This window comes from Dyadobacter frigoris (genome assembly GCF_005280585.1).
Classification (GTDB): domain Bacteria; phylum Bacteroidota; class Bacteroidia; order Cytophagales; family Spirosomataceae; genus Dyadobacter; species Dyadobacter frigoris.
In genome coordinates this window covers 172,316-287,658 of record NZ_SZVO01000011.1, presented here as the reverse complement: position 1 = coordinate 287,658, position 115,343 = coordinate 172,316, and the positions used below count along the sequence as shown (strand labels likewise).

Here is a 115,343-nt window from a genome sequence, read left to right as displayed (position 1 = left end):
TCCTCAAACCACTACAAGTCAGGGACAAAAAGTACCAGCTGTAAATGCCGAGATCAAAAAAAGTATCAATGAAGGAACACTCATCCTGAATTATACAGGCCATGGCGGAACGAGCGGCTGGGCGGAGGAACAGGTCTTAACCTTATCCGAAATGCAGACCGCCCGTGGTTATGACAATTTGCCCTTATTAATTACTGCAACCTGCGATTTTGGAAGATATGACGATCCGGGGATGATTTCAGGTGCTGAATTAATGGTATTAAGTCCACGGGGCGCGGCGATAGGTTCTGTTAGTACAACGCGTCCGGTTTATTCCAGTACAAATTTTACGATCAATAAGGCGTTTTATGAATCTTTGATCAAAGCCGGAACAAATGGGAGAATGGGGGAAATTTTCAGGATGACTAAAAATGCAAGTCTGGCGGGAAGTCTGAACCGGAATTTTACTTTACTTGGAGATCCGTCGATGAAATTGGCCAGAGCTGAAAAAAAGGTTCTTTGGAATGTTTTACCAGATACGTTACGTGCTTTGGGAAAAGTAATTTTGAACGGAAAAATTGGAGACGAAAATTCCATTGATAAAACTTTTCAAGGAACAGCAAGAATTATTATTTACGACAAACAGACAAGTTTCAGAACCCTGGGAAATGAAGGAGATGTAAAAACTTACAGCGAATTCAGAAGCAAACTTTTTGATGGAAATGTACGTATTAAAGACGGACAATTTGTTTGTGAATTTGTAATGCCAAAAGATATTGATTATCGGATAGGAACAGGAAGGGTTGATATTTACGCTTTAAGTGAAGACAGCCTCACGGATGCCTCGGCTCAGCTGGATGTCCTTGTTGGCGGAAGTGCCGAGTTATTGGTAGATAATACAGCACCAATAATATCGGCTTATATCAATTCTGCTGATTTTCATGACGGAGATACGGTAGATGGTTCGTCGGTTTTATTTTTAAAATTAAGTGACGAAAATGGTATTAATGTGTCAAAAGCAGGAATTGGACATGACATAACATTAACGCTCAACGACACACTTACATTGATATTAAATGATTATTACACGGCAGATCTTGACAATTTTAAAAGTGGGACCGTTCGCTATCCGTTCGAAAATCTGGCTCCCGGAAATTATACTATTCGTATTAAAGTCTGGGACACGTATACTAACTCTTCAGAATTAACGTTCCGATTTCAAGTAGGTTTACCAACCGGGATAAAACTAAATAGCTTGACTGTTTTTCCAAACCCTTTTGATCAGGATCTTTCGTTTGAAGTGAATCAAAGCAGAGCCGATGATGATGTAGAAATTGTTTTTAGTATATTGCTGAACACCGGACAAATGCTCGGTTCGTATCAATGGCAATATTATAATAGCGAGTCTGTTATCAAGCAAACAATTCCTTCCATACGTCATGGCGGATTTACTTCCGGTACCAGTTCCTATATATATGTAGTAAAAATCCGATCGCTAAAAGACAATTCTGTGGACACCCGCTCAGGGAAACTGCTACGTTTACGTTAGCGAATAATAAATCTTGTAATTTTATTATAGTATTAAATATCTTTCATTGTATTTTTGACCCTTTAAAAGAAGTCGATTAACACCACTTCCTATCGCAAATCCAATAAATATGAGACTATTTTTTGTTAGTGTATCTTCATTAATCATTTTGTCAACGAGTATTTTGCTTGCTCAGTCTACCGTAGACACAACTCGCAGAATACCGACTTCACCTCTATCTTTCTTAACTTTTGCACCTGACGCTCGTAGTGCCGGTATGGGTGAAGCGGGTGTCGCACTAAGTGCCGACGCAAACGCTACTTACTGGAACGCGGCAAAACTTCCATATGCACAAAAGGATTTTGGAGTTTCAGCATCTTACACACCATGGTTACGCAACCTGGTTGACGACATGTGGCTGGGATATCTTACCGCTTACAAGAAGATAGGAAAAAATCAGGCAATTGCCGGTTCGGTTAACTTCTTCAACGGTGGAGAGCTTGACTTGCGTAACGGGGTAGGAACGCAGCTTGGTACTTTCAATTCAAGAGAAGTAGCGATCAGCGGTACTTATTCGCAGCAATTAGGGAAAAACTTCTCCATGGGTTTGACGCTGAAATATATCTCGTCCAACCTTGCAGGAACGGCTGTTGTCAACGGTGTTTCGCTTAGACCGGCCCGTACGGTTGCAGGTGATATCAGCGCTTACTATCGCAAACAAATTAAAAACGAAGATACCGGCAGTGAGCTGACATGGTCGTTGGGAGCGGTATTGTCTAACCTGGGAGGTAAAGTAAATTACGGTTCAGGAACTGAAACGGAAAGCTTTATTCCAACAAACCTGAAACTTGGTGGTGGGCTTTCTTTCTCTGCTGACGGTAGAAACAAATTTAATTTTATTGTTGACGCAAGTAAACTGATGGTGCCAACACCACCAAAAGGAACGGTCAATACAAATTATACAAAAGGGGCACTTTCAGGAGCTTTCGGTTCTTTCTCGGATGCACCGGACGGATTCAAAGAAGAACTTCAGGAGGTTGCTGTTGCCGTTGGAGCTGAATACTGGTACAATGATATTTTCGCGCTACGTGCTGGATATTTTACTGAAAATAAAAACAAGGGAGACCGTAAATTTTTCACAGCCGGTGTAGGTGCCAAATTCCTTGAACGCTATTCTGTTGATTTTGCTTATATGTTCCCGGTTGTTCAAAACAGCCCGTTGGCACAAACTTTACGTATCACACTTGGTTTGAGTTTGAACAAAGCAGAAAAACTGGACGTTAGTGACAGCAATAACTAATATCTTTACTTCCTATTAATTAATGAAAAGCGAATGATGTTATGGAACGTCATTCGCTTTTTTATCAATATATGACTATGATACTCGACCGGACCGAAGCTCCCGATTTTAAAATTATCAAAACAATAAACTTGCCTGAGCCACAATCTCATGTACTTGATAATGGAATTCCTCTTCATGTAATCAACATTGGTGAACAGCCAGTCGTGCGTTTTGAGTGTATTTTTGAATCAGGAAACTGGCACGAAACATCCGTCGGAGCGTCCTTTTTTGCTATCAAGATGCTTCCCGAAGGCACAAAATCTTATACTTCCTCCGCGCTTAGCGAAGCTTTTGATAATATCGGCGCTTTTATTGACATGACACATTCTTCTGATCGCTCGGGAATTGTGGTTTATTGCCTGTCTAGATTTTTACCGGAAGTACTGACTTTAATCCGTGAACTTATCGAAAATCCACTTTTTCCTGAAAAGGAACTGGATGAAATGAGAAACATTACTTTACAGAATCTTAAAATCAACAAGGAGAAAACCGCTTATTTGGCAACTACTGAATTCCGCAGACAATTATTCGGCGGCGATCATCCTTATGGACAAAGTCAGGAAGAAAAAAATATCCAGGAATTGCCTTTGGCACAAATCCAGGAACATTTTGAAAAACATATCAAAAACGGAAAACGGACTTTGGTTTTGGCCGGACAAGTTAGCGATCAGGATGTAAAGCTTGTCAATGATTATTTTGGTCAGCTGGAATACCAAACGGATGATTCTGAAATTGAGCACGATAGTTATACCGAATATCAGGGAAAAGAGATTTTGGTTGAAAAATCAGATAGCGTACAGTCAACAATTCGTATCGGCCGGAAATTGTTTACCAGGACACATCCAGATTATTTCAAAATGCTGGTAACAAATGAAATCCTTGGAGGATATTTCGGGTCTCGTTTGATGAAGAACATTCGTGAGGAAAAAGGATTAACTTACGGAATTTCCTCTCACATGATTACACTTGGCCGTGAAGGCTATTTTATGATTGGTACTGACGTGAAAAAGGAATTTACACAGCAAACAATCGACGAAATAAAAAAGGAAATCTATCGCCTGCAAACAGAACTGGTTGGTGAAGATGAATTACAAACGGTTAAGAATTTCATGGCCGGAGAATTTGCCGGATCTTTAAACACAGCATTTGAAGTCGCAGACCGCCAGAAAATTCTTTTGCTCGACAGTTTACCAGCTGATTATTTCAGCAAATACATCGATCAGATTCACGCAACTACGCAGGAAGACATTCAATTAATGGCATCAACGTACTTGCTGCCCGAAGAAATGATAGAGGTAGTAGTAGGAGGGAAATAATCTTTTTAATGGTTAAGTGTTAATTGTTAAGGGTTAATGAGGCTGGAAACCAGTTCTTGACCGTTAACAATTAAAGTATATGAGCTTACAAAAAAGCATCACTTCGGCCAAATATTTCAAATATCCATTAACCCTTAACCATTTACAATTAACCATTATCAAGCGCTTCTTTGTAGGTTTTCAAACAGCGTTCGCGAGCAAATTTATGGTCAACCATGGGTGTCGGGTAATTCATCGAATTGAGTTCCGGTACCCATTTTTTGATATATTCACCTTTTGGATCAAATTTGGCAGCCTGAGCTTCGGGATTAAAAATCCTGAAATAAGGCGCTGCGTCAGTCCCTGACCCTGCTACCCATTGCCAGCCTCCATTGTTGGCCGACAAATCATAATCCAGTAATTTTTCCGCAAAATAAGCTTCGCCCCAACGCCAGTCTATCAACAGATGTTTGGTTAGAAAACTTGCCGTCACCATACGAACGCGATTGTGCATAAATCCGGTTTCGTTCAACTGATGCATTCCTGCATCAACCAGCGGATATCCTGTTTTTCCCTGACACCACAGCTCAAATTCTTTTTCGTTATTTCTCCATTTGATTTTGTCATAATCCGCACGAAAGGCTTTTCCTTGTCCAACGTGTGGGAAATTCCATAGGATTTGAAAATAGAAATCCCGCCAGATTAATTCATTCAGGTAAGTTTGGCTATGTTCAGAAGCTTTTCTAGCCAACTCACGGATACTAACTGTTCCAAAACGAAGATGAAGGCCCATTCTTGACGTTCCCGGAATCGCTGGATAATTACGGTTTTCTTCATACTTCTCAATCAAATCAGATTTTACATTTTCGTCTGGAAAAGCATGATCTGTTTCAATAAATCCAATTTCCTTGTAAGAAGGAGTTGGATTAGGTTTTGTTTTGAAAAAATTGGAAAAGTATTTTTCTGTCGGATATGATGATAAATAGAAGTCGTTGAGTTTCGCCTTCCAGGCTCTGCTGTATGGCGTAAAAACAGTATAAACCGTATTTTGTCCGGTTAAAACTTCCTGTTTTTCAAAAATAACCTGATCCTTAAAGCTTTTTAATTCTGCTCCGTTTTTTGACAATAAGTCTTTTACCTGTCCGTCGCGCTCCTTTGCGTAAGATTCGTAATCCTTATTTGTATAAACTTCTGCAATATCATATTCTTCAATCAGATCCTTCCAAATTTCAAGCGGAGCTCCATAACGAACCAGAATGTCAGAATCTTGCTTTTTCAGTTCCTTTTGTATTGCGATGATTGCATCGTAAATAAAGGTGATCCGTTTGTCATCCTTATTTTCAAGCTTGTCCAGAATTGTTTTATCAAATATGAAAAGAGGTAATACTGGCAATCCTGATTTTAAAGCGCGATATAAACCTGCGTTATCATGAAGACGTAAATCGCGGCGGTACCAAAAAATTGCTATTTTCTCTTTTTTCATAAACCGAAAAACAAACTTAAAATTCACAAAGTTAACTTATACAGATTTCGTTCCTGAAATTACATACATCATAGCTCCACCCGCAGAATGATATTTATTTGCGTCAATATTGCGAATCATTCGTTCACCAAGATGTGCGTATTTTCTTTTATATTTTTCGAAAAAGTCAAGATTTTCCTGACCCATTGCCCTGAAATAATCATAATCCGAAAATTCCTCATTACTCCATGTATTACCATTTTGCCATTGTCTCATGGTAGCAATCTGTTCGTCCGTCGTATAAGGTGGATACATCGCGATAGCCTTATCCGAAAGCCGGACTTCAACCTGATCGAATCCTGCCTGAACCAAAAATCCAGGGACCAGATCACCCAGCGAATTATCGCCAAGTCCCAGTTTCTTTTTCCCTCTTTCAAAAATCAGCGCATATTTCACATGATCCAGTACTTCGTCAATTGGGTCATTCATCGATACTGAACTTTGTGTCAGACTTTGTACCAGATTATTTGGTTCTACACAAAGAATTATGCCACCGGGTTTCAAAACCCGCTTCATTTCGTCAATTACAATTTTAGGATGCTGAACATGAATGAGCAGTGTTTGACAGGTAACAATATCAAAGGTTTCGTCTTCATAAGGGAGTTTGTGGGCATCTCCTTTTTTTAAATCAAAATCAATTCCCTTGGATTCGAAATAATTGCGAAGTTCGGTTTCGCCTTTTGCCCATTTTTTATCATTGTCTACGCCCGAAACTTTGGCGGGCGAACCAAGATAATCAACAAGGAGACGGCTCCAATGGCATTGTCCGCAGCCAACATCCAGCAGGTTGAAATGGGTATGCAGTTGTAATCGTTTTGCGAGTAAATTTAAGAATCCTTCGTTCCACCAAAAGTCACGGTATTCACCAAAAAAATCTTCCGAATGTCCTTTACGCTTTATATTTTTAGTTCTCATAGTATATTTACAGGATCAGAGCTTACAAAGTAGTAGGCTTTAATCTGCCTTTATAGAACAGGATATTGGGCAGGATAATTCGTATAGCGCATATATCTTTCTTTTTGTCTGACAATTAGCATGTTACATCTTTTATTTAAATAAACCACTCATGAAATTAGTATTCAGTATTGCACTTACTCTCTTTTGCTTCGGGGCTTTTGCTCAAAAGCAGATAGATAACAAAGAATGGAAACAGCTTTTTAACGGAAAAAACCTGGATGGCTGGGACATCAAAATCCGTGGTTATGATTTGAACGATAATTTTGGAAATACTTTTCGGGTGGAAGACGGGAAAATGGTCGTTCGCTATGATAAGTATGATGATTTTAAACAAAAATACGGGCACATTTTTTACAAAAGTGATTTCTCCTATTACCGGATTGCCGTTGAATATCGCTTCGTAGGCGAACAGGCGCCAAAAGGAGAAGGCTGGGCATGGAGAAACAGCGGGATTATGGTACAAGGTCAGCCGGCTGCAACGATGGGAAAAGATCAGGATTTTCCTATTTCCATAGAAGTGCAATTACTTGGCGGTGATGAAAAAAAACGTACTACCTGTAACTTATGTACGCCGGGAACTAATGTAGAAATGAACGGGAAACTGGTGACTCAGCATTGCGTTAATTCTACTTCAAAAACTTACAATGGAGATCAGTGGGTACGTGCAGAAGTACTGGTTTTGGGAGATTCATTGATTCAGCATTTTGCAAACGGCGAAATGGTTTTGGCCTATAATAAACCGCAAATGGGTGGAGGAAATGTGAGCGGAAATAACCCTGCACAATTTATTGACGGCAAATTACTGGATCACGGCTCCATTTCATTGCAAAGCGAAAGTCATCCGGTGGAATTCAGAAAAGTTGAAATCCTGAACCTGAAAGGGTGCATGGATCCGAAAGCGACGAATTACAAAGATTATTATGTGAAGGCTGATAATTCAGCTTGTACTTACAAGAAAAAATAATCTTTAAGGAAATTTAGAAATCGTTTCTAACAAAGAAAGGCGCCTCGATGAAGCGCCTTTCTTTGTTAGAACTTGAATAATATTACAAACGGACAATTTCTGCTCCGATTGCATTTAACCGTGTATCAATATTTTGATAACCACGGTCAATTTGTTCAATATTGTCAATAATACTCACACCTTTCGCTGACATTGCTGCAATAAGAAGTGCAACACCCGCACGAATATCAGGAGAAGTCATACGAATTCCTCTTAATTGTGTTTCGCGGTTGTGCCCGATGACAGTCGCGCGGTGAGGATCACAAAGAATGATCTGAGCGCCCATTTCAATCAGTTTATCCACAAAGAACAAACGACTTTCGAACATTTTCTGGTGAATAAGAACCGTTCCCTGCGCCTGTGTTGCAGTTACCAAAACGATACTTAGCAAATCAGGCGTAAAACCTGGCCATGGCGCATCGGCAACAGAAAGCGTGGAACCATCCAGATAATTTTCCATCCGGTATTTTTCCTGTGCGGGAATAAAAATATCATCACCACGGAATTCCATCTGGATTCCCAGTTTCTGGAAAACTTCAGGTATAATGCCCAATTCAGGAATATGACAATTTTTGATCGTAATTTCAGATTGTGTCATGGCTGCCAATCCGATAAAACTACCAATCTCGATCATATCCGGAAGCATGGTATGTTCCGTTCCTTTCAATTCGCTTACACCTTCAATAACAAGTAAATTGGAAGAAATACCGGAAATCTTCGCGCCCATGCGGTTCAGCATTTTACAAAGCTGCTGAAGATAAGGTTCGCAAGCTGCGTTGTAAAGTGTGGTAGTGCCTTCTGCCATCACGGCTGCCATCAGAATGTTGGCTGTTCCGGTTACCGAAGCTTCATCCAAAAGCATGTAAGCACCTTTCAGATTTTTAGCATCTACACGGTAGAAACCTCCGTCTTCGCCGTCATAACTGAATTCTGCACCCAGTTTTTCAAAGCCGATAAAGTGCGTATCCAGACGTCTTCTACCGATTTTATCACCACCCGGACGAGGGATTCTTCCTTTTCGGAAACGTGCCAGCATCGGGCCAAGCAACATTACAGAACCACGCAAAGCGGCAGCTTTCTGACGGAAAGAATCCGATTCAAGATAATCCAGATTGATATCATTCGCTTCAAAACGAACAGAAGAATCGCTCAAACGCGTTTTTCTAACACCCAGATCTCCTAAAAGATCAATAAGCTGATTGACATCACGGATGTTAGGAATATTATGTATTGTAACCGGTTCAGATGTAAGAAGTACGGCACAAATAATTTGTAATGCTTCGTTTTTGGCGCCCTGAGGTATAATTTCACCCTTCAGGCGTCTGTCTCCTGTTATTTTAAATGAAGCCATAGGTAGTTGCAGGCAGTAGAATGGAAGTTAAAAACCGGTTGAGAAAATAAGGCCGGACATTAAATTCCAGGCTTTTTGCGATTATTATTATTGTTGTTGTTACGATTGTTGTTGTTATTATTACTTCTACCTGCGAATTTATTATTGTTGTTATTGTTAGGGCGGTTCCGGTTATTGTTCGGATTGTTCGATACCTGACGATCCTGACTAGGCTGCGCTTTGAAGGCATTGGAATGATTTCCGCGATTTCTGTCCTGATTGCTGTTACGGTCTTTCGGAGCAGCATCTACCGGGCCATTTTTACGGATGTAATCAATTTCTTCTTTCAATTGACCTTTTGTCAAAAGTTCAAGCTGTCCTATCAACACGTGGTCCTCAGGATTGTCCTTATTCCAGGTATTAAAAAACGAACGCATCAAACGAAAAACATAGGAAACGAAAGCAAGGCGATCTTCTTCATTTTCAGTCTGAATCGCTTTTTGCAGCAACAAATCAATGTTCCGTCCGTAGTGACGATACATTAAATTATGTTGATTGTAACCAACAGTCAATGGCTTTTTACCCAAAGATTCAGGAGAAGGCGGTGGGTATGGGCTGTCCACATCCAGTTGAAACCCTGACATGATGTATAAGTCATCCCAGAGTTTGTTTGTATAATCCTGATTATCCCTCATGTTCGGATGTATCTGACGCATGAGTTCAATCAATATGTGCGCGTAGAGATTGCGTTTAGCCTTATCCTCCATCTTCACGATGTGGTCGGCAAGTTTTTGTACGTTGCTACCGTATTCTTTCAAGAGCTTCGAAGATTTTTAGAATTCACAAAAATAAGAAGTTTTTATGGAAAGTAAAGGTAAAGGGTGTGAGAAGTCGGGTTGGAGGAATGAAAAAGTGGGAGATTTTGATTGATAAAATTCAGTTTGAAAATCTAAGAAGATGTTTAATGACTAATATTATGTAATCAATAATGATCTTTTAGCGATTCAATTTTAATGAATTTCTCTGTCACACGATAAACAATCCGATGCTCATGGTCAATTCTTCGAGACCACGAGCCAGATAACTCGTATTTTAAGGCTTCTGGTTTTCCAATTCCATGAAAAGGTGTTTCTTGAATTGATAATAAGAGTTCCTTAATCTTTTTTTGAATTTTAATGTTTCCTGTCTTTTCCAGTATGAAATATCTTGTTGAGCTTTTTCAGAAAAATCAAGCTCTCTTATCATTTCCATAAATCTTCAATGTCAATCACCTTGTGTTGACCATTTTCAAACTGCCGTCTACTTTCTTGAATTTTAGCTACAAACTCAGGATCGTAAGGTTTCTCCTTAGTTTCAAAATAAATATCCAGAGATTTCGCAAATGCTTTTAAGGCATCTAACTTCTCATGATTATCGGATTGAAATATCAATGTTTCCATAATTGCTTCGTTTTACTATATAAAGTTAACTTTTTTTGAAGGTTTTAAAAAGTGTTACCCGGTTTAGAAGTATAGATTCTCGTTTATGTAATAAAATATGAAATTTTTCCGTCAAGCAATTTTTCGGAATGACTCCCATCCAGGAAATAACAATAAAAACAATCAACAAATTCTTCAACCGAACTGTCATTTGTTTATCAGAAATTCCAGAAACGAGTCCGCATAGAATAAGAAAGGTAAAAGGTGATAAAAGCCGGTAGCCAGGTTCGTCAAAGTGACTGAAAATTCTTAGAACGAAAAGAAAAATCAAATAGAAAAATGCGACAATGAAATTAAGTTTAACCCAATTGGTTGCAGTGAATTTTAAACGCATTTTTCTAACTACCAAAACAATCATGAATATTCGAAAGCAGATTCCGACAAGTGAAAATATATTAAAGGAATGAAATGTGAAGTTTCCAAAAAGTGATATTTCATTAATCAAACCTTTTGTAAAAGAGGCGATATTTTCAGTTATCCGGATATTCCCGTCAAAACGGGAGTCCCCGAATAATTCTCCGCTATTTTGATAATTAAGTACAAGATAAAAAATGAAGCCGGCCGACCAGAAAATGGAAATTAACATTGCGGCCAGACTTTTTTTATTTTCTCCTTTCCATAAATAATAGAAGCAATAAACAAGACTTAAAGGAATAATAAAGATTCCGGCATATCGAACAAGCATCAACAAAAAGCCAAGCGCGAGTACAGAAGATAATCTTGAAATTGATAGTTCTGATGAATTAGTTAATTGATGCATATGATAAACCCAGCAAAATAAAATTACCAGAAATAATGGCTCTGACCAGGTGTGAGCCCAAAGTTTGAGAAAGGGACCGAGCAAAAGAATACATCCGATTAAAACTGATTTAGTTTTACCAAACCATAAGTTTAAAATGAAAAACCAAGTTCCTGTTGCACCAATATTGACTATTTTGGAAGCCCAAAGCACATTGGTTTTTGTGAAAAAAGAAACAATTGCAATCGCTGCCGGATACCCGATTGGAAATGTTCCGTTCCATTTGTATTGAGACCCTTCCAAAATAGTATAACTGCGTCCTTCTAAAATATTTCTGGCAGATTCCAGATAATACTGCGAATCAATAGTTGTATAATGATTTGGATTGATGTAGGCGAGAAATAAAATTAGTATACCATGAAAAAGCCACAGCATGAGTAAATAATACTTTGGATTCAATTTGCGGAACATATCAATACATCCAGATTAAGTTTCCGCTCATTCCTTTTTTCGCTTCTGGTGTAAGCGAAATATTTTTGGCTTCAATATTCATGCGATAAATGTAAGCTCCGGCAGAAATTCCTTTCGGTTGCCAGATAAATTCGTTTTTGCCTAAATGCGGAATGGGCTCGCGCTTTTCAATCGTTCTTCCCATTTTATCAAAAACTGCAATACTCCATTTTTTCGGAGGTTCGGTTCCTCTGAATTCAATATTAAATTTGAAATACTGACCGGAAGGATTAGGCGAAACATATGCGGAAATGATTTCCAATGTATCGGAAACGGCGATATCCGGAAGAGTTAATTCTGTTGAAAAAAGATTATTACTTTTATTTTCTTCTGTTATTTCATTGGTTGGATCAATGGTAAGAATCCACTTTTCTTTTCCTGGTTTGACGTATTTGTTTGGTACCGTGAAAGAAATCGTGTCGAAGTAAACAGGGGATGGTTTTATAAGTTGATAAGTTTCAATCGTAACAGAATCTCTTACGCGACTGATAGTTATTTTCAAATTTTCGGTTCTATATTTTCCAAAATTAACAAGTCCGATTTTAACTTTGATCGAATCCGTTTTTGCCGCTAATATCTTTCCGTGTGGATTGTAGAATTTCAGTAAATCTGGTTTCCAGGCATAATCGGGCAATGTTGCAGGAAATAAACGGATAGCCGGGTCACCTTGCAAATTCATTTGTTGTGCTGTGATTCCATCTGAAAGTGTTGGGTATTTCAACATGTTTCTTCTAATCGCTTCCTGCTGAATTGTTCCAAATGGCTGATTGGTAAAAGAGCTATCCGCTAATACCTCATATAATGAATCTGTGTAATGTTTCAGAGAAGAAGAAACGCCGTTGTGCGTATGTGCCAGAAATAAAATTGCTCCTTTATTTGGTGTCAGAATCCAGTTATTGCTGATCGTTGCGGGCGAATAAAATGAATTTCCCAAAGCGCAGCCGTTCATAATGACGGCTGGAAATAAAGAATCGTTTTTGTAATTTCTTTTTTGATCGTTTGCAAATCCTAATTCAATATCCGTAGAATTCAGACTCGAATGACCGTAAAGTGTGATTAGCGCTACGCCTTTATTTAGAATTTTATCTATCGGAAAATCTTCTTTCAGCGCGTTGGTTTGTTTGGAAATTGTAACGACGTTACCACCAATCGGAGAAACTACTTTTTCAAAAGACTCAATATATTCTCTGTATGTTTTCCGTTCAACATCGGTATGTCCACCGCTCAAATGAAGAATGTTTTTACGCCACGGAGCAGCTTTATTCTGACTTTCAAACGCTTTTACTTTTTGTAAATAATCGTAAACATTTTGAGAGTTCGCGGCATTTACTCTCCCAATCGGAACCAAAGGAATATACTTGGAAGAATCGGCCAGTCCCATTGTTAACGCAATATCTGATCCCGGCCAGCCAGCATTAGGAATCATATCATTTTCTCTGGCTTTTGGTTGATGTCGCGCCGTTTGCGGATCGATCGATTTTCCTAATAGCAGGACAAATTTTAAAGCGGCATTATGATGTAAAAATGAAATTGCATTTCTAATTCCTAACGGCCCGGGCTCGCCGTAATTAAATTGATCATAAATTTCTTCACTGTTCAAAATCAGGGATTTGAAATTACCACCTGCTTTTGAAGCACGATATTCTGCATAATCTTCAACAGGGTCTTTACTTTCTTTAACTGGATTTCTAACCAATGGATGGCTGATAATCAGATAATCTGTTTCAGGATTGATATTGTGAAATTTTACTATTCTTGCTGTGAGAATCTTCATTGGCTCTTTAAAAGCAATGAGCTGAGAAGCACCGTTTATTGGCAAAATTGAGTTTGTAACAATTAATCGTTTAAGCTGACCTGGATTTGAGGAGTCGTAAAATTTCCAATTTTCAGCTTTAGTTAATAATACGGATTTTCCCGGAATTTCAGGTTTGAAGTAAAATCTGCTTTGAGGGGAATTGTCAGGAAGTGAAATTCTTTGCGGATAAATCCATTTTATATATGATACGGAAACGGAGCCTGAATTATTAATTGGAATGATAGAAATTGAAATTTTTCCATCATCAGAAATATCCAGGCGACTGAGCGAAATAGTAAACTTTCCCGCGTTGTAATTTTGTAATTCAACCGAAATTAATTTTCCGCCAGTCGTTTTTGAATCACCTGCCCAAATTTCAATCTGATGATTTCCGGCATTTCTACCGACGATTAATAATTCAACCTTTGTCTGGTCAAATTTATCAGCAACGGCATTTTCAGTTGTTAATTTAAAGGTTTCCCATTGCTCATTTTTCAGCGCTTTTCCAGTCCAGCCTTCTCCGTAATCATAAGTTGTTAGCGCAGTTCCAGTTTCATAGTCACTACCCATCGGATATAAGTTTCCGGCCGGATAGTCACTGGTATTAACTTGCAATACTTCATTTAAATGATAATTGACAACAGTTTCCGAACTTTTGGAATCTGAAATTTCAATTCTTTTTCCCTGGATATTATTTTTATTAGAAGTCAGAAAATAAGAAGCCGTATCAGAATACAGACTGTAATACTTATGTGGCATGGCCTCTGGATTCACATAAAGTGAAGAATCCAAAGCGCCGTTATTCTTTTCACCAAAGAAAGTAAGATAACCCTCCTGATTTAATTTTTCTCCTGAATTATTATTTATTTCAATTGCTACTTCCCGGCCTCTCCGAAAAAGTTGCAGAGAAGAAATAGGAAAGGAATCTATTGGAAATCCCGCTTGCCGAAGTTCGGATGAAGAGACTTTGTAAATTCCTGTTTCCACGACAGGAATACGCAGATATGTTTGCGACGTATTAATCCACTCATTTCCATAATTTTTTTGTGCTAAAACCTGCGTTGCAGCAAAAAGAATAAGGAAAACGATTTTTAAAGAATCATGTGAGTACAGCTTTTCCATATTTCCAAAAGAAAATCAGGATGGCCGTACACCGTTTTATGATTCTTTTCTTACATAAAGATTCATAGAAAATGCGTATTTGTGGCGTTCATCCCTTTGGTGAAATTCAGAGGAAATCAACTCCCATTCATCCCAATCAAGTTTTGGGAAATAAGCATCGCCTTCGACGGTTGTGTGTACAATAGTCAGGTACAATTTTTCCGCCAAAGGCAGTGCTTGTTCAAAAACAGAAGCGCCTCCTAAGACAAATACTTCGTTTTCATCTTTAAGTAACGCAATGCCTTCATTTAAATCACTGGCGCGTTCAGTCTTCTCTGATTTTTCAAGATTTTGATTTCTGCTTAATACCACGTTTTTATACGAAGAATGCAGCGCATCGGCTGCTTCAAAGCTTTTTCTTCCCTGAATAAAAGCCTTTCCATCGGTCACTTTTCTGAAATGCGCCCATTCATCTGGCAAATGCCAGGGCAAACGGTTATCCAGCCCGATTACCTGGTTTTCGCTCATCGCGGCAATGATATATAAGTGTGAGTTGGTCGTCATGTAGATTTCTTGTTGCGTTAAACGATTTGAAAATATAAGCTAAAAATCACCAACTTCTAAAATGCGGTCTTTTTTACCGGTCAACCTGAAAATTAACCACTTATCAAAACAATAAAAAAATTTTTACCTAGTACCTTGCATCGCAAAGTACCTGTGTATACCTTTGTGCTTATAGAAGGTGCAAATCCTGTCTATTAGCCATGAAATAATATTTCATTTAGTAAAACATGACACTGTATGAATATCGAAAATGCCCAAGTGCAGATGCGGAAAGGAATTTTGGAATTCTGTATCCTGCACATCATATCCCGGGGCGAAGTGTATGCCTCGGATATGTTGGATGAACTAACCTCCGCAAAAATGATGGTTGTGGAAGGTACACTCTACCCTCTATTGACGCGATTGAAAAATTCGGGTTGGCTGGATTATAAATGGGTGGAATCTTCGTCCGGACCTCCCAGGAAGTACTATGTTTTGACAGATGAAGGAAAGATATTTCTGGATGCTATGCAGGCTACGTGGTTCGAACTTGCGGATTCGGTAAAAACGGTAATTTATCGTACCGGAGAACTGAGTAAGGCAGATACTTCTAATTCCTAACTGATCATTTAAAGACCTTCGATTATTTCAATCATGAAAAAGACAATCAGTATCAATATAGGCGGTGTCATCTTCCACATCGAGGAGGACGGATACGAAAAGCTGAAAAGCTATCTCGGTTCTATTCAGAAATATTTTTCTTCGTTTGCAGACAGCAAAGAAATTCTTTCAGACATTGAAGGAAGGGTTGCAGAACGCTTTTTAAACAAACAAAAAACAGAAGCAAAACAAGTTATTTCACTTGTGGATGTTGACGAATTAATTTCCGCAATGGGTACCGTGGCAGATTTTGAAGCCATTGAACAGGCGGAAGATATTTTCGCAGATCCATTGCAATCAGCTACTCCGGGAGAAATTTCAAAGCCAAAAGAAGAAAGTTATTCTTCCGCATCCACAGCCTCGGCTTCAAATACAGAAACAAGAACAGCTGCGAATCCTAAAAAACTGATCAGAGATCTTCGTAGAAAACTACTTGGTGGTGTTGCAGCCGGTTTGGGACATTATTTTACCATTGATCCGCTTTGGGTTAGGTTAGCGTTTTTATTCGCTGTGATTGGTTTACCAGCCGGTTCGGGTATGCTTGACCTGAATATGGAAGATGAATTTGGTCCGTTATCAGGAATGGTCGTATTGGTTTATATCGCCATGTGGATCGCATTTCCGGGTTCTACAACTTTGGAAGAAGATACCAAGATCAAGAAATTCTACCGGAATCCGGATCGCAAAGTAGTAGGTGGTGTCGCCGCCGGTGTTGCTTCTTACTTTGGAGTTGATTTAGGCGTTGTACGTTTCTTATGGGTACTTTCCATATTTTTATTTGGCTCTGGTGTTTTGATTTATATCGTACTTTGGGTTATTGCCCCTGCCGCTAATACATTGACGGAAAAAATGGAAATGCAGGGCGAGCCTATTACCCTTTCCAATATTGAATCGAACATCAAACAAAGTCTGAATTTAAGTGATAAAGAGGGTGAAGAAAACCCGATCACCAAAATTCTGCTTTTCCCTTTCCGTGCCATTGCCTTAATTATCCAGGCCCTGGGGAAGTTATTGAAGGGTCTCGGGCCCGTGCTTAGGATACTGACAGGTGGATTTTTAGTACTTCTTGCCGCAGTTTCATTATTTGGTCTTGTCGTGGGTGGTGCAGTTGTGATGGGTTTCGCGAACGTGGCGACCTTTGACGGAATGCCGGTACCTTTCAGGATTTTTCAGGAATTGCCGTCGAGTTTGATTTTATCAGGACTTCTGGTTTCAGCAGTTCCTCTGATTACTTTTCTTTTGTTGGGATTAACACTTTTATCCAATAAGAAAATTGTAGGCGGCTCCGTTTGGCTTACTTTATTAGGGCTTTGGATCGTAGGAATTATCGTTGCAACCGTTCAGGGTGTAGCTTATCAGCAGAATTTTGCGAAACGCGGGGAGTTCACGACATCTGAATTTTATGCGGTTCCGGCTGGAACACTTACACTTGACGAACAGGATAATGACGAAGATGAAAGCATCGACGTAGATATCAGGCTTGCAGGTTACAATGGCAGCGATAGTCTTAAACTTGATAAAAAGATGACATCAAGAGGGCGCACAAAACAGGATGCAGGAAAAATCGCTTCTGAATTGATGTATAATGTGACTGTTAAAGATTCTGTATTTACGTTTCCGGAAGGGCCGACGTTAGGTACAACCAGTCGGTTCAGAAATCAGCAGATCGATCTGACACTTAACATTCCTTACGATAAACCTTTTATTATTTCAAGATCAATCTGGTATTCGATATCACATTATTATAGCGGCAATCACCATCTGGATACATATGATTTGGGTGACGATGAAGTAAACTGGAATAATCTGCGCTGGACAATCCGCCGCGATTCAGGACTGGTTTGTACAAATATTCCTGTAAAATATGTCCGGGTAGATGAGGATGATCATGACAACAATAACGAAAATTATTCTGTCGATGACGACGATGATGATTTTAACCTGGGTGATCGTGGAAATTATATCAAACAATTCCCGGTAAAAGATTTCAAAAAGATAAGTATCGGCGGTGCTTATTCGATTAGTATCAAACAAGGAGCAGAATTTAATGTTTCGGCGGACGGGGATGAAAAAGACGTGGATGATCTGAAAATTTATGAAGAAGACGGTGTCCTTAAAGTTAAAGGAAACTCCGGTTTTAATTTATTTGGAAATGATGGTAGGAGAGTCGGTATCGTAATAACGATGCCAACAATTGAAGAAGTTTCTATTTCAGGTGCCAACAAAGCCAAAATCTCTGGATTCAAAGGTCTTTCAAAACTTAGTGTGGACTTGACCGGAGCTTCCAAAACAGATATTGATGTTGAAACCAACGAATTGACGGTTGAGCTTACCGGCGCTTCAAAGGCCACATTAAAAGGATCTGCAACGACTGCTAACTTTGATCTGACGGGAGCTTGTAAATTAGTAAGCACAGGAATGAATATCCAGAATGCAGATGTATCCGCTACCGGAGCGTCAAAGGCAGATTTAGGACATATTCCGAATTTGAAAAAGGATGTAAGCGGTGTAAGTAAAATAGAATCTCAGGAATAATTAAAATACTGATGCAACCTATTTTCTGAATTTGACATCATTCCACCGTAATCAAAACCTAAAAAGAAATTAGACATGAAAAAATTACTTTTATTCGGCTTATTTTGTTTGTTGTCAGCGGGCATTTTCGCTCAGGAAAGCCGTACATTCCCCGTTTCTGATTTTAGCAAACTTTCCATGGGAAGTGCGTTCAAAATTGACGTAAAACAAGGAAAACAATATAGTTTGACAGCTTCAGGAGAAAGTGATGACGTCAAAGACCTTGAAGCAAAAGTTGTTTCAGGCGTTTTGAGAGTTGGTTACAAAGGGAATAACTGGAACAAACGTCGTAAAACGGTTAACATCACTGTTGTAATGCCTTCATTGGATGGCGTGGATTTTTCAGGAGCGTCGAAAGTTGTTGTTAACAAATTTGTGGGTACAAAATCGATGGCGATCGAAGTTTCGGGGGCTTCACAGGTTACGATGGATTTCTCTGCGCCGAAAGTCACTTTTGAACTTTCAGGAGCGTCGTCATTAGCAATTACAGGACAGGGCGATGTTTTGCACGGCGAAGTTTCTGGTGCTTCTTCTTTTAAAGGACAAAGTTTTCCGGCAAAAGAAGTAAACATCGATGCTTCGGGAGCAAGTAATGCACATGTTGTGGCGAGTACAACCGTTCATGCAGATGCAAGCGGTGCAAGCAGTATCCGTTATGCAGGAGATGCGAAGGACATTCATTCCAACACGTCGGGAGCCAGTTCTGTGAAAAGAGAGTAAATTTTTTCAAGACAAAATCATATGATAAGCCGGCATCGTCCGGCTTATTTTGTTTTGGAACGAATCAGAAATTTACTTAGGAACTAATTTGATGGGTAATATATTTAGGGACATTGTTAACTTAGCACCCGGTTATTAATTTTTATTGATCAGTTTGACAGTATCGCATGAAACGCACATTTGCTAGTTTGCTTTTATTATTTTTTTCTCTTCTGATTGTTGAACCTGTAAAGTCCCAATCAACAGTCAGTGAGCGGTATTTACATCCTTTTGGCGTTTTCAGTTTGACAGGCGGTGTAGGCGTTGCGTATTATCAGGGCGATTTACGAACCAGCATCAATAGACATCTTGGATTAGGTCCGTCCGTTTCTGTTGGCGCTTTATATCGGTTGTCAGAACATTTCAGTGCGCGTGGAGAAGTCCGGTTTTACCAGGTTTCCGCTGATCAGAAATACGATAAAAATTACGTTCAGAATCTTTCTTTCAAAACACAGAATCCTGATATAAACATTGGGATTCAGGCGGATATGTTTGCCTATAACAGACATGCAAAAATAAACCCATATTTTCTTGCAGGCATAGGCGTTACCTATATGACACCCACAGCTGTGCTCGATGGCCGGCGAGGAAGTTTGGCTCCTTTGCAAACGGAAGGTGTCAAATACAACCGTTTACCATTGGTTTTCATGGCGGGAATTGGTATTTCAACCAAAGTTTCAGATCGGTGGAGTGTTGGTCTGGAATTGTGCAACAATTTTGTAAATTCAGATTATCTGGATGATGTCAGCGGTGTATATCCTGATCCCGCAACTTTGTCAAGCGAAGCCGCCCGTAGACTTTCCGACCGTTCTCCCGAAATAGGACAGCCTGCACGCGAACCGGGTTGGCACAGAGGAACATCCCCCAAAAAAGACAAGTATCTTTTCTTTCAGTTTCGTGCCAGTTATTTAATCGGAACAAGAAAAGAAGCACACGAGCGCAAAGCAGTACGCTGCCCGTAATCGCTAACTCCTAATTGCCAAAAAGCTAAAAGAATCAGCCCCAATGTTAAAATCGAAAAACCCGAAGCAGTCGGAAGTTACAATGACCGAAATGGTATTGCCCAACGATACCAATACACTCAACAATTTAATGGGAGGCCGGTTGCTTCACTGGATGGATATTTGCGCGGCGATTTCTGCACAAAAACATTCAAACCGGATCGTGGTAACGGCATCTGTGGACAACGTTTCTTTTACTGAACCGATTCGTTTGGGAAATATCATTACGATGCACGCAAGAGTAACCCGGGCTTTCAATTCTTCTATGGAGGTATTCCTGGAAGTCTGGGCTGAGGATATTCCGGCAGGGATCCGCGTTAGTACCAACCGCGCTTTTTATACTTTTGTTGCCGTCGACCAAAACGGCCGGCCTATTGAAGTACCACCGCTTTTACCCGAAACTCCGGCTGATGAAGAATTGTTTGTCAGCGCGCTTCGCCGTCGTCAGTTACGACTTGTTTTGGCTGGCCGGATGAAACCTTCTGAGGCGCTGGAATTAAAAGCACTGTTTGAAATCAAAGAAGAAAAAGCATAACCCATCTTTTTTTGGTAATTTTGCTACTTGTCAAGCAACCATTTACTGGTGAAAAGTCGTTCAGATTAATATCTGCTTTTCTTGCTTAACGACATTATATATTTTAAGAACGCTCTCATTCAATACAATATGCCAAAAGAGATTATTTTTTCTGAAAAAGCACCAGCTCCAATCGGCCCTTACAGCCAGGCTGTTAAAGTAAATAAAACATTATACGTTTCCGGACAAATTGCTTTTGAAGCTTCCCAATTGGGGAATATCAAAATCGAAGCGGGCGCGGTTATGGAAAATATCGGTCATATTCTGAAAGCAGCTGGCTTTGGTTATGAGAACGTTGTAAAATCGAACATCTTTCTAAAAGATATGAATGATTTTACAGTCGTAAATGAAGTTTACGGTCAGTTTTTCACAAACGAACCGCCAGCGCGTGAAACAGTTCAGGTAGCACGTTTGCCAAAAGATGTGAATGTGGAAATATCGGTGATTGCGGTAGAATTGTAGTCAATTGTGGTCAAGAAATTGTCAAGGGTTGTCAGGAAATAGTCAGGGATTGTCAACGATAAATGACCATTTCCTGACAATAAATGACCACACCTGACTAGCCCTGACAAATATATTTTTAATGTTGAAATAATAATGAATAAGTTACCAGTTCGGGTGAGATTTGCCCCTAGTCCAACGGGACCGCTCCATGCAGGAGGGGTTCGTACGGCTTTATATAATTACCTTTTTGCCCGTCAGCAAGGCGGACAAATGTTGTTGCGTATTGAAGATACAGATCAAAACCGCTTTGTACCCGGAGCGGAAGCCTATATTTTAGAAGCACTGGAATGGCTTGGAATTGAAATTGATGAAGGCCCTCAACAAGGCGGTCCTCATGCTCCTTATAAGCAATCCGAAAGAAAAGAAATGTACCGTGAATATGCTGAAAAGCTGGTTACGGACGGAAAAGCGTATTACGCTTTTGATACGGCCGAGGAATTGGACGTAATGCGTAAACGCCTTGAAGAAGCAAAAGTTGCGGCGGTTCAGTATAATGCAATTACGCGCCAGGAAATGAGTAATTCCCTGACACTTTCTCCGGAAGAAACAAAAGCACGTCTGGAAAGCGGCGAACCTTATGTGATCCGGATGAAGATTATGCCTAAAGAAGATATTCGTTTCAATGACCTGATCCGTGGCTGGGTGGTTGTTCATTCTTCACAAATTGATGATAAAGTTTTGTTGAAATCGGATGGTATGCCAACGTATCATTTGGCGAATATTGTGGATGATCATTTAATGGAAATCACGCACGTTATTCGTGGAGAAGAATGGCTTCCATCGGCTCCTTTACATGTTTTGTTATATCGTTATCTGGGTTGGGAAAGTACAATGCCACAATTTGCGCATTTGCCTTTGTTGTTAAAACCGGATGGAAATGGAAAACTTTCAAAACGCGATGCAGATTTGGGAGGTTTCCCGATTTTCCCGTTGCAATGGACAGATCCAAATACGGGTGATATAGCAAAAGGTTTTCGTGAAGAAGGTTATTCTCCCGAATCAACGGCCAATTTCCTTGCGTTGCTTGGCTGGAATGCCGGTACCGAACAGGAAGTTTTCAGTATGGATGAAATGATCAAACTTTTCAGCTTTGAAAGAGTTCATAAAGCCGGAGCTAGATTTGATATACAAAAAGCAAACTGGTTTAATCAGCAATATCTTAAACAACAGGATGATGTTTCTGTAATTGCCGAAATTAAACCGCTTTACGCGGCGAAAGGAATTGAAGTAAATGACGATCAGCTGGCTCAGATTGTACATTTGTTAAAAGACCGCGTTCATTTTACAAAGGAAATTGTAGAGGAGTCGCTTTTCCTTTTCAGTTTACCCGAAGTGTATGATCAGGACGTAGCTGTGAAAAAGTGGAATGAAGATGCAGTAAATGCAATTTCAAATTTCAAGGATGCGCTGGAAGGTTACGAAGGCGACTTTGTGGCTGAAAATATAAAACATGTGCTTGCTGAAAAAATGGAAGCAGCAGGTATTAAAATGGGTAAAATCATGCAGGCTTTACGCCTTGCAGTGACTGGCGCTGGTGCTGGACCGGATCTAATGGTGATCATGGAAATTTTGGGTAAAGAACAAGTAATTGCAAGATTAACGCAGGCGCTTGACCGTTTGCCTGCCCAAATCCGCCTGGCATAATCATAAAATAACCGTTCGATCAATTTGCATTGTCATTGAAAGTTTGGTAGTATAATTTCGTAACAGTAATTTATTTTACTGGCCTGAAAGTCAAAAGCGGTTTCCCGCTGGCATAAGGCCGTTAGCAGATTAAAAGTATGGCCAAGAAGAAACAACCTGATGCTGCAAAGCCTGTCAACGAAAAGCCGCGCGTGCACAAAGATCTGGATGGTTTTGATATCCAGATCAATTCCTTTGGTGAAATAACGACCAGTTTTGATATGGATCGTATCAACGCATTTTTGAATAAAAATGTAGATGACAAAAAGCTTCGCGACCGGGAAGATATTCCGGGAAGAAAAACGAAGAAAGTAAAAGCCAAAAAAACAGAGGAAGAAGAGGAGGAGGAATAGGAAGTGGTTGGTATCGTTACTGGTGAACTTGCGTGATTTTACTACAAACATATAAACTTCAAAAGCTAAAATGATCTCACACGAAATTGATTACAAGATTATCGGCGACGATATACAAATCGTGGAAATAGAACTCGATCCGAATGAAACGGTAATTGCCGAAGCCGGTGCGATGCTTTTTATGGAAGATGGAATTCAGTTTGAAACCAAAATGGGTGACGGATCTGAGGCCAACCAGAGTATAATGGGTAAGATCTTTCAGGCAGGAACACGTGTGATTACGGGTGAATCGCTTTTCATGACACACTTTACTAACCGCGGTGTTGGAAAAAGAAAAGTTGCTTTTTCTGCTCCTTATCCGGGAACGATCATGCCGATTGATCTATCAAAGATTTACGGCAACGAATTGATTGTTCAGAAAGACGGATTCCTTTGCGCTGCTTTGGGTACGAGTATGAAAATTCACTTCAACCAGCGTTTTGGTTCTGGCCTTTTCGGGGGTGAAGGATTTATTCTTCAAAAACTGAAAGGTGACGGAATGGCCTTTGTTCACGCCGGAGGTGTAGTTATTGAGCGTCAGCTTAACAATGAAATGCTGAGAATCGATACAGGTTGCGTTGTTGCTTTTGAACAATCGCTAAGTTTTGATATTCAGCGTTCAGGTGGATTGAAATCGATGGTTTTTGGTGGTGAAGGAATGTTTTTGGCAACACTTCGCGGAACAGGCCGTGTTTGGATACAATCCATGCCAATTTCTAAACTTATTCAGAGATTATCCGTTGGCGGAGGTAACGCAGGAAAAGAAAGTGGTTCGGTGATCGGTGGTTTGGGGAGATTATTTGAAGATTAATAAGGTTCAGTTCATATAGTAATAAGGTAAGTGTTTCGGCGTTTACCTTATTTTAATGAAAAACCACATTTTGAGTACTGACACCCGATTTACTGACAATCTTCAAAATATAATTCCCGGTTGGCAAGCTATGAACGGGACGCAAAGATAGAAGTCCAATGATCTCGGTATCGGAAACAATAATAGGATGTTCGCGACCACGGATATCAAAAATAGAACATTGAATATCGGTTTCTGAATTATCAGGTCTTATATAAAACTGCTGCTTTGTTACCGGATTTGGAAAAATAACAAAATTTGGCGGCGTTCCTTCTTTTAGAATCGCCAGAACGGTTGAATATGAAATTTCTCCATTTATATCTTCTCCTTTTATTCTGTAATAGAAACTTTCATTGGTTACATTGTTATCGGAATAACTGTAAATATGTGAATGCAGTTGATTATCCTGAGCATCAAAACTTGCCAAATCCGAATAGGTTTCTCCATCAACAGTTTTTTGAAGAACCATCTTTTTTAGTGACGGATTTGCTGCTACATGCCAGGATACGATGATGCTATTTTCTACTTTGCGCGCAGAAATTGTATTGATAAACTCGATTTTATTGTAAGTTTTACTTACCACAAATAACTCGGAAATACTTCCGGTCATGATGGGATTTATTGCTGACAATCTTATTCTGTAACGCCCATCAGGAATACCAGTTGGAATTTGAATGTTTACAGGATTTCCGATTCCAGTACTGGCCAGCCTGACAAATTTGCCTGTTGCATCCAGTAGTTCCGCCTGAACATTATTGTTGGTATTGGCAGAGCTGGTAATGTTATATGGTAAAGTAAACGTCGCTCCGGGGAAAAATTTTGACGGTACCAGACCTGTATGTATAGTAAATTTTGGTTGAAGCGGTATGACAGACTTAAATAATGAATCAGTAAGAATCCGGCTCCAGGCAGTCGCTGCCAGCGTTAAACCCTGAATGCCACCAGAAATATTTTCAAAATGGCCATGCGATGGCCGGGGAATTTGAATGGTATCAAGATTGGGTCCTGCAAAGGAATTGAAGTTCTTTAAGGCTGCTAATCTGATTTGTGCATTTATTACCGGTGCATAAGGTTTTGGCAAAGTAAAACTGGCAGAGTTCCTGGCAATGATCCAGGAAGCCGGATATCCGGAATCATGTCTGCTGTTTTCGATCAGTGTTTTGATATTATTGAAATAATTTTCTTCTGTAAAATTAAGCTGAGCATCATTTTCACCATGTGACCATAACACGGCTCTCAGTCCAAGTGATGAATTGAAATAACGTATCGTGTTGACAATGTTGGTGTAAGGCTGCCGGTTTGGCCAGTATTTTCCAACATAAATATTAAAGGCATCTTTTCCGGTAGCCCCATCGCGGTAATTTTCAGAATTTGCAGCGGCCCAGGCTGTATTTAAAAACATAACCGGTGTATTCATTTTCTGAGAAATCATATCGCCCAGTTCTCCCCAATACCAGGAAGTTTCGCCGGAAGGGAAAATGTTGCTTTTTACCGTTATCGGACTATATTCAGGCGTTTGCATCGGTTCATCCGGCGCAACGGTTATGTTTTCTGAATTCAGGCCTTTGTTAACCGCATTGAATGAAACAACCTGATCGGAAGCATTTTTAGACCCCAAATCCGGCAGGCCCATTGCGTTAGAATTTCCGGCAACCAGGAAAACTTCACCAATACCAACACGAACTATACTAGTGGAATCTACAATTCCTTTATCGCCATATCCGGTTATTTCCAGGCGATACCAACCCGTTTCGGCTTGCAAAGTGGTATGCAAAAAACCCTGTTTTATTTGATCGGCTGAAAACGAAAATTCTTTTCCGATATGAGAATTACTTCCGTTTGGTAGTAGCCGTGCTTCGATCCGGGAATATGGAAAGTGCGCGTAGGCGGTTATGGCGATGTTGGCAAAGCCGTTTTCATCACGCTGGAATATCTGATTATTAACCGGACTTGAAATAATTAGCTGAGCATATGAAGTTGTAGCTAATTGAGTTAATAATATTTGAATAACGATGAAAAAGTGAATTTTGTAATTTTTTATTCCCATCCTGTTTTTATTAGGCTCTGAATTTAAACGTAATTTGATAGTAAATGAATATTTCAGAGTATAATCTTAACGAAAAAAAGCCAGCCCCGGCTTTTACGCTTTTGGGACTGGCTCAATTTAATCAGCAATATTTATTAATAACCAGGATTCTGAGGAGTCAGTTTCGGGTTATTTTTCATTTCCTGAATCCCGAGAGGAAACAAAAGATGTTTAGCCTGTAATGCAACCCCAGAACCAACATTCAGGTTAAGGTGGCCAATAAAGGCATCAAATCCTTTTGTTTTTTCATTAAATACTTTACGCAAACGTACCATATCAAACCAGGTAATTCCTTCGTAAGCGAATTCATACCAACGCTCTCTCAAAACTGCGTCACGGAAAGATGACTGAGTGAAAGTTGCGAAACCAGGTGTTGTTAGTTTAGAACGGTCATGCACTTTTTTGTAAGCGTCATACGCTTCCTGAGTTGGTGCACCCAATTCGTTTTGAGCTTCTGCAAAGATCAAAAGAACTTCTGCGTAACGAATCAACGGAACATTCAAATTGTTAAACTGAGTACCAGGAACTCCTTGTGTACCATTGGCAGTCTGGTTGAAATGTTTAAAAACATAGGGAGCACCCAAGTCAAATTTTGCTCCATTACCATTCGTGAAGTAAGTGGTGTAGAACCATCCTTCCTGATCCACAGTACGAAGATCACCTGTGTCATAAGACGCATAGAAAGAACGTGTCGGAACCGTGCTTCCTGTTCCTCCCGGACCTGCGTAAGTTACAGGTTTGAAATTCGGTAAATAATCCCCAAGTGGATTACTAGCAACAGCAATGTTGTATTGAATCATAAAGATATGCTCAACACGGTTTTTAAGACTTTCCTGATGAACTTCTTTATACGTACTAAACAGATTTAGCGTCGATGGATTCGCTTTGGAATAATTGATAACTTCCAGAGCTTTATCCGCAGCGAGTTTGTAATGTGTTGCACCTTTACTTAGCGGGAAACCAGCCATGGTAAGGTATACCTTAGCCAGAAGCGATTTGGCTGCTATCTGGGTAGCACGTCCGCTTACATCCGTTACTGGCAAACCAGCAGCTTCGGCAGCTAACAAATCTTCAACGATTAACTTATACACTTCTTCTTGTGGAGTACGAGAAGGCATAAAGTCAGTTGAATTGGCTGTTTGAGGTGTAGTAATCAAAGGGATATCGCCCCACAATCTTACGGCATTGAAATAAGCCCAGGCGCGAAGAAAACGAGCTTCTCCCAATAATTTTGTTTTTTGAGCCTCGGTAGCCGTTGGGGGAAGGAAAGGAATTGTTGGAATTTTTTCCAAAGCAAGATTAGCATTGGCAATAATTTTGTACAGACCATTGTACCAGTTGTTGATATGCGCCGTGTTTCCGTCGTAAGTCAGCGAGTAAAGGTTATTTAAATCTGAATTCTGACCCGTTTCAGTTGTTGCAGTTCCCGTTACAGCTTCAAGCATTTGCCAGTTTGCAGAGAAAATACCTGCTCCGTCACCATAAAAACGAAGTCCTGCATAAGTGGCAGCAACAGCCGCTTCTGCGTGATCCGGTATCGTGTAAAAGCTTTCCGGGGTCAGGTTGGATGGATCCTTTTCGTCAAGAAAGTCAGAACAACCTGTTGGGCCAAGTAAAATGGATCCACAGAGAAGTATCTTGGCTACATTTTTTAAATTATATAACTTCATAATCAATGTTTTTTAGGATAAATTAATTAGCCAATTAAAATGCGATCTGTAAACCTGCCATGTAAGTAGTTGGTTTTGGATAGCCGTGCCAGATCATACCTTGTGAGAATACATTGCTGTTTTGATCTCCGTTTGTTGGCGTAACTTCCGGATCACCGTGTGGGTACTTGGTAAGCAAGAAGAAGTTCTGAGCAGAAAGATAAACTCTTAGTTTGCTAAGTTTAAGTTTGCTGATCACAGCCGATGGGAAGTTGTAACCTAACAAAAGGTTTCTTCCGCGAAGGAATGATCCGTCATAAACCCAGTGAGAATCTACGTTTGTAACATATCCAGCTCTTGTTTCACGAATTTGAGCGATTGGTGTATTCTGGTTTGTAGGAGTCCATGCATCCAAAACAGACGTGTAGCTGTTTGCGATAGAAACGCGGTCTTCACTTGAATGTTTTGTCATGTCCAAAACATCGTTACCATAAGAATAAGCAACGTCAAATGTCAAATCAAAGCTTTTGTAACGTACTGTGTTGGAGAATGTACCCCATGCTTTCGGACTACCGTTACCGATAATTGTACGGTCAGCGTCAGTAATTGCACCATCTCCGTTGATATCCTTGTATTTGATATCACCAGGAAGCATTGTCAAGTTGTTACGGTATGAGGTAAATTTAGCAGCCTGATCTCTTTCAGCTTCGCTCCATGTACCTTCACGAATAAGTCCCCAGAACGATCCAACTGGCTGTCCGATACGAATAATACCCGTTTGATTTGTAAAGCTAGGTCCACCTACTCCGAAGATATCCGAAGGTGTTGCCAGTGAAAGTACTTTGTTTCTGTTCAATGAAACGTTGAAACTCGAATTCCATGTGAAGTCACCTCTTTCGATGTTCGTTGTGTTCAAAGTAAATTCAAACCCTTTGTTCTGCATCGAACCGATGTTTTTTCTGATTACAGCGTAACCGCTCGAACGTGGTACCGGTGCATCCAAAAGCATATCTGTGGTTTTTCTGTAATAGTAATCTGCTTCTACCGAAATTCTTCCTTTCAAGAAACTAATTTCAACCCCTGCATCGGTTTGTGCTGTTTTTTCCCATTTCAAATCAGGGTTAGCCAAACGGTTGATACCTGTACCGCCTACTTTTGTGTCGTTGTAGATCGTTGCATAATTGGAGCTCAACAATGACAAAGACGAGTATGGGGGAATTTCCGAGTTACCAGTCAAACCGTAACTTGTACGAACTTTCAGGTTTGAGATCACTGAATTTCCTTTCAGGAATTCTTCGTCAGATACTTTCCATGCCAAAGCAGCAGAAGGGAAAAATGCGAATTTGTGGTTTTCTCCAAATTTAGAAGATCCATCCGCCCGTCCTGTAAAGGTAACCAGGTATTTGTCAAGCAAAGTATAGTTAACACGACCGAAGTATGAGTTAAATGCAAAGCTTTGCGCACCCGAACTTACACTAGGAAGTGTAGCACCTGCACCTAAGTTATTAAAACCAAAAGCATCAGTTGCGAAGTTACGAACGCTGGCTCCTGTTGTCGAGATATTTGTTTTCTGCCAAGAGATACCGGCCAATGCATTGATTGCATGAATACCCCATGACTTGTTATAAGTCAAATAGTTTTCCCACGACCAGAATGTTTCTTTTCTGTTTGACTTTCCGGCAGTACCTAATTCCGACGTTGCCAGGGTTCGTGTTTGAGACTCATTAACTTCTTGGTTAATCACGTTAATACCTAATACAGAGCGCAATTCCAAACCTTTTGCAAGTGTTAGATTTCCGTACAAGCTACCCAATGTCGTAGCTGTATTCACAATATACTTACGGCCAGTCAATCTGTGGATCGAGCTGAAAGAACCTTCAGCCTGTGGATAGTCACGGTTGTTTGCAAAAGTTCCGTCTGGATATCTTACAGGAAGAAAAGGAAAATCTTCAACCATTTGACGAGGAACAGCATCGTTGATATCGACAAGGTTTTCACTCTGGTTGTTATAACTCAGAGTAGCTCCGATTTTCAACCATTTTTTTACCTGATCGTCAATGCTGAAACGCGTTGAATAACGTTTCAAATATGATTCTTTCAACAAACCCTGATCATCACGGTAGCCAAGAGACAACGCATAAGTTGTTTTTTCATTTCCACCGCTGAAACCTAACTGATGGTTTTGAGAAACTTTATTCTGTGTTGCTTCCTTAAACCAGTCGGTATCATAGTTTGGTTTGTAACTTCCGTCTGCTGCCAGCGTAAATACATCCGGATGTTGTGCAGAGAAAGCCTTTCTACGAGTCTGAGGATTCAAATTTGCATATTTTCCGGAAGCCCATCCGGCAGGGTCAAACTTTTCGATGTTTTTGTACGCAAGATCTTCAACATCAAGATATTGCTGAGCATTTAATGTATGTGGTCTTTTTGGGCCGATGGTAGGAACGCTGATATCTACATTGTATGTGACAACGCCTTCACCAGATCTTCCTTTTTTGGTTTGAACAAGGATTACACCATTTGCACCTCTTGCTCCGTAAATGGCAGTAGAAGACGCATCTTTCAATACTTCAACCGATACGATATCGTTTGGGTTGATATAGTCAATCGCTGAACTGTACTGATTTTGAGTTCCCTGTGGAAGCATTACTCCGTCAACAACATACAATGGATTGTTTGATGAGTTAATAGAACTGAAACCACGGATACGAACATTGCTTCTTCCACCCGGACGGCCAGAGTTTACGTTAACCTGTACACCGGATACTTTACCAGATAATGCCTGGTTCAAAGAAGGAGATGGTCTTTCTTTAAGCTGATCTTCTTTTACAGAACCAACAGAACCGGTTAAATCGGATTTTTTGGCAGTACCGTAGCCGATAACGACAACTTCGCTTAGTGCTTTTGTATCTGATTCAATGGCAACGTCAAGTGTAGAACGGTTGCCTACTGCAACTTCCTGACTGATGTAACCTACAAAACTGAATACCAAAACAGCGCCGCTTTCAGGTACAGAAAGTGTGTAGGCGCCGGTTCCGTCTGTTGTTGTACCAACGCTTGTTCCTTTAATAACAACGTTAACACCAGGAAGGCCATCAGCTTTATCTTTTTCAGTAACTCTTCCTTTAATTGTTCTGTCGGCAGTTTTTGCTACCAGCGCGTTGGTATTGATTTTTTCAGAAAGTAAAGTGTTGGCAGTGCCAATTTTATCTCCCTGATACAAAACCACCTGATTTTCCATTACTCTGTAAAGGATATTATGAGGTGCAAGTATTTCGTCCAATACTTCTGATAATGCTTTCGATTTAGCATTTATGGTAACTTTCATTTCATTTTTCACCACTTTGCTGCTGAATATAAACTTCACTTTCGTGGTATTTTCAAGCTGTAACAAAGCACTTCTCAGAGACGCATCTCTTAGCGACAATTCAGTTTTTTGACTTAGTAATGTTTGTTCGAATTTTTCATTAGCATAGGTTCCAAAGGAACACAGCAGCGCAAGAAGCATTAAAATTGTTTTTTGCATGGTTCCTTTGAGGGACATGCTCTTTCCGGTATTAGTCCTTTTCATACGGTTGGTTGCTTTAATTATGAAAATGTAGTTAGGCTATCTCAGGCGGGCGTTAATTTGTAAGAGGTGAGTTGACTGCCTGAAATGGTTGACAAGGGCAAATAAAAATTTTAAATCATAAAATGAAGAAATGGTTAAGTGAGTAGTAAATGAAATATGAGTAAGAATTGTAATGCATTATTTAATCACAGCCAACGCCATAAAGACGAATTTTGCCGTTGTCGATCGTGTAAGTAGCGCCAATGGACTGGCATAATAGATCCATGATGACGGGTAATCTCATGTTCGTGAAATCTGCGCGCAGGAAACAATTTTTTATTGCATCGTTCTCAAATTCAACCTGAACGGCAAACATTTCCTGAAGTCTGTTAGTAACGTCATGAACAGTAACCCAGTCAAAGTTGATTGTTACAGGTTCCCATATCTGAAACGGAGCAATCGTTGTTCGTTTTAACTGATTAAGTTTTCCGGAAGTTGGGTCAAACTGTACTTGCTGGCGGGCTTTAATGATTTCTTTACCATCAGGGCCGCTTACTGAAACGGTTCCGGTGACAACTGATACTTCAAAATGTTTGCTGTTTTTTCGGGCCTGCACGTTAAAACTGGTTCCCAAAACTTCCGTTGTCATTTTTCCGGTATGGATTATAAAGGGCTTCGAAGTGTTCCGGGTAACATCAAAAAAAGCTTCACCTTCCAGATTGATTTCCCTGACTTTGGTTCCGTAATTATTGTTGTAAGAAATTCTTGATCCGGGATTCAACCATACTTTGCTGCTGTCCGGAAGTTGACGCTGCTGGATTTTATTTGTTTTATTTTCAAGAAAAAATGTCGTAGGTCCGGCAAGTGCAGATTTTGATTCAAATGAAGAATTGTTTTTTTTAAACAAAAATGATACGCCTATGCCGATCAGTACTGATGCCGCCAGATACCAATACCATTGTTTGGCATCTAAGAGCTTCAGGGAATTCTTATTATCCGTTTCTTTCGATTTTATCTGTGATCGGATTTGGGCAAAAATGGATTGCGAATAACTTTCATTTTGAACTTCCGGAAACAGCGTGTTAATGTCCTGTGTGTCTTCAAATGCCTGGTACCAGTTTTCCACTTCTTCGCGCTCTTTTAGCGAACAGGCTCCATTTAAATATTTATCCAACAATTCAGATGATAGAGGTTTCTTCATGAGAGCATTTGTTTTGGATAAAATTAAATCGGATTAGTACAAAAAGAGCCTTTTGTACAAGGACGTACAAGAGGCTCGGATACCTTAGTTGAATTATAAAAAAAATCTAAATTTTTTTATTTAATCTTATTTTAACCTTAAATCAGATCAAAAGTTTGTTCTAACAGGCTGATCATGAAGGTGAAAGATGACGCCGCAGAGAAATCACGCAATTGCTGGCGAATTGTATTCCGGGCTTTTAATAAGTGGCTTTCGATTGTTTTTGGAGAAACGTTGGTAGTATTGGCAATTTCCTGGATGGACATTCCGCTTTCAAACAATTCATAAGCTATCCGGCATTTTTCAGGCAAATCCGAAATACTTTGGTCGTATGCTGTTTTTAAATCGTTATAAGCAATTTCTTCATAAGTGGCCTGCTTGTCTTCCTGCTCGGTGTAGTTGGCGGGATACTCTGCAACCTTGTCATTCTTGCGAAAAAATGAAATCACAGCATTTCGTAAAGAGGTGTGAAGGTACGCATCAAACGTTTTAGCAACCATAATTTGGTGCCTTTTGAGCCAAATATTGACAAATAACTCCTGAATAAGTTCTTCGGACTGATCGCGGTCGCGAAGCCTTTTAAAAGCGTCGTTCAGAATTCTATAAAAATATCTGCGGTATAGTTCTTCGAAAGCATGATGGTTGTCAAGCTTAACTTCGAAGAATAATTCTTCATCACTAAATTCCTTAAACTGAATCCGCTTTGTTCTCATGATTTGCAGCTATTTGTCAGGATATGAGAATGATTTTTTTGGTAGATATGTCAAAATCTTAATAAATCATGGCAATATTATAATAAATAAATATAATATTTAAATACTATTTTAATATTAATATTAAAAACTCATTGCAAACGTTTGCAAAAAAAAACTCCTGCCAAAAATTAACTGTTTGGTAAAACAGCAATTTTTGGCAGGAGTTGAAAACTGAAACTATATAGGTTAAACTAAATCAATTGTTTTTCCACCATTATGTACGGATTCATCGCAGGCAAATGCAATTTGTAAACTTGTTACGGCATCTTGCAAATGATCTGTCAGATCAATGTCTTCTTTAACTGCTTTCAGGAAATAAGCCTGTTCGCGGTTACACAATTCCTGATGATCAGGTTCATCTTGCAGATTAATCCAGATGTCTTCCTGCACAAATTCATCTTTATCATTCAGCGCTGCATGATGTACCCGAATGGATTCTGTTTTTGTATGTGCTTCCACGGATGAAGATTTTCCGGTTCCTCCTGCATCCTTAGCTACAATAGAAACAGAACCTTTTGGCCCGATCACATCTTTTACAAAAAATGCAGTTTCACTGATCATTGGTCCCCAGCCTGCTTCATACCAGCCAACCGAGCCATCCTCAAACCAAATCTGAAGCTGGCCATAATTGTAATTTCCTTCCGGAATATCTTCTGTTAAACGTGCTCCAATTGCATTCACACGAATTGGTTTTGAACGCGTCATTTGACACATTACATCAATATAATGCACACCGCAATCCACAATCGGACTAAGACTTTTCATTAAGTTACGGTGAACTGTCCACATGTAGCCATGGCTTTGCTGGTTCAGGTTCATGCGCATCACCAGAGGTTTTCCGATATTTTGGGCTTCTTTCACAAAACGTTCCCATGAAGGATGATGGCGGAGAATATAACCAACCACAACTTTTTTCCCTGCTTCTTTTGCCGCAGCAACAACTCTTTTAGCTCCTTCAACGGAAGCCGCCAATGGTTTTTCTATAAATACATGCGCACCGGACTGTAACGCCTGGATTGCAAAACTTTCATGTGTATCGGGATAAGTTGAAATACAAACCGCATCAGGTTTTGTCTCTTTTAATGCAGTTTCATAATCACTGAACAAGGTATAACCGCCGCCAAGTTTTTCATTTAAAACTTCTTTGCTTTTACCGGTTGAGACGATTCCGCAAATTTCGAAACCATCTGATAATTGATAGGCAATGGCGTGTGAAGCGCCCATATTACCACAGCCGACCACCAGGACGCGCAACGGATTTTCATTCATTGAAGCAGACATACGAAATGTTATTGTTTAATGATATTGGGTTGATAGGAATATTAACCACAAAAATAAGGATTTAAATCCGTTTTAGGGAAAAATCCGTTGGAAGTGGTGCGGTAATAAGTGACAGAAGTATAGAGGGGAAGTCTGAAAAATAATAATTGTAATTTAAATTCTTTTTTAAATGAACTAAAGGTTGCATAATGCACGAAATTTATCACCTTTCATCAAATGTTGTTCAATTATTCCAGTTCGGTTCCGGGTAACGGAGCCAAGTTTCTAGCTTGCATTTGCATTCTTTTTTCCTTTTCGATTTGTAACTGCGCATTCGCGCAGGAAGACTTTAAACCAACCTACGGACTTATTGACCGCGCATCTCTGGAAATGGATGCCTATCCGGAGGACAGCAGCGCGGAAGCTTTGGTACTTTATGATTTCGGAGAACTTAAATTCAGTTACCAAAATCACATCGGGCTTGTGCTTATTTTTGAATATCGAGCAAGGATCAAGATTTTGAAAGAATCCGGACTTGACCGTGCATCGGTTTCTATCCGCTATGGTGAAGGAGGAAATCCCGAAAAGGATGAAAGTATTAGCGACATTTCCGGCTTTACTTACAACCTTGTTGGAAATAAAATTGAAACGGTTGCCATGCCGAATAAGGCTATAGTAAGAGAAAAACTTTCTGACCAATACTGGGTATGCAAATTCAACCTTCAAAATGTGAGAAAGGGATCTGTAATTGAATACACCTACACCAAAACCACGCCTTTTGCTTTCCGTTCGGAGCCGGATGACTGGACTTTCCAACAGGATATCCCCTGCAAATGGAGTGAGTACAAAATCACAATCCCAAATGTTTTTTTTTACAAAATTATCTTCGGAGGTTATTTGCCGCTTCACATTGATAAGAAGGAAGATATTACGATCAATATCGGGCATCGGCAAATTGATGGTTCTGGGTTGGTATATCGATTTGTTGTTAAAGATGCACCGGCGTTTGCAAACGAGTCTTACATTACAACATCGAAGGATTATGTTTCCCGGATTGTATTCGAACTGGCCAGTGTTCATATCTATGGCGAAGGAACGAAAAGTTACTCTCAAACCTGGCCTGATGTGGATAGAACTTTGCTTAACATCGGTAGCTTTGGGGGACAGTTGAAAAATTTTTCATTTATAAAGGAAATTACGCAAGAGTTAGCAAAAAAGACATCACATCCGGAAGGGAGAATGACGCTGGCGTATGACTACATCCGCCAAAATATTAAGTGGAACGGAGAGACGGGTCTTGTATCCGAAGATGGCGTCAAAAAAGCCTTTGAAAATAAAAAAGGAAACGCCAGTGATATTAATCTGATGCTTACCAATTTACTAAGACAATTGGGGCTTGAAAGTAATCCTGTCTTGCTGAGTACACGTTCACATGGAAGGATCAATGAAGAAATTCCTCTAATTGATGGTTTCAATTATGTGGTGAGTCATGTTAAAGTAGGGGAAAAAGAATATCTTCTTGATGCTACGCAAAGAAATACATCTTTAGGAATGTTACCTGAAAATGCACTTAATGCAAAAGGAAGATTGGTTTTGGATGATGGAAAAGGGCGTTTTGTTGATTTAAAATCAAAAGTTGCTCTCGGGAAATTTCAAAGGATTGATGCTGATATTTCACCGGAAAATGGGTTATTAAAAGGAAAGTATATTATGGCCTTGACTGGCTACGAAGCTTTGCGATGGAGAGATAAATATCTTTTGGAAGCGGAAGAAAACTTTTCTGAACACGTCAAAAAGACAAATCCGGAATGGGAGATAGAAAATTTTAAAGTGTCAAATAAAGCTGAAAAGCTGGCTGAATCCGTAGAAGTTAGTTATGATTTTGAAGTTGAAAACGACGGGTCATCGGCGGATATTTTTTATTTTAACCCAATGCTGGCTGGCAGGGTTCATGAAAATCCTTTTAAAGAGTTGAACAGGATTTATCCTGTTGACCTGACGATGGCTAGTTCAACTTCATTTATTGGGAACTTCAAATTTCCCGAAGGTTATTATTTAGAGCACATCCCGAAAACAGTCATTATCGCATTGCCGGAAAAAGCGGGGAGATTCACTTTTCAAGTAAAACAAGAAGGAAATGTGATTTCCGTAAACAGTATTCTCATGATTAATAAGTCCTATTTTTCCGCCTCGGAATATGAGCTGCTCCGGGAATTTTACGACCGGGTCGTCGAAAACCATGCGCAGTCACTTGTTTTTAAGAAAAAGAAATAGACTTTATTGAGATGAAAAGAATAAATATTTTTTTTACGAAGATAGTTCTTGCTTTTTGTTTTTTGACAATAAACAGTTTGACCTATGCCCAGGATTTTAGCGTAAGTAAAATACCTTCAGAACTACTTAAAGATGCGAATGCTGTCATTCGGCTTGATGAAGAGTCTTTTGAGATTTTATCTAAAGCGGAAGCTAAACAGCGAAACCGTTTAGTTGTGACCATCTTGAATGAGAAAGGAGAAGATACGTATAATGAGATGGTGGTCCGTCATGATAAATTTACAAGGATCTCGGATCTTGCCGGAAATATTTATGACGCAGACGGTAAGCTGGTAAGAAAAATAAAAAACACTGATATAAAGGAGTTTGGCTATGGAGTAATTGGAAATGATATAACGGATGCCAAGTTTAAGGTGATTGATTTTAGTCGAAAAAGTTACCCATATCCTTATTCAATCGAACTTAGCTACGACACCAGAGATCGGAATATGATGTTTTATCCAAGTTGGGTTCCGACGAATAACGGCAAAGTTTCGATCGAATACTCCTCTTTTAAAATTAAAACACCGGTTGGTTTTGCATTCCGGTATAAAGAATACAATGGAGCTTCGCCGGTGAAAAAAACGGTTGATACAGACGGTTTGCCATTATACGAATGGACGATGCGAAACCATGCGGTTCTTGATAATATGCCATATCCTTTACCTGAAAACGAATTTTTGCCAAGAGTATTAACAGCACCCATTGCGTTTGAAATTCAGGAGTATTCAGGGGTTTTCAATAATTGGGAAGATTTTAGCAAATTTTATTATATCCTGAACAAAGATCGTGATCAACTTCCCACCGGGACGATTGCAGAAATAAAATCGGTTGTGAAAGATGCCAAAACAGATCGCGAAAAGGTATTGCTTCTTTATAAATGGATGCAGGCCAGAAGCCGGTATGTGAGCATTCAACTTGGAATTGGCGGGTGGCAAACGATCGATGCAATGACTGTTGCCGCAAAAGGTTATGGAGATTGTAAGGCGCTCAGTAATTTTATGGCTGCGAGCTTGAAACAAGTTGGGATTACGTCTTATGTCGCTTTGATCAAAGCTGGCAATGAAGCAAAAAACAATCTTGACTTTCCAAGTAGCCAGTTTAACCATGTAATTACCTGCGCAATCTTACCCAAAGACACGATTTGGCTTGAATGTACAAGTCAGAATACTTCTGCGGGTTTTATGGGCTCTTTTACTGGTAATCGAGAAGCTTTATTAGTGATGCCGGAAGGAGGGAAGTTAGTATCGACACATTTCTACGAATCTGATGAAAATGCAGTAAGCCGCATCACAAGTGTTAAGCTGGACGAAAATGGTAACGGACAATTGAGTGTCAGAGCTAATTTTAAAGGAATGCAGCAGGAGGGCCGGGAAAGGCTTTTGTATAGCTTCACGAAGGAAGAGCAAAAAAAATGGCTGCTAAGTAATTTGGAGCTGCCCAATATGGAGCTGGAAAATATCGAATATAGCAAGACCGATAACAGGGTTCCTGTGGTAACTGAGAAGTTAAGGATTGTGGTTCGAAATTGCGCCACAAGGACAGGAGTCAGATTGTTTGTTAAACCTAATTTACTGACAAGGCAGCTAGCCTTGCCAAATTCCTCAAAAGAACAGACGGCGGATTTTTATCTGCCGCTGTCCGATTATAATTTTACTGATTCGGATAGTATCTTCTTTGAAATTCCGGCAGGATTAAAGCTGGAAACTTCACTGCCGGACTTAAAGATTGAATCCATTTTTGGTACGTATTCTGCCAGTGCAGCGTATGACAATCATAAACTCTTTTATTTACGGAAAGTTACCATTAAAGGTGGCCGTTTTGCCGCGGCCGATTATCCAAAGTGGATTGACTTTATTAAAAAAGTCAGAAAAGCAGACCGTGCCCAAGTCGTTTTTATTGAGAGCAAAACCTGATCATCAGCTTTCGTTTTTACCAATATTGATATTTTTATCTTTTTGCAGTTGTTTCATAGCTTTTTAAGTATGAGGCAACTGCATTTATGTTAAAATCTGTGTATTATTGATTAATACTAGAAATGTTTCCGCCAATTCAGCGAATTATCTTTGTTACAAATTCAGAATCCTTAATTTTATCAAAACATATATTATGAACAAGGCATCATGGCAGGGCATATTTCCTGCACTCGTAACCCCGTTTAACGCTGACGATACAATCGATTTTGATCTGTTTAGAAAAAATCTTACGGCTCAGGTTGAAGCCGGAATTAGCGGTGTTATTGTTGCAGGATCGTTGGGAGAAGCAAGTACTTTGACAACTGAGGAGAAATTCGAATTGGTAAAGTTTGCTAAAAAATCACTTCCTGCCGGAATGCCGGTTGTGCTGTGTATCGCAGAACAATCCACTTTTGTAGCAGTAAACATCGCCAAACAGGCCGAAGCTATCGGTGCAGATGGACTGATGGTTCTGCCTCCGATGCGTTACAAAGCGGATGATCATGAAACAGTTGTTTATTTTTCAACGATCGCGCAAAATACTGCTTTGCCATTGATGATCTATAATAATCCTGTTGATTATAAAATTGAAGTGACGCTGGATATGTTTGAGCAATTGTCGGCTTATCCAAACATTCAGGCGATTAAGGAATCAACGCGTGACGTAAGTAATGTGACACGTATTTTCAACCGTTTTGGAGATCGTTTCAAGGTATTCTGTGGTGTTGATACGTTGATCATGGAAGAAGTAATGCTTGGCGCTGACGGTGTTGTTGGTGGATTGGTTGATGCGTTCCCAAAAGAAACAGTTGCGATTTTCAATCTTGTGAAAGCAGGTCAATATAAAGAAGCACTTGCCGTTTACAGATGGTATCTTCCTCTTTTGGAACTTGATATTCATGCTAAACTTGTACAAAATATTAAGCTTGCAGCAACACTTGCCGGAATCGGTTCTGAGTTTGTGAGAGCGCCAAGATTGGTTTTGGATGGTGCAGAAAGAGAAAAAGTACTAGCGATTGTTAATAAAGCAATTGAAACACAACCTGAGTTGCCCGAGTATCTTAATTTGGTAGCAGAATCTTCTCTGGTTTAGTATTTCAATATTCAGGGATTTTGGTATGCGTTCGTTTTATGTTTTTGATTTGATAAAATCAGAAACATAAAACGTAGCCAGATTTAATGATATCCAGTACTAAGCTATAAGAAGAGCTTCAAACGAAGCTTGCAAAAAGAAATAAAATTCTAAATGCGAATAGCAGGCAGGTAAAAGTTACAAAACAATGGATATCTCAAAAGAAGAATTAGAAAAAATAGTTCAGAAAGCGCAGGAAGCTTTTTTGATAAGTAAGAAATTTTCGATTCAAAAACGCGTTGCTTTTATGCGCGCCGTGGCTGATGAAATTGAAGCATTAGGTCCTGAATTAATCCAGACAGCTCAAAAGGAATCCAATTTACCTGAGGCACGTTTGACAGGAGAAAAAGGCAGAACAATATTCCAGTGGCGCAGTTATGCTGATGCTGTTGAACGCGGCGATTCTCTTGACGCAAGTATTGATACAGCCAACGCAGAACGTACACCTCCAAAACCTGATTTGAGAAAAACGGCAGTTCCGTTAGGACCAGTTGCAGTTTTTGGCGCGAGTAATTTCCCGTTTGCATTTTCAACCGCTGGTGGTGATACCGCAAGTGCTATCGCAGCGGGTTGCCCGGTTATCGTGAAAGCGCATGAAGGTCATCCGGTAACGTCTGGGATTATGGCGGATGCCATTTCCCGAGCAGCGGAAAAAAGCGGAATGCCGGAAGGTACTTTTGCCCATGTTTACAGCTCAACTTATGAAACTGGTCAGCAATTAGTAAGTCATCCATTGATCAAAGCGGTTGGTTTTACAGGTTCATACCGTGGAGGGAAAGCATTGGTGGATCTGGCAAATGAGCGTGCAGAACCAATTCCTGTTTTTGCAGAAATGGGAAGTGTAAATCCTTTGTATTTATTACCAAATAAATTGAGCGCTGTTCCGCAGGAACTGGCAAAACAATATGCCGGTTCACTGACTTTGGGTGTAGGTCAATTTTGTACTAATCCAGGATTGGTAATTGGAATTGCTGGTGAAGAATTGAATCAGTTTATAGAAGCATTGAAAGGAGAAATTGTAAAAATTGCTCCGGGTGTAATGCTCAATAAAAAAATCGCGGCTGGATATTCTGAGAGTCGTGAAAAAGTAATCGGACAATCGGGTGTTGAAGTTCTTGCGGTTTCCGAAACTAAGGCAACGGAAGGGCAGGGAATTCCAACGGTGGCAACAGTTGCGGGTGTTGAGTTATTGGTAAATCCGGCATTGCTTCATGAAGTTTTTGGCCCATTTGCATTAATTGTTCAATGCAAAGATGCGTCAGAAATGTTGGCTGTAACAGAGAAAATTGAAGGACAATTGACCGTTTCTCTTTTTGCAACAAACGAAGATCTGGCTTCCCAGGAAGAAATTGTTTCACTTTTACAGACTAAATGCGGAAGGATCTTATTCAACAATTATCCAACCGGCGTGGAAGTTGTTAAATCGATGCACCATGGCGGACCTTTTCCTTCTTCAAGCAACAGTGCATTTACATCTGTCGGTGCCGATTCAATCAAACGTTTTGTAAGACCATTAAGCTTCCAGAACTGGCCTGATGAATTTTTACCGGATGAATTGCAAAACGCTAATCCACTAAATATCTGGCGGACGGTTAATAATGAAAAAACAAAAGAAGCCATAAGCAACTAGCTTCTTATCCCAATATACTGGCAATTGGCCGTTAAAAGCCAATTGCTAAAAGCTAACAGCTAAAAAATGCGTAAAACTTTTTTCTGTATAGATGCCCACACATGCGGTAACCCTGTAAGAGTGGTTGCCGGCGGCGGACCTTTACTGCAAGGCAATAGTATGATGGAGCGCAGGCTTCATTTTCTGAGAGAATTTGACTGGATCAGAAAAGGATTAATGTTTGAACCGCGCGGTCATGACATGATGAGCGGAAGTATTCTGTATCCGCCTGTTGATCCTGAAAATGATATTGGCGTTTTATATATTGAAACGAGCGGCTGCCTGCCGATGTGCGGACACGGGACGATTGGAACAGTTACTATTGCCATTGAAGAAGGATTGGTAACGCCAAAAATTCCGGGCAAACTGAGACTTGAAACACCTGCCGGTTTAGTTCTTGTTGAATATGTACAGGAAGGTAAAAAGGTAAAATCGGTTAAACTGGTTAATGTAAAATCTTTTCTAGCCGCTGAAAAATTAACCGTTGAATGCCCGGATCTGGGAACATTAACGGTTGATGTTTCTTACGGTGGGAATTTCTACGCCATCGTTGATCCGCAGGAAAACTTCAAAGGACTGGAAAATTACACAGCGGATCAGTTGATCAGTTGGAGCCGTGTTTGTCGGAAGCGTATGAATGAGCAGTATACTTTTGTGCATCCTGAAAACGAACATATCAACGGATTAAGCCATTTCTTATGGGCTGGCGCTGTTTTGGATCCAACATCAACTGCCAGAAATGCCGTCTTCTACGGCGACAAAGCGATTGACAGATCACCTTGCGGAACCGGGACTTCGGCTCGTATGGCGCAATGGCATGCAAAAGGGAAATTGAAGAAAGGTGATCAATTTATTCACGAAAGTATAATAGGCTCCAAGTTTATCGGAACCGTTGAAGATGAAGTAATGATCGGTAATAAACCTGCGATCATTCCAGGAATTGAAGGCTGGGCAATGGTGACGGGTTATAACACGATTATTATCGATGACGATGATCCTTACGCTTATGGTTTTCAAGTAATTTAGAGCACTTTTAGCGATGAGCTGTTGGCTTTTAGCTTTCGTTATCATCTGATTTTTTTAATCATTTAATTATAAAAATTAGCAAAATAATTTTATAATTAATTCGGTTGACACAACATAAAATTGTAAATTAAACCCGGTGGCCAGTAGGTCTAACAGCTTAAACGCTAACGGCTAATAAAATCATGGAATCAGTAGAAAAGGGAAAAGTTGTCATTATCGGAGGCGGAATTATGGGTTTGGCTTCTGCTTATTATTTGCTGAAAAGCGGATGGAAAGTAACGTTGCTGGATAAAGGTGATATGACAAATAATTGTTCTTTTGGTAACGCCGGAATGATTGTTCCAAGTCATTTTATTCCATTGGCTGCACCGGGGATGATTTCGAAAGGTATCAAATGGATGTTCGATAGTCATAGTCCTTTTTATGTGAAACCTTCGCTGGATTTTGCACTGATTTCCTGGGGTTTGAAATTCATGAAAAGTGCAACGGCAAGTCATGTTGAGCATTCGGCTCCTTTTCTTCGTGATTATCATTTGTTAAGCAGGCAATTGTACAGAGATCTTGCCAAAGAACCTGGTTTTGATTTTGGTCTGGAAACCAAAGGAATCCTTATGCTCTACAAAACAGAGAAGGCAGGAGAAGAGGAAATTCATGTGGGGCGTGACGCGTGTAAATTAGGATTGAATGTCGATATACTGAATAAAGAACAAGTTCAGGCGCTGGAACCAAATGCAAATCTGGATGTGATCGGCGCTGTGCATTATCGTTGTGATGCACATTTATATCCTAATGCTTTGATTCCGCAATTGATCGATTACGTGAAAAGAAATGGCGGCGAAATAAAAACCGACACTGAGGTAACTGGTTTTAATATCAAAAACGGAGAAATAAAATCCGTACAAACCACATCAGGAAATTTTGAAGGAGATCTGGTTGTAATGACCGGCGGAACCTGGCTTCCGCAACTTTCCAAATTAGCAGGTTTAACAATTCCGGTCATGCCGGGAAAAGGTTATTCTTTTATGGAATCCAATTCCGAGCATGAAATTATTCATCCTTCATTGCTGATTGAAGCAAGAGTTGCCGTAACGCCTATGAACGGAAAAGTTCGTTTTGGCGGAACAATGGAAATTGCGCCGGTTAATGACAAAGTGAATATGAACCGTGTTGAAGGCATTGTGAATTCAATCCCCGAATATTATTCGGATTTGAAAACAGAATTGCCCGAAGTAAAAGATATCTGGTACGGCTTCCGTCCTTGTTCTCCGGATGGATTGCCCTATCTTGGTTATAGTAAAAAATTGAAAAACCTGATCGTTGCCGGAGGGCATGGCATGATGGGAATAAGTCTGGGCCCGGCAACTGGAAAAGTGGTAGCGGAGTTGGCAGACAGAAAACCTACTTCCATCAAGATTTCGGTTTACGATCCACAGCGATACAATTAGAGTTGATTGGTACAAAGGCGGGTGTTTTCTCAAACAATACCCGCCTTTTTTATTTAAATTCATTGCCGAGAATTTACTTTTTTTAAGAATTATATTCCTAACTTTTAAATTGGTACAATGAAATACGTCAACGTTTACAGATTCTCTTCCTGCTATTATCTTATTTTTAGTTTTCTTTTTTGTTTTGGAAAAATTGAAAACAGTACTGCCCAAACTTCCGACAAATTCAATCTTTACAGTCAAACCAGCGAAACAGCCGGACTTGTCATTCAATACGAACAAGATCTGATTGCGATCCGGGATTTTTATTCTCCCGTTGTTCAGGGGCGTGGCGGTTATGCCAATTACAGTCGCAACCAGCCTTTGAATTCACCGGAGCAGCGTAAAAGACAAATAGAAATTGACAACAAATATCTGGATCAACTCAGTAAGCTGGACTTTAACGTCATGAGTGTTTATGGCAAAGTGGATTATATATTGTTGAAAAGAAATATTGATGATCATTTGAGAGATCTGGCCATTGAAGAAAAACAATATGGCCAGATCTCGAAATATATTCCGTTTGCTGATAAGTTATACCAACTTGAAAAAAGCAGAAGAAGAGGGGCAACCGTGAATGGTCAGGAAGTTGCCGGCATGATGAATTCAGTAAACAAGGAAATAAAAACCGCTTCTGAAAATCTTAAAAAAGTTGAATTTTTGGATATGCCTTTGGCGTCTTTCAGTGAGCAGGCGGTGAAAGGTCTTCAGGCAAGGTTGAAAGGTGTGAATGATTTTTATCAGGGTTATGATCCCTTATATTCGTGGTGGGTTCCCGAGCCTTATGAAACATTGGATAGTGCCTTAATGGCTTATGCCAAATTGCTAAAAAGTAAAGGCAAATTAACGACTTCCCAAAAAGACGACGGAAGCGGAATCACCGGCGTTCCGATTGGAAGAGAGGAATTGATCAGACAACTTCAGGTTGAAATGATCAACTACACACCGGAAGAATTAATTGAAATCGCGAATAAGGAATTTGTATGGTGCGACAAAGAATTACTAAAAGCTTCCCAGGAAATGGGCTTTAAGGATGATTGGAAAAGTGCCCAGGAAAAAGTTAAAAACAGCTATGTACCTGCCGGAACCCAGCCGGAATTGATTTTAAAACTTTATAACGATGCCCAAAGATTCATAAAGGAATATGATTTGATGGACATTCCTCCAATCGCCGACGAAACCTGGGGGATGATCATGATGACACCGCAGCGGCAATTGGTAAATCCATTTTTTACAGGAGGCAGAGAAATCAGCATTTCCTATCCAACGAGCACAATGTCGCATGAAGATAAACTTATGAGTATGCGTGGGAATAATCCCTATTTTTCCAGAGGAACGGTACAACATGAACTCGTTCCGGGGCATCATTTGCAATATTATATGAGCAGTCGCTACAAACCTTACCGGGAAAGTTTCAGGACTCCGTTTTATACAGAAGGATGGGCGCTGTACTGGGAATTGTTATTGTATGACAAAGGATTTGCCAAAACGCCGGAAGAAAGAATAGGAATGTTGTTCTGGCGGATGCATCGCTGTGCACGGATCATTTTTTCGCTCAACTATCATTTAGGCAAATGGACGCCGCAGCAATGTATCAATTTCTTGGTGGATCGGGTAGGGCATGAGAAGGCAAATGCCGAAGGTGAGGTCAGAAGATCGTTTGAAGGCGGTTACAGTCCTCTTTATCAGGTAGCTTATCTTTTGGGAGGTATACAGATTTGGAGCTTGAAGAATGAATTAGTGGATAATGGTAAGATGACCTATAAAAAATTCCATGATTTAATGATGAAGGAAAACAATATTCCGGTAGAGATGCTAAGGGCAACTTTGATGAATCAGCCACTGGCGCGTGATTTTAAAACGAAATGGAAATTTTATAGTTCTAAATAATATTGTAGCTTCGGGAAACAAAACCAAGCCCGAGTAAATCCAAACCTTTTATGTCACAAGAAAGTACGTCAGAAACTACTTCGTTTAAACCTACCCTTGGCCTTGTAGATGCCACCATGCTCGTCGCCGGAAGTATGATCGGTTCGGGGATTTTTATAGTAAGCGCCGATATTACCAGAAATACAGGAAGCGTTGGCTGGCTGATGTTTGTTTGGCTGATCACAGGTTTCATGACGCTTACCGCCGCACTAAGTTACGGCGAATTGAGTGCGATGTTTCCAAAAGCAGGCGGACAATATGTTTATCTGAAAGAGGCTTACAATCCATTAATCAGCTTTCTTTACGGTTGGAGCTTTTTTACCGTAATCCAAACAGCAACAATTGCAGCCGTGGCGGTAGCCTTTGCAAAATTTACGGCTTATCTATTACCTATATTCAGTGAAGATCTGGTGGCCGTTGATTTAGGATTTATGCAGATAACACCTGCTCAGCTACTATCAATTGTCGTCATTGTGCTGCTTACGTTTATTAATACACGTGGTGTAAATAGTGGCAAAATTATCCAGACAACCTTCACTTTGGCGAAACTTTTAAGTCTTTTGGGACTGATCGTTTTCGGCCTGCTTTTCATGAGACCGGAAATCTGGCATATCAACTGGGATTCGGCTACGATGTGGGATTTGCACAAATTGAACCTTGACGGAAGCATAGAATCTTATACCACTTTTGCAGCTTTCGGAGCTATTGCTGCTTCCATGGTAGGCTCTATTTTTAGCAGTGATTCCTGGAATAATGTAACATTTATTGCAGGTGAAATTAAAAACCCACAGCGTAATATTGGGCTAAGTCTTGCATTGGGTACTATCATCGTGACCGTTATTTATGTCATGACAAACGTGATGTATACCGGTGTTTTATCGCTTCCTGAAATTGCATCAGCCGATAAAGACCGTGTTGCCGTCGCGGCTTCCCACGTTATTTTCGGAAATTCAGGAACCATCATTATTGCGATTATGATCATGGTTTCCACTTTTGGATGTAATAATGGTTTGATTATGTCGGGAGCCCGTGTTTATTATTCGATGGCGAAAGATGGTTTGTTTTTCAAAAAAGTAGGACAATTGAATAAGAATTCAGTACCGGAATTTGGTTTGTGGATTCAGTGTGTGATTGCTTCTTTGTGGGCATTAAGTGGAAAGTATGGCAATTTGCTTGATATGATTTCCTTTGTGGTTGTAGTATTTTATATGTTGACGATTGTAGGAATTTTCATACTTCGTAAAAAAAGACCTGACGCCGACAGACCTTACAAGGCATTCGGTTATCCGTTTTTGCCAATTATTTACATCGTAATGGGCGTGGCATTTTGTGTCTTGCTTATCATTTTCAAGCCGGAATATACCTGGCCTGGATTGATCATTGTATTACTTGGAATTCCGGTTTATTACCTGATTGCCAAAAAAGAGATTGTAGCCTGAATCCTGATTTAAAAAACAACAAACGAGCTCATGAAAAGAATTTTTTATCCCATGCTGCTGCTTTTTCCTGGCGTGTTATTTGCTCAGGAAATCGATATGGATGCCATGGCCAAAATACGCAAGGAAGGTCTGGATAATTCAAAAGTAAAAGAAATTGCACATCAGCTTACCGATGTTTCTGGTCCGAGACTTACCAATTCACCAGGTTTTCAACGTGCTGCCGAATGGTCGGTTAGCGAAATGAAAAAATGGGGTTTGACAAATTCGCGTATTGAAGAATGGGGTGAATTTGGAAAAGGCTGGCAGGTTGAAAAAAGCTATCTGGCGATGACAAAGCCATATTATATGCCATTTATCGGTATTCCAAAAGCATGGACTTCCGGGACTTCTGGTCCGATCAAGGGAGAAGTTGTCGTTGTTAATATTCAAAATGAAGAAGATCTTCAAAAATATGCAGACGGAAAATTGAGCGGGAAAATTGTGTTGATCAAGAGCACTATTGACACGGATCCGACTTTTAAGCCTGATGCTGTTCGTTATACGACTGAGGATCTTGATAAAATGACGAATTCCCAACCTTTTGGTCAGGGGAACTTTACACCGGAACAAATGGAAAAAATGCGCACGATGCGTTTTTTCCGAAGTAAGGTGGATAGTACGTTGAAAACGCAGAAAATTAAATTGGAACTAGCCGCGAGAAGTGGAAAACACGGCACTTTCTACACCAGTAACGGTGCTTCTTATTTAGGTAAATCTCCATTGGCCGGCCCATCGTTCGAAATGTCTCCGGAACATGCCGGATTGATCACACGTTTGGTTGAAGATGGAATTCCTGTGACACTGGAAGCAGAATCGGCAACTTCTTTTTATGACAAAAAACTGACTACTGGTAATGTTATTGCTGAAATTGCGGGTACTGATCCAAAATTAAAAGACGAAGTGGTAATGCTCGGCGGACATTTGGATTCCTGGCACAGCGGAACTGGCGCGACGGATAACGCAGCCGGATGTACCGTGATGATGGAAGCGATGCGTATCTTAAAAGCATCAGGTTTAAAACCAAAAAGAACGATCAGAATTGCGCTTTGGTCTGGTGAAGAACAAGGATTGCATGGTTCAAGAAATTATGTAAAAAATACGTTTGGAGATCCGCAAACCATGAAACTTACTCCGGCTCATGAAAAATTATCAGCCTATTACAACATTGATAATGGTACCGGTCGCATCCGTGGAATTTATTTGCAAGGAAATGAAGGTCCGCGTGCTACTTTCGAAAAATGGCTGAATTCGTTTTCTGATATTATCGATCACCCAACGGTTACATCAAGAAATACAGGAGGAACCGATCACCAAAGTTTTGACGCTGTCGGACTTCCAGGTTTCCAGTTTATTCAGGATGGTATCGAATACAATACACGTACGCACCACTCGAATGCTGATACATACGAACGTTTGGTCATGGACGATTTGAAACAAATGGCTGTTGTCGTTGCTGCTTTTGTGTACAACACGGCACAAATGGATCTGAAAATCGCTAGAAAAGAATTGCCTAAGGCGAGAGGAGAACAGGGTGCAAGAAGATAGTTCTTTCTTATTGATAGGTTAAATAATTGGCTAAAATACCTGAGGGTGTTTTAGCCTTTTTGTCTAATATAGCGGTATTGGCGAAAACAATAAAACTGTCTTTCGCCCTTGAAACAGCCACATTCAACATATTAGGTTTGTTGTCACGATCAAAAAACATAGTCCCGGAATCACCTTTTCCATAAACCATCGAAAATAAGACGAGCGATCTTTCTGCGCCTTGCAGCGCGTGAACTGTGCCAATTTTGAAAATGCTTGTATCGAAACCGGCTTTCTTTAGCGCATATTTTAAATCGTTTTTCTGTCCAGCAAAAGGAGTAATGATACCAACGGCATTTTCAATATTTCCATAATGCATTTCAATTTCCTGTTTGTATAATTTCAACCAGTTAACGATTGCTTCAACCTCATAAAGATTTGTCCGGCTTGAATTTGTAATGGTTGAATTTCCATCCACATGTATGCAGTACATGGGCGGGAAAAGATTTGTTTTTTTAGCTTTTCCTTTCAGTGGTTTCAATTGTCCATTATAAGCTAAAACATTACAATAGTTGATGATTTCATCATAACACCGTCGATGTTCCACCAGTATTACGCCTTTTTCATCGAGGCCTTTTTCTTTGTATTTGCAGGCATTTTGCGCCATTTTCATGATACTTCCGGTAGATGCTAGAAATCCTTTTGGGTCAAACCACGTCTCAAAAACGCGATCATCATAGTCGTTAATTAGCCCGACTTTTCTCAAATTCCCGACGTCAATTTTATTGGTAATATTCCAAACCGGTTCAATTTGTTTTACGTCACCGACAATCACCGCTTGTTTGGCAAGTGAGAAAGTTGCAGCGCCAACTTCCGGCGCAACCTGGCCTGCTTCATCAACGATCAGTAAATCGATAAAATCAAAAAGAGGCGGATTGTCAAAAATGTTTTTTCCATCTTCACTTTTCTTCAAGAATTTGAAAGAACTGAAAAACTTCGGCGACATATAAAATGTGCTTACAAAACAAGGAGTCAACATAGCTTGACGCGTCCATCGGTTTTTCACGGCGTCAACACCCTTTTTATCAAAATTTGGGTCTTTCAAATCGGTTTCGATTTTTGACAGCCATCGTGCTTCCCAATAATGCAGACTCAGCTGAAATGCTTTGTGTCTTAGCGTTATATCCAATTCATCATAGAAACAATTTGGTTTCGATTTTTCCTCATCCCGTTCCTTTAAACCATCTATTTTCAGATATTCAAACGACAAGTATTCCTCTTCGGTTTTTGACGGATTACCATGAATTGAATTTTTATTCTTCCAAATTTTCCATTCAGTAACGGATATGGTTATCGCTTTCGCAATTTTGATTTTGTCATTGATAACATCCAATATTTCATTTTTTATAAATTGAAAATCTTCATTTTTGGCGATTAGCGAATCTCGTAAAAGAATTCTTATTTCAGCTGCTCTGTTTTTTAAAGCAGTTTTTATACCAATTGAACAAAATATTTTGCGGAAAAAGGATTCTTTTTGGAAATATTGGATAATCCGTTCTTCTAAAACCATCAAAGCGGATATGTCTTGGCCTAATACTTTTTCATCAATAATATCTCTGGAATAATATGATTTTTCTATCGAGATTTGATCAGTAACATAGCCTTTTAAAATACTTTCTGCATTTAAATATTCCTTCCATTTTAAGGAAGCATCTTTCAATATAAGCTGAATATCAATAATTTCATTTCTTAACTTTTTAGTAATTTCATCAATACTTAATCGTGAAGAACTGAAATAAACAGCACTTTTTTGAAGAAAATATTCCGTTGCATTTTCAACATATTCCTTATTTTCGACTTTGCTGAAAAGTCCGGTTCCATTCTGTTTTTTGTAATTTATTCCTTTTAATTCTGCCTCTGTTTTTCCATTTGAAGGTAAGTAAGTTGCGTAACCATCCAGCTCCGGGAGCCATCTTCCTTCCAGTTTTCCAGGTTTGGTAGTTGATTTTGAAAAGCTGTCAATAATATTGGTAACGGCCTGGTTGTTGGTTGAACAAGCTAATATCACAGGTGGATTTTCACCTGCAATGGCACTTTCAACAACTTTATTGGCGACAATACTTTGCAGTAATGTCGTTTTTCCAGTTCCGGGAGGGCCATTAACTGCAAAAACTTTATCGTTGCCCTGCAAAAATGTATATAAACCTTTTCTTTGAGAAATTGAAAGAGGAAAATCAAATCCCATTTGCCCTATATGCAAAAAATTTACATCCATTAATTTAGAAACAGGAAGTGGCAGGTTCTCTTTATTATTTTCCAGGGTAATAAATTCTGACAGCAGTGGCGGAATAGTAGATTCCGCTGCAATCTTTTCATAAAGATGGATTATTCCGGCTGCGGCATTGATGTCTTCATCCGGCAATAAAATTATTCCGTTATGAACTGTTTCGTATCCGTCGACGGAAAAAGTGCTGATAGATTGTTCAATAGCCTTTTTGAAAACATCGTTTATGTAGCTGATGTAGTCTTGAAAAAATTTGTATTTCTCTTTTCCAATGGACGTTGCCTTATCCACTTTTTCAACGGTACTGAAAATAAATTCGGTTCTCTCGTCAGCCAGTGGTTCAAGATATTTTCTTTGAAAAACTGGAAATAATTCTTCTGGAATCGAAAGAATTCCTTGTCTGTTTATCTTAACATAATACCAAAATGGGAACTTCGTTTTTTTGTCTTTGAGGAAGATTAAATGTTCTGGTAAGGGAGTGATTTTGATTGGTGCTATTAAAATCTGAATGGTTTCCAGTCTTTCCCAACTTTTGTTCCCTTTGTCTGTTAGACCTTTTTTCTTATTAATCCGCTCTTCTTCAAAGTCGATAAGTTTGTTCACATCCGCTGTTGATTCAACGTTTTGAGAATCCATATCAAAATTCTCTATTTCAAAATGTCTTAGTTTTTCAATGTTAATGTCTGCTTTTAAAGAATCACTCAAACTCTTTTTCCAATAATTAATCCACTTTTTTTGCTCCATTTTTTTCAATTGCTAATGTGTGAGAATTGCTTTAAAAACTGTAAATCCTGATAAAATGATATAGATACTTCTTTCCTCAAATCGCATTAATCCCCAATCCAACCATCACCAAAACCACAATCCATCCAATGATTTGCAGGAAATATGGATGTTTGTAAAGTCCCATAATTTTTGATTTTGTACTGGCAACCAATAGAATTCCCAGCGCGATTGGTAAAACGAAACCATTAAGCGTTCCCACAAAAATCAATACTTTAACCGGTTTGCCAACAAACAGAAAAACCGTTGTAGAAATGAGAATGAAAACTATGGTTAAATAGGTGTGATATTTTTCAAGAAAAGGATGAAAAGATCTCAGGAAAGATATGGAAGTATAAGCTGCTCCAACAACGGAAGTTATCGCCGCAGACCAGATCATCAACCCAAACATTTGTTTTCCAAATTGTCCGGCGGCATTTTCAAAAACAGAAGCAGTTGGGTTATCCGGATTGATATGTGCACCTGTTAGAATAATTCCCAAGGTTGCGAGAAACAGGAAATATCTAATAACAGCAGTTACCAGAATTCCCGTTGCTGCTCCACGGTTAACTTGTGGTAATGATTCTTTTCCTTTAATCCCTGAATCTAAAAGTCGGTGTGCTCCGGCAAATGAAATGTAGCCGCCGACCGTTCCGCCAACCAAAGTTAGCGTAGAAACCGCATTAAATTTTTCTGGCAAAAAGGTATGGTGAATGGCTTCTAAAAATGGGGGATGCGAAGTGAAAGCGACATAAAGGATTAGCCCGATCATGATTAAACCCAAAATCTTGGAAAAAGTATCCATCGCTTTTCCCGCTTCCTTGAATAGAAAAATCCCTATCGCCAGGGCAGCACTTACAACAGCGCCAGTTGCTACCGGAACACCTGTCATCGCCTCAATTCCCAATCCCGCACCGGCGACATTTCCAATATTAAAAGCGAGTCCTCCAATGACGATCAGAAAAGCCAATAGATATCCAAGCCCGGGAAAAAGTTCATTGGCAAGATCCTGCGCATGTTTTCCGGAAACCGTTACAATTTGCCAGATATTAAATTGGACACATAAATCAATTACAACTGAAATCAGAATAATAAAACCGAAACTCGTAGCAAGCTGCTCCGTAAAAACGGTTGTCTGAGTCAGGAAACCGGGTCCGACTGCGGAAGTTGCCATTAAAAAAGCAGCACCTAGAAGTGCCTTGGAGGATTTTTTGGAGGCCATCTGTTTTTGTGTTACAAAGAGTGAAAATTGGAGGTTACACAGAGAACCACGGAGTTCAAAAAGAGAACCACAGAGATTTTTAATGAGAAGAAAAATCTCTGTGGCACTCTGTGTAATTTAAACCGATGCACCGTATCCGCCGCCGCCGGGGGTTTCGATTGTAAGAATATCGCCTGCCTGAACTTCCAGGCTGCATATTCCGGGTAATTTTGTTCTGATATGATTTTTTGAAATCAAGGTGTGCTGACCCGTTTTCCCCTCTTCTCCACCATGCAAACCGTAAGGTGCATAACGGCGATGCTGTCCGAGCATCGTTACCTGCAAAGGTTCGAGAAATTCAAATTTTCTTATAATACCATCGCCGCCGCTAAATTTGCCGTCACCACCCGAATTTTTGCGAATTCCGAATTCGAGTAGTCGTACCGGATATTTTCTTTCCAATTGTTCGGGATCGGTAATTCTGGTATTCGTCATATGCTGATGAACTGCGGCTCGTCCGTTAAAACCTTTTCCTGCTCCAACACCGCCACCAATGGTTTCGTAATATCCGAAGTTTTTGTTTCCAAAAAGAAAATTGTTCATCGTTCCCTGGCTGCAAGCGGCGAGTTCGAAAGCCTTTAACAATGTATCCACAAGTCTTTGGCTAACTTCTGTATTTCCTCCAACAACAGCCGGACATTTCAAAGGATCATCAGAAAAATCAGGATGGAGAAAACTGTTGGCGGGTAGAATAATTTCTACGTTTTTCATCAATCCGTCATTCAGTGGTACTTCCTTATTAACGAGTAATCTTAGGACGTAAAGAATGGCGCTGTGTAAAATGGAAATATTTGCATTCAGGTTATTTGGATGAACGGAAGAGGTCCCGGTAAAATCAAAAACCTGTTTGTCTTTTTTTATAGAAATTGAAACCTGAATCCGGTAATCGTCATCGAGGAATTCTGTGGCTTCAAATGTCTGGCCTTCCAGTGCTTCCAATGCGTTTTTCAATTGAAGAACGGCACTGGTTTTGAGCAAGGTCATGTATTTTTTTACCACATCAACTCCATGAATTTCGACCAGTTTTAATAGCTGCTGACTTCCTTTTCTCAGTGCGGACAAGGCGGCAATAATATCGGCTTCGTTTGATAAAAAATTCCGAGTTGGATAAGCACAATTTGTAAAAAGATCATGAATTGTTTCCCACTGGAATTTACCTTCTTTTGTTAGATATTGAGGAAGAATAACAACTCCTTCTTCGGCGAGACAGGTAGCATCCGGCGGCATAGAGCCAGGAGTTTTTCCTCCAATTTCGGCATGATGCGCTCTGTTGATAACATAGCCCAGGCATTCACCGGAATCTGTAAAAACACCTGCAATCAAAGTGATATCCGGCAAATGTGATCCTCCGTATTTTGGATGATTTGTAATAATAACATCACCCGGACCAATATGAATTGCGTCACGAACCAGCCTGCCGCAAATTCCCATACTTCCCAAATGTACCGGAATGTGCTGTGCGTTGACCAGCAATTCTCCATCTGCATCCAATAGTGCGCAGGAGAAATCCAGTCGCTCTTTTACATTAACAGAAAAGGCAGTTCGTTGCAGCTGAACACCCATTTCTTCTGCTATTGCTTTGAAACGATTCGTGAAAAGTTGTAATGCTACTTCTTCACTTTGTTCTTCTGAAACAATGTTTTGACTGTTTGTTTTAAAAACAATTGCATCTTTATTTTCCTGAATTACCAGTTTCCAACCAGCAGGAACATAAGCTGTCGAAGTATTATTAAGCAAAATAGCGGGACCTGAAATCTCGTGTCGGGTTTCTAAAAGATCCCATTCATACAAATCAGAGACAGGGAAATATTCCTGGTTTTCTGATTTAAATAGTGGCTTAACCTGTCGTAAAGGAGAAATGATGTTGCCATCTTTCAGAATCGTGTTTGTTACGATTGGTTCTGCTTTTTCCTGAACTTTCAGTCGTATACTTTCCAGTTCTATAACCGCATTTTCGGGATAGTAACCAAATTGTGTAGTGTATAAATGCTTAAATTCTTCAAGGATCTGGTCGTTTTGGTATGCAACTTCAATAGTATTTTCTTGTCCTGCAAAACGTAAAAAAAGTGAGCAAAAGGCAATTTCGTAGGTATCAATATTTTGCTTGTGTAACTCAATTTCTGCGTTTTTCAGCAATTCATTTTTCCAGCTTTCAATTTGTATTTCAGCTTTGTCCCAGGGAAGTAAAACTTGCTTTGAAACAATAGTGCTGATCAATGCTTCACCGATTCCTACTGCACTGAAAAGTCCTGCATCGTAAGGAATAATCACACTTTTTATTTCCAAAAGATCGGCTAGCTGACAGCTGTGTAAACCACCGGCTCCACCAAAAGTGATCAAAGCATATTCCACCGGATCGATTCCCTTTTCTACCGAAATTTTTCTAATCGCATCGGCCATTTTTTCATTGGCAATTCTTTCAAGGCCAGTCAGGATTTCCTGTCCTGAAAGTGAATTTCCATTCTTTTCAAGAATAGCATTACGTAGTTTTTCCAGCGCTTCAAGAGCAGCTTCGGGACGGATTGGAATACCAAATTTTGCCGCATCCATTTTTCCAAGCAGCAGATTTACATCGGTTATTGTCAACGATCCACCCGCGCCATAACAAGCCGGACCAGGAGATGCACCTGCACTTTCAGGCCCGACCTGTAAAGTAAAACCATCAAACCAGCAAACGGAACCTCCACCTGCCGCAACGGTTTCTATGGCCAATGTTGGATTATGGAATTCAATTCCATCAATTTCGGTAATGTATTTTAATTCTGGCTCACCGTCAATTCTGGCCACATCCGTACTTGTACCGCCCATATCGAAAGTCAATACTTTGGAGAAACCAAGGCGTTTTGCAGCATTGGTTGCAGCCACCATGCCGCCAGCCGGCCCGCTAAGCAAACTGTCTTTTGCCTTAAAACCAGTCAGTTCAGCTAAACTTCCGGTGCTTGTCATAATTTTCAAGCTGCCTTCGTTCAGCGTATTTTTAATATTGGTCAGGTATTGATCTAAAACCGGATCAAGATAAGCGTTAACGACAGCCGTTTGTGTCCGCCTCAGATAATGTGAAAAAGGAAAAAGCTCAGATGACGCAGAAACATATTTCGAGCCGTTTTGTTTAAAAGCTGAGGCTACTGCGGTTTCATGCTGTTCATTTTGGTAAGAATGTAACAACGAAATAGCGATGGAATCAAAATGAATTCCAGGAAAGAGACTAAAATCAGTACTTTCCAATTCTTTAATAATCGTCCCTTCTGCATCAATTCGTTCATGAAGTTCGATGACATCATGATATAACAATTTCGGCTCCGGAATGTTAAGTTGAAAAAGTGAAGGACGCTGCTGATTTCCTATATAAAGCAAATCTTTAAACCCTTTTGTAACAACCAGTAACGTTTTTGCTCCTTTTCTTTCGAGCAAGGCATTGGTTCCTTTAGTTGTTCCAAGACGCATTTCAATAGTTGGAAGTGGATTTTTTAACGGTGTTTTGGTTAATAGCCTGGCTGCCAAAACCGGGGCTTCCTCTCCGCTGAATAATTCAAAATCGACATCTGCTACTTCCGGGAAATCTGTATCAAGTGTAATCGTGTGTTTTTCATAATCAATAGAAACCAGAAAAGCAGATGTTGCAGAAGTGCCAATTTTGACTTGATATCCTGCTAGTAAATTGTCATCATGTTTCCATGGAGATTCAAACTCGTAAACAAGCGGCCCGATTTTACGAGTAATTCTTCCTCGTAAACGCGCTGAGCTGAGCACTTTTATTCTGGTGATTAAACCATCGGGGTCAGTGGCAAGGCAATCTGTAAAAGTTCCTCCGGTATCAATACTGATTTTCCAGATCGGTTTTATTGACGTATTCAAAGTAATAGGATTAGCGCGAAAAGATTCAGTTACCAAATTACATCGTATTTTCTATAAAACCAGAGGATGGAGAATGGGACGATTAAATATTCGAAAATTGAATAAAATAAGCTGTTTTCATAAGCTTTTATTTCCATTGAGGGTACAAGAATTTACTTTTGAAAAATAGACCAAAGAAAAAAAATGATGACGTCCTGATTTTTTTACAGCGTTATATAACCTTTGCTCACTCCGGATATAATGTTAGTTTGATAGTGAAACTGAGATCTTTACTGAAAATAGAAAATCAATGGGAATAAGAGAAATGGTGCTTGAACAAGCTAAAAATGAAGGAATTGAACAAGGAATTGATATTGCAAAAGAAGAGATTGTGAAAAATTTGCTCCTGGTCGAGCGATTTACTGCGGCTGAAATTTCAAACTTCGCAGGAGTACCTGAAAAACTTGTGATCAAAGTGCGGAAGAGTTTAAAATAAATAATTTCTATATACATCCGGATAAAATTAAAGGCTCCAATGAGGAGCCTTTTGCTTGAATACCTGTTATCTTCAAATCTTAATTCAATAGTATTGAAATAATGGAAATTAATCCTCTTTAAAACATTTATGAATTTTTGTTTACTTCTGTTTTCAGTTCTTTTAATTTTTGTCCTGTTTTTTCTTACATCGGTTAAAAGTGGACTATATACCAGAATCCGTGTTTCTTTTATATTTTCTCTTATTGTCAATGCGGGGGTAGTATTCGTTTACAATGAGGTATTTTCCTTTTTTGATGCGTTAAATTCAACATCAATTTTCATTTTCTGGCTGACAGAAGTTTTGACTTTATCGGGATTGTTAGTCTACTGGAAATCAATAGATAAAATTAATATCTCTGAACTGTCTTCTTTAAAAAATGCTGTTGTCTTGAAGGGGTTAAGCAAAAGCAATAGAACAATTACCAGTGCCGCATTCTTGTTTTTTATAGCTCCTTTATTCTTTCTGGCGGTTTATTCTCCGCCAAATAATTTGGACGGGCACAACTATCATCTCAACCGTGTTCTTTCCTGGATAAATAACGGAAACCTTGAACATTTTCCAACGGTTTATATCCAACAGCTTTACCTGAATGTACTGGCCGAATATATTGTACTGGATACGATGTTGCTTTCAGGGTCTGATTATTTTGTCGGGCTGGTGCAGTTTGGCTCATTTATTGGCTCTCTGGCCGGGATAAGTCTGTTGGCAAAAAGGTTTGGGATGAAGGCGGATGGACAACTGCTTTCCATTATTTTCTTTCTTACGCTGCCAATCGGTATTTTTGAAAGTACAACTACTCAGGTAGATCTTATAGCCTGTTTTTTCTTCATTGCCTTTGTGTATTTCGGGTTTGAGTTACTTGAACGAAAATCCTGGCTTACAGTGCTGGGAATGCTTTTGTCTTTGTCTTTTGGAGGATTTACAAAGTATCCGATCTTTATTTTTGCTATTCCTTTTACTGCTTTTTTTGCACTTCGAATACTTTTACAATACGGAATTTCATATGCCACAAAAGTTCTGGCCGTAGCAATTGTCATTCTTGTTTTTACATTCTCACCATTTTTTTACCGAAATTATCAGCTGTTTGGTAATGTCATGTCTCCGAAGGAAAATACAGCACTTTTCTCAGAAAAAATTCCTGTCGACAAGCGTTCTGTTCGGTTTGCTTTATCGGGAATTGTCAAAAATATTGGATTGCATCTCGGGCTTCCCAACACGGATTATAACGAATTTATAACTTCGAAAATTAAAAATTTTCACGAGGTTATTGGCGTTGACATGGATGACAAAGCGATCAGGCTTGATCCATTTTCCGTACGTTATTCTGTTCACGAAGATATGGTACCGAACACCATACATCTCTTGTTGATGTTCCTGGCAACCATACCTTTGTTCTTCATCAAAGGAGCGTGGAATGTTAAATGGTTCTGGCTTTTTGCAATATTTGGATTTGTATTATTTTGTTCTCTCTTAAAGTTTCAGCTTTGGAGCACGCGCACGCACATGCCGTTTTTTGCAATGGGTGCTGTTTTGACTGCTTATGCGTATAGCCAGATTTTAAAGTGGAAAACGTGCTATCTCATAGTGCCTCTGATGCTGATGTCAACCGTATTTGTCTACGGGAATCCGAACAAAGCGCTGATCCCGATCGGGTACTATACAAAGAAAGTACTAGGGCATATTCCTATTGCATTTTGTGTCACGGACAGCGTTCGGTCAAAAGATTATGAAAGAAATCTGGGCGCTTTTTATGACTTTCCGGGGGGCGATAATTGTCATCCCTTAAAAAAATTACCAGATTACAAAGAGCGCGTGAAAATTTTCGATATTCTTGAGAACGCCGGATATTATGATGATGATAAATCAGCGACAGTTTTTGGCACAAGTCGTACCAAAGCTTACTTTTTAAGTCATCTGGATGATTATTACGGTTTTGAACCGCTACTTGAACATATTACTGGCGACAATAAGAATATCGGGGTTTTGTTTAAAAATGGAAATGGGTTTTATAATTACTGGACTGCTGTATCCCTAAAACTCAAAAATGCCGGAGAGATGAAATACATCCGGTATCTGAAAGATTTTACTATCTTGAAAAACGAGCAAAAAGGTTTTTGTTATGATTATATTTTGTGTGATGATGCGAGCTTGCTGAAGGAATTTGTACCCGAAAATAAAATTGCAGAAATTCATCATACTTCTGTGTTTTACCTGGTTAAGCTTAAAAATAGTAGTTGTGAACGGTTATTGTACTGAAAATCTGTTTACTTTAAGAATTGATTCGTTTTATCTGTTTTTTACTTTAACATGAAAAGAAATTTCCATTTTCACTGGATTATCGTGACCGTTTTGCTGCTTAAATCGGTGACTATTTTTGCACAAACCCAAGATCCCGTTCAATTCACAATTACGATGGCAAATCCGGCGAATCATACTTTTCATGTGGTAATGGATTGTAAGGTGGGGGCACATGAAACATCCAGATTGAAAATGCCGGCATGGTCGCCAGGATATTATCAGATCATGGATTTTGAATCTTTTGTCAGCAACTTTCAGGTTACGGATCAAGCAGGAACTAAGCTGTTTTTTGATAAAAAAGGTAAAAATGAATGGCATGTGGAAAAAGCCAAAGCGACTTCCTTACATGTTGAATATGATGTTTTGACAATGCGAGAGTTTGTCGGGACCAGTTTTTTAGATGAGGAACATGGTTACATCATTCCCGCCGGCTTATGCATGTATCTTGAAAACGAGATAAAAAGACCTGCTGAAATAACCATTAAGCCTTTTGACAAATGGAAAGATGTAGCAACCGGACTTGATTTGATTCCTGGAAAGGATTTTACTTATTCTGCACCAGATTTTGATATCCTTTACGATAGTCCAATTTTGATAGGAAATCTTGAAGAGTTGCCCGCATTTGAAGTCAAAGGAATTCCACATCGTTTTATAGGTTATAAAATGGGCGATTTTGACAAGGTGAAATTCATGCAGGATATCAAAAAAATGGTTGAAGCGGCTTCTGCTATTATCGGCGATATGCCGTACAAGCATTATACATTTTTGGCTATCGGGCCGGGAGGTGGAGGTATTGAACATTTGAATTCAACCGCGGTAAGTTTTGACGGAAAACTCCTGAATGATCCTGGAAAACGTCTCAGAATATTGAGCTTTTTGACGCACGAATATTTTCATCATTACAATGTAAAAAGGATTCGTCCGGTGGAACTGGGGCCTTTCAATTATGATAAGGGAAGCAAAACCAACATGCTTTGGGTTTCCGAAGGATTGACGGTTTATTATGAATATCCTGTTTTGAACCGTGCAGGTCTGATGACGCAGACACAAGTTTTGGACGCCTACAAAGCTTTGATTTTAGCTTTGGAAACGCAACCGGGAAGATTGTATCAGTCATTAGCACAAGCCAGTGCAGAAACCTGGTCGGAAGGGCCGAGCGGCAGAGTTAGTGATGAATTTAATAAAACAATTTCCTATTACATTAAAGGCCCGATTGTTGGTTTAATGCTGGATTTGAAGATCAGGCACGAAACAAATAATAAAAAATCGCTGGACGATGTGATGCGCACTTTGTATCAGGATTTTTACCAAAAACAGAACCGCGGTTTTACAGAAACGGAATTCAGGAAGGTTTGTGAGAAAGTGGCGGGAGCTTCATTGGATGAAATTTTCCATTACGTATATACAACTAAGGAGTTGGATTATGTGAAGTATTTCAATTATGCAGGATTGAATATTGATGTGACACCGAAACAATTACCAGGAGCGTATTTAGGAATAAAAGCAAAATTTCAAAATGACAGTTTGAAAGTTTCGAGCGTAGACTGGGATTCTCCGGCCTGGAAAGCGGGTGTTCGCAGAGGAAATGTTATCGTTGAAGTAGATGATAAGCCTGCTACGGAAGCCAGTATTGCTTATATTTTTGAAGATAAAAAGGCAGGAGAAAAAATGACCCTGAATCTGATAAAAAATGATACTAAAATCGCTTATCCAATTGTGTTAGGAACAAAATCCGAGCGATCCTTTGCAATTACTCCGGTTCCAAATCCTGATAAATTGCAGACGGCTATCCTGAAAGACTGGTTAAAATAATGTCCGTTTTACAAGATTATTTCAGAGAAGTTTCTTGAAGAAATCACGATGATATTCACGTGGAGATTTTCCGATTGTCTTTTTAAAAACACGGTTAAAGTTGGTAACATTATCAAAACCTGTTTTATAGGAGACATCGGAAAAACTATCAAATTTACCCGAAACGACAATCTTACAAGCTTCATTGATCCGTACTTCATTCAGGAAACTGATCAGCGTTTTGCCGGTATGTTTTTTGAAATAACGGCAAAATGCCTGAGGCGTAAGATTCGCGATGGAGGCGACTTCATTCAGTGTGATATGATTTTTATAATTCCCAACCACAAACTGGAAGATCTGGTCCATTCTTATTCCTTCAACATCAGACATAATTTGCTCGTTGTTGTTGGTTGACAAGGGTTTATTGTTTTTCAATGTAGAAAACAGATGCAGCAGTTCAATGAAAGAAGCCACTCGCAAGCTGTCGGCTTTTTCCATTATTTCTGTCATCGTTTTTTTTACCAATTCATAAGAATTTTCCTGAATTTGCAGACCGTTGTGTACGCCTTCAACAAATTTCCTTATCGCACCCATTTCAGGAAGTCGTAACAGATTCTGGAAAAGATGATCGGGATTGAAGAAAAAAGAGATCTCGTGCACGATCTTATTTTGTGAAGGATCATAATAAGCATCGTCACTTTTGAAAACATGTGACTGATTTGCTCCGATTATGTACACGTCACCCGGTTTGAAACGCTGCATATAATTTCCGGCAATGAGCATTCCTTCTCCTTCCTTTATCCAGGTTATCTGAACTTCCGGGTGCCGGTGCAGGTGATTGTAGAAATGTGGTATAACATTATCCTGAACTACAATCGTACTTTCCTTGGCAACGGGAATAGTGAATTGAACAACTTTCATAATGGGGTAATTTTAATTGTACGTTTTGGTAATTAAATATGCTAAAATTATCTATTTGTTGAATGTTATAATGTTGTTTAGGTTAATATTGGTATACTATTGCTTAATATTGAACAAAAAAATAGCCATCACTTTTTTGGTGATGGCTATTTTTTAGAAGTAATTCTTTATTCTTTAACAACTTTCATAACACCTGTCATTAATCTCCAATGGCCCGGGAATGTACAAACGTAAGGATAGTCGCCCAGATCTTTTGGAACAACAAATCGCAGACGATAAGTTTGTTCAGGATTTACAAGTGGTGTTGAAGCGATAATTTGCGGAATGTTCGGTACATAATTTTTCTCTGCACCGTCTTTTGCCGTGATCATTTTATCAGCTGCCGCTCCGATAATTTCCTTTGTTTTTGGTTTCCCGATAACCATATTATGCTGCATCGCATCCGGATTTTCAAAAACAATTTCAACCGTTTTTCCTGCAACAGCGGTAAACTCGGTAACACTGAACTTCATCTCTTCACGAATCGCTTTAATACGAACGATCTGAACATTAGGATCCGACGCCACCTCATCTTTGATACCGTAAGATTCCATCAGAACGGTAAGTTTCGAGCTCATATCATCCTGCGTATTTGCCTTTACAGTCGCAAGGAAAGTGCGATCGGCAGCGGTTGCTGTTTCTGTACGTTTTGGATTCCATGCACCCAAAACACCTTTCATGACAGCATTTCTTCCTTGCGGATCAAGATATTGTGCGGTATTGATAAGATCGATAACTTCACCTCCGGTAGCATAAGAAGTATAGCCACGTGCAGCGCGTTCCAACGAAAAGTCAGACAAACGATCCAGGCGCTTAACTTCAAAGCTTTTGGTTAATGTGTTATTTTTATTCTCGTCTTTTTCAGGAACAACGTTATCAACATCAACTGTGGCAGTAACATTTACTTTTCCTGCCTCATCGGATGTAAATCCGAAAGTGCTTCTCCACGGACCGTTATTTCCTTCTGTCAGTTTAATGGTTTCGCCCGGAGCAATGCCATTAACAAGCTGACGGCTAACATAATTAGAATTCAAAGAACGACTTCTAATTCCAACATTTACAACCGGAACCAGATCTTTGGGAACCGCAACGCTACCTTGATTAGTAATTTCAATGGTCACTTTTGCATATTCACGAACGTATGGCGTAACTGGCTCAATAGTAATATTCGTGATCGCCAGTTCCGCAGAACCCTGAACGGTAACTTTATTTGCTTCGTGACCATCATGGTTCATTTTGGAATGATCCATAGCTGTTTTGTCTTCGCCAATAGTGGAAGGCTTTTGTAATTTTGCCTTTTTCACACGTTCAGCTAAATAATCTTTCCGAAGTTTTCCATCATGTGAGTTTAAAATTGCAGCGAAAGCATCCGGCATCCAGCGGTCATCTGCCTGTGCATATGTATCAAGCAATCCTAAAACGGCGATTTCAATTTCAGGCGTCAATGGGATTTCACTAAAAGCCAAAAGGCTGTTTAGTACTACTAATTGTTCTTTGTCATGTAAGGCATCAACAGCAAGTAAAGTTTTTCCGGTTGCAACTGTGCGTGGTAAAACCTGAACTGCTGTTTTACGAACAGCGTTACTCGGATGTTTTAATGCAGCAGTCACAGCAGCTAAAACTGTTGGGTCTTCAATGGCATTTAATCCTTGTAAAGTCCATAATGCATGAATCGCAGCCGTATTCAAACCAACTTCATCTACCGATTTATCATTAACCAAAGCAATTAATTGGGGAACTACATCTTTTTGTCCACGTTCAACCAACAATCTTTGTGCGTGACGTCTCCATAACATATTGTTGTTTTTCAACGTAGCAACCAATTCTTCCGGGCGACTTTTGCTTAAAGAAATCGGCGTATAAGCCGGTGCCTTTTTCCATGCTACACGGTACAAGCGACCATGAGTGAAATCACGTAAATCAGTTTCATATGCATTTCCATGTCCATTTTCAGAACCTTTTGGTGTTGGATTGTGCTGAATAATGTAACTATACCAGTCAGCAATCCACACAGCTCCGTCTGGTCCAACTTCGGCAAAAACCGGAGCTACCCATTCGTCAGCTCCTGCAAGGAGGTTGAAACCTAGATTATCTTCATAATCCGTTCCTTTTTTTACCATCATATTCTGGTGAAGAATGTGTCCGGTCGGCTCAGAAACGAATGCTACATTATTCCAGTATTTTTTCGGAAATGCACGGGCTGTGTAAAAGTTTTGTCCCGCCGCAGCTGTAAATCCACCAAAAACGTCCACCTGACGTACTTTTGGCGTAATCGGCTGCATGTCTTTATGCGTATCCGTACTGCGACTTCCGTTATCAACCTTGCTCGCTCCAAAATAACGATTTGGAATAGCGCTGTACCAGCCATGAGAGTTATTAGCAGTTGATCCAAACAAATCACCAGCCTCATTGAAACCTAAACCCCATGTATTATTAGAAGTTTTAGCAACGATTTCCATATCTGAACCGTCTGGTTTGAAACGGAAAAGTGCTTGTCCGAAATCCAGGGAATCGCTTTTTCCAACTTTTCCTTTAAAACCGGAATATCCTACCGATCCATAAACCCAGTTGTCAAAACCGTAATGCATGTTGGACGGTCCTGCATGTGTATCGCCAGTTCCAAATCCTGTGAAAAGAATTTTCTTCACGTCAGCTTTATCATCGCCATTGGTATCCTGTAAAAACAGCATATGTGGCGCCTGAGAAACGATCAGACCGCCATTGGCAAAAACCAATCCGGTAGGGATACTCAAATCATCAGCAAACTTTGTGAATTTATCAGCTTTGCCGTCTTTGTTGGTATCTTCACAAATCAGGATATAATCGCTTCCGCCGGTATCTTTACGCTCGTTTGGATAATCTTTTGTGATCAATACAAATAATCTTCCGCGCTCATCCCAGGTCATCGCGATCGGATGCATAACGTCGGGTTCGTGGGCGAAAACATCCAGCGTAAAATCTACCGGAATCTGGATATGCTTAACCGATTCTTCCGGAGAAAGTGGCAATTGCTGTAATTGCGGGCCAGGACGCTGTTCGTAATTGGGAAGTTTTGCTTCACGATATTCAAACGGTTTTGGAGCCAAAGCCACAAAAGCCTTTTTTGCATCGTCATTAACAGCCCAAAGAATTCCTTTTTCCAATAAATCCTGAAAACCAGGTGTTGCCCAGGTACGTTCGTCATGGCCATAAGCTGTATAAAAAACGCGTCCTTTTCCATGCGTACGAACCCAGGTATACGGTTCTTTTTCGGCGCCTGGTTTGTCTTTTGCCTGATCTTTCTGGATAATGCGTTCCGTAAGAATTACATTATCAGGTTGTAATAGTTTATGCAAATACGTTTCGTCAACCGTTTTAAATGGTTTTACACCCGCAATGGCAGGATGATCGGGTTTGGTCCAAACCGGCTGAATAGTATCCCAGGTATGTCTCCAGAATTGCCCACCGATCAGCTTTACAACTTCCGGATTATTACGGAAACAGTAGGAAGCACAGTGAACAGGGACAAAACCTTTTCCACTCGCAACATAATCCAGTAATGCTTTTGCTTGCTGTGGAGCGATAGAATCCCAGTTTGCATAAAGCATTAATGCATCATATTTATTCAATGTTTCGGGATTAAGATCATTCAAATCGTCCGTGTAAGTGAAGTTTATTCCCTTCGGCCCTAGCGCGGCCATGATTTGAGGAACACGTTCAGAAGATTTGTGATGACCGATGGTATCACCCAGGAATAATACCTCAATCCTGCGGCCTTTGGCCTCTGTTTTGCTCACAGCCGCTGTCTGTGAGGATTGATGGACAGCACATCCCAAAAGGAAAATACCAAGTAAAAAGGATAAGGCTCTGGTTTTCATTTAATTGTTAAAATATGTTTTTGTATTTCCTACTCTTTGAATTCTAATTGTCCCAAGTTGAAATGTTCTGAAAGTCAAACAGATATTGCTCCTGATAATTAATTTCAAAATCATTTAACATCTTAATATACTCTTCTTTAAATGTACGTGTCTTGTGATGCATTTCCTGATTTCCTATGTATTTTATTACAGGATCAATCTGTGATCGGCTGTATGAAAAAGCACCGTATCCTTTTTGCCAATTAAAGCCAAAAGCTTTGAATTTCTCTTTCAAAAATTTGTTTGATGATGTTTTAATCTCCTCAACCAAATTCGGTATTGAAATGACAGGATTATATCCGATAAAAATATGAATGTGATCCGGCATTCCATTTATAGCCAGTGACTTCGATTTTTGTTTCGTTATAATTCCACCTATGTAAGCGTACAATTCGTCTTTCCAGGCTTTTTTAATTAGGCTTTCCCTGCCCTTAACAGAAAAAACAATTTGGATGTATAGTTGTGTGTAAGTGTCTGCCATTGCAATTTGATATAGTGTGTGAATCGTAAATATTTCGGTGCTCTGCACCTCGGCTCGGTTTGTGTTAATAATTGTTTCTACAAATATTTCGGTGCTCTGCACCTTGGCCTGGTTTGTGTTAATGATTGTTTCTACAAATATTTCAGTGCTCTGCACCTTGGCCTGGTTTGTGTTAATGATTGTTTCTACAAATATTTCAGTGCTCTGCACCTTGGCTGGTTTGTGTTAATGATTGTTTCTACAAATATTTCGGTGCTCTGCACCTTGGCCTGGTTTGTGTTAATGATTGTTTCTACAAATATTTCGGTGCTCTGCACCTCGGCTCGGTTTGTGTTAATAATTGTTTCTAGCAATATTTCGGTGCCCTGCACCTCGGCTCGGTTTGTGTTAATGATTGTTTCTACAAATATTTCGGTGCTCTGCACCTTGGCTCGGTTTGTGTTAATGATTGTTTCTACAAATATTTCAGTGCTCTGCACCTTGGCTCGGTTTGTGTTAATGATTGTTTCTACAAATATTTCGGTGCTCTGCACCTTGGCTCGGTTTGTGTTAATAATTGTTTCTAGCAATATTTCGGTGCCCTGCACCTCGGCTCGGTTTGTGTTAATGATTGTTTCTACAAATATTTCGGTGCTCTGCACCTCGGCTCGGTTTGTGTTAATAATTGTTTCTAGCAATATTTCGGTGCCCTGCACCTAGGCTCGGTTTGTGTTAATAATTGTTTCTAGCAATATTTCGGTGCCCTGCACCTAGGCTCGGTTTGTGTTAATGATTGTTTCTACAAATATTTCGGTGCTCTGCACCTCGGCTCGGTTTGTGTTAATAATTGTTTCTACAAATATTTCGGTGCCCTGCACCTCGGCTCGGTTTGTGTTAATGATTGTTTCTACAAATATTTCGGTGCCCTGCACCTAGGCTCGGTTTGTGTTAATGATTGTTTCTACAAATATTTCGGTGGGTTGTACCTCGGCTCGGTTTGTGTTAATAATTGTTTCTAGCAATATTTCGGTGCTCTGCACCTTGGCTCGGTTTGTGTTAATAATTGTTTCTAGCAATATTTCGGTGCACTGCACCTCGGCTCGGTTTGTGTTAATGATTGTTTCTACAAATATTTCGGTGCTCTGCACCTTTGTTACTACCAGCAATATTGCAATACTCAGTCAGGTGCGGAGCACCGAAATATTTGTAGAGAAGTAATTTTCCACCAACCAAGCCAAGGTGCGGAGCACCGTAATAATTGATTCAATGACTACGCTTCAATTTTAACTGAAAATTCTCACGCATTTTTAAAATCCGGCAACTGAATCAATGCTCCACCTTGCAAAGCAGATTCATGTGCCAAAATCCCAACACTCGTCCAGTTTGCCGATTGCCATGCATTAGGGAATGGATCGCGATCTTCTATCAATGCTGAAATAAATTCATTTGCCAAATGTGGATGCGAACCTCCGTGTCCGCCACCCTGAACAAACGAAAGATGTGAATTATCATCCGCATCATAAACACCATGACCTGTAAATTGTTGAATTTCAGCAGGCAGTAAATGTGCATAATCAGGGGTTTTCACATGCTCTGCAATTTCGTGTTCCGGTTTTTTAGCCGTATGAATCACAGGATCTTCGCCTTCAATCAATGGCCATTCAAAAGATTTTTTGCTTCCGTAAACCTCAAAACTTTCACGATACTGGCGGGCAACATCGAAAAGTGAACGGTATACATAAGCCGACAAATCGCTATCCTTAAATTTTATATGTGCAGATTCCACAGCAAAAGGAGAATTGTGAATCTTCGCCAGATCTTCGCTTATCGTTCCTGATCCAAAACAGGAAACATATTCAGCTTCCAGTTTCAATAATCCGGCAACTGGTCCAACGCAATGCGTTGCATAATGCATTGGAGGCAAACCTGGCCAATAGTCAGGCCATCCTTCCATATCTTGCTGGTGACTGGCTTTCAAAAATTGTATTTTACCCAGTTCTCCTTTTTCATATAATTCTTTCACAAACAGAAACTCACGTGCATAAACCACGGTTTCCATCATCATATATTTTTTACCGGTTTCATTACAAACCTTCACAATTTCCATGCAATCTTCAACACTGGTTGCCATAGGAACCGTACAAGCCACATGTTTTCCTGCGCGTAATGCTTTTAATGTTTGTTCAGCATGGTTTGGAATAGGGGAGTTGATATGGACAGCGTCAACTTTTGGGTCATTCAAAAGGTCTTCATAACTTGTGTAGCGCACATCAATGCCATACTGGTCGCCAACGGCATTTAATTTCGATTCTGTACGCTGACAAATTGCATACATATTAGCGTTGGGATGACGCTGATAAATGGGAATAAATTCGGCTCCAAAGCCGAGACCAACAATAGCAATGTTAATTTGTTGTGACATATAAAGTAAAGGATTAAAGATTCGGTTTGTTCCTTTTCAAATTCAGATTTTGAATTTGAAAAGACAGATTTCTGGATATTTCCAATTCTGATGAAAAAGAGCGCAGGGTTGGACCGTAACTCATTTATTAACAATACAATTTTACAGCAAAATAATGCTAAAAACTTTCTTTCTTTTGATTAGTAATGACTGTATTTTGACTTTTTTTTAAGTTTTAAATCTATTTTAAGCAAAATATAGCTATAACTGAAAATCGATCAAAGGAATATTTCAATCTAAATTATAAATAAAAAAATATGGTAAGACCGGCTACTCCTGCTGATGCAATTACCGTGGCACCATTGATGATTTTAGCTATGGGACATATCGCCGGGATTTTTGCAAATTCCGAAAATCATGAAGATGCAATCCCGCTTTTTGAAATGTTTTTCAGAATGGAAAACAATCAGTATAGTTATGTTAACACGCTGGTTTATGAAAATGAGATGGGCGTTGTAGGTTCTGTAACGGGCTATGACGGAAAACGCCTGCACGAATTAAGGCAACCGATCCTGGATGAGTTGAGGAAATCAGATCCGGATTTTACCCCTAATGATGAAACGGAAGCTGGCGAATATTATCTGGATTGCGTTAATGTTGATGAAAATCAGCAGGGCAAAGGAATTGGAAAAATATTAATCAACGCTTTTTGTGAGCTTGGTTTTAATCTGGGTCATAAACGGATCGGATTAATTGTTGATCTGGATAATCCGGCAGCGAAGAAACTGTATACGAATCTCGGATTTTATGACGCGGGGAAAAGGGATTTCATGGGTCATCAATATTTCCATATGGTAAAAGATTATGATAAAATAATGGTATAGAATTTCACTAAATAGATTTAGCGGTATTTTTCATTCAAGATTTGAAAAAGCATTAACTTGTGTTCTCCTAACCTTAACAATAGAATAATTTCTTGATGAAAACCCGCCTTATTTCGTTGGACGTCCTGCGCGGACTGACCATTATTCTCATGACGATAGTCAACAATCCCGGCGATTGGGGACACGTTTATTCACCGCTTTTGCACGCAGAATGGCACGGCTGCACACCGACTGATCTGGTATTCCCAACATTCCTTTTTATTGTAGGTGTTTCCGTGGTTTTAGCCACGCCGCAAAAAATCCTGAACGCGAATTCTTTTCAAAAAATAATAACACGGACGATACGGATTTTCTGTCTCGGTATGTTTTTATATTTCTTTTCAAAGATCCATGCGTTTGGGCTTGAAGGTTTACTGCTCTTAGGATTTCGGCTTATTTTGACCGCCATAATCGTTGTGGCACTTTTTAGTGATTATGACAAAAAACTGCAATTTTACTTAGCACTGGCAGTTTTCGTCATCATGATGATTCTGGCCTTTGGTGGATTTAAAGATTATGAAACCGTCAGAATTCCGGGCGTTTTACAGCGAATTGCTATCGTCTATTTTATTGTTTCAATATTATATCTCAAAACGAATTGGAAAACGCAGGCGATTTTTGGTGTAACCGTTTTACTGACTTACTGGGCGTTAATGACGTTAATTCCGGTGCCAGGCGTTGGAGAACCCAACTTTGAAAAAGGTACAAACCTGGCTGCCTGGCTGGATAATTATCTGCTTCCCGGCCATTTATGGATAACTTCCAAAACCTGGGATCCGGAAGGAATTCTTAGCACACTTCCTGCTATTGGAACTGGTATTGCCGGACTATTGGTTGGAACATTGCTGACAAATTCTTTTTCAAAAGACAAAAAAGCGCTCTATCTTTTCATTGGAGCGATTTCGGGAATTGTTATTGGCTTAATCTGGAATACTGTTTTTCCAATTAATAAAGCACTTTGGACGAGTTCATACGTGTTGTACGCCGCGGGTATCGCGTCACTTTGCCTTGTTATTTTGTATTACGTTATTGACGTTTTAGGCATTTCCGGCTGGACGAAATTTTTCGTGATTTTTGGTGTAAATCCCATGGTTGTATTTTTCTTTTCCGGGATTATTCCAAGAGTTTTAAGTGGAATTAAAGTGGCATATCCAAATGATCCGGCACATGAGCCGATTGGCTTGCAGGTTTACTTTTACGAGTTTAAATTATCTCCGCTTTTTTCAGATCCTATCAACGCTTCGTTGGCTTATGCACTTACTTATCTGACTTTATGGTTTGTGATTTTGTATATTCTTTACCGGAACAAACTGGTGTTCAAGGTGTAAAATAATGTAAGTTTTTTGTCTAAATTGCTCTTAGAATTAAAACCGGCTCCGAAATTATCGAAGCCGGTTTTTGTATTTTAATGTTTCCACTTACCAAATTTCCCTTCCTGATAATCAGCATAAGCCTCCTGGATTTCTAATCGGGTATTCATCACAAACGGACCCTGTGCTACAACGGGTTCATTGTTTGGCAATGCATGGCCAATTAGTAACAGGCTTTTTTCAGTTGCTTCAATTTGAATAGTTCCTTCGTTATCATCAAATTCAACCAGATTCAGTTTGTCAATTTTTTCGCCATTCACAATTAGTTGACCGCTGATCAAATAAAATAAAACTGTTCTTCCTTCGGGAATTGTGATGGAATATTTTCCTTCTTTTTCAAAAGATATTGTAGCCAGATGAATATCGGCTAATGACTGGATCGCAGCTTTTTCTCCTTCCCAATTTCCGGAAATGGCGTCGATTATAACTTTTCCATCATCCAAAATCAGATGTGGAATTTCATCTTTTTGCAGACCAATATAGGCTGGATCAACATTTTTAAATTTCGCAGGCAGATTAACCCAAAGCTGCAAAATCTCAACATTGCCGCCATTTTTCAAGAATTCTTTGGATGAATTTTCGGAATGAATTATCCCTTTTCCGGCCGTCATCCATTGAATTCCGCCCGCTTCAATTTTACTGTTATAACCTGTGTTGTCGGTATGCACAATATCGCCGTCAACGATAAAAGTTACTGTTTCAAAACCTTTGTGCGGATGTGGGCCGAAGGGCAATCCACGGTTATTTGCCGGATAAATCTGTGGCCCGTGATGGTTCAGGAAAAGAAATGGTTCCAGCGCATCGATCGCTACTTCCTGTGAAGGCATCACGCGGTAGGTGTCCAAACCACCCATATCTGTATAACCGGCTTTATATTTTGCTATAATCTTTTTCATATGTATTCTTCTGGAAATGTATTTTAGTAATGCATTTTTGAGAAGAAAAGTTTGGTAGAAAAGTAGACTAGCTTTTTTGGGGATGATAAGGAATTTTGTTTACCCGTCCGACGGCAGAAAAAGCCGTCGGACGGGTGGCCCGGTCGGAAGGCTTTTTGGCCGCCCGACCGGTATTGAAAACTGCCAATCTTAAAGAGAAATTAATTTTGGAACTTGCAGATTTTCAATATTTGATTTGATAAAAGAAAAACCATCACGCATCAGTTGTTCTTCCGATTCAAACATTTTTCGCCAGATATTAGCAACGGGCAATTTCGGACTGAAAGCTTCTATACTAATCCAGCCATCATATTTCAGATCGCGAATCGCATCAAAAATTCCATCCCAATCTACATTACCTTTTCCTGGCGTCGATCTGTCATTTTCAGATAGCTGGATGAAAGAAATCCTGTCGCCCATTTTCCGCATCGTATCGCCGATATTTTTCTCCTCAATATTTGCGTGAAAAGTATCAAACATTATCTTGCAATTTGGATGATTGACTTCGTCAACAAAACGGATTAATTCGTCTCCGCAGCTTGTGAGATATAATTCGAAGCGGTTCAGATATTCAAGACCCAAAGTGATATCGAGTTCTCCGGCATAATCAGCCAGTTCACGAATACTGTCAACGCCCCATTTCCATTCATCCTGAGTAGCAGGCTGTCCGGTGAAAACACCTAATGCCGAATGATATGGTCCCATTAATTTAGTTGCACCCAAAACCAGCGAACAGTCAATAACACGTTTCAAATGCTCCAAAGTTGATTTGCGCATTGCGGGATCTGCGCTTATCAAATGATTATCCGGACCGCAAATTGTATCGGTTTCACAAGCAAGTCCCAGGTCGTCCAGTTTTTTGCGAAATTTAAACCAGTGTTCGGGATTGGTATTGAATATAGGTACTTCAACCCCGTCAAATCCAATTTCTTTTATTAGTTCAAGGGTAGGGAAAAGTGAGTCGTCAATTTGATTTCCCCAGAGGAGAAGATTCATGCTGTATTTCATGCGGAGTATTTTTTTTAATACAATTTTACAACAACAAAATACTAAATACTTTTCATCATTTGATTAGTACTAGCTGTATTTTGACTTTTGTTTAAATATGTTTGCTAATTTTGGCAAAATTCAGATAAGTCGTTTTACTATGAAAGCTCCGATCCATAAAAATATTGAAAGCCAGGTACGCCTGGTGACGGTGCAAGAATTAAAAGAGCCACATTTTGATCCAAACTGGCATTTTCATCCGCATTATCAGCTTTTCACGGTTTTGGAAGGAACAGGAAAACGTTTGATCGGAGATTCAATTCATACTTTTGAGCCGGGTGATACTGTTTTTCTCGGACCTGATATTCCGCATTTATGGAGAAGCGATCCGGCCTATTTTGGTGGAAATGCTGAGTTGTCGACACATGGTATCGTACTTTATTTTCAGGAAGATTTCTTAGGAAAGGAATTTTTCGAAAAATCAGAAATGCTTGCTTTAAAGCAGCTACTGATCGATTCAAAGCGGGGAATTGCTTACAAAGGAATGTTGCGCGATCACATTTGTCAGGAACTTTTGGAATTAAGAAGTGCCGAAGGATTTTCAGGAATATTAAGGCTTCTAACTTTGCTGGATAAACTGGCACATGAAGATGGGGGCACGCCGATAGCCAGTTACGGCTACGTTAATACCTACAAAGTTTCAGAAACAGAAAGAATGCAAAAGGTGCATAATTATGTTCTTCAGCATTTTTCCCAGGAAATCAGGCTGGGTGATGTTGCGTCGTTGGCGGGTATGAGCGAAGCTGCATTTTGCCGGTATTTCAAAGCTCGTTCCAACAAAACATTTATTGATTTTGTAAACGAAATAAGAATCGGCCACGCCTGCAAATTGCTTCTGGAGGATCAATGGACAATCGCGCAAATCGCCTATGACAGTGGTTTTGATTCTCTATCAAATTTTAACCGGAATTTTAAAAGATACATCGGCCACACCCCAAGAGAATATAAGGGAAATTATTAGTAGTTTTCAGGATTTAGTTTAGAACATATCCCAATTCCTTCATACGGCTGGTAAAAGCGGTCAGTTTAGAATTTTCAATTAATATATGATATTGTTCTGCCTTGACCACAAGTTTTCGCAATATCTCGTCCTGAACAATCATGCGCTGCAAGGCTTTATTGTCGGGCGGAATCGTAAAGACCTGAATTTCCGATTGGCTGTTGATACTTTTACTGTTTGAGACAAGTTCCTGTAAATAGTTTTCCCAAAATACAGGCAGTTTTTGTCCGATAGTTTGTTTAAACAATATGATTTTATTCTGGATATCCCTGGTTGACTTACACTCTTTCAAAAACTTTCCGGGGCTGAACTGATATCGGTTTTCACTGACTTTGGTCGCGTAATTGTTTAACATTATCTCTGCCAGGACAGTATCACCTTCAACACGAATGAAGGTACTGTTTTCATCGAACGATAGCGTCGTTTGAAAGTCAGTTGCAACGGGCGTGTATTGTCTGCTCAATCCAAGCACATAAGCCCCCAGCGCAGTAATCCTGAATGCAAAAAGATTCTGATATGTCGATTGCAGATTAGGAAGGGCGGGATCCAGCGCAATGTCCATAAGACCGAAGGACGCCAATAAATAAACATGAGCGGCAAGGTATGGCAATATTACAAATGGCTGCGCATTGCCGGAATTTACAGAAATCGTCCTTTGCACTAGCGAACCATCATTGGAGATTATCGCATATTCGGCATCAATCCTGTCTCGGATCTGCCAGTCGAGCAGGGGAGATATATTGATAAACCGGCTACTGATAAAACTTTTCAGATTATCAAAAGTTATCCATTGCCCCGGAACTAGCTTACGAAATATTTCGATGATCGTTGCAGTGGTATTTGGCCTGTATTCACTTATCTGAAAATAATTTAACCCTTTCAGATGCGTCAGCATGTATGGAGCTGCCTGTTTTCTGTTAAAGTCTCTGGCGAATAATGTTTTGATAGTTTCATGAGAAGACTGGGAAATTGTCTTCATTTTGAAGTCATCTGATAGCAAACCAGCGATGAGCAGCGATCTTACCGGCGTGTCATCTTCCGGACCAAATGTTGCCAGTTTCAGCGAGCGCGACATTTTTTTTGCAGATGCCACATTCGGATTTCCCTTTTGTGAGTATTTGATATTTCCCTGGCTGTGATAGGAAATGATTCGTGGCAGTTCGGCAGTAATGATACTTTCAGTCAGGTAGGTAACAAAATGTTTACCGGGCTCAGGGACAGGTTTGATATGATAACCTTCTGGTTTTGGAAGATGTATAGCAAGTAATTTGCGAAGTTCGAGCGGCAGTGACAGCGAAACGCCCGTATCACGTAATTCTCGCTGTCTGTCTTCATAATATCCGCTTGGCTCATAAAGCGTGATGTACTCTCCCCAGCGGGCCTTAATTTCAGGTGTTAACTGAACCACCAGATAGTTGCTCCATAGTTTTGCTAAATGTAGGAGTGGTGTTTTTACGAAAATTTCTTCCAGTTCTTTCCGGTCCAGTGCTTGCTTCCAGGTCGCCTGGCTCAGGACAGCCCTGTCAGTTTCAGGTAAATCCGCCAGGTATCCGGAAACGATCTCTTCGTCATTGTACCACAGACATACAAGGTCTGTTATTTCCTCTTTTGTTGTTATTTTCCGGATATCAATTTTACTGTAACTGAGAATCCGGCTTTCAAATTCAGTATAATTCCGGATTAGAAATTTCTGGATTGGTGAATAAAAAAACTTCATAATGAAATCTTTATTATTCTTCATGAGCTCGGCGCGAAGGGCCTGAGATTCTTGCGTCGTCATCATTTTCCTAAAATAAATTCAATATCATCCTCACTCAGACTTTTCACAGAAGCACTATCACTGGAAATAATAGAATCCAGTAATGCGCTTTTTACTTCCTGAAGTTTCAATATTTTTTCTTCAATGGTACCCAGTGTGATCAGTTTGTAGCTCATTACCTTTTTATTTTGGCCAATCCGGTGTGCACGGTCAATGGCCTGGTTTTCTGCCGATTTGTTCCACCAAGGGTCAAAAATAAATACCATATCCGCAGCGGTGAGGTTCAGCCCGGTGCCTCCTGTTTTTAAAGTCAATACAAAAACTTTACAATCCGGGTCGTTTTGAAAACGGTCCACGAGTTGCTGCCGGTTTCTGGTACTTCCGGTCATGGTCACAAAATCAATACCTCTTTTGTTGAGTTCTTCGCCAATATCTTCAACAGCGGCCAGGTAATTGGCAAAAACAAGTACCTTATGTTTGTTGGCAATGGCATCTTCCAGCTGCTCAATAAGAAGTTCTGTCTTAGGTGAATCGATTTTCCCGTCCGTTTGAGCTCCGGGGATCGACGCGATCTGGCGCAGTTCATTCATCGCCTGGAAAACAAAAAACTGGGATTGCTGAATACCTTTCATCGCAACTTGCTGCTCAATGGCATCTTTGTAGTATAGCCGTCGCTGTTCGTAATATCTGGCCTGTTCAGGGCTCATTTCAACAAACAAAGTTTGCTCGATTTTATCAGGCAACTCTTTGAGTACATCCTTTTTTAATCGCCTTAAAATAAAAGGATAAATCTTCTTTTTTAATTCTATCGTTGCGTCCTTATCATCATACTTTTGAATCGGCGTCAGGTAATACTGGTTGAATCCCTCGGCGCTTCCAAACATGGCCGGGTTTAGAAAACGGAATAATGCATAAAGCTCGGAAAGATTATTTTCGACGGGCGTACCGCTCAATGCCAGCCGGTAAGATGCATTGAGAAGCAATACCGCTTTGTGTAACTGGCTGTTCAGGTTTTTTACAGCCTGCGATTCGTCCAGGATCGCGTAAAGGAATTTTTCATCCTTCCAAAATTCAATATCATTTCGTACCATGGCATAGGTGGTCAGGATGATATTAACTTTTTGGACTTCTTCTTTATCGCGGTTAGTACCGTACCAGGTGTAAAAAGTGAGCTGTGGCGCAAACTTTTTCAGCTCATTTTCCCAGTTGAAAAGCAATGATTTTGGCATGGCGATAATCGAAGGTAATCCGGTTTTATCCTTTGCGTACACCTCTGCCAACAGCGTGATCGTTTGCAGGGTTTTGCCCAGCCCCATGTCGTCGGCCAGGCAGCCGCCAAGTTTGTTCTGGTGCAGATATAGCAGCCATTTGTAGCCCTGTTCCTGATAGGGACGTAGCTTTGCGTTTATTTCCGGCAGTTTTATCTTTTTATCGGCGATCAGGTTAAACCCTTCAAATATGTTTCTTGCTTTGCTGAATTGCTCTTTTGCTGCACGTTCTTCGATCAGTTCTTCAACCAGCGGAAGATCAAAAAAAGAAATTTCGATTTTGTCCTTATCTTTTTTCTTTTTGAAAAGGCGCTGGAGTTTCTGCATATACTGCTCATTCACGAGTGCCTGGCTGCCATCGGCAAGAATAATATAGCGGTTTTTGTTGAACTGGTTAATCGCATCGAAAAGAGAAATCTTTTGGTCGCCAAATTCAAGTGTCGCTTTTCCTTCAAGAAAGTCAATTCCGTGGCCCACCTGGACATTCAGCTTCGGCGGGTTTACATTGATTTTGTAAGATTTTAGCTTTTCACTGCCTACCAGTGCATAGTCTCCGATCAGGGAAGGAATATCCCGGTATATAAATTCCGAGGCGATGTTTTCAGGAATGATCAGGAGATTTTCCTCCTGGATAATTCCACCGGATCCTTTTTTCTTGCCCTTTTCTGCATGTTTACTCAGGGTTTTTTCAATGAAAGAAACATGTTGCTCAACATGTACCTGCTCTATCGGGCGTACGGTAATGGTTTCTTCCATTTCGTTGATCACCGCAAAACGGAACAAGTCGTATTCGTCCAGGAAATCAACATCGGTATTGGGCATAAGTTGCCCGATGCGTAAGTAAAGTGAATTGTCGGCATCTACTTTTTCAAAAATAAGTGCCGGTCTTGATTTTATTGGTTCGGTATCTCTCTGCACGATATAATTTTCGTATGACAGCGTTACGTTGTCGAGGTACGAGAAAAACAGCGAAAGGAACTTCTGTAAATCGGCAAGCGGTAAGTTTTTGAGATTAAAGTTTTCCAAAGAATGGAAGAGCGCGCCCACAGGCTGCGTTTCCAGCACAACATTACTGCCAGCCAGCCACACATGTTCTTCATTGATAAACTGGAACCCGGTATATTCGGCATCAGGGGTTGTCAACGCAAGTTGAGACGACAACGACTTCTCACTTATTTTGTTGAGTGTTAAGCGTAGCTGGGCTGTTCCGGCTCCGGCTTTAATTACTTCATCGTCAGGATTGATAAAAATACCGCTTTCAAGTAATTGTGGGATCAGGTATGGATGTTCATGCAGGTATAACCTGCTTTCAGGGTTTTCCCAGTCAATCGTGAAATGGCTGCGGTCCCTGATCATGTGGATCGTTTTGGCTATACTCCGCAACACGCCGCTATACTGGCGGTAATCAAAGGTTGCGTTTTTACCCATTTTGTCAACGGTTTCAATAAACGCGCCCTGTGTGTCAAACTTAAGAAGAAAAAAAAGTCCGTTATCTTTCTTTGAGGATATTTCTTTATATTCGGTAAAAGATTTATTTCGCCTTAATTGCTCGAAAATAGACATCTTGATGAGGTTCTAATAAAGATCAAAATAAGGGAAAAGAGCTTGGTTATGCAAGATTCGCGTTATCCTATTATTTTTGAACATATCCCGGCCCTTTTACAAATCTCCCTGGTGTAGCGCCTGTATGTTCACCATTTTTTAAAACCGCAACACCATTTACAAAAACATCAGAAATACCGCTAGCAAATTGTTGAGGTTTGTCGTACGTAGCCAAATCTTTTACTTTGGCCGGATCAAAAATTACTATGTCAGCATAATAACCAACTTTTAGTTCGCCACGTTTTTTGAGCTTTAAGTTTGTCGCTGGCAATTTTGCCAACTTATAAATTGCTTTTTCCAAAGTTAATAACTTCTCGTCCCTCGAATATTGGCCTATTACACGGATGAAATTCCCATAAGCTCTTGGATGAGGCTGAGATTTAAGAAAAACACCTTCAGGCGTATAACTTCCTTCGTCAGATCCAAAACTTACCCAAGGCAATGCCACCTGTTTTTTTACATTTTCCTCATTCATTAAAAAATAGGCGGCACCAATCCTTGTGCTATCCTGAACGATAAGATCCATGGCCGTTTCTTCAGGAGATTTACCTTTTATTTTGGCAACTTCTGCCAAAGTTTTCCCGGTATATTTTTTCAAAGAATCCTGCTTAAAACCAAGCAACAATACCTTTTCAGCCGATCCCGCACCGTAATAAAGATTTTCCCAGTCAGAAGGATTTGTTTTCATTGCTTTCGCCATTTTGGCTCTGATGACAGGATCCTGCAAACGCAGCCATAATTTACCAAAACCACCATCCTGCAAAGAAGGAGGAAATGATGCAGTAAGTCCCGTGGCGCCAGCGAGGTACGTGTACATGTCAGCGGTAATGTGCAAACCTTCTGCTCTTGCTTTTTCAATCCGCTTGATCACACCATCCATCTTTTTCCAATTGTCTTTTCCGGCTGCTTTGAGGTGATAAATTTCTGCCGGGATATTGGCTTCTTTTGAGATTGTAATCAATTCTTCAACAGCTTCGTCCAGTTTATTTCCCTCACTGCGCATATGCGAAATATACATCCCGCCATGTTTTGAGGCTTCTTTGCATAAAGTGATCAATTCCTGCGTACCTGCGAAAAAATCAGGTGGATAAATTAAAGAAGAACCTACACCCATGGCACCTTCTTCCATCGCTTTTTTTACCAGCAATTGCATACTGTCAAGCTCGGCAGGTGTGGCTTTGCGGTTATCCTCGCCAACAACATAAGTCCTGACCGTGCCGGCTCCAATAAATGAGGCCACATTACAGCTTATTCCTTTCTTTTCAAGAAAATTGAGATATTCTCCTAGTGTATTCCAATCGATTTTGTACTTGATATCACTTTGCCCTTTTTGTAATTCAGATTTCATTTTCGGATTCAGCGGTCCCATGCTTGTCCCTTCTCCCATTACTTCCAGCGTCACACCTTGTCTGATATCACTTTGGCTTCGGCCATCCTGAATCAAAGATTCTGTTGCCCAGCTTAGCATATTGATAAAACCTGGTGTTATTGCTTGTCCCTTTGCATCTATCTCATTTTTAGCAGTTTCATTTTTCAGGTCACCCATAAAAGCGATCGTATCGCCGTTGATAGCAATGTCTGCAGTAAAAGGTTTTTCTCCATTTCCATCGTAGATCGTTCCGTTGCGGATAATGGTTTCGTATTTTGTTTTGGAGGTACAAGAGAAAATGGAAAGGATGAACAGGAGTGTCAGGAAGAGAGGTTTCATGAAGGTTGGATTAGATTTGCTTGGTTTAGATCAATTTAATCAAAAATTAAATCTTCCCAATAGCATCAAACCAATTTCTGCTTAATCAATCTCTTTTAATGAAGACTTTCTGATAATCAGCTCAGACGGCAATACAATCTTATCCGAAACATCAATAGATTGTATTCCTTTCAAATGATTCACAATGGTTCTTATGGCAACTTTTCCCATTTCCTGACCGGGATAATATACCGTCGTTAAATTAGGTTCTATAACCTGAGAAACAGGATCATTGTTAAAACCAACAACTGCAATATCGTCCGGGATATTGTAACCTTTTTCCTTCAATGCCTTCATACAACTCACAGCACAAATATCATTGGAAATAAAAATCCCGTCGGGCCGGATTTCCATTTCATCTATTTTCTGAGCTACGTATTTTCCTGCTTCCTGGCTTAAATCTGTAATCATTAACAGTTCATTCGATGCCGTCAAATTATTTTGTAAAAGTGCATCCTGATAGCCTTTAAGTCTGCCTGAATAAACATTCCTTTTCAAATTTCCGGTAACGTGCATAATCCTTTTACAGCCTTTTTCAATCAGGTGAGAAGTGGCTGTAAATCCTGCCAGCACATTATCAATAACGACGCCACTGCATTTTGGATGATCAATGATCCTGTCAAAAAATAAAACCGGAATTCCCTTTTTTATAAAAGATTCGAAGTGATCAAAAGTATCCGTATCGTAAGCGACGGATGCCAACAACCCATCCACGCGACTATTAAACATCGTTTTTGCATTGGAAATCTCCTTTTTAGCTGATTCAAGAGATTGACTGATCAAAAGATTATAACCTGATATATTAGCCTCTTCCTCCATTCCTGCAAGCACGGCCGACATGAAATTACTGTTCAGTCTGGGCACAATAACGCCTAGCGTATTGGTCCTTCGACGGCGTAGATTGCTGGCAAATGTATTGGACTGGTAGCCCATTTCAATAGCCTTTTCATTGATCAGAATCTTGGTTTTACTATTTATGGCCGGATGATCATTCAGCGCTCTGCTTACCGTAGCCGGAGAAAGACCGAGTATTTTGGCGATATCATAAATGGTAATTTCTTTCTCCATTTTTAAGAAGGGTTATTCAAATCTGTCTGAAATATAGCAACAAAAGCATCTTTTACAAAAAATTAATGCAATCGGTTGCAATGCAAATTTATATTCAGATATTTATACCATTAAATTTACATTATATCTGTTCTTCATGATACATACCATGCGTTGGTTTGGGCCAAACGACCCGGTTTCTTTGATGGATATCCGGCAGGCGGGTTGCAGCGGTGTTGTAAGCGCACTGCATCAAATTCCTGTTGGTGAAATCTGGACTTTACCAGATATAGAAGAAAGAAAAGGTCTTATTGAAGAGAAAAATAATCAATATTTTCCCTTAAAATGGTCAGTTGTTGAAAGCCTGCCCGTGCATGAGGATATAAAAAAAGGACTTCCTTTACGTGATTTATATATTGAAAATTATAAGCAATCACTGAAAAATCTGGCGGCGACGGGTATTAAAACGGTCTGTTACAATTTCATGCCGGTACTTGACTGGTCGCGGACTGCGCTGGATTATGAAATGCCGGAAGGGTCAAAAACATTAAGATTTGTTTGGGTCGATTTCGCCATATTCGATTTGTTTATTTTGAAAAGACCGAATGCAGAAGCAGATTATGAGCCGGAAACGAGAATTGCTGCAGAAAGCAAATTTCATAGCATGTCTTCTTTTCAGCTTTCGGTTTTAACGAATACGGTTTTACTTGGATTACCCGGCTCAGAAGAAGCTTTTGACCTCAATATCTTTCAATCATTATTGGATCAATATGCTGAAATTGACGATAGCCAGTTAAGGAAAAACCTGTATTATTTCGTTTCTCAAATTGCACCGCTGGCGCAGGAATTGGGGATAAATCTTTGCATTCATCCGGACGATCCGCCGCGTTCTCTTTTGGGACTTCCTCGCGTGGTTAGCACGGAATCAGATTTTGAACAACTCATGCAGGCTTGCGATGTCAGGGCCAACGGCATTACTTTTTGCACCGGTTCATTAGGCGTAAGAGAAGATAATGATCTGGCAGGAATGATCGAACGCTTTGGTGACCGTGTTCATTTTGTACATCTGCGGACAACCAAGCGAGAGGAGGGAACCAGAAATTTCCATGAAGCGCCGCACCTGAACGGTGATGTCGATATGTATGCAGTTGTGAAAGCATTATTAAAAGAAGAAAACAGACGAAAAGCTGCCGGGTATTCCGAATTTGAATTACCTATGCGGCCGGATCATGGTTTTCAAATGCTGGATGATCTACATAAAAAAACATATCCAGGTTATTCTGCTATCGGTCGTCTGAAAGCTTTGGCAGAACTGAGAGGGCTGGAAATGGGAATTTCAAGATCGCTTCAACTGCTATTTCTTTTACTTTTTTCATTTTTTGCTTTACCGGTAAAAGCCGATGACGGCTATCGCTTATGGTTGAAATATGATCTCTTAAAAGATGAGCAATTGCGGAAAACGTACGCTTCAACAATAAGTTCTATTGTTTACGAAGGAGAAAAATCGCCGGTTATTCAGTCCGCAACAGAGGAATTACAATTGGGGTTAAAAGGGCTTTTGGGGAAGGAGATTTCTTTAAAACATACTAATACTACCAATTTGGGAAGTATTATTTTAAAAAAAGATAACACTGAAAAGCTAACCAACGATGAAGGTTATCACATTTACAGACAAGGAAAAAATATTATCGTTTCAGCTAAAACAGATAACGGAATTCTTTACGGAAGTTTTGCTTTGCTTAGAAATATTCAAACCGGACAATCGCTCGCTAAAACAGATATCACTTCCAGTCCGAAAATTCAGTATCGGATGCTCAATCACTGGGACAACCCCAATGGTACTATCGAACGCGGTTATGCCGGAGCCTCGCTTTGGAAATGGTTTGAATTACCGGAAAGACTGGATCCGAGATATAAGGATTACGCAAGAGCTAATGCGTCCATTGGTATCAATTGTACGGTAGTTAATAATGTCAACGCAAGCGCCCGGTTTCTGACAACTGAATATTTACCGAAAGTCCAGGCGCTGGCTAATGTCTTTCGCCCTTATGGGATCCGGGTTTTTATGTCTGTCAATTTTGCTGCACCCAAAATACTGGGCGGATTATCAACTTCTGATCCGCTTGATCCAAAAGTGCGGCAATGGTGGATTGATAAAACAAAAGAAATTTATGCTGCTATTCCTGATTTTGGAGGGTTTCTGGTAAAAGCAAATTCGGAAGGGGAGCCCGGGCCACAAGATTATGGACGGAATCATGCAGACGGCGCTAATATGCTGGCCGAAGCTTTGGCTCCTTTTCAGGGGACGGTAATCTGGCGGGCATTTGTATATAAAGCGGACGCGAATGGAGACCGTTTCAAGGCAGCATATGAAGAATTCAAACCGTTAGATGGGCAGTTTAAATCCAATGCCATTGTTCAGGTAAAAAACGGTCCGATCGATTTTCAGCCAAGAGAACCATTCAGCCCATTATTTGGCGCTATGCCCAAAACACCTTTGGTTATGGAATTTCAGATTACTCAGGAATATCTGGGGTTTTCTACCAATCTGGTTTATCTCGCACCACTTTTTAAGGAGTGTCTGGATGCGGATACTTATGCAAACGGAGCAGGTTCTACTGTGTCAAAAATCGTTGATGGAAGTATAAATCATTACCAAAAAACGGCCATTGCCGGTGTAGCCAATACAGGGTCTGATCGTAACTGGACAGGACATTTTATGAGTCAGGCAAACTGGTATGCCTTTGGCCGTCTGGCCTGGGATTATACGTTATCTTCCGAATTGATTGCTGATGAATGGATCAAAATGACTTTGACAAAAGATGCAGTTCCTGTTAAGATTATTACCAATCTGTTAACAGGTTCCAGAGAAAATTATGTGAATTTCACGACGCCTCTCGGCCTGCATCATTTAATGGGACAAGGGTTACATTTTGGCCCTCATCCATGGCTGGAAAAAAGCGCAAGGCCCGACTGGACTGCCACCTATTATCATCGGGCGGATGCCAACGGAATTGGTTTTGACAGAACAAAAAGCGGAAGCAATGCACTGGCGCAATACAGTCCGGAAGTCCAGAAACAATGGGAGAATCCTGAAACTTGCCCGCTTCCCTATTTGCTGTGGTTTCATCATGTAGCCTGGAATAAAAAATTGTCATCCGGACGCATACTTTGGGACGAACTTTGCTACCGATATTATTCTGGCGCCGAATCCGTTCAAAAAATGCAAAACGACTGGAAAAGTGTAAAAACGTCAATTGATCCTGAAATTTTCGAAGATGTTTCAGGCAGGCTTTTAGCCCAGCAACGAGAAGCGATCTGGTGGCGTGATGCCTGTGTTTTATATTTTCAGGAATTTTCAAAACTGCCTATTCCTGCACCTTACCAAAAACCGGAAAGGACTTTAACAGAGGTGAAAAAGATTACGGATGTTTATCAGCTAAGATAATTTTTTGTAATCATGTCAATTCTTACGTTTCAAAATTTGTCAATAATTATTTAATAAAATGCCTGAATCAACGCTTAACGAACAGACCTTTCAACCTTCTGTTTTTTCTCTGGAAGGTAAACTTGCGCTTATTACCGGTGGAGGAAGTGGTATCGGATTTTATATTGCTAATTGCATGGTTCAGGTCGGCGCCAGAGTTGTATTGACCGGTCGGCGGGAGGAAGTTTTACAGGAAGCGGTCGAAAAACTAGGGTCGAAAGCGGAATATTTCGTCAATGATATTACACAGTTGGCTACGATTCCGGCCTTGGTGGAAGCCATCGAAAACAAATGCGGACCTATTGATATTCTGGTGAATAATGCTGGAATCAATATGAAAAAATTTGCAGTGGAAGTTACGGATGAAGATTTTGACAAAGTGATCCAGACCAATTTACACGCTGTTTTTTCAATGACCCGTGAATGTGGAAAACGAATGATTAACCGTAAATCAGGTTCCATTATTATGATCACTTCTATGGCCGCCATTTATGGAATCGATCGTGTGGTTGCATACACGGCTTCCAAATCAGCTGTGGCTGGTATGGTGAAAGCGCTAACTACTGAATTTTCACCCTATAACGTCAGAATAAATGCCGTTGCACCCGGATTTATAGAAACACCTATGATGCTGACGGCCATGAACGGTGATCCGTCTCGTCGCGACAAAGCCATGGACCGCACACCGATGGGGACCTGGGGCAAACCGGATGATGTCGGTTGGGCAACGGTATTTCTAGCCTCGGACGCAGCCAAATTTATTACCGGAGTTTCGCTTCCTGTGGATGGCGGTAACTCAATCGGATTTTAATAGTAATCGTTCCTAATCCTTAAAATCAAATTCCTGCAATGAAAAAAACAGTTTTCGAAAAGTTAGTGTGCTTTGTTCTTCTCATAACACTTACGTTTTGTTACGCCCCGTTACAGGCTCAAAAAATAAAGTGGAACAAAGTGAAAATCCTGGTTTATACCAAAAACGGGAAAGGGTATATCCATGATAATATTGCCAATTCCGTGGAGGCTATTCAGTCGCTTGGCAAGCAATATGGTTTTGCTGTTGATGCCACGGATGATCCTGCAAAATTCACGGATGAGAATTTGAAACAATATGACGCTTTGGTTTTTTCCAATACAAATAATGATGTTTTTGATACAGACGCACAGCGTGTTGCACTGATGCGGTATATACAAGCGGGTGGCAATTTCGTTGGTTTACATTCTGCTTGTGGTACGGAAAGAAGCTGGAAATGGTTCAAGAATTTATTGGGGGGAACATTTTTCTGGCATGAACCCGGTCAGAGTTTTACCGTCAATGTTCTTGATCCAAAAAATCCTTCGCTGGCACATTTACCTCAAAAATGGAACCGGGATCTGGATGAATTTTACTTCCTGAAAGAAATGGCGGTAAATCTTAATGTGCTGGCGGTGAATGATCATACCACCATTCAGAAACCTGCGGGAAAAGCGCTTGATACTTTTGGGACGATATTCCCATCCGTTTGGTGGCACAACTACGACGGTGGACGGGCATTTTATACTTCCTTAGGTCACGAAAAAGGCGATTATTTAAAGGAAGATCTGCGCAAACATATATTGGGTGGAATTGAATGGGCCATCGGACCGCAAAAACCACGGAACTACAACAACGCCTATGCCAAAACCCCAAACGACGAAATCAGAATAAAATAGACCTGAAAGGCCGTCATATATTAACATAGGGCAACGCCCTATGGCGACTATCGAATCCTAAAAATCCCGAATCCTATGCAAAATTCAGAAGAAAAAAATCAAAGCAGAAGGTCATTCCTCAAAAAAGCCGGAACAGGCACCGCTGGTATTATTGCAGCATCGGTATTTCCTACCATTGTTCCGTCAAATGTATTTGGGAAAAATGCACCAAGCAATAAAATCAATATAGGACAAATCGGTTTTGGCCGAATCGGTTCTTCGCATGATTTACCGGAAGTAATTAAGAATGAAGCAGCGCATGTCATCGCAGTTGCAGATCTTGATAAAAACCGCCTGGCAAAAGGGAAAATATGGATAGAAAAAAAATATGCTGACCGGACCGGAAAAGCAAATTACCTGGACGTGAAAACTTATGATGATTATCACGAAATTCTTGCCAGGAAAGATATTGACGCGGTTATTATCAGTACACCGGATCACTGGCATGCACAGCCTGCGATGGAGGCTGCTGCTGCCGGGAAGCATATTTACATGCAAAAACCAACATCTCTAACCATTCAGGAAGGTAGAATGCTGAGCGATATGGTCCACAAAAAGAAAGTTATTTTCCAGCTTGGCAGTCAGCAACGTTCGGCAAGTCCGTGGCCACAATTCAAAAGAACATGTGAGCTGGTTCGTAATGGACGGATTGGTACTTTGAAAAAAGTATACATCGGACTTCCCGGAGATCCGGCGGGAGGAAAAACGGATAAGATGCCCGTGCCTTCGAATTTTAATTATGATATGTGGCTTGGCTCTACGCCGGAAATATATTACACGCTGGACCGGGTTCATTCGCAGACAGATATCAATGACCGTCCGGGATGGCTGCGTCTCGAACAATTTGGCGCGGGAATGATCACCGGTTGGGGATCACATCATATTGATATAGCACACTGGGGAATGGATACCGAATTAACCGGCCCGATTGAAATTGAAGGAAAAGCAACGTTCCCGGCGGCAGGTTCGGGATTGTGGGATGTGCATGGAGATTTTCTTGTCCATGCAAAATATGCCAATGGCGTCGAAATGGAAATAGGTGGCAGTAACCCAAACGGTGTAAAGTTTGAAGGTACCGAAGGCTGGATTTTTGTTTCACGTGGTAATGTAGGCGTTACTGCGTCTGATCCGGGTGCAGCACAGGCCAGTGCAAAAAACGAAGCCTTTTATGCAAGTGACAGCAAAATCCTGGGATCTGTAATTCAGCAAAACGAGATTCATTTGTATGATAGTCCTGAGCAGCACAGAAACTGGCTGGAAAGTATTCAAAGCGGTAAGCCAAATATCAGCACGGCGGAAATCGCACATCGTTCATGCTCTGCTTGTCTCCTTGCCCATACAGCCATGAAACTTGGACGTAAACTACAATGGGATCCTAAAAAAGAGCATTTCATTAACGATGCAGAAGCCAACGCAAGTTTGTCAAGGCCTCAGCGCGGACCTTATGGTACTACAAAAGTGAAAGGTTAAGAAATAGGAAATAATTTTCTGGTATGATAAAAATCCGGTAGGTGTGCTTACCGGATTTTTATTTTTGCATACTCTCGAAAGGAGATCTTTATTCGTATTTATAATACTCTATGAATCATTTGATTAAAATATAATCAAGAGGAATAATCGTTTAAGATTTCAGATTTAAAATGTATTTTTGATAAAAATGAAAATCTTATGGAAGCAGTAGCCGAAAAACTTCACAGCCTGGAAGAGTACTTTAAGTTTTGCGAAACGCACGAAGGGCGTTTCGAATACGTAAACGGAGAAATTACAGAGATGTCGGGAGAATCGGTTACAGCGAATCGGATCGCTGGAAATATACACAGATATTTAGGAAGTTTGCTGGAAGATGAGCCTTATGCTTTTATGCAAAATTCTGTCAAATTGCAGGTTAGCGAAGGAAATATCTTCCGTATTCCTGACTTCTTTATTTTCAAAGAAGATGGTAATAAAGAAAAGTATGCGACTGAACCGCTGTTGATTGTTGAAGTAATCTCAAAAAGTACGGAAAAAACAGATCGCATCACAAAGCTTAATGAATATAGATCCATAAGTTCATTACATTATTATATCATCGTTGAGCAGAACAATTGTTTTGTGGAAATCTATACACGTGAGGGCGAACGTTGGTATGTTGAATTTTATGAAAAAATGGATGACATCATAAAACTCAACCATTTCAACATAGAATTACCGCTTAGCAAGGTGTACAACAAAGTTTCTTTTCAAAAGGAAGCCTGACTTTCGTTATTTTGATGTATACGATTTTACAAATACCTGTAAAGTTGTACCCTTCCCATTTTCATCTTTCACAGGCCTGTTAAAAGCAAACATTTTTCCGTCATGCGCCCAGACAATATTTGTTGGAGCTGGTTTTGATGATGCTGTTAAGGTTTGATAGCGATCTTTGAATGGAGTATTTCCTGTTTGGCATAACATAATACTTCCGTTCCAGATGTAACTCACGTGTTTTCCATCGGGATGCCAGCGCAAATTACCTGAGACATCTGATTCATGTTCTGTCAATTGCTGAGGTTTTCCACCGGCAGGAGATAATAGAAATATTTGTGCTATGCCTTTTTCATCTTTCGCTAAATAAGCAAGAGCATTTCCATCCGGCGAAGACCGGACAACACCAGAACAGCCGGGATATTTTGTATCAGCCGTAAAAGTCAGTCTTCGTTGAACGGTACCTTTTGGAGGCATAGGGAAATCAGTTGCGGTTCCTTCCAGCGGGCCAAATTCTCCCGGCTGGGTAATATCATCCGGAATGTCCACCACAAATACTTCCGGTACGGGTTTCCCATTTTTATCAATAACAGTACCTAAAAATGCTCTTGCTATCTGCATTTTTCCATCGGCACGGCGATATCCATTTGTTCCAACCCAACTGTCACTTACAGCATGACTAATTTCGTCACTGCCCGGTTTAGGTTCTGGCACTACGCGAACCACCAGTGTGCTGAACCATCCACCAGAAACATTTTCAGCATTTTTGTCAACATGAACGGCCTTTATTTTTTTTGAAACACCAACCGTTCTGAGATTTCTTTTTACGCCGGTTGCATCTTCAAGTTCTTTTAAAATCGCATCATTATAAGTAAAACCGATCCACTGGCCATCTCCGCTCCATTCATGGCGATGTGTGCCGCCGCGTAAAGCACCCGGGGTATAAGGAAATGTTACATCCCGGGCGTCCATATATATGGGGACGTTCGGTTTTGAATCTTCAATAATCACAGCGGTACGGCGCCATTGCTGATATGGATTTTCTTTGGTGCTATTTTCAAGACCATGAATAAAAACAACCGAATTTTCCTGCGGACTGTAACTTACTGCACCTGCGCCGGGACCCCAGGTTCCATTATTTTCTACCTTGAAAAGCACTTTTACTTCACCCGTTTTTACATTTACTTTTTCAATCCGCGGAGATTCCGGAATTCCGCCGTCATCCGTGCGGGTATCATACACAAGCCATTGGCCGTCAGGAGAAAAATTGTCGTTATTGTCCAGATCGTGATTATAGGTCAGATCATGTGTAATCTGTTTTTCTTCGGTTTCTTTTTCCGGTTGGCGGGATGACATCGATAATAGTATTAACGTGAGAAATGCGGACGAAAATAATGTGCTCATAATCCGGTTATTTTGCTGGTGCGCTGATCACGCCCAAATATCTTCCCATCCAGTAAGGCAAAAGCCAGATATCGCCGGCGCTTTCTTCGGAAGTACCACCTACGCCGTCACGATCCAGATCAAAAGTATTGCTGTTGTGACGTTTTACAGGTCTTTCGTCAGGAGGTAAAACTTCTTTTGTTGTCTGTTTGCGAAAGTTAGGTTCGATCAGATCAATATCTTTTCTATGACTGTTTTTGATTGACCAGTTGATCATATCCAACGGATATTCCTGCAAATACCAGACTGCTTCTTTCAAATCAAATTCATCTGTACCGGTTAAAGCAGTAAATATATTCCAGGCACCTTCTTTTTCCGGTCGTTCTACTTGCCAGTGATCAAGAATTTGCTTTTTGTAAGCGGTTTTCAAAGTATCATTGAAAGGATAGCGATACAATCCCCAGTACCCGATAAAATACATTTCATCATCCGAATGGTTCCAGCCGTCCGACATGTGTTTGGCGTGTTCGTCAGCATTGGCGGGTGCCTTTCCGATTTCACTCATCGGGCGCATCATGTTTTCGTAGTAGCCGTATTTATTCATCAGTTCAAATGCTTTGGCTTTATATTTTTCCTTTTTGGTAAAATGATAAGCCGTTTGCAGCATCGAAACAATATTGGAAGAATTCAATTTTCTGTCGCCAACATTGGTAGGAAATGAGTTGACATATTTAGGATTCCATTTTCCCCACATCGTCGGTTTTCCATCAAAATCAACCAGATACATATCGTTTTTGACAATATGAGACATAACCGTATCCAAAAGCATAATCGCTTTTTTCTTCATCGGCTCGTCATCGATCAGTTCTGCTATGGCGCCAAAGGCAAAAACGTGACCGATAATTTCATCACTGCTGGTAGTTGATTTCCATGTCCATTCCTTTTCAGGAGATGGCTGCCAGCGATCCGAATCTGAAAGACTTTCTTTATGCCCACTACGCTCAAAAGACCGTGCGGGAAAACCGGGAACAGGATTTACGGTATACAAACGTTCAATAGCATCCAGTGACTCACGGCAATTTTGCAGCGCAACAGAATCTTTGGTAGCAGCGTAACGGAAAATTTCTCCGCCCAAATACATGGTTGTCCAAAGTCCGTCATTATCAGAATCGGACATATAACCTGTTGAAAGATTTCCTTTTTCCATACCATCCAGCGAAGCGTTGAATCCATTACGAATATGTCTTAAACGAACTTGTTCTTCGTAATAAACAGCCTTATCCTGAAGGGTCATTTCTTTGAATGCAATTTGTCCCAAACCAGCCGTTGTCAATACCAAAACTGAATTTTCCGGACCTTCGGAAATGTGGATTACTTTATTTCCCGGCAGCCAGCGTTCGCCATAATAATAATCAAACTTGTTATCGGCCCGAAGTGCAAATGCACCCTGATCCGATCCAAACCAAACTTTTCTGTTTACTTCCTGCACAAAAGTTATATTCGTTGCCGGAAGTTTTTTATTGATTGTTCCAACTTGTTTTTTAGCGACAGGATCAAATTCAATAAAACCGTCTGTTGTACCGATGACAATTTTTTTGCCATTACTGACAACGTCAAACGAAGTAAAATTCGCACCGTCAAAAGCCTTTGTCAATACATTGCCAGATGATAAAACATACAAAGTTTTCTTTCCAAGAATCCAGAAATCACCTGTATTTTCCTGATAACGTATCGAAATTGTTTCGTCATCCGGTAAAGCTCCGCTATAAAGATTTTTTGAATCCTTGATAAGTTGTAACAATTTTCCATCGGAAACCAGAAACGTAAAATCTTTTCCACCAGCAAAAAGTTTGGCACCCGGTAAGGTATGTTTTGAAAATAATGTTCCTGCCCACGCATTGCTGAAAACCACAGAATCGCTCAAATAAACAAGTTGTTTGTCATAAACACCCGTTGCAGAAATTTTCTTGGATTTCATGAAACGATACGAATTGTCAGCTTCTATCGAACCGTGATACAGAAATTGTCCATCATGGGGATGTTGTAATCCCTCTTTTGAAAGAATCTGGATTACGCCGTTTCTGTCTGAATAAGCAGCCAGTAGATTTAATTTTGTCGTATCAGAATAATATTTAATGCTGTAATCCTGAAGGAAAGGTTTGTCTTCGTGAACAGGCTGTTTCATCGACGATTTACTGCACGAATAAAAAATTAAAGCAGCACAAAGCAGGAGGAGTGATAAATAAAAGGGCTTACGCATAAGGTCAAAATAAAGTTTAATAATTGCTGTCTTATGTTTAGTTGACCAGTTTTTTTAAGTCAACCACAACATATTTAATCGATTTTTTATCTTTTTCGGGATGGTATGAATACGTCATATGCAATAAACCATCAGCAGTTTGAATGAGCGAAGGGTAGGAGTAACCGCCTTTTTTGGATAAGTCATTTTCAATAAAAGTTTTCCATTTCCAGGTTTTTCCCTCATCATCGGAAATTCTCAGACTTAGCTGATAACGTCCGTCGTCAATATCATTTCCCAGAAAAGCCCATTTTCCGTCATTGAGAACCAGCAGTTCCACGCTGGCGGTATTGGGAATATCCGTTTTAATGGTCGCCTTCCAACTTTCACCTTTATCTGAAGATTCGCTGAAATGAACGCGAGTCGGCTCGTCGCCGCTGTCACGCATGAGTGCTACCAGATTGCCATTTTTCTTTTTTGCCAAAGCAGGCTGAATCGGGCCGCGACCAACAATGGGTAAGCCGGGATGCCAGCTTTCACCGTTATCATCAGAAATAGCCATTATGGAAAAATTAAAACCATCAGAATAAAGCGGCAAAACAATTCTGCCGTTTTCCAGAATAAGCGGTTTGATACGTGTCATCCAACCTATACTTCTTTTCGGCACATTTTTACTAGCCTCAACAATCATATCATCATATTTGGGTGCATAACCCGCCCAGCCAGCAGCATATTCAGGAAGGTCCTTAAATTTCGCAGCGACCTCTTCTTCAAATCTTTTATCCGGTTTCAAAAGAATATTATCCTGCCAGTTCCAGATTGGTGCACCGCTTTTGTTAAAATCTGTTGATGTTTTAAACCGGACAATCGATTGCTCCCAAAGATTAGCCTGAACGGCGATCCAGGTAAGAAAAAGTTTTCCTTTGCTGTTCAAAAATAAAACAGGATTACAATCCGGAATCAAAGGGGTATCGGCCATCAAAAACGGTTCGCTCCATACTTTTTCTCCTTTTTTTAGTCTTGCGCCCATAATTTTAACATCATCCGCGCTCCGTTCACCACTTCCCTGAAACCAGGCTGTCAAAAAATCTCCATTGGGTAAACTGACAATACTACTTCCGTGAACATGTTTTGTCTGCTGTGGAAAAATTAATGTTTGCTGAATAACCGGCGAAATCTGTGCTTTACTTACCTGCGTTATCAGGAAAAAAAGAAAAAAATATAACTGAACTTTCATTATTGGTTTAAACAAATTATTGGTACTGTGCTACTTTGCATTCTTCCGCCTTTCCAGCATTTCTTTCCAGGTAGTCAAAATGATCCCTTCCGATCTTATATAAGCTTTCAGATCCGGATCTAACATCGAAAGCATATCCGCATAACGTGACCCGCCGGAAGCGCTGATGTGTTTGAAGGCATCCGTAATATCGCTGCTGTGAACGATCATCATCGCAACGCCCGGCTGCATTTTACCGAGGGTTTCTTTAAATTTCATGGCTTTGTATTTTCCCCATTGTTCAGGAGTAACATTATTTCCTTCGGGTTTCCATTCGCCGCTGTTTGTATATAAATCATCCAAAACCGGTAATCCGGCATTCCAGATTTTTTCTCCAACGGCTTTTGATTCTTTTGTAATGGCAGGTTCCGGAAGTTTGGTGCCTTCTTTCCATTTCCCTTCTGCCTTTAATTTTTTGATAACCGGAGCATTCAGGCATTCGATGAGCAGTTTGTTATTTCCGCCGGGAAACATTACCGGAATTCCATATTCCATCCCGACTTTGATATACCTTTCCAAAAAGGGACCGTGGGCAAACAATGTTCCCATATGTGAATCCAGGTGCGTGGGTTTCAAACCTATTTTTAAAGCTCTTTCTACTTGCGCACGGATTTCCTGTTCTACAATATCTGCGTTTGCATTTTTAACGACCTGTTCAACTTCATGCCACATACAACCTTCGTCATCAACCAGTCCCGGCGAATGTGCAATGCCTCCAAGTGGCGGCCAGCGATATTCCTGCCATTCAGAGGTTAGCGTAAGATGTAAACCGGCATCCATTTTCGGATTTTTTACCGCATACTTTGTAAAAGCTGCCGCCCACGGACAGGGCATCATGATGCTGCAAGAAGTTGCAATACCGTTTTCAATGGATTTGATAGCGCCCTGATTGGATGAATAGGACATACCGGCATCATCCACATGAAAAATGATAACTTTTGCACCTTTCGGCCAGCCCAGTTTTTCAGCATAAGTCTGGGTCGACTGTGCCCTGATCTTAACCGTAATAAAAGGTATCAGGATAAACAACAGGAATAACGACGCTCTGTTTTTCATTTTTGTTAGAAGTCTGTTTGAAGGTATACTACATTTTTGTGGTAAGGGACTAATAAAAAAATCATTTTATCATTCCCAGGTATCTTCCCATCCAGTAGGGCAGCTGCCAGAAGACAGGCTCTCTTTCGGTTGCAGGATCGCCGCCGGTTGCCGTCCAGGGGTTTTTGTCCCATCTTACGGTCATCCGGATACTTGCAGGCTGCATCACATCCACCTGAACATCTTCCAAAACAGGTTTTCTTACAATTTTCAGGTCTTCTCTTTTGCTATGATCAATGTGCCAGTCCACCAGATCCAGCGGTGTGTCGATCAGGAAGTCAACGGAATTTTTCAGTTCCGTTTTTTTATTGGTACTATAACAATAGATGAAATTGATCAATGGATTATGATCACCTTTTCTTTTTTCAAACCACCGTTCCAAATGCGTTTTGTAAAACGCGAGACGTTCCGGATCTTTTTCACAATGGACAAGAATCGGGTAGAGGTAAGCTTGTAGCACAACATCGAAATAAATGAACCAGGCAGGATTCTGGTTGGTAACTTCCGACATATTTTTAAGGTAATTTTCCTTTTCAATCAGGCGCAAATATTCTTTCTGATATTTTTCATCGCCTGTCATATGATGTGCGAGTAAAAGAAAACTCAGCATTTCCATCGAATTCTGGTTTCTGTCCGGGAGCCATTCCGGGTCACGGTTCAGCTTATCCGGCGACCAAACTGACCAGCGGGTTGGTTTTCCATCCACATCCACGAGATCAAGATTGTGCTTCATCAAATAATCAACAATCCTGGCAACGTGTCTGCCAATAATTTTCTTTTCATTTTCATCAGCAACAAGCGTATAGTAAAAATAATAACCGAACATATGTCCGCACATTTCATCGCTGCTCGTATCACCTTTCCAAAGCCATTTTCCATCTTTTGACTTATGCCAGCGCACTTCGACTGGTTTGAAACGCGGCTCTTTTACAAGCTCGTCAGCCAATTGTCTTTTAGTAAATATCCGGTTGCCGTCGTGTACGTTTTTCCTGTCTGCCGGAACAATCGTTCTGGCGAAAAATCCATCCGTATCTGTTACTTCCTGCAATAATTTCAAAAAGCCAAAAGCTTTTTTTGCATTTTCCTTTGCTTCCGGATTTTTAGTGGCCGCGTACCTGAAACTTTCCATGGCCAGATAATTTCCGGTATATTCTCCATCATTGTCATCATCCTCGGGAAGCCATGATGTAGTATCTCCCGGTACGGTAAGATGACATTGGCCGGCGATCCACGGCGCACGAATGTGGCGTTTCATCAAAACATCGTTAAAGAAATCCTGTTTTTGTGCCAAGGTCATTTTCTTCTTTTTGATCGCACTAACGCCTTTTGGTGTCGCAATCCAGGCATTTCCATCTTTATCAAAAGCAATATCATTTACCTGGTCATCCATCAGCCAGCGTCTGCTGAAACGCAGCGAATGTGAGCCATCCGGTTGATAACGAACAACGCCCGTTTGCGTGCCGACCCACATGGTACTATCCGGGGCGTATTTCAGGGCCGTCACATAAACCGATGGAATTCCATTTTCTGGTTGTAAAGTTTTTTCCGCTTCTTCCCCATTACGGATCGTTACGCCGCCCAGTCCTCCGGCCCATAATTTTTGGTCAGCATCAATCGCAAGACCTTTAACATAACCGCTGAGCAGTTCTTTTGGCTTATAAAAATGTTTTGTTTCTTTTCCAGTCCAGTGATATAAACCCACATCGGTAGCAATCCATAGACCATGCGCCTGATCAGAAATAACATCACGGATTGATTTTGGAAGAATCGTTTTTATTTTGACAAAACCTTTTCCATTATCAAACCAAAAACCATTTGGGCCCAAAACATAAAGTCCGTCGAGAGTCTTACAAATAGCAGAAACCGGACCTCTCGGCCCGGTAATCTGTTCCAGTTTATTATTTTGATAACGCAAAAGTCCGTTCCAGGTTCCAAGCCAGACTGTCTTATTTTCAGCAAAAACGGCGAAAGAAGGCCCCATTTCATTTTCAGGAAGCAAAGAATTCCAGATAGTAGAATCTTTCTTTTTCTGAAAAATCCCTGCACCCGCAGCAATCCACACATTCGATTCAGCATCAATTGCTATGCTTCGAACATCATTTTCTTCCGGAGAATTTCCAACAGAATAACCTTCATGATATTCCTGCCAGAAAGCTTTGTCCTGATAAACAGAATCGTCGCCAGAGCCACTTTTTTTTCCACAGGAAAAAACAACCAAAAAACTCAAAAACAAACTCTTAACACAAACTTCCGAAACTCCGCGCCAAAACTCCCCAAACCCTGCGTTTAACATTTTCATGAAGCGTAATCAACATTTTCCTGGAACAACAAGGAAATCAATTTCTTATGCTGTGAAAAATCAGGAATCAATAATTGTGCTCCTGCGCGGACAAGGCGGGGACGTTTTGCAGGATTATGTCCGAAACGCTGCAATTCATTACTGGTTATTCCAACAGACACACCTCCGGCGCGGCGACCTTCACGGATTTCATCAGGACCGTCACCAAAAACGGCCAGTTCGTTTCCTCTAAGATTATTGTCACGAATGATTTTTTCAATAATCATCTTTTTAGAAAACTTGGTATAATCCTTTAATGCGCCATAAATTCCGCCGTTAAAAAGATGTGCATAACCCAGCATTTCTGCTTCATGTCGCACATCTTCGGCATCAGTTCCGCTGGCCAGATACATGGTGACGCCGCGTTCTTTTAACTCATAAAGAAAATCAACGGCACCTTTCATAATGAAGTCGCTTTGGCTTAATTCTCCGGCTTCAAGCTTTTGCATACGCTTGTTCACCATTTCCATCAGACCGTCATTATAGATTTCTTTATATTGAAACTTATCCAGAATTTCATTTTCGGGTACATAACCGAATTCGCGCACCAGATTAACCAATCCTTCCATCTGGAAAATGGTTTGGATGCCGGTCGTTTTCTGGATGAAATCTTTCACCTTTTCCAATACTTTATGGAAAGTCCCGGAGTCGATGGTGTCATACTGGTTGCCCAGGATCGATTTCATCATGACTGGTTCCATAATTTCTTCCCATCCCTGGCGCATCGAACTGATCGTGCCGTCATGATCAAAAACGGCATAACGGATATGTCCAAGTCGATCCATCACTTCAGGACCGCACAATTCAAATTCCGTTTCAGGAACATATACTGCCTGCCGTTCATTTTCTGCGAGGTCGGCGTTATAGATGTAATCGGGCTCGTTGCTTATTTTAATAATTTCCTCGCCGGTTGCAGTTCCTGTTGTATATAATTTTTGGACTGTTACTGCCGCAGCCAAATTGGCAAACTCAGCTGCTTCATCTGCCGGAATGCCAGCAGCCAGGCATAGGGTAAGTGCGCTGATCGTGGTGTCTCCTGCGCCAACAGTATCCAATTTACTTTTTAGTTGTAATCCATGAATTTTATAGACACCATTTTCATCGAAAGCCAGGATTCCACGTTCGCCGGATGTTACAAACACAGGTTTATTTGTTTTGTCAAAAACCGCCTTCCCATATTTCTTAACATCACCGGCGGGAATAACTTCGTCAGGATTAACCTGAACACCCGAAAGCGATGCAATTTCACGGTCATTTGCTTTCAGTAAAGTATTTTTGAAACGGTCATTAAAATGACGCGAATCCAGCATGACGATTTTGTCGCTGTATTTTTCAAAAAGCTCGTTAGCCCGTTCAATGAATGATTCATTGTTGATACTGCCGGTAACCTGCTGGTTGAAAATAACAGCGTCGTATTCAATTAATGCATTTTCTATGGCTTCCAATATTTTTTCATCCGTATCAGTACTGCGTTCATTGAAAATACCGAAATCGATTCTCGGCTCTTCCTGCCCGTCGATAAGGCGTTTTAAATAACTATAGGTATTGAAATTATCTTGTTGTACAAAAAGTGAAGATGTATCGGCGCCCAAAACTTGTAACTGAGTATTTAATTCCCGTCCAAAAATATCATTTCCAATAGCACCGATTACCTTGATTTTGGCAGGATTCAGCGCTGAAAGATTGGCAACAACATTTCCGGCGCCACCAGGCGTATAATAATGCCGGGCCACCGCTTGTGTTTTTAGTCCCGTTTCAACAGAAATCTCAGAACCTCGTTCATCGATGATCCAGTAAGAATCCAGGCAATAGTCACCATAAACCGCAATTTTAACATTAGAAATTTTTTCCAGAATATTTTCAATTCTATTTTGATCCATTGGTCAGGCAGATTGTTATGTTTAGGAATTTAATTTTTTGAATATATTTTAGCACCATACGGGTTATCAATATATACTCTGCATATAATAGGTTGGACTATCCGGGAGGTAGTGATTTTTTATTCGGAACACTGGTATTTTTCCACTTTGTTTTTCTTTTTAAAAATCAAAAAATAACTAAATAAAAATATTTTTTCAGACTAAAAACAGTCTGATCCTGAGCATTTGTGGCCTTTTTGAGAAATTATTATTACGGAATTATTAAATAAATCTATTTTGCGCAAAATGAAGATATATTTACGCAAGTTGCGATATCAATTGTAAAATCGCACCGTAAATTTATCATCATAATTCTACGGGCTTCATCAATACAAAACATTATATAAGATTATAATTGCAAAACATACAATTGTTAATATAGTGTTTCAACATATTTTATTTCATAATACACGGTTTTTAGGTTATTAATTGAGTTCGATTTATTCAATAAAATTTCAAATATTGAAAATAATATTAATTTGAGAATAAAATTAACTAAATAATGAACTTTAAATTAGACCAATTTTGGTTTTAATCCTGACCCAGTTTCCTTGACATAAACTTTTACGAACGTGGCCTATCCTGACGAAAAAACTCTGCTCAAAGTAACGCAAGGCGATGAAGCCGCTTTTGCTGAACTTTACAATTATTACAAGGTACCCGCATTACGGTTTTCTATCTCACTTCTGAAAGATGAAGAGGAGGCTGAAAATATGCTGCAGGATGTATTTGTGAAAATTTGGCTGAAGAAAGAGCAGATCAAACCGGACCTGAATTTTAATTCCTATTTATTCACTTGTCTCAGAAACATGGCGTTTGATCATTTCAAGAAAATGGAAAAAAGTGAATTTTTGCGCAAGCAATACATGGAAATAATGAAGGCTTCTGTGGATGACGAAAAGGAAGAAAAGGAAAGACGTATTTTTATGGTACAGACAGCCGTTGAATCCTTGTCTTTGAAAAGGAAGCAAATCCTTCGTTTAAATATCGAGGAAGGAAAATCGTATCAGGAAATTGCAGAATTTCTTAGAATTTCAAAAAATACAGTGAAAAATCAGCTTGTCAAGGCTAAGCAGATATTAAGAGAAAAGGTGGATTTTGCTGCCGTATGAATTTTAGAACTTTATATAACCCGTTCTTTAAGTATTGCCTTACCATCATTATACCCCGATAACTCTACACCAGATCCTAAACCCGAAAAAGGAGCCGAAAGGCTCCTTTTTTTATGATTACATAAAAGTAAATTTATTTCAAACCCGAAAGTTTATCAAGATCTATTGCACTTAAAATACTTTTAAGCTGGTCAACAGAAAGGTTATTTCCATTGACGTTAACAACAAATCTGTCAGCAACCAATACGTTCAATTCTCCTGATTTATTTTGGTTATCGTATTTTTCATATCCTTTATATCCTTCCAGTTTCGTGGTTTTTTCATAGCCTGTCGCAGTTTCCTTGTCGATATCAGCCATGGTCCATGCAGCCAAAGCCATTGTGGCAACGCCTGCTACACCGCCAGTATCAAATATTTCGACATGTGCTGATGCGTCACCGTCGCCGCTATATTTTGCTTCTGCTCTGGAAATTGTAAAACCCATTGCCCCGTTTTTTTCGCCGGTTGCTTCGGTTCTGCTCATTCCTTCAGCTTTTTCTGGTAACAATTCTTTCAGTTTGCGAAAATCAACCGGGTCAACGGCCTCTTTGTTTTGCATCGTTTTTGCTTTGTCGGCAAACTGCTGCAAAGCTTCCACTGCATTGGCAGGTGCTTCTTTTTCCTCTTCCTCTTCTTTTTTGCCTCCGCAACCAGAAAGGAAGAGCACTGATACAAGAGCCAGGGATAAAATAAATCTGTTTTTCATACGAGTAGGTTTATAAAATATTCGGGATAAATGCAATTTAACAAAAAAACTATTCTGTTTGGCAATCACGCAATTAACTACTCGTTTCAGTTTATTACCCTATTTTTTGTAACGCGTTTTTTCTGGATTGTATGATAAAATACAGGCCAAGAATAACAACAGGGATACTAAGGATTTGACCCATGTTCAGTGCATAATTTGCTTCAAAAGCTTCCTGGTTTTCTTTTAAAAATTCATACAGGAACCTTAACGTAAATACCCAAACGAAAAAGACACCGACTAAAAGTCCACGTGGCGTGTTTTCCTTGAATTTATTCCATAACCCAAGTAAAATGAAGAAAAGAATGAAACAGGAAATGGATTCGTAAAGCTGAGCCGGATGTCTTGGGATTTGCAAAAATTCGGTGTTTTTCATGAAAATAAATCCCCAAGGCAGATCGGTTGGACGTCCCACAATTTCAGAATTCATCAGGTTTCCAAAGCGAATGAACGAACCTGCAAGCGCAACTAAAATAACCATGCGGTCTGCGATCCACAAAAAAGTTTGCCCTGTGGCTTTTCTGCTTCGGGAATAGAGGAACAATCCTGTGATAATACCAATTACAGCACCGTGACTGGCCAAACCTGCATAAGGCGGTAATATCACTTCCAAAGGATTTTTAAACAGCACTTCGGGTTCATAAAAAAGGAAATGTCCCACTCGCGCACCAACAACGGTAGAAATGACCATATATAAAGTCAGTGCATCAATATCTTCAAGTGGTTTTCTTTCTTTTTTGAAAATATGAATCATAATTTGTTGCCCGATTAAAAAACCGGCAGCGAAGAAAAGACCATACCAACGAACGGGAAAGGGGCCGAAGCCCAAAGTTTGAGGGATTGTAAAGATTTCGGGATTAACGTCCCAAATTATATAGGAAATCATGCGTTTATGATGTTAATTGTCAAAGATAATACTTTACACAACGAAGCAAAATGAAATTTTTACTCATTGGCCTGGTACGAATTTATCAAGGTGTTTTATCACCGTATCTACCCAATTCCTGCCGTTATACGCCTACCTGTTCACAATATATGATTCAGGCCATTACAAAATATGGTGTTTTGAAAGGTGTTCCGATGGGATTGAAACGGTTTTCAAGATGCCATCCCTGGGGAGGTCACGGACATGATCCGGTGCCCTGATTTATTTTTAGAAATTTAATAATTACCCAATTGCCACTTTCCTCAATATTGAATCAATGATCGTCGTAGTTTTTACGCCATCCGCTTCCGCTTCATAATTCAATAAAATCCGGTGGTTCATGATATCTGGAGCCAACTCTTTAATATCTTCAGGTAAAACATAATCACGGCCTTCCAGATAAGCAAGTGCTTTTGCAGCTCTGTTTAGATAAATCGTCGCACGTGGAGAAACACCAAACTGAATATACCGCGCTTCATCTCTTAAACCATAATCCAAAGGCCGACGGGTTGCAAAAACAAGTTCAATAATATAACGTTCCAGCGTTTCTGAAATATTTACATTATTTACATTTTCACGAATAGCAAAAAGATCTTCCTTATTCAGGATCGGTTTGATCTTATAGTCAAAATTGATATTTGACATTCTACGCATTACTTCCAGTTCTTCGGTTTTATTAAGATAATCCACATAGACTTTCATCATAAACCGGTCAATCTGCGCTTCCGGCAAGGGATAAGTTCCTTCCTGTTCAACCGGATTTTGTGTGGCGAGTACAACAAACGGTTTGTCGAGCAAATAAGTCTGGTCGCCAATTGTAACCTGTTTTTCCTGCATTGCTTCCAAAAGCGCGGACTGCACTTTTGCAGGAGAACGGTTCACTTCATCAGCCAGAATAATATTGGAAAAAATGGGTCCTTTTTTAACTTCATAATCTCCGATTTTTGGCTTGTAGATCATTGTACCAATCAAATCGGCCGGTAATAAATCGGGGGTAAACTGTATGCGGCGAAAATCCAGTTGCAGCACTTTTGCCATTACGTTGATCGTAAGCGTTTTGGCTAGCCCGGGAACACCTTCCAGGAGAATATGCCCGCCGGTAAAAAGTCCGATAAGTAATCTGTTAAGCAGTCTATCCTGCCCAACCACTACCTTTTTCATTTCGTCAAGTACTTCTTTTACTTTTTCTAAATACATGTAGTGTTTATTTTACCACGGATTTCCGGGGTTTAGCAAAGAATTTTTTGTTATTGACAGTTGGTTGATAATCCTATGTCACCCCTTCGGGGTTTGTTGGTTGCCAGGTCAGATCACCCTATAATAATGTCATCCCTTCGGGATTTGTACCGCACTATTTGCTGACTCAATTTTTTATTACAGTTTGATTATTTATCCCAAACCGCACGCACAAATCTGTCTTTTCCGTGAATGTCGCGAAGAATTTCGACTTGCTTATAATTTCTTTCTTCAAAAACCTGTTTTGTTCCTGCACCAAAATGTTCGTTGATTTCCACGTAACATTTTCCGCCGGTTTTAAGATGATGAATTCCAAAATCAGCAATGGCTTTATAGAATAATTGCGGGTCGCTATCTTCTACAAAAAGTGCTTCATGTGGTTCAAAACGAAGTACATTCGGGCGCATGGTTTCCGCTTCCGAGTATGTTACGTAAGGTGGATTACTTACCAGACAGTCGAATTTAATAATATTTCCGGGCAATGGAAATGTTACATTAAGCATATCCTGCTTTGCAAACTGCACATCTGCAATGAGTTGTCTTGCATTTTCACGCGCCACAGAAAGTGCTTCATCCGAAACATCCCAGGCGTGAACAGTAACATGCGGAAGAAAACGTGCCAGAACAATAGCAATACAGCCGCTACCGGTACCTATGTCAAGAATGGAAACATCTTTGTCGGGTTCGGCATAATCGCGCGTTACCATTTGAACCAGTTCTTCTGTTTCCGGGCGAGGTATTAAAACCGATGATGAAACGCGGAATTCAAGTCCGCAAAATTCTGTTGATCCTATAATATGCTGAACAGGTTCATTATTGTTTAATCGTTCAATAATTCCCTCCCAGTCAGGCTGCGCAGTATTTTCAGGAACAGGACGATCAACGAGAACATCGATGTTTCTTAACCGCATATAATGTTCCAGAAGCATGAACGCTATGGCCTGGGTTTCTTTGGGCGGATAAACTTTAATTCCACTAACAATATGTTGATATAACTGACGAGCCGAAGTCATTTTTAGTTGATTTTTTATTCTGATGTCGGAAAGTTAGCAAATTATAAGAACTCACGAAAGTTGAGTTTGAAACGAGGTTTGTATTTTTGTCAAATGAACGAGGATATCAAGTGGATGCAGCGGGCATTATTGCTTGCAGAATATGGTCGTGGAAGTGTCAGTCCAAACCCTATGGTCGGATGTGTGATTGTACATAATGACCGGATTATCGGAGAAGGCTGGCACCGGCAATACGGCGGTCCTCATGCCGAAGTGCATGCTGTTGAGGACGTAGAAAAAAGAAATAATGGTCATCTGTTCTCTGAGGCGACTGCGTATGTTACGTTGGAGCCTTGTTCACACACAGGAAAAACACCTCCCTGCGCGGATCTGCTGGTCAGCAGAAATGTCAAAAAAGTGGTTATCTGCAATGGAGATCCTAATCCTTTGGTATCGGGCAGAGGGATTTCACTTTTACGTTCTGCTGGAATTGAAGTGGTTTGTGACGTTTTAGCTGATGAAGGATTGAAATTAAATAAACGTTTTTTTACCAGTTTTATAAAAAAACGGCCTTATATTATTTTAAAGTGGGCTGAAACCGCGGACGGTTTTTTGGCAGGAAAAGACGGAGAACCGATACAGATCAGTGGTGAGTTTTCCGGAATGCAAGTGCATAAATGGAGGGCGGAAGAAGATGCTATTTTGATTGGATATAATACGGCGGTAAATGATGATCCGAAATTAAATGTCCGTCAATGGGAAGGAAGAAATCCGGTAAGAATTGTTTTGGATCGAAATCTTCAACTTCCGGATTCTTTAAATTTATTCGATAACGTACAACCAACCATTGTTGTTAACTATAATAAAGAAACGGAGCCGGTTACTATTCCGGAAAGATATTCTGAAAATTTTAATATTTCCTTTTTGAAAATAACTCAGGGTGAAAACGAAATAGAAGAAATTCTTCATAAACTTCATAAACGAGGTATTCAATCGGTGCTGGTTGAAGGAGGAGCAAAAGTTTTGTCTTCGTTTTTAGAGTCAGGTTTGTGGGATGAAATAAGAAGATGCCAGAGTTTGAAAACAATCGGTAGCGGAATTAAGGCACCACTGCCAATGGGAATATTGACAGGTGCTGAAAAGGTTCAGGATGATTTGTGGAGTTATTATTTGAATTCTTAGACCTTTTCGGTCTTCGGAACTTTATGAAATACTGAAACTTTTGTATTAGTTTCTAAGGATTTTTTTTCTTTATCCGATTTAATAAACTCACTAATGGCAGTTTCTTCATCTGTTGTTAATGGTCTTGAATCAACTATAAAATCAACTTCAAGAGGCTCTTTTATCAGTCCCATAATGTTACGCTAGTTTTGGAAATATCTTTGTATTAGATCTAATGCGGTTTTCGTATTTATTACCATAAGATGTCCACTTACATTAATAGCACCCAATGTGTCAATGTAATGATTAATTAAAGCTGTCTTAGCGATAAATGAGACATAGCCATCATTAGCATGTTGAAATGAATATTGACAAGCGAATGCTACTAAATTTCCCGGTACACCAAAATAAGTTTTATCTCTTCCAATATTGAAAGGTGCACTTTCAATCAAGTGCATATAAATATGATCTGGCTTTACCTCTAAACTAATAATTCCTTGGATTATTTTCGGATTGTTTGCAATTGTTAATTTAAAAACTTCCCTTTTCGATCTGTTAATCTCATTGTGCCAATCAAATCGCCATTCACTTTTTTTGTTAACTCCTTTAATTTCTTCACTGGTTAATAAAGAAATACTTGTCGGGAAACTGTCACCTGACCTGGCGTTTTCAATTGAATTTGTCAGCTTATCTACAATGAAATCAAGTTGACTGGATTGCTTTCTTTTCACTAAATGAATTTACGAAAAATTGACTTTATTGACAAATTGTATGTGAAAAGATTAGCATTACTAAACTGGTATGTGGCGATAAACCATTTATTCCTAAACACTCCACATTTCCTCTTCTGAAGTCCAGATATCCCATGCTTTTTCCGCCTGCATTTCCAGCATTTTTAACCCGTTGTGAACAACCGCTCCCTGCGCGGCACCGTTTTTCATGAAAAGCGTTGTAGTAGGGTTGTAGACTAAATCGTACATGAAATGGCCTTTGGAAATAAACTGATATGGAATTTCCGGGCAAGTTTCGGTATTCGGGAAAGTGCCTAGCGGTGTAGTATTAATGATCAGAAGATGGCTTTCCATGATCTCCTGCGTCAATTCTTCGTAAGTAATGGAATCGGCACTTTTTTGTCTTGATACAATTACATATTCCGTTTTCATATCTTCCAAAGCTGTTTTCACGGCTTGTGCCGCACCACCATTACCCAACACTAAGGCTTTAAAGTTACAGCAAGCCTCCCCACGGCGGTCCATCCACTCAGATATGGATTGTCTGAATCCGTAATAATCTGTATTGTAGCCTTTTGTACTTCCGTCTGCAAAAACTTTTATGGTATTTACTGCACCTATTCGCTCAGCAGATGCATCATCCAGATCGTCCAGAAAAGGTATCACGTCCTGTTTGTATGGGATTGTAACATTTAAACCTTTTAATTCCGGATGCCTTTTTAGTAATGCGGAGAGGTTTTCGAGCTTTGGCATTTCATAAAGATCGTAGCTGCAATTCAAAATTCCTTCACGGACAAATTTTTCGGAGAAATAACGCTTGGAAAAAGAATGTGTAAGGGGGAAACCTATTAAACCATATAAATCCATAAGTACAGAATTAGGAATCATAAACGCTGTTTCAGTTGAACAGCAGCAGTTTACGAAGTGGGAAACGAATTGTTTTTTTGAAATATTCTCTGTTAGAGGCGACGAAGTTACTTCACTCTGTCTTGAATAACAAAAACACATTTCAATGAGATGGGATCTGAATTAAATAATAAACAAATCTGAAACATAGGATTTATTTAATGGTTTTTAAACATCTAAAATTTTGGCAATAAAAAATAGTAGTCTATATATTGTATCTAATTAATTTTTATTTAACATTAGAAGTAATTCTCCAAAATATATTGAAATACTTCTACTTTAAAAATTGATGATATTGAAAAAATTCTACCTCCTTGCTACATTAGTTATGCTTATCTCTAATGCTGCATTTGCGCAGTATCGGCTTTTATTGAGGAACGAATCGTTCACTCCGGAAAAAAATATCTCTGTGGCAGGCGTTGCTGAATTAAACCGTAAAATGACTTCGCTTAACAGGAAGTCATTTGTCATCATACAATTTGAAGGAATTCCGACAGAAGCGGAAACTAAGGAATTAAAAGAAAATGGTATACAGCTGCTCGACTACATTCCTAATAACGCTTATTCGGCAACGATCACAGGGAATCTTTCAAGTGCTGCGTTACAGCGTGTTAGGGTAAGATCGGTAATTGAATTATCGGCCAGCCAGAAAATGCAGGTTTCCCTGGCTAATGGGAATTTTCCTACGCACGCAGTCAAACTTGCCGGCACGGTTGATGTTTGGGTAAGTTTTCCCAAAACATTTTTATTTCAGGAAGTTGCTGATGAATTAAGAAATAAAAATTTTTCGATTACTTCTGATCTTTTTAAGAATTACGGAGTATTGGAATTACGTATACCTGTAAGCCGTCTGGGTGAGCTGGCTTTGCTGCCGTTTGTCCAATATGTTCAGGCCATTCCGAAGGAAGATACACCTATAAATGATCATAGCACTGTAAATGCACGGGCAAACGTACTGGGTTCTTCTGTGTCGGGAAATCGTAATTTGCATGGAGAAGGTGTTGTAATAGGTATTGGAGATAATTCAGATCCGCTTTTACATGTTGATTTTACAAACCGGATTATTAACAGGGAAGCTGTGGATGTAAGCGGCTCGCACGGTCTGCATGTCATGGGAACCCTTGGCGGAGCAGGGATTGTCAATGAAAAGTACAAAGGATATGCCCCAAAGGCGACGATTCTGGCTCATTATTTTTCTAATATCCTGGCTTATTTGCCAACTTACGTAAAAGATTATGGTATGGTTGTTACCAATAATTCGTACGGCAATGATGTAACCAGCTGCGAGTCATTTGGTACATATGATTTATATTCCCAGATATTGGACCAGCAGGCTTTTCAGATGCCTTATTTACAAAATGTTTTTGCGGCGGGTAATAGTGGTACAAGTGCCTGCAGTCCTTTTCCAAGCGGTTTTGGAAATGTTTTAGGAGGATATCAATCTGCAAAAAATATAATCAGCGTAGGTAACACAACACTTGAAGGTGATATTGCTGAAAGTTCAAGCAGAGGTCCTGCCAAGGATGGACGTATTAAGCCTGAGATTGTTGCGCAGGGAATGAATATTACATCAACAATACCAACCAATATATATGGTACGTCTTCTGGTACAAGTATGGCAACGCCTGCGGTTACCGGTAGTATTGCCTTGCTCTATCAGCAATTCAGAAAGCTGAATGACGGCGCAACTCCGAAAAGTGGATTGGTGAAAGCGCTGATCTGTAATGGAGGAATAGATAAGGGAAATGCAGGGCCGGATTATAAATACGGTTTTGGCTGGGTAAATCTCTTGCGTTCGGTGAAAATGATGGAAAGCAAAAGTTATGCGGATGATTCTCTGACCAATGGTTCTTCCAAAACACATGTTATTGCGGTACCTGAAAATACTGCGCAGTTGAAAGTAATGCTTTATTGGAATGATCCTCCCGCAGCAATTCTTTCCAGCCAGACGCTGGTAAATGACCTGGATCTGGAAGTTACCGATGCATCGTCTGTAAAGACCTTGCCAAAACTTTTAGATGCGGCTCCTTTAAACGTAAATAACGCTGCAACAACCGGTGCTGACCATATCAACAATATTGAACAGGTTGTAATTGATAAACCAAATGCAGGTAATTATACGATCACAATTAAAGGGACCGCAATCAATCAAAATCCAAGACAGGAATATTTTGTCGTATATGACGCCGTTCCCATTGAGACGACAATTACTTATCCGATCGGAAATGAGCATGTGAAAGATGGTGATGTGATGTACATCAACTGGGATTCTTTCGGCAATGATTCAAACGGATTTTCGGTTCAATATTCTGTCGATAATGGTTCCTCCTGGATTGATATTAATACGGCTGTTGACGCAAGTCTTCGCCAGCTTAGCTGGACAGTTCCTGCTGTAACGACGAGCCAGGCAAAAGTAAAAATTACTAAGAACGGTACAAATCAAGTTAGTGTCAGCGAAGCTTTTACGATTATTGGCGTGCCAACACCTGCATTAAGTCCGGTTCAATGTGAGGGATATATTGCTATGAACTGGGATGCAGTTCCGGGTGCAACAGATTATGAGGTAATGATACTCCAGGGAGATGAAATGGTTTCTGTTGCAACAACAACAAATAATAATTATACCTTCAGTGGTTTGTCAAAGGACCAAACTTATTGGGTAAGCGTTAGAGCACGTTTAAACGGAAATCCGGGAAGAAGGGGAGTTGCGCTGTCGAGAAAACCAGATAGCGGAAGCTGTGCGGGAGCGATCTCAGATAATGATTTAAAAATTGATGCAATTCTCACCCCTGTATCTTCAGGAAGAAAATTGACATCTACCGAATTATCAGCCTCAACAAGTGTTAAGGTCAGAATAAAAAACCTGGACGATATCAGCAGTAATGGAAACTTCAATGTCAGTTATTATCTGGATAATAATCTGGTAAGAGAGCAAACTATTTCGCCTGTTATTACCGCCGGAGGTACTTATGACCATACTTTTGATTTGACCGCTGATCTTTCGGCTGTCAGATCTTATGTATTGAAAGTAGTCGTAAACAAAGCCGGTGATGCAATTGTTGCAAATAATTCGCTTACCAAAACATTTGCCCAATTAAGCAACAATAGTGTTTCGATGCCCTTTTCTGATGATATGGAAGCCCTGCCGCAACAGGAATATTTTACCAGACAAATGGGTCTTTCCGGTTCGGACCGATACGATTTTACAGGAAGTACGGCTTCCGGGCGCATCCGGACTTTTGTCAATTCCGGTGTTGCTTATTCAGGAAACAGGGCGCTTACAATGGATACGGACCGTTACATGGCCGATGGGAATACGAATTATCTGGATGCTACTTTTAATTTATCTGCCTTCAATACTGCGACGGATGATATTCGGATGAATTTCAGATACAGAAACCACGGAGAAGCCAGCAGTGCAGATAATAAAGTTTGGATAAGAGGAAAAGATACCGATGCCTGGATTGAAGTGTATAATCTTTTTACGAATCAAAGCGGGGTTACTGAAGCGTACAAATTATCAGCAGATATTGAAATAAGTCATATTCTCTCGGCAAATGGTAAAATATTTTCTCCAAGTTTCCAGATCCGTTGGGGACAATTTGGAAAGCTTCTCGTTTCGGACGTGTACAATGGAGCCGGATACAGTTTTGATAATATTCAGCTATTTCAGGTTTCAAATGACGCGCAGTTGGTTAGCCTGAACAATCCTGTCGGAGGTTGTGGTATGGGAAATTCTGAACTTGTTAAAGTTACAGTCCGTAATAACTCAGCCAACGATCTTTCACAAATTCCGGTAAAATTCCAGATAGATAACGGCGCCATTATTGCAGAAACGATCGCGTCCTTAAACGGGAAAACGAATGTTGATTATACTTTCCAGTCAACCGCGGATTTGTCGGGTCCCGGGCCGCATATTGTAAAAGTCTGGACGGATTTGTCGTCAGATTCCAACCGGTCAAATGATGTAATTATTACAGAGATGTACAATTCTCCTGTTATTTCTTCCTTCCCTTATCTGGAAGATTTTGAAAAGGGAAGCGGATTTTGGTATACCGGTGGCACCAATGTTTCGCTGGCGTATGGCACACCATCTTCTCCAAAAGTTAGTAGTGCTGCCAGCGGCACCAAAGCTTGGAAAACCGGTTTGTCTGGCTCATATAGCGTAAACGAAACGTCCTATTTATATTCACCATGTCTCGACGTACGCGGTATGGTAGTACCAACTTTAAGTTTCAATGTGGCGCTTGATTTTGAAGATTGCGGAAAAGCAGCCTGCGACTTTGCTTACATGGAATATTCGACGGACGGAATAACCTGGCGTCGCCTCGGTGCAAACAATATCGGGACAAACTGGTATAACAAAACGTACGCAAATAATAACGCCTGGAGTATACAGGATTATACCCGCTGGCACGTTGCGACGATTGCTTTACCCGCCGGTAGCGCCAATTTACGCCTGCGTTTTGTGGTGAAAAGCGATGGAGATATCACGCGTGAAGGAATCGCTATTGATGATATTCACATTTACGACAACCGTAACAGTATTTATGATGGATCAAGCATGTCGGTTGCAGCTGCAAGTTCGGCTGGGGAAAAGGAGTGGGTTAATTACACTTCCAATGGAGCTTTAATTGCCTCGGTTTATGCAAATAATCAAAATCTGGGAGCTACCGATGTGCGGGTGTATATGAATTCAGGTTCTTCAATTCGTATCACCAACGGACAATATTACGGCAACAGAAATATCACCATCAAACCGGCAAATTACATTCTTTCTGATTCCGTAACGGTACGTTTTTACTTTCTTGATACAGAAACGGAAAAGCTGATCGCTGCCACGGGTTGTACTGGTTGCGGAAAACCGGCATCGGCAACGGAACTCGGGATTTCAAAATACAGTGATAGCAACGATGCGAATGAAGACGGAAGTATTGCCAATAACAACAGCTCGGGCTGGTTATTTATCAATGCGCCAAAAGTAAGAAAGGTGCCCTTTGACAAAGGCTATTATGCAGAATTCAAGGTGAAAAATCTATCGGAGTTCTGGCTTAGCAAGGAAACGATGGGCGTGGTAACGCCTTTGCCTGTTGAATTGCTCAGTTTTACGGCGAGGAAAAAAGACGGCCCGGATTCCTCTCCGGATGTAATAACCGAATGGGTAACATCCTCAGAAGTTAATTTCAGCCATTTTGAAGTTGAAGTTGCCAAAGGAAATGATGCTTTAAAACTTGGCCAGTTTATAAAACTTGGAGATGTTTTAGCTGACGGAAGTCCTAAATCGGGTCAGCATTATTCTTTTGTTGATTATGAGGCTAATAAATCGGACGTCAGATATTATCGTTTGAAAATGGTTGACCTGGATGAAACATTTCAGTATTCAAGAGCCGTTGCCGTAGTAATTGATAATAAAATTGACTGGCAGGTTTACCCGAATCCTTCCAAGGATATTTTTAACATTGTATACCAGGCCAGTGCAGGTGAGCAGGTTTCTGTCAATGTCATTGATTTGACCGGAAGATATTCATCAAAAAATAATTTGTCTGCCAACGGATCCATTCAGAAACATCAGATAAATCTTGGTTCCGCGCAGTTTTCTCCGGGATTATATTTGTTTGAAGTTGTAGCGGGAAAGAAAAAAGAGGTATTCAGGGTAATGAAGTCTTCAAATTAAAACTAAAAAACGCACAAGCCAGTTCTGTCAGCTTGTGCGTTTTTAATTGTTCAGGTACTTTTTAAATGTGGTTTATAAATTTCGGTGCTGTTCTCTTTTTGGAAGATTGTTCATACGCATAAGCAATGCTTAAAAGTCCGGGTTCGTCAAATGATCTTCCTAAAAACGAAAGCCCGATAGGAATTTCACTGACAAGTCCCATTGGAACTGTAATGGATGGATAACCAGCCATAGCCGCTGGGCCATAGGATCCGTAACCAGTCCAGAAATCACCATTCACCGGATCAATACACCAGGATGGACCTGTTGCCGGGCCGCATAATGCATCAAGTTTTTGCTCGTCCAGAAGCTGGTCAATTATTTTTCTTACGCCCGCGATTTTTCCATAAGCTTCCAGATATTTCGCACTTTTTAAATCGCCTCTCGTTTGTGAAAGTTCCAGAAGATCCTGCGGGAAAATCGGCATCGCTTTTTCTTTGTTGGCATTATTGAATTTAATAAGTTCTTCCAGGGATTTTACTTTTCCATTTGACTTACTCAAATAGGCATTCAAACCATCCTTAAACTCATATTGCAGCAATTGTCCTTCTGAATTTCCAAGATCTTTTATCTTTACAAATTCCAGTTCTACAAGTATTGCACCTTTACTTTTCATTAAATCGATGGCATCTTTAAACAAAGAATCTACGCCTTCGTGTTTTTTTAGAAAAGTTTTTTCTATTCCAATTCGTTTTCCATTTAAGCCGTCTGCTTTTAAAAATTGGGTATAATCAGTTAACGCTTTTCCCTTACTGCTGGCTGTCACTTCATCATTTACATCAATTCCCGTCATTCCGCCCAAAAGCAAAGTAGCATCTCTAACGGTTTTGCCAAACGGCCCGGCTGTATCCTGTGTTTTAGAAATCGGGATAATACCTGATCTGCTCACAAGTCCGACCGTTGGTTTAATTCCCACCACATTATTCATCGAAGCCGGACAAGCAATGGATCCATTTGTTTCCGTTCCAACCGAAACCACACATAAATTTGCCGCAACAGCTACCGCCGAGCCGGAACTGGAACCGCAAGGGGAACGATCAAGTACATAAGGATTTTTCGTTTGTCCGCCGCGGCTGCTCCATCCGCTCGACGACCGGTCGGAGCGAAAATTTGCCCATTCGCTAAGATTGGTTTTTCCCAAAATTACAATACCGGCATTTCGAAGCTGTTTGACTACAAAAGCATCCGTTTTGGCAATATTTCCTTCCAAAGCAATAGATCCGGCAGTGGTTTGCATTTTATCCGCGGTGTCAATATTATCTTTTAGCAAAACCGGAATTCCATGTAACGGCCCGCGGATTTTTCCGGCTGCTCTTTCCTTATCCAGTTCGGCTGCGATTTTTTGTGCGTCAGGATTTATTTCGATAATGGCATTAATGCCGGGTCCTTTTTTGTCAATTTCAGCAATACGTTCCAGGTAAAGTTTTACCAGAGATTCTGACGATGCCTTGCCCGTTTCCATCATCTTTTTAAGATCATCGATTGTCAGTTCATTTAGTTTAAAGTCCTTTACGGCACTATTTTTCGGGTGAATTGTTGTAGACTTGAAGTCAAACATGGTTATCCCAAAAAGTGACAAACCGGCAAGTGAACCTGTATGAATAAATTTTCTGCGTTTCATAGAGCTGTGACAAGAGTGAATCTAAATATACAGGCTTTTCGCCCGATCCTGATTATGTTTTTACAAGAAAAATATTAAAACCTGCAACAGAATTTCCTGGTTATTCGAAAGTATAAGTAAGG

General features: G+C 40.1%; 79 protein-coding genes and 1 pseudogene (1 of these 80 cut by a window edge). 38 read left to right on the top strand and 42 right to left on the bottom strand.

The genetic code is table 11. The features are described from left to right. The 3 genes from porU to FDK13_RS23155 form a co-directional block, all read left to right on the top strand. On the top strand, positions 1-1,528 hold the 3' portion of the coding sequence (gene porU / locus FDK13_RS23165) for a type IX secretion system sortase PorU (RefSeq protein ID WP_229216178.1). The gene continues 1,868 nt to the left of window position 1, outside the view; 1,528 of the gene's 3,396 nt are visible here — the last part of the coding sequence; its start codon lies beyond the left edge, outside the window; its stop codon occupies positions 1,526-1,528. Positions 1,529-1,637: 109 nt separating this feature from the next. Then, a complete protein-coding gene (gene porV, locus FDK13_RS23160) occupies positions 1,638-2,807 on the top strand; it encodes a type IX secretion system outer membrane channel protein PorV (RefSeq protein WP_137342382.1) in 1,170 nt (389 codons plus the stop codon). A gap of 41 nt (positions 2,808-2,848) precedes the next feature. Beyond that, a complete protein-coding gene (locus FDK13_RS23155) occupies positions 2,849-4,165 on the top strand; it encodes a M16 family metallopeptidase (RefSeq protein ID WP_310588105.1) in 1,317 nt (438 codons plus the stop codon). Between the two features lie 148 nt (positions 4,166-4,313). Here FDK13_RS23155 and FDK13_RS23150 read toward each other — a convergent pair whose 3' ends face one another. Together FDK13_RS23150 and FDK13_RS23145 are read right to left on the bottom strand one after the other, a co-directional pair. After that, positions 4,314-5,627, bottom strand: coding sequence for a cryptochrome/photolyase family protein (locus tag FDK13_RS23150; protein ID WP_137342381.1), 1,314 nt, complete (start codon positions 5,625-5,627; stop codon positions 4,314-4,316). 36 nt (positions 5,628-5,663) lie between these two features. Continuing rightward, a complete protein-coding gene (locus FDK13_RS23145) occupies positions 5,664-6,581 on the bottom strand; it encodes a class I SAM-dependent methyltransferase (protein WP_137342380.1) in 918 nt (305 codons plus the stop codon). A gap of 151 nt (positions 6,582-6,732) precedes the next feature. Here FDK13_RS23145 and FDK13_RS23140 point away from each other — a divergent pair, with 151 nt between their 5' ends. Next, a complete protein-coding gene (locus FDK13_RS23140; RefSeq protein ID WP_137342379.1) occupies positions 6,733-7,587 on the top strand; it encodes a 3-keto-disaccharide hydrolase in 855 nt (284 codons plus the stop codon). 82 nt (positions 7,588-7,669) lie between these two features. Here the strand turns inward: FDK13_RS23140 and murA are convergent, their stop codons facing one another. From murA to FDK13_RS23105, 7 genes are all read right to left on the bottom strand, one after another. Then, a complete protein-coding gene (murA, locus tag FDK13_RS23135) occupies positions 7,670-8,977 on the bottom strand; it encodes a UDP-N-acetylglucosamine 1-carboxyvinyltransferase (RefSeq protein WP_137342378.1) in 1,308 nt (435 codons plus the stop codon). 59 nt (positions 8,978-9,036) lie between these two features. After that, positions 9,037-9,774 (bottom strand): DUF4290 domain-containing protein, encoded by a 738-nt coding sequence (locus FDK13_RS23130; RefSeq protein ID WP_137342377.1) that lies wholly within the window; start codon positions 9,772-9,774, stop codon positions 9,037-9,039. Positions 9,775-9,938: 164 nt separating this feature from the next. Further along, positions 9,939-10,127 carry a Txe/YoeB family addiction module toxin gene (locus FDK13_RS36200; protein ID WP_374756110.1) on the bottom strand — a complete coding sequence of 63 codons (189 nt, stop codon included), beginning with the start codon at positions 10,125-10,127 and terminating at the stop codon, positions 9,939-9,941. A gap of 70 nt (positions 10,128-10,197) precedes the next feature. After that, on the bottom strand, positions 10,198-10,395 hold the full coding sequence (locus FDK13_RS23120) for a DUF2683 family protein (RefSeq protein WP_137342376.1): 198 nt from the start codon (positions 10,393-10,395) through the stop codon (positions 10,198-10,200). 25 nt (positions 10,396-10,420) lie between these two features. After that, positions 10,421-11,644, bottom strand: a complete 1,224-nt coding sequence (locus FDK13_RS23115; RefSeq protein ID WP_137342375.1) for a hypothetical protein — start codon at positions 11,642-11,644, stop codon at positions 10,421-10,423. A gap of 1 nt (position 11,645) precedes the next feature. Beyond that, complete coding sequence (gene porU2 / locus FDK13_RS23110; RefSeq protein WP_137342374.1) at positions 11,646-14,600, bottom strand: putative type IX secretion system sortase PorU2; 2,955 nt, start codon at positions 14,598-14,600, stop codon at positions 11,646-11,648. Positions 14,601-14,636: 36 nt separating this feature from the next. Then, positions 14,637-15,143: a dihydrofolate reductase gene (locus FDK13_RS23105; RefSeq protein WP_137342373.1), complete on the bottom strand. Its 507-nt coding sequence runs from the start codon at positions 15,141-15,143 to the stop codon at positions 14,637-14,639. Between the two features lie 237 nt (positions 15,144-15,380). Between FDK13_RS23105 and FDK13_RS23100 the strand changes: the two genes are divergently transcribed. The 9 genes from FDK13_RS23100 to FDK13_RS23060 all read left to right on the top strand — a co-directional run bounded on the left by FDK13_RS23100 (position 15,381) and on the right by FDK13_RS23060 (position 24,080). Continuing rightward, entirely contained in the window at positions 15,381-15,743 is a 363-nt protein-coding gene (locus FDK13_RS23100; RefSeq protein WP_137342372.1) for a PadR family transcriptional regulator, read from the top strand. Between the two features lie 33 nt (positions 15,744-15,776). Beyond that, positions 15,777-18,317 (top strand): PspC domain-containing protein, encoded by a 2,541-nt coding sequence (locus FDK13_RS23095; protein WP_137342371.1) that lies wholly within the window; start codon positions 15,777-15,779, stop codon positions 18,315-18,317. A 75-nt stretch (positions 18,318-18,392) separates the two neighbouring features. Further along, the gene (locus tag FDK13_RS23090; RefSeq protein ID WP_137342370.1) at positions 18,393-19,076 is read left to right on the top strand and encodes a head GIN domain-containing protein; all 684 of its coding nucleotides are present in this window, start codon (positions 18,393-18,395) and stop codon (positions 19,074-19,076) included. Between the two features lie 167 nt (positions 19,077-19,243). Beyond that, positions 19,244-20,077 carry an outer membrane beta-barrel protein gene (locus FDK13_RS23085; protein WP_137342369.1) on the top strand — a complete coding sequence of 278 codons (834 nt, stop codon included), beginning with the start codon at positions 19,244-19,246 and terminating at the stop codon, positions 20,075-20,077. 43 nt (positions 20,078-20,120) lie between these two features. Then, the gene (locus FDK13_RS23080; RefSeq protein WP_137342368.1) at positions 20,121-20,651 is read left to right on the top strand and encodes an acyl-CoA thioesterase; all 531 of its coding nucleotides are present in this window, start codon (positions 20,121-20,123) and stop codon (positions 20,649-20,651) included. Positions 20,652-20,780: 129 nt separating this feature from the next. Continuing rightward, positions 20,781-21,152 carry a Rid family detoxifying hydrolase gene (locus tag FDK13_RS23075; protein ID WP_137342367.1) on the top strand — a complete coding sequence of 124 codons (372 nt, stop codon included), beginning with the start codon at positions 20,781-20,783 and terminating at the stop codon, positions 21,150-21,152. A 135-nt stretch (positions 21,153-21,287) separates the two neighbouring features. After that, entirely contained in the window at positions 21,288-22,838 is a 1,551-nt protein-coding gene (gltX, locus tag FDK13_RS23070) for a glutamate--tRNA ligase (RefSeq protein ID WP_137342366.1), read from the top strand. A gap of 137 nt (positions 22,839-22,975) precedes the next feature. Beyond that, on the top strand, positions 22,976-23,230 hold the full coding sequence (locus FDK13_RS23065; RefSeq protein ID WP_137342365.1) for a hypothetical protein: 255 nt from the start codon (positions 22,976-22,978) through the stop codon (positions 23,228-23,230). 70 nt (positions 23,231-23,300) lie between these two features. Continuing rightward, positions 23,301-24,080, top strand: coding sequence for a TIGR00266 family protein (locus FDK13_RS23060; RefSeq protein WP_137342364.1), 780 nt, complete (start codon positions 23,301-23,303; stop codon positions 24,078-24,080). 52 nt (positions 24,081-24,132) lie between these two features. On the opposite strand, the gene FDK13_RS23055 is transcribed toward FDK13_RS23060, so the two are convergent. The 6 genes from FDK13_RS23055 to FDK13_RS23030 form a co-directional block, all read right to left on the bottom strand. Beyond that, positions 24,133-26,166, bottom strand: a complete 2,034-nt coding sequence (locus FDK13_RS23055) for a T9SS type A sorting domain-containing protein (protein WP_137342363.1) — start codon at positions 26,164-26,166, stop codon at positions 24,133-24,135. A 134-nt stretch (positions 26,167-26,300) separates the two neighbouring features. After that, a complete protein-coding gene (locus tag FDK13_RS23050; RefSeq protein WP_137342362.1) occupies positions 26,301-27,875 on the bottom strand; it encodes a RagB/SusD family nutrient uptake outer membrane protein in 1,575 nt (524 codons plus the stop codon). A gap of 34 nt (positions 27,876-27,909) precedes the next feature. Further along, positions 27,910-31,425, bottom strand: a complete 3,516-nt coding sequence (locus FDK13_RS23045) for a TonB-dependent receptor (protein WP_137342361.1) — start codon at positions 31,423-31,425, stop codon at positions 27,910-27,912. A 181-nt stretch (positions 31,426-31,606) separates the two neighbouring features. Beyond that, positions 31,607-32,605, bottom strand: a complete 999-nt coding sequence (locus FDK13_RS23040; protein ID WP_137342360.1) for a FecR family protein — start codon at positions 32,603-32,605, stop codon at positions 31,607-31,609. Between the two features lie 137 nt (positions 32,606-32,742). Further along, positions 32,743-33,357 (bottom strand): RNA polymerase sigma factor, encoded by a 615-nt coding sequence (locus FDK13_RS23035; protein ID WP_137342359.1) that lies wholly within the window; start codon positions 33,355-33,357, stop codon positions 32,743-32,745. 228 nt (positions 33,358-33,585) lie between these two features. Continuing rightward, positions 33,586-34,680: a Gfo/Idh/MocA family protein gene (locus FDK13_RS23030; RefSeq protein WP_137342358.1), complete on the bottom strand. Its 1,095-nt coding sequence runs from the start codon at positions 34,678-34,680 to the stop codon at positions 33,586-33,588. 216 nt (positions 34,681-34,896) lie between these two features. Between FDK13_RS23030 and FDK13_RS23025 the strand changes: the two genes are divergently transcribed. The 9 genes from FDK13_RS23025 to FDK13_RS22985 all read left to right on the top strand — a co-directional run bounded on the left by FDK13_RS23025 (position 34,897) and on the right by FDK13_RS22985 (position 49,190). Further along, positions 34,897-36,933, top strand: a complete 2,037-nt coding sequence (locus tag FDK13_RS23025) for a DUF3858 domain-containing protein (RefSeq protein WP_137342357.1) — start codon at positions 34,897-34,899, stop codon at positions 36,931-36,933. A gap of 11 nt (positions 36,934-36,944) precedes the next feature. After that, complete coding sequence (locus tag FDK13_RS23020; protein ID WP_137342356.1) at positions 36,945-38,888, top strand: DUF3857 domain-containing protein; 1,944 nt, start codon at positions 36,945-36,947, stop codon at positions 38,886-38,888. Between the two features lie 193 nt (positions 38,889-39,081). Further along, a complete protein-coding gene (locus FDK13_RS23015) occupies positions 39,082-40,020 on the top strand; it encodes a dihydrodipicolinate synthase family protein (protein WP_137342355.1) in 939 nt (312 codons plus the stop codon). A 187-nt stretch (positions 40,021-40,207) separates the two neighbouring features. Beyond that, positions 40,208-41,689: an aldehyde dehydrogenase (NADP(+)) gene (locus FDK13_RS23010; protein ID WP_229216177.1), complete on the top strand. Its 1,482-nt coding sequence runs from the start codon at positions 40,208-40,210 to the stop codon at positions 41,687-41,689. A 66-nt stretch (positions 41,690-41,755) separates the two neighbouring features. Beyond that, positions 41,756-42,754: a 4-hydroxyproline epimerase gene (locus FDK13_RS23005; protein WP_137342354.1), complete on the top strand. Its 999-nt coding sequence runs from the start codon at positions 41,756-41,758 to the stop codon at positions 42,752-42,754. 182 nt (positions 42,755-42,936) lie between these two features. Next, positions 42,937-44,199: an NAD(P)/FAD-dependent oxidoreductase gene (locus tag FDK13_RS23000; RefSeq protein WP_137342353.1), complete on the top strand. Its 1,263-nt coding sequence runs from the start codon at positions 42,937-42,939 to the stop codon at positions 44,197-44,199. Positions 44,200-44,316: 117 nt separating this feature from the next. Continuing rightward, a complete protein-coding gene (locus tag FDK13_RS22995; protein ID WP_137342352.1) occupies positions 44,317-46,128 on the top strand; it encodes a DUF885 family protein in 1,812 nt (603 codons plus the stop codon). 50 nt (positions 46,129-46,178) lie between these two features. Next, on the top strand, positions 46,179-47,606 hold the full coding sequence (locus FDK13_RS22990; RefSeq protein ID WP_137342351.1) for an APC family permease: 1,428 nt from the start codon (positions 46,179-46,181) through the stop codon (positions 47,604-47,606). Positions 47,607-47,636: 30 nt separating this feature from the next. Further along, entirely contained in the window at positions 47,637-49,190 is a 1,554-nt protein-coding gene (locus tag FDK13_RS22985; protein WP_137342350.1) for a M20/M25/M40 family metallo-hydrolase, read from the top strand. Positions 49,191-49,197: 7 nt separating this feature from the next. Here the strand turns inward: FDK13_RS22985 and FDK13_RS22980 are convergent, their stop codons facing one another. The 3 genes from FDK13_RS22980 to FDK13_RS22970 form a co-directional block, all read right to left on the bottom strand. Then, a complete protein-coding gene (locus tag FDK13_RS22980; protein ID WP_137342349.1) occupies positions 49,198-52,197 on the bottom strand; it encodes a DEAD/DEAH box helicase in 3,000 nt (999 codons plus the stop codon). Between the two features lie 76 nt (positions 52,198-52,273). Continuing rightward, on the bottom strand, positions 52,274-53,437 hold the full coding sequence (locus FDK13_RS22975; protein ID WP_137342348.1) for an NRAMP family divalent metal transporter: 1,164 nt from the start codon (positions 53,435-53,437) through the stop codon (positions 52,274-52,276). Positions 53,438-53,554: 117 nt separating this feature from the next. After that, positions 53,555-57,331, bottom strand: a complete 3,777-nt coding sequence (locus FDK13_RS22970) for a hydantoinase B/oxoprolinase family protein (RefSeq protein WP_137342347.1) — start codon at positions 57,329-57,331, stop codon at positions 53,555-53,557. Between the two features lie 289 nt (positions 57,332-57,620). Here FDK13_RS22970 and FDK13_RS22965 point away from each other — a divergent pair, with 289 nt between their 5' ends. From FDK13_RS22965 to FDK13_RS22955, 3 genes are all read left to right on the top strand, one after another. Then, positions 57,621-57,806: a hypothetical protein gene (locus FDK13_RS22965; RefSeq protein ID WP_137342346.1), complete on the top strand. Its 186-nt coding sequence runs from the start codon at positions 57,621-57,623 to the stop codon at positions 57,804-57,806. A 129-nt stretch (positions 57,807-57,935) separates the two neighbouring features. After that, the gene (locus FDK13_RS22960; RefSeq protein ID WP_137342345.1) at positions 57,936-60,104 is read left to right on the top strand and encodes an ArnT family glycosyltransferase; all 2,169 of its coding nucleotides are present in this window, start codon (positions 57,936-57,938) and stop codon (positions 60,102-60,104) included. Positions 60,105-60,155: 51 nt separating this feature from the next. Then, positions 60,156-61,958 carry a M61 family metallopeptidase gene (locus FDK13_RS22955; RefSeq protein ID WP_137342344.1) on the top strand — a complete coding sequence of 601 codons (1,803 nt, stop codon included), beginning with the start codon at positions 60,156-60,158 and terminating at the stop codon, positions 61,956-61,958. Between the two features lie 21 nt (positions 61,959-61,979). Here the strand turns inward: FDK13_RS22955 and FDK13_RS22950 are convergent, their stop codons facing one another. The 4 genes from FDK13_RS22950 to FDK13_RS22935 form a co-directional block, all read right to left on the bottom strand. After that, positions 61,980-62,858: an AraC family transcriptional regulator gene (locus FDK13_RS22950; protein ID WP_137342343.1), complete on the bottom strand. Its 879-nt coding sequence runs from the start codon at positions 62,856-62,858 to the stop codon at positions 61,980-61,982. Positions 62,859-63,025: 167 nt separating this feature from the next. Next, entirely contained in the window at positions 63,026-66,754 is a 3,729-nt protein-coding gene (locus tag FDK13_RS22945) for a PVC-type heme-binding CxxCH protein (RefSeq protein ID WP_137342342.1), read from the bottom strand. A gap of 43 nt (positions 66,755-66,797) precedes the next feature. Beyond that, positions 66,798-67,274 (bottom strand): IS200/IS605 family transposase, encoded by a 477-nt coding sequence (gene tnpA, locus FDK13_RS22940; protein ID WP_137342416.1) that lies wholly within the window; start codon positions 67,272-67,274, stop codon positions 66,798-66,800. Between the two features lie 1,276 nt (positions 67,275-68,550). Continuing rightward, the gene (locus FDK13_RS22935; protein ID WP_137342341.1) at positions 68,551-69,675 is read right to left on the bottom strand and encodes a Gfo/Idh/MocA family protein; all 1,125 of its coding nucleotides are present in this window, start codon (positions 69,673-69,675) and stop codon (positions 68,551-68,553) included. 296 nt (positions 69,676-69,971) lie between these two features. Here FDK13_RS22935 and FDK13_RS22930 point away from each other — a divergent pair, with 296 nt between their 5' ends. Beyond that, on the top strand, positions 69,972-70,538 hold the full coding sequence (locus FDK13_RS22930) for a GNAT family N-acetyltransferase (RefSeq protein WP_137342340.1): 567 nt from the start codon (positions 69,972-69,974) through the stop codon (positions 70,536-70,538). A gap of 95 nt (positions 70,539-70,633) precedes the next feature. Further along, positions 70,634-71,905: an acyltransferase family protein gene (locus tag FDK13_RS22925; RefSeq protein WP_170982886.1), complete on the top strand. Its 1,272-nt coding sequence runs from the start codon at positions 70,634-70,636 to the stop codon at positions 71,903-71,905. Positions 71,906-71,982: 77 nt separating this feature from the next. On the opposite strand, the gene FDK13_RS22920 is transcribed toward FDK13_RS22925, so the two are convergent. After that, the gene (locus FDK13_RS22920; RefSeq protein WP_137342338.1) at positions 71,983-72,843 is read right to left on the bottom strand and encodes a pirin family protein; all 861 of its coding nucleotides are present in this window, start codon (positions 72,841-72,843) and stop codon (positions 71,983-71,985) included. A gap of 189 nt (positions 72,844-73,032) precedes the next feature. Continuing rightward, a complete protein-coding gene (locus FDK13_RS22915; protein WP_137342337.1) occupies positions 73,033-73,890 on the bottom strand; it encodes a sugar phosphate isomerase/epimerase family protein in 858 nt (285 codons plus the stop codon). A gap of 139 nt (positions 73,891-74,029) precedes the next feature. Here FDK13_RS22915 and FDK13_RS22910 point away from each other — a divergent pair, with 139 nt between their 5' ends. Beyond that, positions 74,030-74,890, top strand: a complete 861-nt coding sequence (locus tag FDK13_RS22910; protein ID WP_137342336.1) for an AraC family transcriptional regulator — start codon at positions 74,030-74,032, stop codon at positions 74,888-74,890. 13 nt (positions 74,891-74,903) lie between these two features. Here FDK13_RS22910 and FDK13_RS22905 read toward each other — a convergent pair whose 3' ends face one another. From FDK13_RS22905 to FDK13_RS22890, 4 genes are all read right to left on the bottom strand, one after another. Continuing rightward, positions 74,904-76,712 (bottom strand): hypothetical protein, encoded by a 1,809-nt coding sequence (locus FDK13_RS22905; RefSeq protein ID WP_137342335.1) that lies wholly within the window; start codon positions 76,710-76,712, stop codon positions 74,904-74,906. After that, positions 76,709-79,519, bottom strand: a complete 2,811-nt coding sequence (locus FDK13_RS22900; protein ID WP_137342334.1) for a DEAD/DEAH box helicase — start codon at positions 79,517-79,519, stop codon at positions 76,709-76,711. The genes FDK13_RS22905 and FDK13_RS22900 overlap by 4 nt, the downstream gene beginning before the upstream one ends. Positions 79,520-79,589: 70 nt before the next feature. Next, a complete protein-coding gene (locus FDK13_RS22895; RefSeq protein ID WP_137342333.1) occupies positions 79,590-81,266 on the bottom strand; it encodes an N-acyl-D-amino-acid deacylase family protein in 1,677 nt (558 codons plus the stop codon). Positions 81,267-81,347: 81 nt separating this feature from the next. Then, the gene (locus FDK13_RS22890) at positions 81,348-82,373 is read right to left on the bottom strand and encodes a LacI family DNA-binding transcriptional regulator (RefSeq protein ID WP_137342332.1); all 1,026 of its coding nucleotides are present in this window, start codon (positions 82,371-82,373) and stop codon (positions 81,348-81,350) included. Positions 82,374-82,509: 136 nt separating this feature from the next. Between FDK13_RS22890 and uxuA the strand changes: the two are divergent. From uxuA to FDK13_RS22865, 6 genes and pseudogenes are all read left to right on the top strand, one after another. Beyond that, a pseudogene (gene uxuA, locus FDK13_RS36685) lies at positions 82,510-83,700 on the top strand (mannonate dehydratase); the annotation flags it as partial. Further along, positions 83,680-85,800: an alpha-glucuronidase family glycosyl hydrolase gene (locus FDK13_RS36680; protein ID WP_229216181.1), complete on the top strand. Its 2,121-nt coding sequence runs from the start codon at positions 83,680-83,682 to the stop codon at positions 85,798-85,800. The pseudogene uxuA and the gene FDK13_RS36680, both read left to right, overlap by 21 nt. A gap of 58 nt (positions 85,801-85,858) precedes the next feature. After that, the gene (locus tag FDK13_RS22880) at positions 85,859-86,650 is read left to right on the top strand and encodes an SDR family NAD(P)-dependent oxidoreductase (protein ID WP_137342331.1); all 792 of its coding nucleotides are present in this window, start codon (positions 85,859-85,861) and stop codon (positions 86,648-86,650) included. Positions 86,651-86,688: 38 nt separating this feature from the next. Further along, positions 86,689-87,528 carry a ThuA domain-containing protein gene (locus FDK13_RS22875; protein WP_137342330.1) on the top strand — a complete coding sequence of 280 codons (840 nt, stop codon included), beginning with the start codon at positions 86,689-86,691 and terminating at the stop codon, positions 87,526-87,528. A gap of 75 nt (positions 87,529-87,603) precedes the next feature. After that, complete coding sequence (locus FDK13_RS22870; RefSeq protein WP_137342329.1) at positions 87,604-89,037, top strand: Gfo/Idh/MocA family protein; 1,434 nt, start codon at positions 87,604-87,606, stop codon at positions 89,035-89,037. A gap of 198 nt (positions 89,038-89,235) precedes the next feature. Further along, entirely contained in the window at positions 89,236-89,802 is a 567-nt protein-coding gene (locus tag FDK13_RS22865; RefSeq protein WP_137342328.1) for a Uma2 family endonuclease, read from the top strand. A 6-nt stretch (positions 89,803-89,808) separates the two neighbouring features. Here FDK13_RS22865 and FDK13_RS22860 read toward each other — a convergent pair whose 3' ends face one another. The 6 genes from FDK13_RS22860 to FDK13_RS22835 form a co-directional block, all read right to left on the bottom strand. Beyond that, the gene (locus FDK13_RS22860; RefSeq protein WP_229216175.1) at positions 89,809-91,194 is read right to left on the bottom strand and encodes a DUF3748 domain-containing protein; all 1,386 of its coding nucleotides are present in this window, start codon (positions 91,192-91,194) and stop codon (positions 89,809-89,811) included. Between the two features lie 7 nt (positions 91,195-91,201). Then, positions 91,202-93,433, bottom strand: a complete 2,232-nt coding sequence (locus FDK13_RS22855; protein WP_137342327.1) for a hypothetical protein — start codon at positions 93,431-93,433, stop codon at positions 91,202-91,204. A 37-nt stretch (positions 93,434-93,470) separates the two neighbouring features. Beyond that, the gene (locus FDK13_RS22850; protein WP_137342326.1) at positions 93,471-94,649 is read right to left on the bottom strand and encodes a sialidase family protein; all 1,179 of its coding nucleotides are present in this window, start codon (positions 94,647-94,649) and stop codon (positions 93,471-93,473) included. 30 nt (positions 94,650-94,679) lie between these two features. Next, entirely contained in the window at positions 94,680-95,744 is a 1,065-nt protein-coding gene (locus FDK13_RS22845; RefSeq protein WP_137342325.1) for a polysaccharide deacetylase family protein, read from the bottom strand. 61 nt (positions 95,745-95,805) lie between these two features. Further along, positions 95,806-98,082 carry a ligand-binding sensor domain-containing protein gene (locus FDK13_RS22840; RefSeq protein ID WP_229216173.1) on the bottom strand — a complete coding sequence of 759 codons (2,277 nt, stop codon included), beginning with the start codon at positions 98,080-98,082 and terminating at the stop codon, positions 95,806-95,808. Next, complete coding sequence (locus FDK13_RS22835; protein WP_137342324.1) at positions 98,079-100,001, bottom strand: PfkB family carbohydrate kinase; 1,923 nt, start codon at positions 99,999-100,001, stop codon at positions 98,079-98,081. The genes FDK13_RS22840 and FDK13_RS22835 overlap by 4 nt, the downstream gene beginning before the upstream one ends. Before the next feature lie 611 nt (positions 100,002-100,612). Here FDK13_RS22835 and FDK13_RS22830 point away from each other — a divergent pair. Next, on the top strand, positions 100,613-101,152 hold the full coding sequence (locus FDK13_RS22830; protein WP_137342323.1) for an RNA polymerase sigma factor: 540 nt from the start codon (positions 100,613-100,615) through the stop codon (positions 101,150-101,152). Positions 101,153-101,285: 133 nt separating this feature from the next. Here FDK13_RS22830 and FDK13_RS22825 read toward each other — a convergent pair whose 3' ends face one another. Both FDK13_RS22825 and lgt read right to left on the bottom strand, forming a co-directional pair. Next, complete coding sequence (locus tag FDK13_RS22825) at positions 101,286-101,897, bottom strand: hypothetical protein (RefSeq protein WP_137342322.1); 612 nt, start codon at positions 101,895-101,897, stop codon at positions 101,286-101,288. A 94-nt stretch (positions 101,898-101,991) separates the two neighbouring features. Further along, positions 101,992-102,822 (bottom strand): prolipoprotein diacylglyceryl transferase, encoded by an 831-nt coding sequence (gene lgt, locus FDK13_RS22820; protein ID WP_137342321.1) that lies wholly within the window; start codon positions 102,820-102,822, stop codon positions 101,992-101,994. Positions 102,823-102,872: 50 nt separating this feature from the next. On the opposite strand from lgt, the gene yidD reads away from it, so the two are divergent. Beyond that, complete coding sequence (gene yidD, locus FDK13_RS22815; RefSeq protein WP_137342320.1) at positions 102,873-103,082, top strand: membrane protein insertion efficiency factor YidD; 210 nt, start codon at positions 102,873-102,875, stop codon at positions 103,080-103,082. Between the two features lie 22 nt (positions 103,083-103,104). On the opposite strand, the gene FDK13_RS22810 is transcribed toward yidD, so the two are convergent. Together FDK13_RS22810 and prmC are read right to left on the bottom strand one after the other, a co-directional pair. Beyond that, on the bottom strand, positions 103,105-104,058 hold the full coding sequence (locus tag FDK13_RS22810) for an AAA family ATPase (RefSeq protein ID WP_137342319.1): 954 nt from the start codon (positions 104,056-104,058) through the stop codon (positions 103,105-103,107). A 188-nt stretch (positions 104,059-104,246) separates the two neighbouring features. Further along, on the bottom strand, positions 104,247-105,110 hold the full coding sequence (prmC, locus tag FDK13_RS22805) for a peptide chain release factor N(5)-glutamine methyltransferase (RefSeq protein ID WP_137342318.1): 864 nt from the start codon (positions 105,108-105,110) through the stop codon (positions 104,247-104,249). Between the two features lie 93 nt (positions 105,111-105,203). Between prmC and ribD the strand changes: the two genes are divergently transcribed. Beyond that, positions 105,204-106,271, top strand: a complete 1,068-nt coding sequence (gene ribD / locus FDK13_RS22800; RefSeq protein WP_137342317.1) for a bifunctional diaminohydroxyphosphoribosylaminopyrimidine deaminase/5-amino-6-(5-phosphoribosylamino)uracil reductase RibD — start codon at positions 105,204-105,206, stop codon at positions 106,269-106,271. On the opposite strand, the gene FDK13_RS35530 is transcribed toward ribD, so the two are convergent. The 3 genes from FDK13_RS35530 to FDK13_RS22790 all read right to left on the bottom strand — a co-directional run bounded on the left by FDK13_RS35530 (position 106,268) and on the right by FDK13_RS22790 (position 107,848). Continuing rightward, positions 106,268-106,444, bottom strand: coding sequence for a hypothetical protein (locus FDK13_RS35530; protein ID WP_170982885.1), 177 nt, complete (start codon positions 106,442-106,444; stop codon positions 106,268-106,270). The genes ribD and FDK13_RS35530 overlap by 4 nt on opposite strands. 9 nt (positions 106,445-106,453) lie before the next feature. Further along, positions 106,454-106,981 carry a hypothetical protein gene (locus tag FDK13_RS22795; RefSeq protein WP_137342316.1) on the bottom strand — a complete coding sequence of 176 codons (528 nt, stop codon included), beginning with the start codon at positions 106,979-106,981 and terminating at the stop codon, positions 106,454-106,456. 93 nt (positions 106,982-107,074) lie between these two features. Next, positions 107,075-107,848 (bottom strand): shikimate dehydrogenase family protein, encoded by a 774-nt coding sequence (locus tag FDK13_RS22790; protein WP_137342412.1) that lies wholly within the window; start codon positions 107,846-107,848, stop codon positions 107,075-107,077. 328 nt (positions 107,849-108,176) lie between these two features. Between FDK13_RS22790 and FDK13_RS22785 the strand changes: the two genes are divergently transcribed. Next, entirely contained in the window at positions 108,177-113,561 is a 5,385-nt protein-coding gene (locus FDK13_RS22785; protein ID WP_137342315.1) for a S8 family serine peptidase, read from the top strand. A gap of 61 nt (positions 113,562-113,622) precedes the next feature. Here the strand turns inward: FDK13_RS22785 and FDK13_RS22780 are convergent, their stop codons facing one another. Beyond that, entirely contained in the window at positions 113,623-115,221 is a 1,599-nt protein-coding gene (locus tag FDK13_RS22780) for an amidase (protein ID WP_137342314.1), read from the bottom strand. Between the last annotated feature and the right edge of the window lie 122 nt (positions 115,222-115,343).

Bases quoted from the DNA above. Each gene is read 5' to 3' on its own strand.
- gltX (WP_137342366.1), top strand. From the start codon at position 21,288: ATGAATAAGTTACCAGTTCGGGTGAGATTTGCCCCTAGTCCAACGGGA.
- FDK13_RS22870 (WP_137342329.1), top strand. From the start codon at position 87,604: ATGCAAAATTCAGAAGAAAAAAATCAAAGCAGAAGGTCATTCCTCAAA.
- FDK13_RS22990 (WP_137342351.1), top strand. From the start codon at position 46,179: ATGTCACAAGAAAGTACGTCAGAAACTACTTCGTTTAAACCTACCCTT.
- FDK13_RS23105 (WP_137342373.1), bottom strand. From the start codon at position 15,143: ATGACGACCAACTCACACTTATATATCATTGCCGCGATGAGCGAAAAC.
- FDK13_RS22900 (WP_137342334.1), bottom strand. From the start codon at position 79,519: ATGTCTATTTTCGAGCAATTAAGGCGAAATAAATCTTTTACCGAATAT.
- porU2 (WP_137342374.1), bottom strand. From the start codon at position 14,600: ATGGAAAAGCTGTACTCACATGATTCTTTAAAAATCGTTTTCCTTATT.
- FDK13_RS22835 (WP_137342324.1), bottom strand. From the start codon at position 100,001: ATGGATCAAAATAGAATTGAAAATATTCTGGAAAAAATTTCTAATGTT.
- FDK13_RS22860 (WP_229216175.1), bottom strand. From the start codon at position 91,194: ATGAGCACATTATTTTCGTCCGCATTTCTCACGTTAATACTATTATCG.
- FDK13_RS22985 (WP_137342350.1), top strand. From the start codon at position 47,637: ATGAAAAGAATTTTTTATCCCATGCTGCTGCTTTTTCCTGGCGTGTTA.
- FDK13_RS23075 (WP_137342367.1), top strand. From the start codon at position 20,781: ATGCCAAAAGAGATTATTTTTTCTGAAAAAGCACCAGCTCCAATCGGC.
- FDK13_RS23035 (WP_137342359.1), bottom strand. From the start codon at position 33,357: ATGAGAACAAAGCGGATTCAGTTTAAGGAATTTAGTGATGAAGAATTA.
- FDK13_RS23090 (WP_137342370.1), top strand. From the start codon at position 18,393: ATGAAAAAATTACTTTTATTCGGCTTATTTTGTTTGTTGTCAGCGGGC.
- FDK13_RS22910 (WP_137342336.1), top strand. From the start codon at position 74,030: ATGAAAGCTCCGATCCATAAAAATATTGAAAGCCAGGTACGCCTGGTG.
- FDK13_RS22875 (WP_137342330.1), top strand. From the start codon at position 86,689: ATGAAAAAAACAGTTTTCGAAAAGTTAGTGTGCTTTGTTCTTCTCATA.
- FDK13_RS22850 (WP_137342326.1), bottom strand. From the start codon at position 94,649: ATGAAAGTTCAGTTATATTTTTTTCTTTTTTTCCTGATAACGCAGGTA.
- FDK13_RS22960 (WP_137342345.1), top strand. From the start codon at position 57,936: ATGAATTTTTGTTTACTTCTGTTTTCAGTTCTTTTAATTTTTGTCCTG.
- FDK13_RS22965 (WP_137342346.1), top strand. From the start codon at position 57,621: ATGGGAATAAGAGAAATGGTGCTTGAACAAGCTAAAAATGAAGGAATT.
- FDK13_RS22920 (WP_137342338.1), bottom strand. From the start codon at position 72,843: ATGAAAAAGATTATAGCAAAATATAAAGCCGGTTATACAGATATGGGT.
- FDK13_RS23060 (WP_137342364.1), top strand. From the start codon at position 23,301: ATGATCTCACACGAAATTGATTACAAGATTATCGGCGACGATATACAA.
- FDK13_RS22955 (WP_137342344.1), top strand. From the start codon at position 60,156: ATGAAAAGAAATTTCCATTTTCACTGGATTATCGTGACCGTTTTGCTG.
- lgt (WP_137342321.1), bottom strand. From the start codon at position 102,822: ATGATTTCCTATATAATTTGGGACGTTAATCCCGAAATCTTTACAATC.
- FDK13_RS22905 (WP_137342335.1), bottom strand. From the start codon at position 76,712: ATGATGACGACGCAAGAATCTCAGGCCCTTCGCGCCGAGCTCATGAAG.
- FDK13_RS22855 (WP_137342327.1), bottom strand. From the start codon at position 93,433: ATGCGTAAGCCCTTTTATTTATCACTCCTCCTGCTTTGTGCTGCTTTA.
- FDK13_RS23155 (WP_310588105.1), top strand. From the start codon at position 2,849: ATGGAACGTCATTCGCTTTTTTATCAATATATGACTATGATACTCGAC.
- FDK13_RS23015 (WP_137342355.1), top strand. From the start codon at position 39,082: ATGAACAAGGCATCATGGCAGGGCATATTTCCTGCACTCGTAACCCCG.
- FDK13_RS23000 (WP_137342353.1), top strand. From the start codon at position 42,937: ATGGAATCAGTAGAAAAGGGAAAAGTTGTCATTATCGGAGGCGGAATT.
- FDK13_RS22810 (WP_137342319.1), bottom strand. From the start codon at position 104,058: ATGTATTTAGAAAAAGTAAAAGAAGTACTTGACGAAATGAAAAAGGTA.
- prmC (WP_137342318.1), bottom strand. From the start codon at position 105,110: ATGACTTCGGCTCGTCAGTTATATCAACATATTGTTAGTGGAATTAAA.
- FDK13_RS23140 (WP_137342379.1), top strand. From the start codon at position 6,733: ATGAAATTAGTATTCAGTATTGCACTTACTCTCTTTTGCTTCGGGGCT.
- FDK13_RS22825 (WP_137342322.1), bottom strand. From the start codon at position 101,897: ATGAAAAACAGATTTATTTTATCCCTGGCTCTTGTATCAGTGCTCTTC.
- FDK13_RS23045 (WP_137342361.1), bottom strand. From the start codon at position 31,425: ATGAAAAGGACTAATACCGGAAAGAGCATGTCCCTCAAAGGAACCATG.
- FDK13_RS22935 (WP_137342341.1), bottom strand. From the start codon at position 69,675: ATGTCACAACAAATTAACATTGCTATTGTTGGTCTCGGCTTTGGAGCC.
- FDK13_RS23055 (WP_137342363.1), bottom strand. From the start codon at position 26,166: ATGGGAATAAAAAATTACAAAATTCACTTTTTCATCGTTATTCAAATA.
- FDK13_RS22790 (WP_137342412.1), bottom strand. From the start codon at position 107,848: ATGGATTTATATGGTTTAATAGGTTTCCCCCTTACACATTCTTTTTCC.
- FDK13_RS23145 (WP_137342380.1), bottom strand. From the start codon at position 6,581: ATGAGAACTAAAAATATAAAGCGTAAAGGACATTCGGAAGATTTTTTT.
- FDK13_RS22845 (WP_137342325.1), bottom strand. From the start codon at position 95,744: ATGAAAAACAGAGCGTCGTTATTCCTGTTGTTTATCCTGATACCTTTT.
- FDK13_RS23080 (WP_137342368.1), top strand. From the start codon at position 20,121: ATGTTAAAATCGAAAAACCCGAAGCAGTCGGAAGTTACAATGACCGAA.
- FDK13_RS22895 (WP_137342333.1), bottom strand. From the start codon at position 81,266: ATGAAACCTCTCTTCCTGACACTCCTGTTCATCCTTTCCATTTTCTCT.
- FDK13_RS22840 (WP_229216173.1), bottom strand. From the start codon at position 98,082: ATGAAAATGTTAAACGCAGGGTTTGGGGAGTTTTGGCGCGGAGTTTCG.
- FDK13_RS23150 (WP_137342381.1), bottom strand. From the start codon at position 5,627: ATGAAAAAAGAGAAAATAGCAATTTTTTGGTACCGCCGCGATTTACGT.
- tnpA (WP_137342416.1), bottom strand. From the start codon at position 67,274: ATGGCAGACACTTACACACAACTATACATCCAAATTGTTTTTTCTGTT.
- FDK13_RS22925 (WP_170982886.1), top strand. From the start codon at position 70,634: ATGAAAACCCGCCTTATTTCGTTGGACGTCCTGCGCGGACTGACCATT.
- FDK13_RS23115 (WP_137342375.1), bottom strand. From the start codon at position 11,644: ATGTTCCGCAAATTGAATCCAAAGTATTATTTACTCATGCTGTGGCTT.
- FDK13_RS22880 (WP_137342331.1), top strand. From the start codon at position 85,859: ATGCCTGAATCAACGCTTAACGAACAGACCTTTCAACCTTCTGTTTTT.
- FDK13_RS23095 (WP_137342371.1), top strand. From the start codon at position 15,777: ATGAAAAAGACAATCAGTATCAATATAGGCGGTGTCATCTTCCACATC.
- FDK13_RS22980 (WP_137342349.1), bottom strand. From the start codon at position 52,197: ATGGAGCAAAAAAAGTGGATTAATTATTGGAAAAAGAGTTTGAGTGAT.
- FDK13_RS23100 (WP_137342372.1), top strand. From the start codon at position 15,381: ATGAATATCGAAAATGCCCAAGTGCAGATGCGGAAAGGAATTTTGGAA.
- FDK13_RS23065 (WP_137342365.1), top strand. From the start codon at position 22,976: ATGGCCAAGAAGAAACAACCTGATGCTGCAAAGCCTGTCAACGAAAAG.
- murA (WP_137342378.1), bottom strand. From the start codon at position 8,977: ATGGCTTCATTTAAAATAACAGGAGACAGACGCCTGAAGGGTGAAATT.
- FDK13_RS36680 (WP_229216181.1), top strand. From the start codon at position 83,680: ATGGGAATTTCAAGATCGCTTCAACTGCTATTTCTTTTACTTTTTTCA.
- FDK13_RS22930 (WP_137342340.1), top strand. From the start codon at position 69,972: ATGGTAAGACCGGCTACTCCTGCTGATGCAATTACCGTGGCACCATTG.
- FDK13_RS22950 (WP_137342343.1), bottom strand. From the start codon at position 62,858: ATGAAAGTTGTTCAATTCACTATTCCCGTTGCCAAGGAAAGTACGATT.
- FDK13_RS35530 (WP_170982885.1), bottom strand. From the start codon at position 106,444: ATGGGACTGATAAAAGAGCCTCTTGAAGTTGATTTTATAGTTGATTCA.
- FDK13_RS22890 (WP_137342332.1), bottom strand. From the start codon at position 82,373: ATGGAGAAAGAAATTACCATTTATGATATCGCCAAAATACTCGGTCTT.
- FDK13_RS23050 (WP_137342362.1), bottom strand. From the start codon at position 27,875: ATGAAGTTATATAATTTAAAAAATGTAGCCAAGATACTTCTCTGTGGA.
- FDK13_RS23030 (WP_137342358.1), bottom strand. From the start codon at position 34,680: ATGTCTGCTTCAATGAATGAAAATCCGTTGCGCGTCCTGGTGGTCGGC.
- FDK13_RS23010 (WP_229216177.1), top strand. From the start codon at position 40,208: ATGGATATCTCAAAAGAAGAATTAGAAAAAATAGTTCAGAAAGCGCAG.
- FDK13_RS22995 (WP_137342352.1), top strand. From the start codon at position 44,317: ATGAAATACGTCAACGTTTACAGATTCTCTTCCTGCTATTATCTTATT.
- ribD (WP_137342317.1), top strand. From the start codon at position 105,204: ATGAACGAGGATATCAAGTGGATGCAGCGGGCATTATTGCTTGCAGAA.
- FDK13_RS23085 (WP_137342369.1), top strand. From the start codon at position 19,244: ATGAAACGCACATTTGCTAGTTTGCTTTTATTATTTTTTTCTCTTCTG.
- FDK13_RS23020 (WP_137342356.1), top strand. From the start codon at position 36,945: ATGAAAAGAATAAATATTTTTTTTACGAAGATAGTTCTTGCTTTTTGT.
- FDK13_RS23120 (WP_137342376.1), bottom strand. From the start codon at position 10,395: ATGGAAACATTGATATTTCAATCCGATAATCATGAGAAGTTAGATGCC.
- FDK13_RS22785 (WP_137342315.1), top strand. From the start codon at position 108,177: ATGATATTGAAAAAATTCTACCTCCTTGCTACATTAGTTATGCTTATC.
- yidD (WP_137342320.1), top strand. From the start codon at position 102,873: ATGAAATTTTTACTCATTGGCCTGGTACGAATTTATCAAGGTGTTTTA.
- FDK13_RS23040 (WP_137342360.1), bottom strand. From the start codon at position 32,605: ATGAAGAAACCTCTATCATCTGAATTGTTGGATAAATATTTAAATGGA.
- FDK13_RS22945 (WP_137342342.1), bottom strand. From the start codon at position 66,754: ATGAAAACCAGAGCCTTATCCTTTTTACTTGGTATTTTCCTTTTGGGA.
- FDK13_RS22975 (WP_137342348.1), bottom strand. From the start codon at position 53,437: ATGGCCTCCAAAAAATCCTCCAAGGCACTTCTAGGTGCTGCTTTTTTA.
- FDK13_RS22780 (WP_137342314.1), bottom strand. From the start codon at position 115,221: ATGAAACGCAGAAAATTTATTCATACAGGTTCACTTGCCGGTTTGTCA.
- FDK13_RS23005 (WP_137342354.1), top strand. From the start codon at position 41,756: ATGCGTAAAACTTTTTTCTGTATAGATGCCCACACATGCGGTAACCCT.
- porV (WP_137342382.1), top strand. From the start codon at position 1,638: ATGAGACTATTTTTTGTTAGTGTATCTTCATTAATCATTTTGTCAACG.
- FDK13_RS23025 (WP_137342357.1), top strand. From the start codon at position 34,897: ATGTTGTTCAATTATTCCAGTTCGGTTCCGGGTAACGGAGCCAAGTTT.
- FDK13_RS22865 (WP_137342328.1), top strand. From the start codon at position 89,236: ATGGAAGCAGTAGCCGAAAAACTTCACAGCCTGGAAGAGTACTTTAAG.
- FDK13_RS22915 (WP_137342337.1), bottom strand. From the start codon at position 73,890: ATGAAATACAGCATGAATCTTCTCCTCTGGGGAAATCAAATTGACGAC.